The following is a 115,343-nucleotide window of genomic DNA, read 5'->3' as shown; positions in this document are numbered from 1 at the left end:
CTAAGATTTACAGTTATTTAAATGGCGCAATTTGTGTGATTCCAGCACTTGCTCCGACATTAGGTGGACTGTTAGCGATGCAATTTGGCTGGCGTTCGACCTTCGTATTTATGACCTTATATGCGATGTTGATGATGCTCGTGGTGGGTTATCGTTTGCCCGAAACTCGCCCCGCTAATACAGTCACGACAGGACCTTTATACCGTTGGGGTCGATATAAACCAGTATTAAGCAATACCCACTTTTTGTTTTATGCCTTTGCCTGTATGTCGGCTATGGCTGCCATTTTGAGCTATGTCTCTTATTCGCCAGTATGGTTAATAGGCCACTTAGGCGTATCTGAACTGGCTTTTAGTGGTCTGTTTGGTCTCAATGCGTTAGTTAATATTGTGGCTTGTTTTGCGGCGCCAGTCGTTATTCGTAAATTAGGTAACCGCCCAACGGTGATCTTAGCCCTATCGTTACTTGTTCTATCCGCAATCTTTATTCTTGGGGCTCAGCAATTTGGTCCAAGCGCGGGAATGGCTGGTGCCTTTGCTTTTATGCTACCTATGATGCTGTTATGTATCGGTTTTGCGCTATTGCTCGGTCCTGCTACTAGCATGGCTTTATCTGCCTTTGGCGAGCGGGCTGGTACTGCTGCTGCCATGCTTGGATTTATCCAGATGAGCGGTGCATCAGTATTAACAGGACTCGTTCAACAAACAAATTTAACGGCGCCTTACGCAGTTGCTCTAGTGATGGGCGTATTTTCTATTGGCTTATTATTGATGATGGCGTTGAGTCGCTTCGACCATTGGCATCAGGAGCAGTTACACCACTCACATTAAATACCTGAATACCCTTTGCCCGCAGCAAGTTTGACCATAAGCTGCGGGCATTTTTTATTGTGCCTGCTGATTTATCATCCTTTGATATACTCCTGCGATACACGGTTTAGTAGAGAATAAGATTTGACCCGTCACTATTGTGTTGCTTGTCGCTATCCATTAAATTCCTGCCTTTGTAGGAGTATTCAACCTATTTATCCTTCGACGCGATTGGTCGTTTTACAGCATCCCAGTGAGGTTGAGCATAAGAAAAATAGTGTACGGGTGTTAAGCCTTGCAGTACCAGAGACTCAAATCTATGTGGGTGAAGATGAACATGATTTTAGTGAGTTGCGTAATGACTTAACTAAGCATGATCAGCCCATTTATCTTGTCTATCCTTCGGATAATAGTGTGAGCGTTGAAGCGCAAGATATTAGCCCTAATTGCGTATTGTTGTTACTTGATGGTACCTGGCGTAAAGCCTTTAAAATGCTACAGCTTAATCCTTGGCTAAACGAATATCCTGCGGTGCATTTAACTGAGGGCTATGAGTCAAGATACAAGATCCGCAAATCAAGCCGTAACGATAGTTTATCGACCTTAGAAGCCAGTGCTTATATGCTAAGCGCACTTGACCCTTTGCTCAATGTTGCGCCTGTCATCACGGCTTTTGATGCCATGGTGGAGATGCGTATAAAGGCTATGCCACCTGAGATTCAGGTTCGCTATCGTGAATTTAGTGAATAAATCCAACGATATGAACTGGCTTGTTAGAATATTTAGATATAGATAAGTGCTTTTAAGTTATCGATTTTTTGAGCTATCGTACGAATAAAATTAGCAAAAGTCTTATTCAGATCACGCTAACTTAATGCAAAACGCGGTTTAATAGGCACGATTCATTTGCACTGCAAATGATGAGATAGCTTTGCCAGCCAATTGCTTTGCAGGGGAGTGATTCCATTTTTTTGATGGTGTGCTGGCAGGGCTATCGAGCCTACCCTAAGTGTTTTACCGCAAGCATAAATAATCCAGTTGTTTCCGATAGCCAAATAACAAGCCGTGAACTTTTTTGGGGCTGTAAGGGCGACCAACACGCCAAGTTTGATGCTAGGCGATGTGTTTTTCGACTAAAAAGGTTTGGGTGAAGTGTTCGACAGCACTGGGGTAACCAAATAAAAATCCCTGAGCAAATCCTTGTCCCATGTCGGTCATGATGTCTTTTTGTTGTTGTGTTTCAATTCCTTCCGCCACAAAATGAATATCTAGCGCCTGTGCCAATTGCACGATGGCATAGCAGAGCTTTTGCCCTGAGATATCGTTTAAACGTAGGGCAAATTCTGCATCTATTTTTACGCTATCAATCGGTAAGGTACCCAAGCGGCTAAGTGAAGATAGTCCTGTCCCAAAGTCATCAATGGCAATACTAACACCTAGTGATTTGATGCGATTAAGCGTTAATCTCGCTTGTTCAGGTTGACGCAGCAGTGCTGATTCGGTGATCTCTAAAATCAATGCATCGGCGGGTAGCGCTGCCATTTCTAAGGCATTTATCACTTGTTCAACAAAATCGACATGCTCTAGCTGTAGTGGTGAGACATTGACCGAAATTTTAAAATCAGATTGATACTGTGATCGCCAAAGTGTTGCTTGTTGGCAGGCTTGTTCGAGTACCCATTGGCCGATGTTAACAATTAACCCTGTTTCTTCGAGTAGTGGGACAAATTCTGAAGCCTCATAGTGCTCAGTGGGAGATTTTTGCCAGCGCAGTAAAGCCTCCGCCGCGATGGTTTGGTTTGTGTGTAAGTCTACGATAGCCTGATAAACTAATTTGAACTGTTTTAGGCTATGCGCATGTCTTAAACTATTAATCAGTTTCAGCTTTATTTCAGCCGCTTGACTCATTGATTTGTCATAAAACACTAAATGTGGCGGGCTCTTTTTAGCACAGTACATGGCGGTATCTGCCAAGCTTATTAATTGCGTTGCCTGATCACTATGGGTAGGGAAAAGAGCAATACCAATACTTGTGCCAAGGAAGAATTTTTGCCCTTCGATTTCAAAAGGGCTGTCAAATAGACTCAGAATTTGTTCAGCAAAGAGTTGAATTTCTTCTTTACAGCTACAGCCTTGAAGTATAAGGGTAAATTCATCTCCTCCCATGCGGGCAATATCGGCTTTTTCGATACAACCGGCTTCTAGCCTTGCTGCAACCAATTGTAAAACCCTATCACCCATTGAGTGGCCAAAGCTGTCGTTGATATTTTTAAAACCATTGAGATCTAAAAACATCAAAGCGCCTAAGAGATTTGGGTCGGTTTGTAATTTTTCTAGCGCGCTATTAAGTAATTGTTTTAAGTGAAAACGGTTGGGTAAGCCTGTCAGCGTATCATACATGGCCCGAGTGGTGAGTTGGGTCTCCAACTGCTTTTGGGTGCTGATATCACTAAAAATATTAACGTGGTAAGGGGTTTCCCCATCAACCACAATTCGGCGGCTACTTTGCCATGCAGGAAAAGTGCTGCCATTTGAACGCTTTTTAAGTGTTTCACCTTGCCAAGAACCACGTTGTTTTATCGCCAGTTGACAGTCGGTTTCTTCACCTTGGCTAAGATTGCGAGATTCTAACATTGCAGGCGTATGGCTAATCAGTTGCTCTGCGCTATACCCACAAATACGGCACATGGCTTTGTTAACGGCAAGGATGCGGTTATCGTCATCTGTGATATAAACGGCTTCGGCACTTTCCTCTAAGGTTGTTGATAGTATTTCTTTAGGAATGTGAGCAAAACCATCTGTAATGGCCTCTCGCACGTGATTGCGACGGTTAAGAGCTTGTAGTTCGACGAGTACCACGGGTTGTTGCTGGAGATAGCATCGATATAAATTAATGCGTGTTGGCAGCTCGCGACCTTGTTGGTTTAAATGTAACCAATTAAATTCGACATGATTACCCGCGATAGCTTCGAGTATCATTTCTCTAGCAAATTCAACACTATTACGCCCAGATGATTGGATTCTCGGTGAGAAATCATAGGGTGTTGCATTCACAAACGCATCGTAATGAGTGCCAAAATAATTTAACGTTGCGCGGTTGGCGCTGATAAAGCTAAAACCTTGGATAAGTGCTAGCGGTGTTTGATCGGGATGGGTTTGCCAAAGAGACAGCTTTTCTCGCAATACGGGATCGTCCGTACTGAGTTTATTGAGTAAGTGTTGCCATCTAATCATTCAGGATACTCCCTGGTAACTCTCACGAGTCACATCCCATTCCATAGGTATTTCGTTTATAAAGAAATTGCCTAAATAGTACATTATTTAAGTGGGGTTAAAAATAAACCTAATTAGTGTTTCACTCAAATAGAAAAATAAAAAACTGTAGTTTAACACTTATCTTTACCCTGATTATGGGGTAAACCATGCTGAATAACCTAATATTCATAAAATATTATGCTATGTTGGACGCTGGGTATCGAGTGCGGTGAGCGTGATAATAAAGGTCATAGGTTGGCATTTTCAATAAATGAGGTAGGGATAATGGCATTATTGAAATCACTTATTTGGTTCGTATTGAGTTTGGCTCTTTTTCTACCCACTGCAAATGCAGATGAGCAAAAACCTCAATTAATCCTAGAGCAAAAGGCGGATAAAGCACGAATCGACTTTTTGCAAGTAGAACAACTTCAATTAGATAAAGCTCGAAAAGCAGCGAAAGAAACCGTTGAGCGGGAAGAAAAAGTTAGTGGAACACTCCAAACCAATGAGTGGGAAGAGCAGCAAAAAATAAAGGCAAAGAAGCAATTTGATGAAAGGGAGAGCCGTGAGCAAAAATATTTACGTGAAGCTAAAGATGCGGTCGCAAAAGAGCGTAAAATAATCCCTAAGCCTTGATAGTTATCTCTGCCGTTATAGAAATGCCGATTAACTTGAATCGACCATCTACAATCTGTAGGAATTATTTTTGAATATCTGTCCCTTATGCCATAGCACTGAATTAGTTGCTTACCATCAAGATAAAAAACGCTGTTACGATCAATGCCAAATTTGTCAACTCGTTATTGTACCGCCTGAGTTCTATCTTTCAGCCGAGGCAGAAAAAGCGGAGTATGATAAACACGAAAACTCTCCCTATGACGTCGGCTATCAGCGTTTTTTAAACCGAATACTCGACCCATTACTCGCCCGTTTTGAACCTTCCTCCAAAGGTCTCGACTTTGGCTGCGGTGAGGGAATGGCACTTAGTTTGATGGCGAAGGACCGTGGTTATCAGGTTGCAAATTTTGATATTTATTACGCCAATGATCCTACAACATTAACTCTTCAATATGATTTTATTAGCTTAACTGAAGTTATTGAGCATGTCAGTGATGCTGCAGGCTTGCTCAATCAGCTTGACAAGCTATTAAAACCTAAAGGTATTTTGGCTGTGATGACTAAGCGGGTGTACAATCCTAGCGCTTTTTCTACATGGCATTATAAAAATGATCCTACCCATATCAATTTTTATTCCGAAGCGACCTTCAACTGGATTGCCCGCAAATATGATTGGCGGTTGGAGCTTGTCGATAAAGATGTTGTGTTCTTTCACAAGCTCTGTTGATTCTGTTATATCGCTTTTGCCTTTATATCCCCAAGTTATCTGAAGATATGAATTTAAGATAAGTTGAACACTGATTTAATGTTTTTATTTATCAGATGATTAACATTTGATAAGTCGTGGTACTCATCTATTGCCAATGACATCTCGCATACCGCTTCCCGTAACGCTAAATCTAGCGACTCAGTCGTATTCTGAATTTGATATCAATCACACCTTTTGATGACAATATAAATGATAATCCTTCTCAGTTAGTTTTAAGATTATTTTCATTTAAACGGTTGTTATCTTAGTTAACAGCTTTCTATCACTTACAGTCATTTGAGGATTTTCATGGAACACCGGGCATTTAAGAAAAATATTATCGCCGCTATTATTTCGAGTTTGGGAGTCTCTTCTACTTATGCAGCAGTTGAAGCAGAATCAACGGAACCCATTGAAAAAATTACCGTATATGGTGAAAAAATTGAGCGTAGCTTGAAAGACACCACCTCATCTGTTTCTGTTATCGACAAGGATTCACTGGATAGCGGTCAGTATCAATCTGTGTCAGATGCATTATCTGAAATCCCTAACGTCGTCGTGCTGACTGGCTCTGTGCCTGATATTCGCGGTGTTTCCGGGAATGGCTCCGCCTCTGGATTTAACTCTTTTACCGGTGGTGCTAGGGCGCGGGTTTCTACACTTGTCGACGGTGTTGCTGAACCTTTTGTTGCCGATCTTACTGGTGATACAGGTTTATGGGATATACAGCAAGTTGAAGTATTTCGAGGTCCTCAGTCGACGATCAATGGCCGTAATAGTATTGGTGGCACTGTATTTATCAAAACAGAGGATCCGACATTTGATTGGCGTGGCGCTGCACGTTTAGGCTACCGAGATCAGAATAACTATGTCGACAGTGCTGTAATGGTATCCGGTCCTATTTTAGACGATGAGTTAGCGTTTAGGCTAAGTGGCCAAAACGTGACAGGAGAGACCTATAATAAGGGATTGGTATATGAAACCAACCCTGCCCCGTTTGATCTAAATGAGTTAATTACAAACCGTTGGCGTGGCAAATTTTTATGGCAGCCAAGCGCTATCGAGGAGCTCAAAGTTCTTTATAGCTTTTCCTATAACGACGAAAAAGGTGATTCGGGTCGTAACTATTTTTCAGGTGATGATCCATGGGCATATCGACCGATTCTCCAACGTTATATTGAAACAGAATCGACAACGCATTCAGTCAAAGTTGACTATGACTTAGGTTCGGGTAGAGCGTTAGACTTGGTTGTGGCTTATATGGACTATGACTGGGGTTCTAAGTCCTATGAGGCTTTAGTAACAGCACAGCAATATGTTGATATGAAAGACGAGAGCTATACCGTTGATGGTAAATATAGTTTTGGCTTAAATGACCGTGATTTTAACGGATTTATCGGGCTTGCGTATTATGAACGTAGCCAAGATTTTGGTAGTACAGGAAGTTCTGTTTATACGGGTGATGACAGCAGTTCCTCTTTATCCATTTATGGTGAGTTAACCTATGGTTTAGCCGAGTCGCTTTGGCTTACTGTAGGCGGTCGCGTGATGCGCGATGAGCAAAAACGGAATTTTTCGATGTTATATCGTGGTACTCAGCTTGAGGAAAAACTCGATAACGACAGCACCATTACCTTGCCTAAGTTGGTATTGCAATACGCCATCACGGACAATACCACCTTAGCTGCCAGTGCTCGCCGTGGTTATAACTCTGGGGGTGGAGCCTTATCCTTAGCTGAAAGCGAATATTATTACTACGATGAGGAATTTGTTGATACCTATGAACTCAGTGCGCGAAGCATGTTTTTAGGTGGCAATGTTAATTTGAGCGCTAACTTATTCTATAACGATTTCGATGGTTATCAGGCATCCAATCAAGCCCGTAAAATTACTAATGTTGATAAAGCAGTAACTTACGGGATTGAAACTGAGTTAAGTGCAATGCTAACCGCTAACTGGCAGGTGATTACAGGTGTTGGTTTGCTCGACAGTGAAATCAAAAAAGTTGATTCCAGTTATGGTGATATTGTTGGCAATCAACTTAATTCCGCTCCCCATGTGACGGCGAACCTTGGGGTCAAATATTGGCTAAATGATGCCTTCTCCGTTGGCGTATCAGGTAACTATGTGGGGGAATATTTTGCAGATATTGATAATACAGAATCAAGGATTGCAGGTGATTATGTGGTTGCTCGTTTAAGTGTCGATTATCAGAAAGATAACTGGAGAATAAGTGGGTTTATCAACAATATGTTTGATGAGCAAGCAATGACAGTGAATGAGCCACCTAGTGCTAATTATGTTAATGGTTATGCCGCTATTATTGATCCACGCAATCTTGGGGTATCGGTTATGTATAGCTTTTAGGTTATGGGTGAAATAAAGGATTAAGTCTTTTCGAATAAAAACCCTCTGTGATCACTCACAGAGGGTTTCTTTTTATCGTAGAGCTAACAAGCATCACTCTTTATATTTTAACGTGCCGTTAGCTTTAATTTCGTCATACCACAGGTTGTGGTGTTGGGTTGCCCAGTTCTCATCACAGTAGCCAGACACCATACATTCCATACCGCCTTCTGACATCACTGTTGCCATAAAGATGTGCACGATAGAGAAAGCACAGATCACGATAGCACTCACTGAGTGCAGTACCAGGGCGATTAAGCTTAATGTACGGCTAGGTTCGAACAGGTTAGGGAAGAGTAACAGCATACCTGATGCAGAGATGATCAACCCGAACAGGGCAAATGCCCAGAACCACATTTTTTCACCTGCGTTAGCAAAGCCTGCGTCAGGGTGCTTACCTTTGAATGGCCCGAAGTTAATGTAACCACCAACCACCATAAACCACTTCACATCGTACATTTTAGGTAGCTGGTTTTTCGCCCATAGTGTGGTCATCAATGCCCAACCTATCATGAAGGGAATCGCCATCACATCATGGATTTGTTTAGCACCGTAGACAATGGCTTCCCAGATCCCAGCACTTAACCAAGGTTGGAAGAAGAAACGACCTGCCAGTAAGGTTAAGCCAGTTAAAATCAACAGTAAGCACGGAATCGCGCCTAACCAGTGGATTGAAACATCAAACTTAGACCAGCGATGCACTAACTTGCCTGAAAAACCATGGTGTAGCTTAGAAATGCCATTCACCTTGATAAATAAGACAAAGATAATAATCATACCGAATAGTGCTGCCATTAACGCGGGTGCTAACCAGTCGCTACGTAACTCCAATACTCGTAAATCATAGGTATTGATTGGCTGGGCATGAAACTCACTTTGTGAGGTAGTGTATCCCGTGGCGCCATCCTTCAGTTGCGCCCAAATTTGGGCATCAGACTGTTGAACTTGAGTCGCCAGTTCATCACCACCATTGGCTATACACACAGCACTAAATAGCAGTGCTATGGCTAAGCCTATGTGTTTGAACCATTTGTTCATCATACATCCTCTCTCACTTAGTCGCGCCCACCTAAGTAGGCGCTAAGCTAAGTCTATGGACAGATCCTGTTGACCTGAATTAATTCCAAGCCGCGTTTTTAGCACCACGGTAAGCTATACGCTCACGGAAGATGCTTGAAACCACTTCAGCATCACCCGCTAACAGGGCTTTAGTGGCACACAGTTCTGCACACATAGGTAGCTTGCCTTCGGCAATACGGTTTGCACCGTATTTTTGGCGTTCGGCATCTGAGTGGTTTTCTTCTGGGCCACCGGCACAGAATGTACATTTATCCATCTTACCGCGACTACCAAAGGCACCTTTTTTCGGGAACTGTGGTGCGCCAAATGGACAAGCGTACAAGCAATAACCGCAACCAATACAAGCATCTTTATTATGTAGCACTATGCCGTCATCGGTTCTGTAGAAACAGTTTGCTGGACAAACTGCCATACAGGGTGCGTCTGAGCAATGCATACAAGCGACAGAGATGGATGCTTCACCACGTTGACCGTCATTGATTGTGACTACGCGGCGGCGTTGGATCCCCCACTCGAGAGCGGAGTCGTTTTCGTTTTTACAGGCTGTGACACAACCGTTACATTCGATGCAGCGCTTGGTATCACACAAAAATTTCATAGTAGCCATAATGGCAATTCTCCTAGCTTAAGCTGCACTTACGCTTTAACGATCTGACAGAGTGACGCTTTGGTTTCCTGCATTTGTGTCACAGGATCGTATCCATAGGTCAGCGCAGTGTTACAAGACTCACCGATAACGTAAGGTACAGTGCCTTCTGGATAGTTCGGCGCTAAACTCTCACCGTGCATCACACCCGCAAAGTGGTACGGCATAAAGGTCACGCCTGGTTTAACGCGAGGCGTTACCATAGCTTGCACCTTGATACGGCCACCTTCGGCACCTTCTAACCAGACATTTTCTCCGTTACGAATACCGCGATCGGCAGCGTCGGCAGGGTTAATTTCAACAAACATTTCCTGCTGAAGTTCAGCTAGCCATGGGTTAGAACGAGATTCCTCACCACCACCTTCGTATTCAACCAAGCGACCAGAGGTCAGTACCAGTGGGTATTTACCGCTTAAATCCTTTTCTTGGATTGACTTATACAATGTGGGTAGACGGTGTACTTGCATATCGTCATAGGTTGGGTATTTCGCCACTAAGTCACGACGTGCTGTGTATAACGGTTCACGGTGTACAGGCACTTGGTCAGGGAAAGTCCAAACAATACAACGGGCTTTAGCATTACCAAAGGGGATACAGCCGTGTTTGATTGCCACGCGCACGATACCGCCTGACAGGTCAGTCTTCCAGTTTTTACCATCGGCTTCGGCTTTTTCCTCGGCGGTCAGATCATCCCACCAACCCAATTGCTTGAGCATATCGGCAGTAAATTCAGGATAACCGTCTTTGATTTCCGCACCCTTAGAGTAAGTGCCGTCGGCTAAAATGCTTTGGCCGTTGTATTCAACACCATAACGAGCACGGAAGTTACCACCGCCGTCTTTCACGTGTTTGGCTTGGTTATACAGAATTTGAGTACCCGGGTGTTTCGCTTCTGGTGTACCCCAACATGGCCAAGGTAGACCGTAGGTTTCGCCCTTCGCTGGGCCGCCTGCGGCTTCGAGCGTTTTGTTGCTGAAGGTGCCCCAGTTTTGGGTGTGCAACTTGATACGCTCAGGGCTTTGACCTGTCATACCGATAGTCCACATACCGCGGTTGATTTCGCGGGTAATGTCTTCGATCACGGGTAAGCCGTTTTCTTTGGCGATGCGTTTAGTGTACTGCTCGTCAATGCCGAGTTTTTGCGCTAAACGGTACATGATTTCGATGTCGGTTTTTGACTCGAATAACGGTTGGATAACCTGCTCACGCCATTGGATTGAACGGCCTGAGTTAGACACTGAACCTTGAGTCTCAAACTGAGTTGCTGCAGGCAGCAGATATACGCCATTCTTACGACGGTGCATAACGCCCGCCATTGTTGGGAATGGGTCGACAACCACTACTGTGTCCATCTTGTCTAGGGCATCACGCACTTCACGCTGACGAGTTTCGGTGTTGACCGATTGTCCCCAGAAAAACGCCATACGGATATTGTCTTTCTGCGCTAACTTGCTCTTATCTTCTAACACACCATCGTGCCAACGAGAACAAGGAATACCCGGTGTCGTCATTGGATCTTTACCAAGGTAGGCGGTTTGATCGAAACGACCTTTCACCCATTCCATGTCCAGATCCCACACATGGGTCCAGTGACTCCATGCTGCAGAGGTTAAACCGTAGTAACCGGGTAAGTTATCAAATAACAAACCTAAGTCAGTGGCGCCTTGTACGTTATCGTGACCACGGAAAATGTTAGTACCGCCGCCTGACACGCCCATATTGCCCAGCGCTAATTGCAGAATACAATAAGCACGGGTGTTCGCGTTACCGACGTGATGCTGAGTACCACCCATACACCAAATTACCGTGCCAGGACGGTTATCAGCCATTAATTTAGCGGCTTGATAGACATCGGCTTCGCTCACGCCAGTGATGTTTTCGACTTCTTTAGGTGGGAACTTCTTCACTTCAGCACGGATACTTTCCATCTCGAATACGCGGTGCTTGATAAAGGTTTTATCTTCCCAACCATTTTCAAAAATGTGCCATAACATACCGTAGATAAACGGAATATCAGTGCCTGGACGAATTGCACAATGCAAGTCTGAATGCGCTGCAGTGCGAGAGAAACGTGGGTCAACGACGATGATTTTCGCGTTGTTTCTTTCTTTTGCGATCAGAATATGTTGCATCGAAACCGGATGCGCTTCCGCAGGGTTTGCCCCGATCAGGAAGATGGCATTTGCGTTCTGAATATCGTTGAAAGAGTTAGTTTGCGCACCGTAGCCCCAAGTGTTAGCAACACCAGCTACCGTGGTAGAGTGACAAATACGAGCAGAGTGGTCGATATTGTTTGTGCCCCACATTGCCGCTAACTTGCGGTACATGTAGCAACCTTCGTTAGAAAACTTAGCGCTCCCCATGAAGTACACTGAGTCTGGGCCTGACTCTTTACGAATATTGAGCATTTGATCGCCCACTTCGTTAATGGCATCTTCCCAAGAGATTTTTTTCCACTTGCCATCAACCAATTTCATTGGGTATTTCAGGCGTTTTTCACCATGACCATGCTCACGCAGTGCCGCACCTTTAGCGCAGTGGCCGCCGGCATTGAATGGGTGATCGAATGCGGGTTCTTGACCTGTCCACACACCGTTTTGTACTTCGGCATACAAACCACAACCTACTGCGCAGGCACTACAAATAGTACGTTTTACTTCGATTGGCGCATCATGTGGTACTTCTTTGGCTTCGACGCGGCGCATCATGCCAGTACCCATTAGTGAGGCTGCAGCAATACCACCAGTAGCAATACCAGCTTGCTTCATAAATTGACGACGGCTAATGCCGAGTGTCGGTTTGTCTGCCACTGGGGCGATATTGGACTTGCGAGTTAACTTCATCGCTGACTTCTCCTAGATTAGCTGCGCAGGCTATCGTAATAGCTAGTGATATGCGCAGTTTCGTGGTAACCATTTGATTTCTTTTCGGCTACCGTGCTGCTTTCGTTGGCTTGTGCCACGCTTATGCCCGTTGCGGCAATAGCGGCACCCGCTACACTTCCAACGGTGAGCGCTTTAAGCAAAGAGCGGCGAGATAAATCGCTGGGTTGCTGCTTCATGCTGACTCCTGAAATTAGGGTTTATGTTTATTGGAATTGCGCGACTTTTCGTTGTCATAAAATTTGTTAGCAAAAAGTGAAGATTAGAAGTGAAAATGATAATGAAATCATCCTGTTCGCTGGTAATCATCGCGCGTGGCGGCAATATAGTGGGAACGATTGTGCGGGGAATTGATCTAGAACAGTTTGCGGACTTGAAATAGCACATGGTTATCTAAAAGCGTTAACTTGCTCATAGTTTGGAGTATAAAGTTCACTCAAATCATAAATGAATGCTGTGTGTTACTATTATGTAAATTGTTGATTTTTTGTGGTGTATTTTGAGCGGGATAAAAAAACACCCCGTAAAAAGGGGTGTTTTTAGTGGTAAAAAAAGCTGCGTTTTACCTAGTCTTTATATTTTAAGCTGCCGTTAGCTTTGATCTCGTCATACCAGAGGTTGTGGTGCTGGATTGCCCAGTTTTCATCACAATAACCTGACACCATACACTCCATACCGCCTTCACTGAGTACCGTCGCCATCCAAATATGCACTATGGTAAAGGCAATTAGGATGACTGCACTGATGGCGTGGATCAGTAGTGCTGCCATTGAGGCTTCACGGGGTAAGTCTAAGCCGGGTAAGACTAACATGATGCCGGAAACACTGATAAATAGACCGAATAAGGTCAGTGTCCAGAACCACATTTTTTCACCAGCGTTGGCAAAACCACTGTCAGGATGTTTACCTTTGAATGGGCCAAAGTTGATATAACCACCGACGACTAAAAACCATTTTAGATCATACATCTTAAAGGTTTGAAGCGGCATCCATTTCACCACGCAGAACGCCCAAGCCACGATAAAGACGGGACCCGCCCAATCGTGAATCGTTTTACTGCCGTAGATCAATGGCGCCCATAGGTCGGGCCCAAGCAGAGGTTGTATTACATGCCGTCCCAACATAATGGTTAAGCCTGTAAACATCAGTGCTAAGCAGCTTGTTGCCATTATCCAGTGGATCCATAGATCCGCTTTAGACCAACGAGCTACTAACTTACCCGAAAAGCCATGGCTAAGTTTTGAAGGACCATTCACCAAATAAAACACTAAGAAAGCACCAAATACTCCAGTCACAGCTAGCGCCATCACGGGAGTTAAGTATTCATTCCTCAGTTCTTTTCCTTGGTTACCGGCAACGTTAATCAACACCCCAGTTTCGACACCTTTTGCAGTGGTATAGCCGGCATCGCCAGCTTTTACCGCACGCCAAAGGTCGGCATCGCTGGTTTGCGCTTTCGCCTGTTGTTGACTCGATTGCTGATCACTTGCTTGAACTGGGCTTGAGCTCATTACTGAACCCAATCCCAATCCCATGACTAGCACTAACAGAGCAAACAGACTACGCAGTGATTTGTTTAACTGTTTGTTTAACATTGTCACTCCTTGCCAGAGGTTAGGGATGACTCCCTAACCCTCGCTCTGCTTAGTTTATCTCACCGGTTTTTGGGTTATAGCCCCAAATCACGTTAGGATTGCCACGGGAGGCCATACGTTCACGGTAGATGTTAGATACCACTCCCGCATCACCAGCAAGCAGTGCTTTGGTTGCGCAAAGCTCCGCACACATAGGTAATTTGCCTTCAGCAATACGGTTTGCACCGTATTTTTTACGCTCGGCTTCGGAGAAGGTTTCTTCTGGGCCACCGGCACAGAAAGTACACTTATCCATTTTGCCGCGGCTACCAAAAGCAGTCTTTTTCGGGAATTGCGGTGCACCAAATGGGCAAGCATAGAAGCAGTAACCACAACCGATACAGGTATCTTTGTTGTGCAGTACTATGCCGTCATCGGTTCTGTAGAAGCAATCTGCTGGACACACGGCCATACATGGCGCATCGGTACAGTGCATACATGCCACTGAAATCGATGCTTCACCGGGTTGACCATCGTTAATTGTCACCACGCGGCGACGTTGAATACCCCACTCGAGAGCGGAATCGTTTTCGTTCTTACATGCAGTGACGCAACCGTTACACTCGATGCAGCGTTTGGTGTCACATAGAAATTTCATGACTGCCATAATGGCTTATCTCCTCATCAAGTAGGTTAGGCTTTGCTAATTTGGCAGAGGCTGGACTTAGTTTCTTGCATCTGAGTCACAACATCGTAGCCATAAGTTAAAATGGTGTTTGCGGATTCGCCTATCACATAAGGCACTGTGCCTTCTGGATAGTTTTTCGCGAGACTTTCACCTTCAAACACCCCTGCAAAGTGGTATGGCATAAAACATTCACCAGCAATTACGCGTGGTGTTACCATTGCCTTAACCGTGATTTTGGCGCCTTCTGGACCATGAACAAAAACATTATCACCGTCACGAATACCGCGATCCGCTGCATCAGCAGGGTTCATTTCGATGAACATTTCTTGTTGTAGTTCAGCTAACCAAGGGTTAGAACGGGATTCTTCACCACCACCTTCGTATTCCACTAGACGGCCTGATGTGAGTGCCAGTGGGAAGTCTTTAGCAAAATCCTTGTCTTGAATTGACTTATACAGCGTCGGTAGACGCGCAACCATACGGTCTTCGTAGGTTGGGTATTTAGCAACTAAGTCACGACGAGGCGTGTAAAGTGGTTCGCGGTGGCGTGGAATATCGTCAGGGAATGTCCAGACAATACAACGAGCTTTAGCGTTACCGTAAGGGATACAGCCGTGTTTGATAGCAACACGTTGGATACCGCCAGAAATATCCGTTTTCCAGTTTTTGCCTTCGGCGTGTTTTTTCTCGTCTGCTGTTAGGTCATCCCACCAACCTAATTGCTTAAGCATATCGGCGGTAAATTCAGGATAACCATCTTGGATCTCACTGCCTTTAGAGTAAGTCCCTTCAGCAAGAATATTATTGCCTTCATGCTCAACACCATAACGAGCGCGGAAGTTACCACCGCCGTCTTTAACATGCTTGGCTTCGTTATACAGAATTTGGGTTCCAGGATGTTTCATCTCTGGTGTCCCCCAACAAGGCCAAGGTAAACCATAGGTCTCACCTTTGGCTGGACCGCCTGGAGCTTCTAAGCTGTCAGCATCAAAAGTGCCCCAGTTTTCTTGGTGCATTTTTAAACGTTCTGGGCTTTGTCCGGTGTAACCGATAGTCCACATACCTTTGTTAAATTCACGGGTAATATCTTCAATCAAAGGCTCATCACCATTGACTTTGATTTGTTTGAACAACTCTTTATCAATACCCACTTTCTTAGCGAGTTTGCACATGATCACATGATCTGGCAGTGATTCGAACAGCGGCTCTATTACCTTAGAGCGCCACTGAACTGAGCGGTTGGTTGCAGAGATAGAACCATAGGTTTCAAACTGGGTTGCAGCAGGCAGCAGATAAACACCATCTTGACGTTGGTGCATTACACCTGCCATCGTTGGGAATGGATCGACAACAACGACGGTATCCATTTTGTTCAGTGCTTCACGCACTTCGCGGCCACGGGTTTCAGTGTTGACAGATTGTCCCCAGAAGAACGCCAGACGAATATTGTCTTTCTGCGCTATCTTGGTTTTATCTTCTAACACGCCATCGTGCCAACGAGAGCATGGGATACCTGTTGAAGTTTGTGGTGTTTGACCTAAGTATTCACCTTGGTCGAAACGGCTTGAGACCCATTTAGGATCGAGATCCCATACATTGGCCCAGTGATCCCATGCGGCGGTAGTTAAACCGTAATAACCGGGTAAGTTATCAAATAACAAACCAAAGTCGGTTGCACCTTGTACGTTATCGTGGCCACGGAAAATGTTAGTACCGCCGCCAGGAACACCCATGTTACCTAAAGCGAGTTGTAACATGCAGTATGAACGGGTGTTCGAGTTACCGACGTGATGCTGCGTACCACCCATACACCAAACAATGGTGCCAGGTTTAGTTTCAGCCATCATCTTGGCAACACGATACATTTGGGCTTTAGGTACGCCCACCACATTTTCAACTTCTTCTGGGGTGTACTTTTTCACTTCTTCGCGGATGCGATCCATACCGTAAACGCGGTGCTTGATAAACTCTTTATCTTCCCAGCCGTTTTCGAATATGTGCCATAACAGACCATAAATGAAGGGAATATCTGTACCAGGACGGATATGCACGTACTCGTCAGATTTCGCTGCAGTACGGGTGAAACGTGGATCAACTACGATGATTTTGGCACCGCGTTCTTTACCAATCAAAATATGCTGCATGGCAACTGGGTGTGCTTCACTGGGGTTTGCCCCAATAAACATAATGCACTTAGAGTTACGAATATCGTTGATTGAGTTGGTTTGCGCACCGTAGCCCCAAGTGTTAGCAACACCAGCTACCGTGGTAGAGTGACAAATACGGGCTGAATGGTCGACGTTGTTCGTTCCCCACAGTGCCGCAAATTTGCGATATAAATAAGCTTGTTCGTTTGAGAACTTGGCACTACCCATGAAGTAGATAGAGTCTGGGCCAGATTCTTGACGAATAGAGGCCATTTTATCGCCTACTTCATTAATGGCTTGATCCCAAGAGATCTTTTTCCATTTTCCGCCTTCTAACTTCATTGGGTATTTCAGGCGTTTTTCACCATGACCATGCTCACGCAGTGCTGCACCTTTAGCACAGTGGCCGCCGGCGTTGAATGGGTGATCGAATGCGGGTTCTTGACCTGTCCACACACCGTTTTGTACTTCAGCATAGATACCACAGCCCACAGCACAGTGAGAACAAATGGTACGTTTAACTTCGGTTGGAACGTTGTGAGGGATATCTTTGGCTTCTGCTTTACGCATCATGCCTGTACCCAGCATTGAAGCTGCGGCGATACCACCAGTGGCAAGACCTGCCGATTTTAAGAATTGGCGACGATTGAGACCCAGGGTCGATGCTTTAGGCTCGACAACCTGATCTGTTTTGCGGGTTAATCGCATCACACACTCTCCTCTATTTTAGTTTTTAAGCGACGCATAGTAATGACGAATATGGTCGGTTTCACGGTAGTTATCGCTCTTTGGCTCGATAGGTTCAACCGTTGGCGCTGCGGCTAATGCCTGACCGCTAACAGTGGCTACCGCACCTGCCGCACTGCCGAGTGCCAATGCTTTAAGCAATTGACGACGGCCCATGTCGGAAGCTTGCTTCTTCATAGTGTCTCCTTGTGTTACTGAATAAAGTGGCATAAACGACAACCACCTCGGTTATTGTAGAAGCCTCGGCTTCATCTATTGTGGCGAAGGTGAATCAGATTCTCCTTCGCTTACAGAACTCATCATCAATGCCTATTCCACTATTGTGTAGGCACCTTGATCTTAATTTACTAATTCCACTTGCTTTTCTGCATCATTGGTGGCCGGTTGTAAGTCGGCACTGCCTGGGCAATTCACAGGAATATCTAGGCTCAATTGCTCAAATGCATTGGCTTCCATTTCGAAAAAGGCTTTTGCCAGTTGTGCAACCGTGGCGTAAAACGCCGCACTTGGGGCCTTAGTTAAATTGTCGCAGAACCGACCAATCCAGCTGCCAATATGGCGTTGGTAGAACGCAAGTTGACGATAACCTGGGGCCTCAAGGATCAATGTGCCCATGACTTCACATAGCGCAGCCACGTGATCTTCAGGCTCCTTGACGTTTTCTTCCCGCTCAAAACCGAGCTGCATTAAATCTTGGCGCAACAGTGCTAATGGTTTATCCATTAATGAGCCGGTCATAAACCAACTGCCATAGGGCAGGATCTCACCACAACCCACGCCGAGGAATAGGGCAAAATACTCATCTTCTAGCTGTTCACTGCGGAACTGCTGCGCCGCGAGCTGCAGTGACAGCCAAGCTTTGGTCATTGCATTATCTTCATTGGCATCGATTTCAAGATTGGCCAAAAAGTGCAGTAATTCAGGGCTAGGATGGCGGCGTAATAGCGCAGCCAGCAGTTGATAAATATCGGCTCTCAACTGATCGTTTTCTGATACTTGTCTTACGGATTCGGTCATAACGGATCTCTTATCGCAGTTGCTTTTCAGGATCTTGAAGAATGTCTTCAAACATGTCTTTTACCCGGCAGTCGCCACACATTTTCAGGCGTTCAATATTGGCTGAAAATGCGCTATGCGCGCCGACCATATCCAGCATCCGATGCACCATAGATTGGGTCGCAAAAGGAGAGCCGCAACGAATACATTCGAAGGGGGCTTCTTCTTTCAGGGTGTGTTGTTGCTGACGTGCAGCTTTATCAAAATTGATTTGTGGGGTGAGGCTAATCACTTTTTCAGGGCAAGCCGCTTCACATAAACCACATTGCACACAGTTTTGTTCAATGAAGTGTAGCGCAGGTTTGTCACCACCATCCTGTAATGACATCGTTGGGCAAATTGCTACGCAGGACATGCATAAGGTGCATTTCTCTACATTGACGCTCACTTTGCCGTAGGGAATGTTATTCATGCTCAGACAAGTATCAATCTCACCCGCTTGGCTATTGAGGTGGTCTATTGCCTCAAACAGGGTGTCGCGCTTAGTTGTCGATACAAATGCCGCCGGTACTATGATTGGCCAATCTAAGCTGATATCAAGCATCGATTCTAAATGAGTGATCATGCTTGGATCGATAAGGCTAATACGCTGTGGCTGACCCATTTCATCTAAAATGCTATTGGCTAGTGTAAGTTCACCTTTGAGCATTTGCGTGAGTGTTGGCGCAGTTGCTTCTGTGTTGAGAATAAGCACTTGGCGCGCGCCCCAAGCGAGTGCAGAAAGCCAGTGTTCGAGGCTTGCAACGGTAATTTCTTCAAGGGCAACGGGAAGAATATCTCCAGCCAAATCCTCCGATATGAAGTCGGCACCAGTCGCATTATCATGGAATAAAATCACAGGAGCTGTTTGGGCTTGTTCACGAAAACGGCTAATGATTTTATTTAAATAAGACGATAAGGCTTGGGGTGTCGGTAAGTCGTAGCTGATAGCACCTGTTGGGCAGGCACTGGTACAGCTACCCGCACCGTGGCACAGGTAAGGATCGATTTCAATTTTCTTAGCGACGCTGCTAATCGCGTCAGCAGGGCAGAAGTTGAGACACCGATTACAACCATTGATGCCGTTGCGGTCGTGGGCGCATAAATCTGGATTAATTTTTACGTAACGAGGCTTGTCGAATTGGCCGACCAGTTCTGGAATTTGTGTTAATGCATCTTCGAGTTTGGCGGTATCCTGACCGACATAGAAGTAGCCAGGAGGAAGCATCTCTAAATTTAAACAAGGTGTGCTGCTTAAATCGAGCACTAAATCAAAATGAGGTTTTCTGATGGATACTAAACTAAGTTCAGCAGCGCCATTTTGATGCTCAACGCTGACTTGGAATTGGCCTAAAAAACCTTTAATTCCAATCAGTTTATTGTAGTAACTTTCAACATTAGTCGCCGCAGCCATAACACGCTCTAGGTGCGCTTCGTCTTGGCTGGTAATGGCTTCATTGGCCAAAATCACTCGATTTGCCATAGTGGACAATTTGTCCGCAGCGAGGCGAGCGAGATCCTCTGGGCCGATAATTAGCACTGTGCCTTCGGTGGTATAGCTTACCGTTGGCGGGATCAGATTCTGCAAAATCTGAGTCTGCGCTAATACATTTTGCCGCGCTTGTTTTAGCGCATGCTGGGTTTGATTGGTCATCAAATAAGTGCTCACATTGCGTTCCTGAACAGTACTTGGGCTGTTCTATTTTTTGCTGTATTGGAGCAGATTTAGGCGGTTGGTAGTAAGTAAGTCATTGCCTTTTCTGCTTTTATCTAAGCTTTTACTGCGCTATACAGCAATTCACATACCAAACAGCAATTCACATACCAAGGTTGTGGACATTAAAATTAGCTAAACTGACGTTAAACAACTCGGGGATGAACTTGAGCTGAAAGCTCTGGTGCATTTTGGGGTAGGTCATCAATCTCCCCATCCAAATTGTCCGTTAACGGTTTTGCTGCCAATTCGGTTTCGATCTCGTTGTCTGATCCCATCGCTGTTTCTGGTATAGCATTCAGCTCGTTTTTCACTAAGGTAGCTTCTTCGTCTGAATCTTCGTTGTCCTTAGTCATATAGCGGAACACCTTTTTAGCGAGTTCGGCTGAGACTTCAGGAGTGAGTTTAGTTTGATTGCTATAGTCGAGTGCATACTCCAAAAGACCATCAATCTCATTGAAATGCGGTTGCTTCCACAGTGCGCGAAGGGCTGCGGTTTTAACGGCTGGGTCGACATTGGCAGCCATGAAACTGGCAAAACTTCCTCTAATTTCAATTTCTTCAGGGTTAGGTAAATCCTCCGCAGTTAATATGCGGTTAGGGTCTTCCTGTGATTGATATTCAATTTCAGGTGAAGGGGATGCTGTGGTTGCGTTAGTCGAGGCAACTTCGGTGTCGCTAGGTACATCCTCGATAACATCCTGTATCTTTTGGGTTTCTAATGCTTCCTCAGCAGCCACTTGTTCACGGCGTTGAGTCCAGCGACTAAAAAGTCCACTTATTTTTTGAGTATTATCAGCCATTAGTTCCTCCGTAATGGATCGCTACTAGGGCCTTGATTGTTACGCCCATCGACATGTCGACGGCGATGGGCCGAAATTTCGACTTCACCGTATTGGGTGATGAAGGCTTCAATCCAACAGGCGATGGCTTCTGGCATTAATATATTAAGTACAGGTGTATTTCCTTCAAGACAACCTGCTGCAACATTTTGGTCTGCCGAGAGTAAAGCGGGTACCCATGTACCATCTGCCATTTCATCACAGACGAGGAACAACATCGCATTGTCCATGTCTAGATTGATGCGATAGCTAGCTCGTTCGTCTTTGTGCAACTCAAGTAAGACTAATGTTGCACCTTCTGGGGCTTCATGGGTCGCGGGAAGTAAATGATCTATTTCCCATTTAACTGAGGTCCAGCGGCCTACCTGTGTCTCTACTTTTTTGAGTGAAACGTACATAGGCCAAACACTTGTTGTATGTTGCATTGTCTCTCCGTTTCAACTGTGTTGGTGGACGATTCGTTGTTTTGCGGATCGGATCGATGTTACCAACAAATTGCGATAAAAGGTCACTGCAATATTAATGCCAGTAAACATGGGGGATAAGTTTGAAGTAGATCATTAAAATGAGTGTTGTTGTTGGACATTTTGTCCAGTTTGTTATTTCGCGTGGGACATTAACGCCCAAATAGAAAATTCGAATTGCGATAGATCACGCATTTTAGCCCTTCTTTCATGCCTAGGTATAAATATTGCTATGCTCTGGTTATCACTCGTTAAGCGGTAAGATTATGATTTCTGATAACAGTACGATTACAGAGAAAAGTTCGATAGCAACTAATACAAATTTACAGATTAAACATCCGTTTACTTTTGTGAAAACTCAAGCAGAAGTTCCTCTCACTATAGCAGTTAAGGCGGTTAATGAAGCTGGGGAAGTGCTAGATAAGTTTGTAGCCTGTGAGCGGCCATTAACTGTGTATTTAAATTGGCGCCCGATAGTCACTTTGATGACTCTTGGTGCAAAACCTGAGTCATTGGCGCTAGGTTATCTTAAAAACCAAGGTTTTATTTCTGATGTAAGTTTGCTGGACTCTGTAATAGTCGATTGGGATGTGAATTCTGCAGCAGTGATTACCCGTGAACAAATTGCGGATCTTGATGGCAAACTCTCTGAAAAAACCGTTACCTCAGGCTGTGGGCAAGGGACTGTTTACGGAAGTTTTATGCAAGATCTTGAAGGCATTACATTACCGACACCGAGTCTCAAACAAAGCACTCTTTATAGCCTACTAAAAAACATCAATGAATATAATGAAACCTATAAGAATGCGGGGGCCGTACATGGTTGTGGTTTGTGTGAGGATGACCAAATTATGGCCTTTGTCGAAGATGTTGGTCGCCATAATGCGGTAGACACACTTGCTGGTGATATGTGGCTAGGCCAAAACCCTGGTGACAACAAGATTTTTTATACAACTGGTCGGCTTACCTCTGAGATGGTTATCAAGGTAGCCAAGATGGGAATTCCTGTATTGTTGTCGCGAAGTGGCGTGACTCAAATGGGACTAGAACTCGCTCAACAATTAGGTATCACTATTATAGCCCGTGCGAAGGGACGTCATTTCTTGGTATATCACGGCAGTGAAAATTTACAATTTGATGTGAATTCTGACCCTGTAACCTGAGTTAGAGCCTCACAAATACAGTATTTCAGCGAAGAACGGATATTGAGAGACAAGGATATAAGATGACATCTGCTAGTGAATTGGTCTACATGAGCGCTAAGCAAGTAGCCGAGTACTTAGATCTTAACGAGAAGAAAGTCTACGCCATGGCGAATGACCGAATTTTACCGGCTACGAAAATTACAGGTAAATGGCTATTCCCTAAAGTATTGATTGACCGTTGGGTGATGGATTCATGCCATAGCGGTATGCTCACTGATAGATTGCTTATTACGGGCAGTGACGACCCACTATTATCTATGCTGGTAGCACGCTTAATGTCGCAGGTTGGCAGCCGTGAGTTGATTAGCTATAGCGCAACAGGATCACGTCTAGGCTTAGAGTTGCTCGCTAAGGGGTATGCTGATGTGTGCACATTGCATTGGGGAAGTATGGAAGATAGAAATATCCGTCACCCAGCGCTATTAAAAGGCTATAACAATCATCAGCAGTGGATAATGGTGCATGGTTATTCTCGTCAGCAAGGGCTAATCATGCGTGCAGATATGCACCACAGATGCCAAGAAGAAGATAAAGTGGTGAGCTTACCGTGGCGATGGGTGAGTCGTCAGGGTGGAGCTGGAAGTCAACAGCATTTAGAGCACTGGTTGTTAAAACAAGGTGCACGATTAGATCAGCTCAATGTTCTACTAACAGCTTATAGTGAGCGTGAACTTGCAGGGTATATTGCCCGAGGTGATGCTGACATTGGTTTTGGTTGCCAGTCAGTAGCTTTGGAGAGTGGTTTAAGCTTTGTCCCTTTAGTGAAGGAGTCCTTTGATTTTGTTATGCCACAAAGTATTTACTTCCGTCGACAGCTGCAACAACTCTTTACTATGTTGAGCAGCTGCCATACAAGGCAAATGGCTGCCCTTTTAGGTGGATATGATCTTACCGATTGCGGACAACTACTCTGGAGCGCCAGCTAAGTACAAATTCAGCTAAGAGCGTCTAAGTGAATCGCGTATAGTCGCATTATGCTACTTTATACCTTATATATAGATATAAAGTAGCGGCTGACATCAATTGTTTCCTCTATATCTTTATTACCGAATTCGCCGCCTATAGCTTCTTTTCTCCCTTAGCACTCAATCTTTATCGAAATTAAGCCATTTCCCTTGTTCTTTAGATGACTTGTTTTGCGTATAAATTCAGCGTATGTGGATAACTTTGGGTATAACAAGTGCATAGGTTGTGCTTAGTCTGGGAGTAAGAATCTATGTGAAAAATAATCATAAAAATCTGAAAAAAGCGCTTGCACAAAAAGTTTCGCTGCCTATAATGCGCATCCACTGACACGGCAGACAGCGAAAGCCAACTGACGAGTTAGGTTGAATTGAGTAGCTTTTAAGCACTTAATTCAAGCGCAGCAAGAAGTTGAAAAATACTCCTTGACGCTAAACGGGAAATGCGTAAAATACGCAGCCCTAGCCAACTGGAAGCGTTCGACGCTCAGTGTGGTACTCACCTTCTCTTACGAGGTTGAGTTGCTCTTTAACAAGATAAAACAAGAAATCTGTGTGGACACTCACAGGTGTTGAGTTAATCGAAACTGCTTAGCCTTAGGGTTGGCAGTCAAAGAATTAATCAATGTAACAATGAGTGTTCATAGCAATATGTACATAATTTTGATTTCGCTTTTTTAAAAGCGGAAACAAATGACAGAATTCATTGAGCCGCTGAAGTCGCAAGACGGAAGCACCAAAACTTTAATTGAAGAGTTTGATCATGGCTCAGATTGAACGCTGGCGGCAGGCCTAACACATGCAAGTCGAGCGGCAGCACAAGGGAGTTTACTCCTGAGGTGGCGAGCGGCGGACGGGTGAGTAATGCCTAGGGATCTGCCCAGTCGAGGGGGATAACAGTTGGAAACGACTGCTAATACCGCATACGCCCTACGGGGGAAAGGAGGGGACCTTCGGGCCTTCCGCGATTGGATGAACCTAGGTGGGATTAGCTAGTTGGTGAGGTAATGGCTCACCAAGGCGACGATCCCTAGCTGTTCTGAGAGGATGATCAGCCACACTGGGACTGAGACACGGCCCAGACTCCTACGGGAGGCAGCAGTGGGGAATATTGCACAATGGGGGAAACCCTGATGCAGCCATGCCGCGTGTGTGAAGAAGGCCTTCGGGTTGTAAAGCACTTTCAGTAGGGAGGAAAGGGTGAGTCTTAATACGGCTCATCTGTGACGTTACCTACAGAAGAAGGACCGGCTAACTCCGTGCCAGCAGCCGCGGTAATACGGAGGGTCCGAGCGTTAATCGGAATTACTGGGCGTAAAGCGTGCGCAGGCGGTTTGTTAAGCGAGATGTGAAAGCCCTGGGCTCAACCTAGGAATAGCATTTCGAACTGGCGAACTAGAGTCTTGTAGAGGGGGGTAGAATTCCAGGTGTAGCGGTGAAATGCGTAGAGATCTGGAGGAATACCGGTGGCGAAGGCGGCCCCCTGGACAAAGACTGACGCTCATGCACGAAAGCGTGGGGAGCAAACAGGATTAGATACCCTGGTAGTCCACGCCGTAAACGATGTCTACTCGGAGTTTGGTGTCTTGAACACTGGGCTCTCAAGCTAACGCATTAAGTAGACCGCCTGGGGAGTACGGCCGCAAGGTTAAAACTCAAATGAATTGACGGGGGCCCGCACAAGCGGTGGAGCATGTGGTTTAATTCGATGCAACGCGAAGAACCTTACCTACTCTTGACATCCACGGAATTGGCTAGAGATAGCTTAGTGCCTTCGGGAACCGTGAGACAGGTGCTGCATGGCTGTCGTCAGCTCGTGTTGTGAAATGTTGGGTTAAGTCCCGCAACGAGCGCAACCCCTATCCTTATTTGCCAGCACGTAATGGTGGGAACTCTAGGGAGACTGCCGGTGATAAACCGGAGGAAGGTGGGGACGACGTCAAGTCATCATGGCCCTTACGAGTAGGGCTACACACGTGCTACAATGGCGAGTACAGAGGGTTGCAAAGCCGCGAGGTGGAGCTAATCTCACAAAGCTCGTCGTAGTCCGGATTGGAGTCTGCAACTCGACTCCATGAAGTCGGAATCGCTAGTAATCGTGGATCAGAATGCCACGGTGAATACGTTCCCGGGCCTTGTACACACCGCCCGTCACACCATGGGAGTGGGCTGCAAAAGAAGTGGGTAGCTTAACCTTCGGGGGAGCGCTCACCACTTTGTGGTTCATGACTGGGGTGAAGTCGTAACAAGGTAGCCCTAGGGGAACCTGGGGCTGGATCACCTCCTTACCTATACGACTAACTTGATGCTTTTGAGTGTTCACACAGATTGCTTGTTTATCCTGTCTTAGGACGGGTAGAGCGAAACATCCCTCTAGCAGGTCGATGTAGTTCTTTAACAATTTGGAAAGCTGATAGTATTAAACACAATGATGTCTGTCGTTGTGTTGATACGAAAAAAGTTTAATGCGAAAGCATTGAACATTGAGTTCTCAAACACTTTATTAAGTGTCTTGAATATTCAAGTCTAAGGCGCGTCCACTTCTTTGGTCAGAAGTGAGACAAGTAAAACCAGCTGGTCGCAACAATTCAAGTGAAACTCATTTGGGTTGTATGGTTAAGCGACTAAGCGTATACGGTGGATGCCTTGGCAGTCAGAGGCGATGAAGGACGTAGTAACTTGCGAAAAGCGTTGGCGAGCTAGTAACAAGCATTTGAGCTAACGATGTCCGAATGGGGGAACCCGGCCGCATAAGCGGTCATCATGTAGTGAATACATAGCTACATGAGGCGAACGAGGGGAACTGAAACATCTAAGTACCCTTAGGAAAAGAAATCAACCGAGATTCCCCTAGTAGCGGCGAGCGAACGGGGATTAGCCCTTAAGTCTATGGGGTGTTAGTGGAATGGTCTGGAAAGTCCAGCGGCACAGGGTGATAGCCCCGTACACGAAAACTAACCGTAGATGAAAACGAGTAAGGCGGGACACGTGACATCCTGTTTGAATATGGGGGGACCATCCTCCAAGGCTAAATACTCCTGACTGACCGATAGTGAACCAGTACCGTGAGGGAAAGGCGAAAAGAACCCCTGTGAGGGGAGTGAAATAGAACCTGAAACCGTATACGTACAAGCAGTGGGAGCGGTCCTTGAGACCGTGACTGCGTACCTTTTGTATAATGGGTCAGCGACTTACATTTTGTAGCGAGGTTAAGCGAATAGCGGAGCCGTAGGGAAACCGAGTGTTAACTGCGCGTTTAGTTGCAAGGTGTAGACCCGAAACCCGGTGATCTAGCCATGGGCAGGTTGAAGGTTGAGTAACATCAACTGGAGGACCGAACCGACTAATGTTGAAAAATTAGCGGATGACTTGTGGCTGGGGGTGAAAGGCCAATCAAACCGGGAGATATCTGGTTCTCCTCGAAAGCTATTTAGGTAGCGCCTCGAGCGAATACCATTGGGGGTAGAGCACTGTTAAGGCTAGGGGGTCATCCCGACTTACCAACCCTTTGCAAACTCCGAATACCAATGAGTACTACTCGGGAGACAGACGGCGGGTGCTAACGTCCGTCGTCAAAAGGGAAACAACCCAGACCGTCAGCTAAGGTCCCAAAGTGTATGTTAAGTGGGAAACGATGTGGGAAGGCTTAGACAGCTAGGATGTTGGCTTAGAAGCAGCCATCATTTAAAGAAAGCGTAATAGCTCACTAGTCGAGTCGGCCTGCGCGGAAGATGTAACGGGGCTAAACATACCACCGAAGCTACGGGTGCAGCCCATTAGGGTTGCGCGGTAGAGGAGCGTTCTGTAAGCCGTTGAAGGTGAAGGGGTAACCCACGCTGGAGGTATCAGAAGTGCGAATGCTGACATGAGTAACGATAAAGGGGGTGAAAAACCCCCTCGCCGAAAGACCAAGGGTTCCTGTCCAACGTTAATCGGGGCAGGGTGAGTCGACCCCTAAGGTGAGGCCGAAAGGCGTAATCGATGGGAAACAGATTAATATTTCTGTACTTCCGCTAACTGCGATGGAGAGACGGAGAAGGCTAGGCTAGCGCGGCGTTGGTAGTCCGCGTTTAAGGTGGTAGGTGGGTGACTTAGGCAAATCCGGGTTGCTATACACTGAGAGCTGATGACGAGGTCCTAAGGGACTGAAGTAGTTGATGCCATGCTTCCAGGAAAATCTTCTAAGCTTCAGGTTAGCGGGAATCGTACCCCAAACCGACACAGGTGGTCGGGTAGAGAATACCAAGGCGCTTGAGAGAACTCGGCTGAAGGAACTAGGCAAAATGGTACCGTAACTTCGGGAGAAGGTACGCTCCTGTTGGTGATGAGACTTGCTCTCTAAGCTGACGGGAGTCGCAGATACCAGGTGGCTGCAACTGTTTATCAAAAACACAGCACTGTGCAAACTCGCAAGAGGAAGTATACGGTGTGACGCCTGCCCGGTGCCGGAAGGTTAATTGATTGGGTTATCGCAAGAGAAGCTCATGATCGAAGCCCCGGTAAACGGCGGCCGTAACTATAACGGTCCTAAGGTAGCGAAATTCCTTGTCGGGTAAGTTCCGACCTGCACGAATGGCGTAATGATGGCCACGCTGTCTCCAGCCGAGACTCAGTGAAGTTGAAATTGCGGTGAAGATGCCGTATACCCGCGGCTAGACGGAAAGACCCCGTGAACCTTTACTATAGCTTGGCACTGAACATTGAACCTACATGTGTAGGATAGGTGGGAGACTATGAAGTTGGGACGCTAGTCCTGATGGAGTCGTCCTTGAAATACCACCCTTGTAGTTTTGATGTTCTAACCTAGACCCCTAATCGGGGTTAGGGACAGTGCCTGGTGGGTAGTTTGACTGGGGCGGTCTCCTCCCAAAGAGTAACGGAGGAGCACGAAGGTTGGCTAAGTACGGTCGGACATCGTACGGTTAGTGCAATGGCATAAGCCAGCTTAACTGCGAGACATACACGTCGAGCAGGTACGAAAGTAGGTCATAGTGATCCGGTGGTTCTGAATGGAAGGGCCATCGCTCAACGGATAAAAGGTACTCCGGGGATAACAGGCTGATACCGCCCAAGAGTTCATATCGACGGCGGTGTTTGGCACCTCGATGTCGGCTCATCACATCCTGGGGCTGAAGTCGGTCCCAAGGGTATGGCTGTTCGCCATTTAAAGTGGTACGCGAGCTGGGTTCAGAACGTCGTGAGACAGTTCGGTCCCTATCTGCCGTGGGCGTTGGATGATTGAGGGGAGTTGCTCCTAGTACGAGAGGACCGGAGTGAACGAACCGCTGGTGTTCGGGTTGTCATGCCAATGGCATTGCCCGGTAGCTACGTTCGGAATCGATAACCGCTGAAAGCATCTAAGCGGGAAGCGAGCCCCAAGATGAGTCATCCCTTGGACTATAAGTCCACTAAAGAGCCGTTCGAGACTAGGACGTTGATAGGCATGGTGTGTAAGCGTTGTGAGGCGTTGAGCTAACATGTACTAATGACTCGAGAGGCTTAACCATACAACCCAGATGGGTTTTACAAAGAAGCCTTAGACAGAATATAAACACTTAATAAAGTGTGGACTCAAAAAGCAATCAGTTTTCCGAATTATTAAATAAGATAAGAGCAGATTTTAGTTCCTAGAACCTAGAATCTAGCAGCACGCAGTGCGCTCTCGAGTCTTGTTTAAAACCGAATATGCTTGGTGACAATAGCATTGTGGAACCACCTGATCCCATCCCGAACTCAGAAGTGAAACGCAATCGCGCCGATGGTAGTGTGGGGTCTCCCCATGTGAGAGTAGGTCATCGCCAAGCGCCTAATTATCTTGTAAAGATGTAACCAAGCCAGCTGAATAAGCTGGCTTTTTTGCATCTGTCATTTATCAAATTTTGTTCAGTTTGCCCATCATTATCCTGATAGTGCTCAGATTTTTCTACACCTATCTTAACGCTGGTTTTACCCTAGGTATTGCTATTAGTTAAGCGGTTACTTACCTTATGTTTTAATTTGTTGGGGTAGATAAGGATTTGAGATGAAGTTAGAGATGATTTGTACTGGGGAAGAGGTGCTATCGGGTCAGATTGTTGATACCAATGCGGCCTGGTTTGCCAGCACTATGATGGAGCATGGCATTGAGATCCAAAGACGAGTTACTGTGGGCGATCGCCTTGAGGACTTAATTGCGGTTTTCCAAGAGCGCAGCTTGCATGCCGATGTGATCCTAGTCAATGGTGGCTTAGGGCCGACAAGCGATGATATGTCCGCTGAGGCGATGGCCAAGGCTAAGGGAGAGTCCTTAGTTGAGAATCTCGAGTGGCGCCAACAGTTAGAAGATTGGTTTACCCGCAATAATCGTGAGATGCCCGTCAGTAATTTAAAGCAGGCGATGCTGCCTGAATCTGCTGTTATGGTGGATAACCCCGTTGGGACGGCCTGTGGATTTAGGGTTAAGTTAAATCGCGCTTGGCTGTTCTTTACGCCAGGCGTGCCATTTGAACTGAAGCATATGGTTAAAGAGCAGTTTATTCCCTTTATTCGTGATGAGTTTAATCTCGACGCTAAGGTGGCGCTTAAAAAACTGCTGACAATTGGCCAAGGTGAGTCAGCCCTTGCCGATAAAATTGAGCCATTGGAGTTACCCGAGGGGATTACGATTGGCTATCGCTCCTCTATGCCGCATATTGAAATTAAGATCTTTGCCCGCGGCGAGAAGGCGATTGCGTTGCTGCCACGAGTAACAGGGCATGTCAAAATGGTACTGGGTACTGCGGTTGTAGCCGAAGATAAAGCGACGCTTGCTGAAGAAATCCATTCTAGGCTGCTGAATTCTGGATTGACGCTCAGTGTCACTGAGTCTTGCACTGGCGGGATGATTACCAGTCAATTAGTGGACTTTGCGGGCAGTTCATCCTACTTACATCACGGTTTAGTGACTTACAGTAACGAGTCCAAGGTGCGAGTCTTAGGCGTTAATCCGGCGACTTTAGACGATCACGGTGCCGTGTCGATTCCAACGGTTGAGGAAATGGCGAAGGGTGCACGTGCTATTTTAGATAGTGATTTTGCCTTAGCAACCAGTGGGATCGCAGGGCCTGATGGTGGTACGGAAGATAAACCTGTCGGTACAGTTGCCATTGCACTAGCAACCCGTAATGGAGTTTATAGTCAGATGATCAAATTACCTAGACGTTCGCGGGATCTCGTGCGCAGTTTAAGTGCTGCAGTGGCCTACGATATGTTAAGACGTGAGCTTTTAGCTGAAGCAGTAATTGTCGATTATCAATCGATTGGACGCTTCAGCAAGTAACTTTTTACAGACTTAAGTCAGTCTAAATGTATTAACAAAAATGCTCCCGAGGGAGCATTTTCTATGGTGGATGGTCCACAAAACAATCGGACTATTTAGTGAACTTAAGCACTAATTTACCTGGGGCAACTTGAATGCTTTCGGTCATTTTTGCCATTAGTGCTTGGTTACTGTCTTTAGTATCAAGCACATATACAGGCTGGTTTTCTAAGAATTGCCTTAGATAGCCCATCACCTGCGGTGTGGCACTGCTGATCGCTTTTTCAATATCTTTTGGTGTTGACTCCACTTTGACTAATTCGAGCTGGCGCAGATAGACACTGTGCGTTGCGCTGTCATACCAAGGCTTGGCTTCGAAAGTTGTTGTGAGTTTGGCACTTAATGGAAAGATCGGATTCTTAATTGATACTTGAGTCGCGGCACTTACGCTCATAGTGTCAGGTTTTGCTCCTAGCTTGACACTGATGTCGTTAATGCGCACTTCTGCGCCAACGAATTGATTGCCTTGTTTAATCTCAAAATGGATCTCTTTACTGAGGTACTGCTCCATTTCGTGCTCGCTGATACTGTACTGCGAGACGCAGCCGCCAAGCAGTACAGTCAGTCCCAAGCAAATCGTGCGGGAAAGTTTTTTCATTAACCAGTGTTTCTCATTCCCGCTGCCACACCTGCAATAGTCAGCATTAGCGCTAGCTGCACATGTTCAGACGCGGGAGTTTCTGTTGTTTCCTTACGTGTCCGCGCTAATAGCTCGGTTTGTAAGAAGTTTAATGGATCGATATACGGATTTCGCAGTTTTACTGACTCGCGATTCCATGGCGTATGCGCCATTAAGCTATCTGATTTTGTCAGTTCAAGCACGACTTTAATGCCCAGATCTAAGCGTTGGCGCAAGGTTTCGCCTAAATGATGCAAGTCTTTCGGTACTAAACAGGTTTCATAGTAGCGGGCTAAATTAGGTTCCGCCTTGGCGTAGACCATTTCTAGCATTGAAATGCGAGTGCTGAAGAAGGGCCATTCCCGCTCCATATCTTGCAGTAAACCCATTTCACCGCGTTCACTGGCGGCTTGAAGTGCTTCACCGGCGCCAAGCCATGCAGGTAACATCAAGCGGTTTTGCGACCAAGCAAAAATCCACGGAATGGCCCGTAGGCTTTCAATCCCACCATCGACACGACGTTTAGCTGGGCGGCTGCCAAGTGGCAGTTTTCCTAATTCCACTTCTGGCGTTGCGGCGCGGAAATAAGCCACGAAATCCGGTTCATCTCGCACTATACCACGGTATGCACCCACGGATTCTTCAGCGATGCGTTGCATGCAATTGCGCCATTCTTGTTTAGGCTCTGGCGGTGGTAGCAGGGTTGCTTCCAATACGGCAGAGGTATACAAGGCTAAGCTTTGAACCGCGAGTTTTGGCAAGCCAAACTTGAAGCGGATCATTTCGCCCTGCTCAGTGACACGAATACGGCCATCTACCGACCCCGGAGGTTGGGATAGAATCGCTTTGTGTGCTGGACCACCCCCGCGACCAATGCTGCCGCCACGGCCATGGAATAGTGTGAGCTTGACGCCCGCTTGTTTACAAACCGCGACCAATTGTTCTTGGGCACGATACTGAGCCCAAGCTGCCGCCATGACGCCAGCATCTTTGGCTGAGTCAGAGTAACCAATCATGACCTCTTGCATGCCTTTTGTGTAACCACGATACCAGTCGATATCGAGCAAATCAGTAATACATGCCGCAGCATTGTTTAAGTCGCTTAAGGTTTCAAATAGCGGTACCACGCGCATTGGGTGCGAACAGCCCGTTTCTTTGAGTAACAGTAAAACCGTTAAGACATCTGATGGTTTACCCGCCATCGAAATCACATAGGATCCGAGTGCTTTGGCCGGATGTTTAGCAATCAAACGACAGGTATTAAGCACTTCGGCCACATCGGCTGACGGCTGCCAGTTACTTGGGATCAGTGGACGACGGTTGCTGAGTTCGCGTAATAAGAAGGCTTGCTTCTCGGTTTCATCCCAATGATTGAAATCACCCATGCCGAGGTAACGAGTTAACTCGGCGAGCACATCGCTATGACGGCTAGCGTCTTGGCGAATGTCGAGTCTGAGCATGTGAATGCCAAAGCAAGCGAGGCGACGGAGAATATCGAGCAATAAACCGTTGGCGATTAAGCGCATGCCACAGTCGGTTAAACTCTTATAAAGCATTTCTAACGGTACTTTGAGATCGCTTTCTTGCCAGATCAGGCTCGACTTATCGACTTCAGGATTGTGGCCTTCGATGCGTGCATTTAAATAATCTATGGTATCGCGCAGCCTTTGACGAAGTGAGCGTAATACATGGCGATAGGGCTCGCAGTTATTGTTGGTATAAGCCTTTAACTCATCATTGGCTTCTTCCATCGACAGTTCACCGACCAGCAGCACGATATCTTTTAAGAATAGTCTGGCGGCGGCATGGCGGTTACGATCGAGCACCTCTTGGGTGACTTTTGCGGTAACAAAGGGGTTGCCGTCGCGATCGCCGCCCATCCAGCTTGAAAAGCGCACTGGTGCGATATCAATCGGTAATTGCTGCCCTGTACGTTGCTGCACTTGGTCGTTAAGTTGTCTTAAGAAGTCAGGCACCGCATGCCAGAGTGACTCTTCAATGGTGGATAATCCCCAGCGGGCTTCATCCACAGGTGTTGGGCGCTCACGGCGGATCTCATTGGTGTGCCATATTTGCGCGATTAATTGGCGCAGGCGCAGATTGATCTGTTGACGTTCCCTATCCGACAGTTGGTCGTTTTCTTGCTCTGTTAGGCAGTCGACGATGGCTGCATACTTTTGGATCAGGGTGCGACGGGATATTTCAGTGGGGTGCGCTGTTAGTACTAGATCAATATCCAGTGTTTTTAGACAGTCGAGCATCTTTGTTTGATCAATCCGACCATTGAGCATACGACCTAGGAGTTGTTCTACTGGATCAGGTACGCAGACAAGCTCGTCACAATTGCGACTAATAGTATGAAATTGTTCAGATAAATTGGCTAAGTTAAGGAACTGATTGAATGCCTTTGCAAAAGGGACTAATTCTTCGTCTGGCAGTGCCGTGAGTAACTCGAGCATTTGCTCTCTGGCGGCTTGATCGCCTCTGCGTGAGTCTTTGGCAAGCTTACGGATCTGTTCAACTTTCTCAAGAAAAGAGTCCCCAAGATGGGTTCGCATAGTATCGCCAAGGATTTGGCCTAACATACTCACGTTCGATCTTAATGACGCATACATATCTGTCATATTGTCTGCCGCGTTTACTGACATAGTTACTCCGAATAGAAAAACATAAAAATCCGCTGTGCATTTAGCCCGTTAGCACAATACCTATCACTTGGGGCTATGGTCAACAGCAGAACTTATAACTTATACGACTGGCTTATCTGATATACAACCGATCACGATATTCGATGAAGAATATTCAATAGAAATGCGAAGTCACGCAATATTTTGTGATGATTAGCGTAAGTGAATATGAAGTGCATCATTTTGTGCTTTGCAAGCATGTATCTTAGCTGTTAATAAAAAGGACTGGTTTCGGTGCAAATTAGACCTAGATAACTGAGTTATTAACGAGTTAGCTGAATGAGGAACTTACCGATGAAATCCACTGCAGAGTAAGGAATATGAAAATAAATTAAAAATATATATTCACATATATTGCATAAGTAGATCTTTGTGGTAGTCTAGCCATCAGTTGAGATGAGTCACCCCCTGTGACCTGTAGAGTGAATATCATGATGCACAGTATTAGCCTGACAGTGAATAAAATAACAACCTATTACGATTTCCTGCGACGATAGTCTTGTCATCATAGATGTACGCGGTTGCGTGTACGCTATTCATCTATTCTTTAAGTTTCTTTGATTCGGTTAATAAGACAAAACACATGAAAAATATTGCCATTATTGGTGCCAGTGGTTACACAGGCGCGCAACTGACCGCTTTAATCCATGCAGAAGCAGAGCTGACGATTCAGGGGTTGTATGTTTCTGAAAACAGTTTAGATAAAGGTAAACCTTTAGCGGATTTGTATCCTATTTATAGCCATATCGCATTAACGCTGTCGCCATTTTCCGATGAAGCTAAGGCAAAAATCGTTGCTGAAGCAGATGCCGTGGTCTTAGCGACTGAGCATTCAGTAAGCTTGCATTTAGCGGCTTGGTTTTATGCACAAGGTTTGGCGGTATTCGATTTAAGCGGTGCTTATCGTTTCAGCGATGTGGCGCAATACCCTAAGTGGTATGGCTTTGAGCATGAATATCCTGAAGTTTTAGCCAAAGCCGTATACGGCCTTGCCGAATGGAATGCCAAAGAAATCGCTGCGACTAAGATGATTGCCGTACCAGGTTGTTACCCGACTGCATCGTTGACAGCGTTAAAACCATTGGCGAGTTTACTGACATCGGCTTATCCGGTGATCAATGCGGTGAGTGGCGTAACAGGTGCGGGCCGTAAAGCGCAGTTACACACCAGTTTTTGTGAAGTGAGCCTGACACCTTACGGCGTATTAGGCCACAGACATCAACCCGAGATCGCCACTCAGCTTGGCCAAGAAGTGATATTTACACCGCACCTTGGTAACTTTAAGCGTGGCATTTTAGCGACCATTACCGTACAGCTAAAACCGGGCACAACGACTGCCGATGTGGCAGCGGCCTATAGCGTGTATGACAAGGCGCCATTGGTCACCGTGAAGCACAATCAGTTCCCGAAAGTGGATGACGTGGTGCTGACACCTAACTGCCACTTAGGTTGGAAGTTTGATGAGAATAGCGGTTACTTAGTAGTGGCCAGTGCCATCGATAACTTGATGAAAGGTGCTGCCAGCCAAGCGCTGCAATGCATAAAGATTCATTTTAACCTTTAATTGTTCATCCTTATTTAAGAGAGTCGTCAAGATGTCTACAAACAACTCAGTATTAGTGCTTAAAGTGGGCGGCGCGCTGCTGCAATGTGAAATGGGGATGGCGCGATTGATGGATACGGCTGCGGCTATGTTAGCCAATGGTCAGCAAGTGTTGATGGTACATGGCGGCGGCTGTCTGGTGGATGAGCAGTTAGCAGCAAACGGTATGGAGACCGTCAAGTTAGAAGGTTTACGGGTGACTCCGCCCGAGCAAATGCCGATTATTGCCGGCGCACTTGCGGGCACTTCGAACAAAATCCTTCAAGGCGCAGCGACTAAGGCTGGCATTGTGAGTGTGGGCATGAGCCTTGCCGATGGCAATACTGTTTCGGCTAAGATTAAAGATGAGCGTTTAGGCCTTGTTGGCGAAGTCACGCCAAAGGATGGCACTTATCTTAAGTTTATCCTTGAGCAAGGTTGGATGCCGATTTGTAGCTCTATCGCCATGATGGACGATGGTCAAATGCTTAACGTCAATGCTGACCAAGCGGCGATGGCATTAGCCAAGTTAGTCGGCGGCAAGTTAGTGCTACTGTCGGATGTTTCTGGGGTGCTCGATGGTAAAGGCCAGCTCATCCACAGTTTAAATGGCAAGCAGATAGCAGACCTTGTTAAGCAAGGTGTGATCGAAAAAGGAATGAAGGTCAAAGTTGAAGCTGCGCTCGAAGTCGCGCAGTGGATGGGGCAGGCGGTACAAGTTGCCTCGTGGCGTGATGCAAGCCAATTAATCGCATTAGCAAAAGGTGAAGCCGTAGGAACACAAATCCAACCATAAGTGGAGTAGGTTATGAAGCATTTACTATCGATAAAAGACTTAACCCAGCAGCAGTTACAGGATCTCATTGCCTTGGCAAAAACGATCAAAGCCAATCCGGCAGAGTATCGTCATGCGCTGGATGGCAAGAGTGTGGTGATGTTATTTGAAAAGCCCTCGCTCAGAACCCGCGTTAGCTTTGATATCGGTATTAATAAGCTCGGTGGCCACTGTTTATACCTAGACCAGCAAAATGGTGAGCTGGGGAAACGGGAATCGGTTGCTGACTTTGCTGCTAACCTGTCCTGCTGGGCCGACGCAATTGTGGTGAGAACCTATTCACACACCACTATCGAACAATTAGCCGAGTTCGGCTCAGTGCCTGTGATCAATGCGCTGTCAGATCTTTATCATCCTTGCCAAGCCTTAGCTGACTTTTTAACTCTGGCAGAGCAGTTTGAGGATGTCAGCAAAGCTAAATTAGCTTATGTTGGTGATGGTAATAATGTCACTCACTCGCTGATGTATTGTGCGGCTATTCTCGGTGCCACCATGACAGTGATCTGCCCTGCGGGTCACTTTCCTGATGGCTACGTAGTGGCAGAAGTGCAAGAGCTCGCCAAACGATATGGCGGCAAGATAGTGCTGACCTCAGATATCGATGCGATTGAAGGCCACGATGCTATTTATACTGATACTTGGATTTCAATGGGCGATTCAACTCCATTAGCGGAGATTAAGGATAAGTTTGCACCTTATCAAGTCAACAAAGCCTTGATGGCGAAAGCGGGTGCTAACTTCTTTATGCATTGTTTGCCCGCCCACCGTGGTGTAGAAGTAACAGATGAAGTGATGGACGGTGCAGGATCCTTAATTCTGCAACAAGCCGAAAATCGGATGCATGCCCAAAATGCAGTACTGGTAACCTTATTTAGTTAAATTAACCCTGTTTAGCAGCCTGTTTTCTCCTTGAGAGAAACGAGTCATAGGAATTTAAGATGTCTATCGAGAACAAAAATACTGGCGTGAAAAAAGTGGTTTTAGCCTATTCAGGTGGTCTAGATACCTCGGCCATTATTCCTTGGTTAAAAGAAAACTACGATAACTGCGAAATCATTGCATTTTGCGCCGACGTCGGCCAAGGCGAAGAAGAGCTCGTTGGCTTGACTGAAAAAGCCTTAGCCTCTGGTGCATCAGAATGCCATATCGTCGATCTGAAAGAAGAATTTGTTAAAGACTATATCTACCCAACTATGGCAACGGGTGCGATTTACGAAGGCACTTATTTACTCGGTACGTCAATGGCGCGTCCTATTATTGCTAAAGCGCAGGTTGAAGTGGCCCGTAAAGTGGGCGCCGATGCCCTGTGCCACGGTTGTACTGGTAAGGGTAACGACCAAGTGCGTTTCGAAGGTTGCTTCGCCGCATTAGCACCTGATTTAAAAGTGATTGCCCCATGGCGTGAATGGACTATGCAGAGCCGTGAGGATCTGTTGGACTATTTAGCCGAGCGCAATATCAAGACGTCAGCATCAGCGACTAAAATCTATAGCCGTGATGCTAACGCCTTCCATATTTCCCATGAAGGCGGTGAGTTAGAAGATCCATGGAACGAGCCAAGTAAAGGTGTGTGGACACTGACTGCCGATCCAGAAGATGCGCCGAACCAACCAGAATACGTGTCACTCGAAGTCGAAAATGGTCGTGTGACTAAAGTAAACGGCGAAGCATTAACGCCATACGCTGCGCTGATGAAACTGAATGCCATTGCAGCACCCCACGGTGTGGGTCGTATCGATATTACCGAAAACCGTTTAGTGGGTATGAAGTCTCGTGGTTGTTACGAAACACCAGGCGGCACAGTAATGTTCGCGGCGCTGCGCGCGATTGAAGAGTTAGTACTGGATAAAACCAGCCGTACTTGGCGTGAGCAGGTTGGCGCACAAATGGCGCATCTAGTGTATGACGGACGTTGGTTCACCCCGCTGTGTAAGTCTCTGCTGGCAGCATCTGAGTCATTAGCCGAGTCTGTTAACGGTGAAGTCGTGGTTAAACTCTACAAAGGTCATGCGATTGCCGCTAAGAAGCGCTCGCCAAACAGTCTGTACTCTGAAGCGTTTGCGACCTTCGGTGAAGACCAAGTGTACGATCAAAAACACGCAGAAGGCTTTATCCGCCTGTACTCACTAGCGAGCCGCATCCGCGCGCTCAACGCTAAGTAATAGGCAGACAGAAAGGGCGCCTAGCGCCCTTTTTTATATCTTAAGTTTTAATGGCTTTAACGTATTAAAAGCAGTGACCGAGGGGATTGAGCATGGCTTTATGGGGTGGAAGATTTCAAGGCGAAACTAGCGCGCTATTTAAATTATTCAACGATTCGTTGCCTGTGGATTACCGTTTGTTTGAGCAAGATGTGGTCGGCTCTATTGCTTGGGCGGATGCGATTGCCAGCGTTGGTATTATCACCGCAACTGAATGCAGTGACTTAAAACAAGCGCTTAATGAGCTGCTAGTGGAAGTACAGGGCGATCCAGCGATTATTCTCACCTCGGGCGCCGAAGATATTCACAGCTTCGTCGAGTCAGCTTTGATTGCCAAAGTAGGCGATCTTGGTAAAAAACTGCACACTGGCCGTAGCCGTAACGATCAAGTTGCCACCGATTTAAAGCTTTGGTGTCAATCCGAAGGCAAAGCATTACTCGCACGTCTTCAAGGCTTACATGCTGAATTACTGGCGTTGGCTGAGCGTGAATTTGATGCGGTAATGCCAGGTTACACTCACTTGCAGCGTGCGCAACCTGTGACATTTGGCCACTGGTGTTTGGCCTATGTGGAAATGACTGAGCGGGATATCAGCCGTTTAGCCGATGCGTTAACTCGCGCGAATACTTGCCCATTAGGTTCGGGTGCCCTTGCTGGCACAGCCTACAAAATGGATCGACATGCACTGGCTGCAGCGTTGAATTTTGCCTCGCCAACGCTGAATAGCTTAGATAGCGTATCAGACAGAGATCACGTGGTAGAACTTTGTTCAACCGCCTCAATCAGCATGATGCACTTAAGCCGTATGGCTGAAGATTTGATTTTCTTTAACTCAGGTGAAGCGAACTTTATTTCCTTGAGTGATGAAGTGACCTCAGGTTCATCCCTGATGCCACAGAAGAAAAATCCAGACGCATTAGAGCTTATCCGTGGTAAAACCGGCCGGGTTTATGGCAGCTTAGTGGGCATTCTCACTACGATGAAAGCGCTGCCTTTGGCGTACAATAAAGATATGCAGGAAGATAAAGAAGGCCTGTTTGATGTGATCGATAGCTGGGCAATTTGCCTCGATATGGCGGTGTTAGTGTTATCTGGCTTGAAGGTTAATCGCCCTAATGCGCTGTTAGCCGCGCAGCAAGGTTATGCCAACTCTACTGAATTGGCCGATTATCTAGTATCTAAAGGGATGCCTTTTAGAGAGGCGCATCACGTAGTGGGTGAAGTCGTCGTAGCAGCGATAGCGAAGCAAATTCCGCTCGAGGATTTCTCCTTGGCCGAATTAAAAACTTTTGCCGCTATCATTGAGGAGGATGTCTATCCCAACCTGACTATTGAAGCCTGTTTGGCGAAACGCGATGTACTCGGCGGTACTGCTTTGCCACAAATTCAACAGGCTATTGCTGCCAAGAAAGCACGCTAAGGCATACTTAAGACAATAAAAAACGCGACCCTAAGTCGCGTTTTTTATTGGTTATTCATTGTTATCACAAAAAAGATGAAGCCTATTGGAATAAATCATCCGTTGGTGATTCGATAAAGAGGCTATTTTCATCTTGCGTTTCACTGATGTATTCCTTCGGTTCGGTACCCGAAATGAAGTACTCGAACGCACTGGTATAGTCAGTTTTTCGGGTGAGTTTACCTGTCGCTAAATCGATTCGTACTGAGACAATACCTTCAGGTGGGATCAAAGTTGCTTCAGGTGTACCTTTTAAGACACCGTTCATAAACTCGTTCCAGCCTGGCCCTGCGGTTTTTGCTCCAGCTTCTGCTCCCGTGATTTGATCTTTTTCGCCATTGGCATTCCAAGCGGTTCTACCTAATTGTCTACCATGATCATCAAATCCAACCCAGAAAGTGCTGGTAAGTGCAGGGCTAAAACCACTGAACCAAGTATCACGTGATTCGTTAGTTGTACCTGTTTTACCTGCAATATCGTGTCGTTTAATCAACTGCGCAGCACGCCAAGCCGTACCTTGCCAGCCAGTGCCTTTACTCCAATCGCCGCCACCCCAGATAACACTCTTCAGGGCTTCAGTAATAAGAAATGCAACCTGTTCAGAAATAATTTGTGGTGCATAACGGCCTGTTTGTCCAAAGCAATATGCAATAGGTTCGTCTGTTGCTAAATCTGCATTGCCAAAATTCATCGGGTCATTTGACTGCGGTGCCGCTGTGTTGCTTGGTTTGCAAGCTAAGGTTGGATTCGCTTTCTCGATGACATTGCCAAAAGAGTCTTCTACACGGTCAATATAGAAAGGTTCAACTAAGTAGCCTCCATTGGCAAATACGTTAAACGCAGTAGAAACTTGTAGTGGAGTTACCGAAGGAGAACCTAAGGCCAAAGATTCGTTGCGGGGTAGATCGTTTGGATTAAAACCAAATTTTACCAGTTCAGCTATCGCAGCATCTAAACCAATATGGCGCATCGCACGAACTGACATTACGTTGATCGACTGTGCTAAACCCACACGTAAACGAGTTGGGCCGCCATAGATATCAGGCGAGTTTTTAGGCCGCCATGCGGTGCCTTGGCTGATATCGGGTTTATTAATTGGCGCATTGTTGATTAAGGTTGCTAAGGTAAAGCCTTTCTCTAACGCAGCAGCATAAATGAAAGGTTTGATGTTTGAGCCTAATTGACGTTTTGCTTGGGTCACTCGGTTATATTGACTTTGGCTAAAGCTATAGCCACCAACCAAGGTACGAATAGCGCCATTTTGTGGATCGAGTGATACAGTGGCACTCGCAACCTCTGGTACTTGGGACAACTGTAAATATTGACCGTTATCGCGGATCCAAATACGTTCACCCACATTTAGCACATCAGCAGCCGTTTTAGGAACGCTACCCTGACGTTTATCGGTAATGAATTTGCGCGCCCACTTTAATCCATCCCAGTTGATGACTTTGGTTTCACCTTTGGCGGTTAATACGCTTGCTTGCTGACCATTAAGACCTAACACCGCAGCAGGGTGTAATTCCTGTACAGGCGTGATCTTAGCTAGTTCAGCTTGAATTTGGGTGTTATCTGGCCTGGTTCCTGTCCACAGCACTGCTGCGGCACCTCTATAACCATGGCGTTCATCGTAGGCGTATACATTATTACGTAAAGCTTGTTGTGCGAGTAACTGCAGATCCGATGAAATCGTGGTGTAGACGTTATACCCATTGGTATAGGCCTCTTCTTCACCATATTTTTGTACCATATAATCCCGCGCCATTTCCGAAATATACGGCGCATAGAGATCAATTTCAGCGCCATGGTATTTAGCGACTAAAGGTTCTTGCAGAGCCAGTTGGTACTCAGTTTGATTGATGTAACCGACTTCATTCATTCGCATTAGCACCACATTGCGGCGAGCCAATGCGCGTGAATGTGACGTAATAGGGTTAAGTGTTGAGGGAGCCTTAGGCAAACCCGCAATCATACTCATTTCGGATAGGCTGAGATCTTGTACGTTTTTACCAAAATACACTTGAGCTGCAGCGCCAACACCATAGGCTCTTTGACCTAAATAAATGCGGTTAACATAGAGTTCGAGGATTTCATCTTTGGTTAGCAGTTGCTCAATGTGATAGGAAATAAAAATCTCCTTCACTTTACGAATAATGGTTTTGTCACGGGTTAAGAAGAAGTTACGCGCCACCTGCATAGTGATCGTACTTGCACCTTGTTTCTTTTCGCCTGTAGTTAACATGACGACCGCAGCACGAATAACACCAACAGGATCGATTCCGCCGTGTTCATAGAAACGTGCATCCTCTGTTGCAAGGAAGGCTTGCAACAGCGGTTTAGGGACTTCTTCCAACTTTAATGGAATACGACGCTTTTCACCAAACTGAGAAATGAGCTTGCCGTCGCTGCTATAAATGCGCAAAGGTGTTTGTAATTGCACATTTTTTAGTGTCGAAACATCCGGCAAATCCGGCAAAACATAAAAGTATGCTGCAACAATGGCGCCTACACCCAGAAGGGCTAGACTAAATAGAGCTATAACAATACGTTTTAACCACTTCACCTAAATTGTTCCTAATGTTCAGTTAAGTGCGACAGTATATAAGGCGCGCACGTCTTGGTGAAGTAAAAACGTGATGTTCATAAAATAGCCTGTGTAAAATATTGAAACATTTTATCCAAATAAGTATAACAAATTGATTTTGTGCTAATCTCTTTAACGGAATGATAACTAAAAAGTGACAACGGACTATGCTTTCAAATTTATGGAAGCGTCAGGCTCCGCAGATGGTGGGAATCGACATTGGTTCACATGAAGTTAAGGCCATTTTGCTGGGTAAGACTGCTGATGGATACAAAATACTCAGTCATGCAGCGGTCCCTGTAAAAAAGGGGGCCATCAACGATCATGATATTCGTGATGTTGATGCCGTTGTTGAATGTTTAAGGCAAGTGAAGCGTATCTTACCTAAATCGGTGAAATATGCGGCTGTTGCTGTATCTGGTTCAGCAGTGATGACAAAAGTTATCTATATGGATGCTTCGCTGAGCGAGGAAGAAATGGAAGCCCAGATAGAAATAGAAGCCGATAACTTAATTCCCTATTCCCTAGATGAAGTGAGCATTGATTTTGAAACCCTCAATGTAAATAGTACCGATCCTTCTAAGGTTGATGTGCTATTGAGCGCCTGTCGTACCGATAATATAGATGTCAGAGTCGATGCATTAGATACGGTTGAACTTGAGACGAAAGTTGTTGATGTTGAGGGATATGCACTTGGGCGCTCTGCAGAGTTAATCCTAGGTCAGTTACCAGAAGGAGCGAGGCAAAAAGCCGTTGCACTGGTTGATATTGGCGCCAATATGACGACTTTTTCTGTAGTAGAGTCTGGTGAAACAACCTTTATTCGTGAACAAGCCTTTGGTGGTGAGTTGTTTACTCAGTCAATACTGTCCTTTTATGGTATGTCCTATGAACAAGCGGAAAAAGCCAAGATAGAAGGTGACTTACCACGTAATTATATGTTTGAAGTGTTATCACCTTTTCAAACTCAGCTACTACAACAAATAAAACGTACGCTGCAAATCTATTGTACATCCAGCGGTAGAGATAAAGTCGATTATCTGGTTTTATGTGGTGGGACCTCTAAGTTGGAAGGAATGGCTAATTTATTAATTAATGAATTAGGTGTTCATACTATCATCGCCGATCCTTTTCAAGGATGTTTACACGCAGACGAATCAATCAAACATATCCTGCAACCTAACATCAGTAAATATATGGTTGCCTGCGGCTTAGCACTGAGGAGTTACGGTCAATGGCGAACATAAACCTACTCCCTTGGCGTGAAGAGGCAAGAGAAAAGCACAAACGTGACTATATCGGTATCTTGGCTCTGGTTTTTTTAGGCGCAGCTATTCTAGTGTATATCGCCTTGTCTTTGCTTGAAATGATGACCGATGAGCAGCGTGGGCGAAATGCTTACCTACAATTAGAAATTCAATTACTTGAAACTCAAATCGCTGAAATTAAAAAGATCACCGAGCGGAAAAAAGACATAGAGCGTCGTACCGAGATTATTCTTAACCTCCAACAATCTCGTAATTTACCAACCCATGTTTTAGATGAGTTGGTGCGTGTAGTACCCGCTGGAATATACCTTTCAAGTATTGAGAAAAAGGGCAGTCTATTACTCATTGAAGGTCGGAGTGAATCCAACAATAACGTAGCGAATATGATGCGTAAAGTTAAAGCATCAGAATGGTTAACCGATCCGAATATGCAATCTATCGTGACCCAAGATGATGAATTAAGACAATTACAGCGGTTTAATTTACGAGTGAGTGTCAAAAGTGCGATTGCTGATGACCCTGTAAAAGTGGCGCAAGGAGCGAGTAAATGAAACTCGATCTTAGTCAGTTTAATGACATCGATTTTGAGAATATTGGTGGTTGGCCTAATCAAGTAAAAACTTTTTTTGCAATATTATTAGCGCTTTGTGTTTTTGCTGCGGGTTATTTTCTTGTGATAGCAGATGCTGTTGATTTGTATAGCGCGGAGCAAAATAAAGAGGTGCAGTTACGGGATGACTTTAAAAATAAATATCAACTTGCGGCAAATTTGAAACTCTATCGCGAACAGTTAGCTATCATGGAAGTGCAATTTGCTGAATTGCTTAAAATGTTACCGTCTGAAAATGAAATGCCAGGTTTGCTCGATGATCTGACTTTTGTTGCAACGGATGCAGGATTAAGAATTAAGAGTTTAAACTGGGAACCCGAAATTCAGCGTGATTTTTATATTGAGTTTCCTATTAAAATGTCTGTTACTGGGGATTATCACCAGCTGGGCAATATGGTCAGTGGTGTCGCAAAATTACCACGAATTGTTAGTCTTCACGATTTTACGATTAAACGGGATGACTTAGGTAATTTAGCGATGGATATTTTAGCAAAAACCTATCGCTTTAAGGAAGGAGCTGAATTACCACCCGAAAAGACATCGGATAATAAGGGTAAAAAATGATGAAATTATTTCCCTTACTAGTGTTAAGCCTTTTTTTGATGGGTTGTATTGGTGATCGTAGTGATTTAGAGCTATTTGTTACTACGACTAAGGCACAGCATGTTGCTCATATACCGGCGCTAAAAGAACCTCCAAAGTTTGAACATTTTGCTTATCAAGCTGAGTTGCTGCGAAGCCCTTTTGTTCCACCTTCTCGTGAGTTAACGGAAGAAGTGGTTGATACTAGCAAGAACTGCTTACAACCAGATTTAAAACGTCGTAAAAGTCGCTTAGAGACCTATGCCATTGATAATTTAAAAATGCGCGGCACCTTAAGCGAGGCAGATATGACTTGGGCACTTATCGAAACAAATGACGCCAGTGTATATCGTATCGGTGTCGGTGAGTACTTAGGATTGTTTAATGGGCGTGTAACCAAGGTGACTTCACAAGCTGTTGAAGTAATAGAATTAATTCCTGATGGTTCTGGTTGTTGGTCTGAACGACTCAATAAATTAGAACTTTCCGGAGAATAACGAGCGAAGGATGAAGGAATAATGAAATCTTCTGCTGCGATCAAAATGCCATTAATTCTCTCAGGTTTAATTAAGCCTGTTATTGGGATCGTATTCGTATTTGGCATATTGCCATCGAGTTTTGCTGCCAATCGATTATTAGATGTTAAATATCATGCTTTAGTTGATCGTCAGTTAGAGGTTGAGTTAGTTTTTGAAGATGCAGTAATGCCACCAGTCATTGATTCTAATGCATCGCCAGCCGAGTTGGTTTTAATATTCGATAATAGTATTTCGGGTTTATCTAAAGACCGCTTGCCCATTAATCAAGTGGGTGTAAATGAAATAAGAACAGAACAACAGGATTCTCAACTAAAAGTTGCCTTAGGCTTATCTAAAGTGAAGCCGTATCAAGGTGCTGTGATAGGTAACTCTTACCGTTTAACGATCAATGATGAAGTCGCTAGTGCAAAGCCATTTAGTGAAAATCCTTTTGTTAATAGCATTAAAAATATCGATTTTCGCCGTAATGCAAATGGTGGTGGCGAATTACTAGTCTATTTAAATAATCGCTCAGTCGCTGCCAATGTTGAACAAATTGGCGCTAAGCTTGAGATAAAGTTATTTAATACCGACATTAATAATGATCTGCTTTATGTGATGGATGTGCAGGATTTTTCAACACCAGTAAAAAGTTTTGAAACCTTCAAGGAAGATTTAACTACGCGAATATTAGTTGATATTTCAGGTAACTACGATTTCAATTATAAACAGGAAGATAATATATTTAGACTCTCAATAAATAAAGTTGAGCGGGTTGCAGCAACAAAAGAAGTAAAAAAATACAACGGAAGAACCTTATCCCTTAATTTCCAAAATATTTCTGTTCGAACAGTACTACAGATTATTGCTGATTATAATAATTTCAATCTCGTGACCAGTGATACTGTTGAGGGCAATATTACCCTTAGACTTGATGATGTACCTTGGGATCAAGCATTAGATTTAATATTACAAACTAAGGGACTAGATAAGCGTATTGAAGGTAACATTTTAATGGTGGCTCCAAGTGAGGAACTGGCCATCCGAGAGAGTCAAAACCTTAAGAATAAACAAGAGGTTAAAGAGTTAGCTCCTCTCTATTCTGAATATTTACAGATCAATTATGCCAAAGCGATTGATATAGCTGAATTACTTAAGAGTGCGGATTCGAGTCTGCTATCCCCACGGGGTTCAGTGGCCGTAGATGAACGGACAAATACTGTACTTGTAAAAGATACCGCTGAAATCATAGAAAATATTCATCGTTTAGTGGAGGTGCTGGATATTCCGATCCGCCAAGTGTTGATTGAGTCACGTATGGTGACAGTTAAAGATAATGTGTCAGAAGATTTAGGTATACGCTGGGGCATAACCGATCAGCAAGGCAATAAAGGTTCATCAGGTTCCTTAGAAGGCGCTCAAGATATCGCCAATGGTATTGTTCCTAGTATTGGTGATCGACTAAACGTCAATTTACCTGCACAAGTTGATAGTGCAGCGAGCATTGCATTCCATGTTGCCAAATTAGCCGACGGTACTATTTTAGATCTCGAGCTGAGTGCGCTTGAGCAAGAAAATAAAGGCGAAATTATTGCTAGTCCACGCATTACGACTTCTAATCAAAAAGCGGCATACATTGAGCAGGGGATTGAAATCCCGTATGTGCAATCAACCTCAAGTGGTGCCACATCCGTCACCTTTAAAAAAGCAGTATTATCATTGCGTGTGACACCGCAAATCACTCCTGATAATCGAGTGATTTTAGATTTAGAAATTACGCAAGATTCTGAAGGGAAAACGGTTCCTACATCCACAGGGCCTGCGGTTGCGATTGATACTCAGCGTATCGGTACACAAGTGTTGGTTAATAATGGTGAAACCATCGTGCTCGGTGGTATTTACCAACAGAATCTTATCAGTCGCGTTAGCAAAGTGCCTGTTTTAGGCGATATTCCCCTAGTAGGTTTTTTGTTTAGAAACACAACAGATAAAAATGAGCGTCAAGAGCTACTGATTTTTGTGACACCTAAAATTGTGGATGAAAAGCTCTAACTCGCTGTTGTACTTTGAATAAAGCCAGCAACACTTGCTGGCTTTACCGTATCTGAAATACAATTCTTAGTATAAATAGCGCACATGACTTGCCATAGTAGACCTTAAACTGAGATAATCCGCGGTCAAGTCTCATAAGAGCAAGGTAACATATAGGTCGGCTTGATCATGAGTCGATATCGGCATACTTTTCAATAAGATTCAGACGTACAAGAAATGGCTGAAAAACGTAATATTTTTCTGGTAGGCCCTATGGGCGCAGGTAAAAGCACAATTGGTCGCCATCTGGCGCAAATGCTGCATTTAGAATTCCACGATTCAGATCAAGAGATTGAGCAACGCACAGGCGCTGATATTGCTTGGGTGTTTGACGTCGAAGGCGAAGAAGGTTTCCGCCGCCGTGAAGCTCAGGTTATTGCTGATTTGTCTGAAAAACAAGGTATTGTCCTTGCCACCGGTGGTGGTTCAGTACAAAGCAAAGATATCCGTAATCATCTATCTGCCCGTGGGATTGTTGTTTATCTGGAAACCACTATCGACAAACAGGTCGCTCGTACTCAAAGAGACAAGCGACGCCCGTTATTGCAAGTAGATGATCCTCGAGAAGTGTTGGAGAGTCTTGCAGAGATCCGTAACCCGTTATACGAAGAAATTGCCGATGTGATCGTTAAAACCGATGATCAAAGTGCAAAAATCGTTGCAAATCAGATCATTGAGAAATTAGGTTTCTAGGCAGAATGATGAAGCAAATTCAGGTTGATTTAGGTGAACGTAGTTACCCCATTTATATTGGCCAGAATTTGATGAATGATAGCGAGGCACTGTCTCGCTACCTGCTTAAAAAACGTATCCTTATCGTTACCAATGAAACCGTCGCGCCCTTATATCTTAATCAGATACAAGAAGTGATGGTTTCTTTTGGTGAGGTTGAGAGCGTCATTCTTCCTGATGGCGAGCAATTCAAAGACTTAGCACATTTAGACGCTATTTTTACTGCATTATTGCAGCGGAATTATGGTCGAGATTCTGTGCTGGTGGCTTTGGGTGGCGGCGTGATTGGTGATATGACAGGATTTGCTGCTGCGTGTTATCAACGTGGTATCGATTTTATCCAAATCCCAACGACATTATTATCGCAAGTCGATTCTTCTGTTGGCGGTAAAACTGCCGTAAATCATCCATTAGGTAAAAACATGATTGGGGCTTTTTATCAGCCACAGTTGGTGTTGATCGATACTCAATGTCTTCACACATTACCTGCACGTGAGTTTGCGGCAGGGATGGCGGAGGTTATTAAGTATGGCATTATGTGGGATGGCGAATTTTTTCAATGGCTTGAAAATAATGTGCAGGCATTAAAGAGATTAGAAACAGAAGCGTTAGTGTACGCTATTTCTCGTTGCTGTGAGATAAAGGCCGACGTTGTCAGCCAAGATGAAACTGAGCAGGGTGTTCGTGCTTTGTTAAATCTTGGACACACTTTTGGTCACGCTATTGAAGCTGAAATGGGGTATGGCAACTGGCTTCATGGTGAGGCTGTTGCTGCTGGCACAGTCCTTGCTGCACAAACGGCTAGGTCACTGGGACTGATTGATGAGTCAATAGTTTGTCGTATTGTGCAGTTACTCCAAGCTTTCGATCTTCCAGTGAGTGCGCCGGAATCTATGGATTTCGACAGTTTCATTCAACATATGCGACGCGATAAGAAAGTGTTAGGTGGTCAGATTCGACTGGTGCTTCCGACCGGAATTGGTCAAGCGGATGTATTTAGTCAGGTCACTGAATCTACCCTTGAACAGGTTATTTGCTGCGCATAAACATTGTGTGGTGAGTGAGTGACATTTCAGGGGCTAGTCTTGCTTCCTTCTCAGGAAGCGCTTATACAACGATTACATCATATTGCCAGTTATAGCGACCAGCTACTGGTGCTTTCTGGTGCTCAAGGTTCAGGTAAAACCACGCTTGTTACTGCGCTGGCAACAGATTTTGATGAGTCAAATGCCGCGTTAGTCATTTGCCCAATGCATGCAGATAATGCTGAAATTCGCCGGAAAATATTGGTGCAATTAATTTCATCGCCGATATTTGATGATGATATCCCGCTTGGGGAAACGCTATTACGTGTTGCGCCCACACAAACTAAACCCTTACATATCATTATTGATGACGCTCATTTGCTTTCTAAAGAGTTATGGGCTGAATGTATTATTCTGAATCAAATCCAATGTGCGGGTAAGCGGATAGCGGTTACTCTCACTGTGCCCTCTTCATTTTTAGCGGATTTATTGCCGCAGTTACCTGAGCAATTAAGGCGGCAAGTTTTACCTGTCAGCATTGAGCCATTAACACTACCTGAGCGTGAAGCCTTGTACCAAACATTGCTTAGATATAGTGACCAAAACCCGTTTACACCAAGGGATATAGTGCGTGCTCAACTCGAAACACAAACGGGTACTCCACAGGAAGTGGTTAATTTACTTGAGCTTGCTCTCCATGGTAAGCCTAAGCCAAACTTTTCTTGGAAAAAATATAAAGCACTATCCATTAGCTTTGTTAGTGTGTTGCTTGTGTTAGCGGCTTGGGGAGTGGTAACTCAGCTTCCTCACTCTGGGCTCACCTTAGAACCTATAACCTATCCAGCGATGGACTCACCCGAATTCCTTGCCCATGGTCAACACCGGCTAGCGCTTTATTTTAGCCAACGTGCCGAGCAGCTTAGGCTTTCACAGATTGAAGCAGAAGAGATTGTACCACCAGATCCTTTAGCGAGTTTTCATGGCGAGACTCCACAAATGGAGTCCGATATATCAATTCAATCTCCTATTGATGAGGCGAGTAGCAAGGGAGCGACAGTGGCGTCGAACAGTGCGACATCAGCATCTGTTAAACCCAAAACGGCCGAAGTGAAGATAACGCAAAATGCCACATTAATGACGCTCCATAAACCAACTAAGGGTTATACCATCCAAGTGGCCAGTGTTTCACAATTGCGTTCACTACGTTCGACTTTAAAAATGATTGAAGGAGTCGAAGGAGTAAGGGTTGCAAAGTATAAACAACGTTGGGTGGTATTCGTTGGTCACTATAGCAATCATCAATCAGCACAGAGCGCTGCCGCGCAATTAGCTAAGCAGTATCGCCTCGAACAGCCTTGGGTCAGAAAATGGGCGGAACTGCGCGAATATCAGCTACAAGAAAGTCTCCCAAATCGTGAAATCTCAGAATAAACAGAGTACAATCGTGACCTTTATTTATGTCGGTATTCATCAAATTAAATGATTAAAAAACATAGAGCCTTCCTAAAATGGGCTGGCGGAAAATTTAAGTTGGTGGATGAGTTAACGAACTATTTACCTGCGGGAGACCGTTTAGTTGAGCCATTTGTAGGCGCTGGTTCGGTGTTTTTAAATACGGATTATCCAAGCTATTTACTCTGTGACATAAATCAGGATCTGATCGAACTCTATAAAATTGTAAAAGAAAAACCTGCCGAATATATTTCCGCTGCGAGAAAGATGTTTGTCGATGAGATGAACCAGAAGGATGCTTACTACAGGGTGCGTACAGAGTTTAATAAAACCCGTGATCCCTTCATACGTTCAGTTTATTTTCTTTACCTCAATCGTCATGGGTTTAATGGATTATGCCGTTATAATCGCAAGGGTGGGTTTAATGTGCCCTTTGGTTCTTACAAAAAACCTTATTTTCCTGAAAAGGAGATTTGGGCTTTTTCTGAAAAGGCTCAACGTGCTGAGTTTAAATGCATTGGTTATGAAAAGGCATTTGAACAAATTCGTACTGGTGATGTGATTTATTGCGACCCACCCTATGCACCTTTATCAACCACTGCCAGTTTTACTACTTACGTTGGAGCGGGTTTTAGCCTAGATGATCAGGCTTTACTCGCTCGACATTCACGGCACACTGCGCTTGAACGTGGTATTCCTGTGCTAATCAGCAACCATGACATTCCTTTAACGCGGGAGCTATATCGTGGTGCTCACCTCGCAAAGCTTCAAGTACAGCGCAACATTAGCCAAAACGGCAGTAGCCGTAATAAAGTGGACGAATTGATGGCGCTATACGATGAAAACTATGATCTACAGGATGAGTAATATTAGCGGTAATTGCATTAGCTAAGCACTTGACTTACAAGTAATATAAGGCTCCCCACTAAAATTATAGCTAACACTATACCCATCACAATATAAGGTAGTGGTGAATGAGTTTGAAAGTCTTTTGTGCGGTTTTTATCCGACTGCACTCCGAAAAAGGCCGCCAAGGTACTCTGAAATATTTGCCAAATGCGGTTGATCATTAGTATGAGAGTTGTGAATTGGTGGGTTTCATATCATCGATAGGCTTATCTTTATGCCCATATAATAATTCAAGCAGATCAACGAAGTGAAACTGACTTGAACGATTTTTACCCGTAAGCCACGTTGTCCAACTTAAAGGTTGCGCTTGATTAGCACAGCGGTTGTTGGGATGGCTGCTTGGCAAAGAGTTGTTATAGCGAGTGTCACTGCTGCAAGCGCAGGCGGTGGTTTCAGTATTGTCAGTGAGTTTTTGCGCACCAAAGGCTAATGAGGCAACAACGACAGCCGTGAATGCTAACATCATTGATGACTTAAATGTGACTAAACCTAGTAAGTTTGAGAAATGATTTAACCGTCCTTTCATAATACTTCCTTTAACATAACCCAGCGCAGCGCATCGAGTATAACAAACTCGCTTAGTTTATGAACAATAATTTATCAATCACTACAGAAATGTTTGAATATCTCGTTTCTTAACCATACTTTTTTGCAAAGCGTGTGTATTATTCGTGTGGCATTCCTCTGACGCCATAATCCATTCAATTACCATAAATGTGGCTTTAGCTATAGAGGCTTAGCCTAGCTAAGGGTAAAATGAAGCACTTTTTGTTCAATTACAGCGAGTGTTTTATGCGTCCATTCTTAATTGCTCCATCGATTTTATCCGCCGATTTTGCCCGTTTAGGGGATGATGTTAAAGCCGTATTAGATGCGGGCGCTGACGTAGTGCATTTTGATGTGATGGATAATCACTATGTGCCTAATCTGACGATTGGCCCTATGGTGTGTAAAGCCCTACGTGATTATGGCATTACCGCCGATATCGATGTACATCTTATGGTGAAACCCGTTGACCGTATCGTGCCTGATTTTGCTAAGGCTGGCGCTTCTATCATTACTTTCCATCCAGAAGCCTCTGAGCATGTCGACCGTACACTGCAATTGATCAAAGAATCAGGTTGTAAGGCGGGCTTAGTATTTAACCCTGCGACGCCATTGCATTACCTCGACCATGTGATGGATAAACTCGATGTGATCCTATTGATGTCGGTGAATCCTGGTTTTGGTGGTCAATCCTTTATTCCATCAACCTTAGATAAGCTGCGCCAAGTGCGTGCGCGTATTGATGCCAGTGGTTTTGATATTCGTTTAGAAGTCGATGGTGGTGTGAAGGTCGACAATATCGCCGAAATCGCTGCGGCGGGTGCCGATATGTTTGTGGCGGGCTCGGCTATTTTCGGCAAGCCCGATTATAAGGCCGTTGTTGATGAGATGCGTGCCGAACTGGCTAAAGTTGGGGCATAGTCGCATGTGGGAACAAATTAAGGCAATCGCGTTTGATCTTGATGGAACATTAATTGATAGTGTTCCTGACCTTGCAGTAGCGACCCAAGAGGCTTTAGCTGAACTTGGTTTAGCAACGTGTTCTGAGGCACAAGTGCGTACTTGGGTTGGTAATGGCGCTGAAATGTTAATGCGCCGCGCCATGACTAATGCACTCGGTACCGACGTAGAGCAGGCTGCACTTGATGCGGCGATGCCAATTTTTATGCATCACTACCAAGAGAACCTTGAGAAGCACAGTGCGCTCTATGGGGATGTGCATCAAGTGCTGCAAACCCTGTTCGATGCAGGTTTTAAGCTAGCGGTTGTCACTAATAAACCCTACCGCTTTACGTTACCTTTGCTTGAAGCCTTCAATATAAACAGCTTTTTTAGCTTGGTATTAGGCGGTGATTCGCTGTCAAAGATGAAGCCTGATCCTTTACCGCTGCAGCACCTACTGAAGGAATGGCAGTTAGATAAAGCGGAGTTATTGATGGTTGGCGACTCTAAAAATGACATTTTAGCGGCGAAAGCGGCAGGTGTTGCATCAATCGGCTTGACCTACGGCTATAACTACGGTGAAGATATTGGGCTCGCAGGCCCAGATGCTGTCTGCGAGCAATTTAGTGATATTTTGAACTGGATAAATCCAACAACGCGTTAATTTAATCGATTCTTTTTATTTATAGATAGTGGAGCAATGACGTAATGACCAAACCCATAGTACTCAGCGGTGCACAGCCGTCCGGCGAATTAACCATAGGTAACTACATGGGTGCATTGCGTCAATGGGTTGCGATGCAAGATAGCCACGATTGCTTGTATTGTGTGGTCGACTTGCATGCCATTACTGTTCGCCAAGATCCTAAGGCGCTGCGCGAAGCGTGTTTGGATACCTTGGCCCTGTATTTGGCCTGTGGTGTGGATCCTAAAAAAAGCACAGTGTTTATCCAATCTCAGGTACCACAGCACACCCAATTGGGCTGGGCATTAAACTGCTATACCCAAATGGGTGAGTTGAGCCGCATGACGCAGTTTAAGGATAAGTCACAAAAGCATGCTAACAACATCAACGTGGGTTTGTTTGGCTACCCGGTTCTGATGGCGGCGGATATTTTGATTTATCAAGCGAACGAAATTCCCGTTGGCCAAGATCAGAAACAACACCTCGAGTTAACACGCGATATCGCGACTCGCTTTAATAATGCCTACGGTGACACTTTTACCATTCCTGAGCCATTTATCCCTGAACATGGTGCTAAGGTGATGTCGCTGCAGGAGCCGCTGAAGAAGATGTCTAAGTCAGACGAAAACCGTAATAACGTTATCGGCCTGCTAGAAGATCCAAAATCAGTGCTGAAAAAGCTGAAAAAAGCCATGACGGATAGCGATGAGCCGCCAGTCGTACGTTTCGATTTGGATAATAAACCGGGCGTTTCTAACCTACTGAGTTTAATGTCGGGTGTGACAGGGCAAAGTATTGCCAGCCTAGAAGCCGAGTTTGAAGGCAAAATGTATGGACACTTAAAAGTAGCAGCAGGTGAAGCGGTTGTGGGGATGTTAGAGCCACTGCAGGAGCGTTACCGCGCAATTCGAGCCGATCGCGCTTACTTAGATCAAGTGATGAAAGCGGGCGCCGAGAATGCACAGGCGCGCGCCGAAGTGACGCTGAAAAAAGTCTATGAGAAAATTGGTTTATTAGTGTAACTAAACTTACCTCAACCCATTGAATTTAAAGCCGACATAAGTCGGCTTTTTTGTCTTTGTAAATCGGTATTAGGCTTGTGATTTAAGCCAAGATGAGAAAGCTGCAATTGCAGGTTCAGATAAGCGGCGTTGTTTACAAAAAAAAGTAAATTCAAAACCCGTATGCACATCGGGTAAATTCACCGCGACTAAACGCCCTGTGGCAATATCACCCGCTACCATAAAATCCGGTGCAAGGGCTAAACCTTGACCGGCAATGGCGGCTTCAATCGCCATGACGATATGGCTAAATACATGCTGTTGTTCGTTATTAAGCGGGATTTGATGTGCTGATGACCATTTATGCCAATCAAGTCCGAGCGGCCCTTCATCCACGACTAATAGAGCTTGCTGCTGAAAATTATTGAGGTGGATTTCACGCCATTTGGGGTAAAAGCTTGGGCTACACACAGTGATCAGGCGTTCCTTATGTAGTAACTGCTGCCAATACCCTCGCTGGTTGAGTTTTCCGGCGATAAAAATATCCGCTGTGCTGGTGCTGAGATCAGGATCTTGGGTGATCATCTCAAGGCGGATCTTCACACTCGGGTACTGGCGGCGAAAATCCGCAAGCCGAGGGATCAACCATTTCACTGCGAAGGAGCTATAAACCGCTAAGCATAATTGCTTATTGGGTGTGTCCTTCACCTTAAGATTAAGGTCACTTAGCTCATTGAAAATGCGCTCTAACTCGATGAATAATCCTTGGCCTTTGGGTGTTAATTGCAACTTACGGCCTTGGCGATCAAATAATTGCTCACCAAAATATTCTTCCAATACTCGCACTTGATGTGAAACTGCACTTTGGGTAATGCATAGCTCATCGGCCGCTTTTGAAAAATGCTGCTGTCTGGCAGCGGTTTCAAATACCTGCAATGCACGTAATGGTGGAAGCTTTCTCATTATTTTCAATATGTAAAAAATTTAGTATGAATCTAATTCATCTAGCATGAGAAAGCATCATTTCAGCTTAAGTTTTGTGGGGATTATCATGCTGCCATCGAGATTTGTGGAAGTTAAAAATGCAACGCCCTGTTGTTATCGGTTTGATTTTATTGATAGTGGGTAATCTATTCAGTGCCTTTTACGATGTATCTATCAAATGGTTACCCGATGATGCTAACGCTGCAACTTTTCTCCTTGTCAGGCAAATCACTTCTGTCTTTATGCTGCTGCCCGTATGGTTATATGCACAGCGGCCCATGACGACACATATTTCAGTTCACCTTTGGCGTGCCAACATAGGCTCAGTTGGCGCGCTTTTTTTAATTATTGGTTTAATGGCGTTGCCACTTGCGACCGTGAGCTCGCTGTTTTACTCGGCACCGCTGATGATCATCCTTATGGGATATTGGTTTCTTAAGGAGCGCATTACCACAGGGCAGGTATTCTGTACCCTGTTAGGGTTTGTGGGCATTGTGATTATTCTGCGCCCGAGTGAAATGAATTGGTTCGGTCTTGCCGTACTCTTTTCTGCGTTTACTTTTGCAGTGAATCAACTCACGCTAAAAAAAGTACCCAATACGGAACATCCTGTACTCACTTTAATGCTTTATAACCTCTTAGGTATACCAGCCACTTTGTTGATAACCGCTTTCCAAGGTTTGCAGGGATTCAGTTGGGCGTTGTTAGGGGTCGCCTTATTGAGTAATGCTTTTTTACTGATTTATCATTGGTTTTGTGTGTTGGCTTATCGTAAGGCACAGGCGAGTGATATTGCGATTGCCGAATATACAGGGCTGTTATTTATCGTGTTTTTAGGTTGGTTATTGTTCGATGAGTGGTTAGATAGTTTAAGCTGGTTTGGGGCGGCATTGATTGTGCTGCCATCCTTGTTTTTACCTTGGATAGGTATGTTAATGAATAAGCCTGGGCGCCGCAGTGTTGATGCTTTGCTGGTGGAGCCTTTGCGACTTGAAAGTGTTGAGGGCGAGCCTAAGCGATAAGTCACCTAGGCGCGATAATGTTATTCAATATATTCAAATACTTTAACCACTTTACGTACGCCTGCGGTATTACGGGCTATCTCTACAGCTAAATCTGCCTGCGAACGATGGATGACTCCAAGTAAGAAGACTTCGCCATTTTCGGTAATGACCTTAATGCGAGTCACGTCTAACCCTTTTTCATTGAGCATGCGCCCCTTCACTTTGGTGGTGACCCAAGTATCGTTGCTGCGTGTCGTGAAAGAAGTTGGATTACCAATACGGATCTGATTGTGAATTTTGCCACCTAGCTTTAGATCTTGCACAACCTTAATTGCTTTGTCTCGGAGCATTGAGTTTGGTGCTTGACCTATCATCAGCACATTACCATTTACCGATACACCAGTGATATTAGTCTGTTTTTTAAGATCTTCTTGCTCTAGCAGTGCGCTCGTTATTTTAAAGTCAGTATTGGTATCATCAAGCTGAGTCTTTACCGTTCGTTCATCATTAGCGACCATGGCGCCACTGACTGCACCCACCATAACGGCACCGGCACAGCCTTGTAGCAGCAAGCAAACCATTAACAGTGGGGCAGCGTGTCTCATTGTTGCTCGTCCTGCGGGAAGAGTGTGCGGTCAATATTGTCACACAGGCAATGGATCACCAGTAAATGTACTTCCTGAATACGCGCGGTAACATTAGATGGGACACGAATTTCTACGTCGCCAACACTCAATAGGCCTGCCATCGCACCGCCGTCCTTACCTGTTAGGGCCACAATGGTCATATCGCGGCTAAGTGCTGCTTCCATTGCTTTAATCACATTACCTGAGTTTCCACTGGTAGAAATCGCCAGCAGGATGTCACCTGGTTGACCTAAGGCTAAGATTTGTTTTGAGAAAATCTCGTCATAGCTATAGTCGTTTGCGATAGCTGTGATGGTTGAAGTATCGGTAGACAGGGCGATAGCCGGTAAGGGTGGACGCTCAATCTCATAGCGGTTTAACAGTTCGGCCGAAAAATGCTGTGCATCGCCAGCACTACCACCATTCCCGCAGGCGAGGATTTTATTGCCACCCAAAAGACAGTGCACCATCATCTCGGCCGCTTTAGCGATAGATTCAGGCAGCGCTTCGGCTGCATCGATTTTGGTCTGGATTGACTCAGTAAAACTGTCTTTAATGCGTTCTAACATGGATAAATCCTTTCAGGATAAAGTGTTACTATCATGCCATAATTTCTCGGGCGAGTTGAGGCATAAGCGTTAAAAATAATTCATGCCGATGTTTAAAAGGCATCGACTAGCCAATGGATTTGATGGCCTTCAATTGCCACAACATCGAAACGACAGGGCACATCGAGCCGATGAATTTGTAAATAATGGCTAGCAGCCAGACGTATACGGCCTATTTGCGCCTTACTTACAGCTTGTAGTGCGCCCCCATACTGGGTTGCAGAGCGATATTTCACCTCAACAAATACCCAATGGTTTTTATGGCGCATCACCAAATCGATTTCGCCAAATGGATAGCGGACATTACGTTCGACAAAAGTGAGCCCTTGTTGTTCAAGGTGACTTTGGGCGAGCGTTTCTGCCACTTGTCCGAGTATCATAGCTGACGAAAACTGCCTCTTTGGTATCGTCCCCAGCTTAACTGGCGGTTAATCACTCCGTCTGGGTTGACTGATAAAACACCGCTGCGGCCGTTAAATTGATATCCTGGGAATGAGCGCATTTGGGCTAATTTGCTAATTAAATCCATCGCGTCATAACCCATGATAAACAAACGCTTCTGGCCATTGTTCCAACCCGTCCACAGGGTATTGACCATCAGGTTTTCTTCACCATTTTGCATTAGCCAAGGGGCATCGCTCATGGTGAGATTATTTAAATCCTGCGCGGTTTGGCTCGATTCATTATCGATACGACTACGACTCGATGTGTACAAAGGCACTGGCTGAGTAAAAACGCTAAAGTTAACATCAATAAAGGCTTTGAGCAGTGTTAGCTCCTGCGGCGTTGATATCATATAAATCGCATCGATATCTTGGCGTGACCGAAAATCGGCTTGTACTGAGTTGCCAAGGAGTTCCTTGATACGGGCAATGCGTTCTTGGCTATCGCGAACCCCGAGGGCATCTTGTACGGTTGTACGCATTTTATCTCCACTATCGTAGTAATAAACTTCGATGGGAGTGTCACTCTTTTTCTTCCACGCTTGGATAAAACTCTCGGCCATGCGCTTACCAATGGCATCATTGCTGGCAAGCAATAACGGCATAGTTACGCCATCTTGATACATACGTGCTGCGGCGTCAGCGGCTTCTTGTGCGGGTGAGAGGGCGAAGTAGAATTTGTTGGCCTCAGGTACTAACTTGTCGGTCTGATTTAAAAATAACTGCGGAATAGATGTGCTTGTTGACACCGCTCCAGTGGCTGTTGGCATTGCTTGTAACTGATCGATTTCGTTCGGCAATAGTGGGCCAATAATAAACTCCGCCCCAGCGGCAACCGCTTGCTGGTAAGCGGATACTGCATCATTGGCGGTATCGTAAAAATTGACGGCAACTTGTTCGTTAGGTTTGGCCATGTAACTGGCTAATATGCCTTGGCGAATTGCATTGGCGGCATTGGCTCTTGAGCCTGTGAGTGGTAATAGCACCGCTATATTCTTGGGTGAAAAAGGCTTAGCATTAAGTGCTCTATCTAAGTCTGCTGGCAATTTGGCGGCAGCAGGATGATAAGGGTTCTGTTTCTGCCATTCACCTAAGTAGCGCACTAATTGGGTCGGATCGACGGCATAATGCTTTGCGATATAGGCTAGTTGTAACCAGCCTGCAAAGATCGGGCTCTTAGTATCACGGGTAAAATTTTGCAGCGTTTGTTCATGCATAGGCTGTAGCACTTGCCAAATTTTATTATTGACTTCGTTCGCCTCTGCAGAGGGTAAATAGGTCGTGAGTAAACTTAGCTCACGTACTTGTTCAATGGGCTGCTTATTGAGTTGATATAAGTGAGCTTTAAACTGGTGATATGCCACCATCTGCCATTTCGGCAGGCTCCAAGTGCTAGGATAATTTAATATATTGAGCGCATCAGTATAGGTCGAGGTATGCTCAAGCACTCGAGCGGTGAGATATTTGTGCTCTGCTAATAGCGTTGGAGTCTGCGTTAAGCTAGGTTGCATCGACTTAAGCAGTTTTTGCGCAGTGGCATAATCGTTAGCATTAATATACGCATGCGCTGCAAGTAGCAGATTGGTATCTCGTTGCTGTGCGTCCTGACTATTGGCTGCCTGTGCTAAATATACATTGGGCGCCAAAGGAGCAGAGGCTAAAGAGGTGACCGCTGTGGAGGCTGTTCCAGTCGAGGTTGTGGGCGTAGAAGTGCCACAACCCGCTAGAATTGCCGATAAAATGGCCACGGAAACGAACTTAGTTGTATTCAGGCTTTTTAACACTGGGCTTCACTCTGGTAAGATGCTGGCTCTAGTTTAACCTTCTCTTGCGCTTGACGAAAGTCTTGGCACTGTCATTACAGAGGTATATATGGACCAAAGCGTCGCACTCTACATAGTTCCCACTCCCATAGGCAATTTGGGCGACATGAGTTCACGGGCTATAGAGGTGCTGAATCAGGTTTCATTGATCGCCTGTGAAGATACCCGTCATAGCGGCAAGTTATTGAGTCATTTTGGAATTACGACTAAAACAATTGCGTTGCATGATCATAACGAACGTGCTCGCGCCCAGTGGATTGTGGATCAATTAGCTGCGGGTCAATCGATCGCCTTAATTTCAGATGCAGGTACGCCGTTAATTTCCGATCCGGGTTACCATTTGGTCTCCCATGTGCGTCAGTCGGGTTTTAATGTGATCCCCTTGCCCGGCCCTTGCGCGGCGATTACCGCCTTGAGCGCCTCGGGTTTGCCATCGGACCGTTTTTCTTTCGAAGGTTTTTTGCCATCAAAAGAAAAGGCGCGTGCCGATAAGCTATTGGCATTAAAAGAAGATCCTCGCACGCTGATATTTTATGAATCACCCCACCGCATCGAGCACAGTCTAACGACTATGCTTGAAGTGCTTGGTGGCGAACGCCATGTCGTTATGGCGCGGGAAGTGACTAAAACCTTCGAAACTTTTTTATCCGGTCCTGTTGCAGACGTATTAGCTAGGGTAAGCACAGATCCTAATCAGCAGAAGGGAGAAATCGTGTTGATGGTGCACGGTTACCATATCGATGACGATGAAGCTATTCCAACGGTCGCGATTAATACGCTTAAGCTGCTGTGCGAAGAATTGCCTCTCAAAAAGGCCGCTGCAATTGCCGCACAAATCCATGGCCTTAAAAAGAACGCTCTGTATAAATACGGCCTAGAGTCTGATTTATAAGCACTGCTACGCATCCCTAGGATTAACTGTGGTACATAAAGATGGCATAGGCTATAATCCGCGCCGAGTTGGCCAGACAGTCGCCGCGTTCGCAAGAACGGGGAGGAAAGTCCGGGCTTCAAAGAGCGGGGTGCCAGGTAACGCCTGGGCGGTGTGAACCGACGACAAGTGCAACAGAGAGTAGACCGCCTGCCTGATTTATCAGGTCGGTAAGGGTGAAAGGGTGCGGTAAGAGCGCACCGTGCGGCTAGCAATAGTCCGTAGCAAGGTAAACTCCACCCGAAGCAAGACCAAATAGGGTTCCGTATGGCGTGGCTCGCGTTGGAACCGGGTAGGTCGCTTGAGCCTGTGAGCGATTGCAGGCCTAGATGAATGACTGTCCAAGACAGGACCCGGCTTATCGGCCAACTCACCTCATTCAACAAAAAGCCCGTTTGTCGTAATGACAAACGGGCTTTTTGTTTTTTAATTTATACGGTAATGATCAATTTTATTTGATTAACTCATTAAAAAATCAGAGTTAGCTCGTTCTCCTGTACATCCCGTATATCGCTTATTTAGCTTTCAGTTTAGCCGCCATTACAGCCATTTCCAGTCTTTCTTCGTCGCAGGTAAAAATTACTCAATGCAGGTAACATCTACCGTTAACTGGGAGGGTTAATAGAAATGGTAGAGTTATAACCTTTTGTTTTTATACGTTTATATTGTTTGGTATAGCCATTGCATTGGTTTGTACGCAAAGTGCAGCATCTTGTTGCATTGCACAGTGTTCACCAAGGAGGCTTTCTATGGCCAGTTCAAAAAGCGTAGCAGAACAAACTAACAGTAAAGATAGCATTGCTTTAAATTCACCCACAACAGCGAAAGCAACTGAAGTGACGCACCATGCCGTTGATGTAGTAGCAGAGAAAGCCGCAGTTGCAGAAGACACTTTGCGTAAAACGGCAGCTAGCTCACAGGAAACTCTGGCGCTCAAGCAGGAGGAAATCAAATTACAACTGCAAAGTTCTTATAGCAAAACCCGTGAGTTGGCAGCGCAAAATCCATTGGCTACAGCTGGGATTGCCTTTGCCGCTGGCGTGGTATTAACGGCTTTATTGCGCCGTCGCTAAGGTGGATTTATGCAAAACCGTGCAAGGTCAGAGGCGCCAGAACAAAGGCCCGTCCAGCATAGTGCGCAAACCGCTAAAACTGGGCAGACAGCATCAGCTGCTGCCCAGCATAACGTTATTGATCAGGCAATTGAGCAACTGGCTGAAATAGCTGTTCTTAGCAGTTCAGTGAAGCAAGCCTATCTCGATCAGTTGAAGTTGGCCGGGAAAGTAGCAACGGCAGAATGGCGGTTAACAGGGCGTAGCCTGATTATCGCTGCGGCTTTAGTCGTCTGTTTTGGTACTGGCATTACGTTATTCTGGGGCAGTATTTTATTGCTGTTGGGCTATATGCTGTTTCAATTGAGTGGTTCGTTATTAGCCACTGTGAGCGCTTTGGTGGTGCTACAGTTTGTTTTATTGCTTTGGTGTTGGCGTAGTCTTGGCTATGTGTTGTCACAAACGGGCTTTTCGAAGACTTGGCAGCAATTACAGCTTTTGTTCTCGACTCGAGAGTCGGGACATCAAAAATAGGGGGCGCGAGTATGCTAATTCAACAGTTACTTAAAAAACAGCAGTTGCAGCTGACAGTGCTGACGGAACAAGGCCAGTTGCAGCATGATTTGTTACTGATGAGGAAACGACAATTAGCGCAAAGCAGTCGTGATTTTATTGGGTCGACACCAGGTTTAATCGTCAGTTTTAGCCTTGGCTGTCTGTTTCAGCTGCGCCACAACAGTACTGTAAAACTACTGCGCAGCACCTTTGGCCTGCGTTGGATTACCAAGCTAATTGTTTGATCATTATTTAAACGCCGTAACTTTTACCATGATTACTTTCATTGGTTTAGATATGCGTTTCTTTTCGTTAACGCCGCTAAAATGATACCCCGCGTAAGCAGATGTAAGTACTTGGCTTGTTGTGTAGGACAGGGATGAGGGCTGGCAATAAGTTGTTGAATTTGGCTTAAATAAAGAGCGGCTATGCTGTGGGCCAACGTGTGGCTTGGGATAATAAATTCGTCAGTGTTGAAGGTGTTGACCAATTTATTTTCGATATGTTGCACAAGTTTAGTTTGTAATTGTTTCGTTGCGGCATCGAGATCGCTACCAAGTCTAAATGACATGGAACGGCGAAACATGCTGTTTCGGCTAAAAGTAATAAGCAGTTTTTCCAATGAGGGTGGCGTGTTAGTTGAAAGCCAGTCTTCGGCTGACTGAAGATCTGCGAAGATATCTTCAAAAATATTTTGATGGAGTGCAATAAGGATATCCAGCTTACGCTTGAAGTAGCGATAAAACGTCGTGCGGCCTACATCGGCTTTGTAGGCAATATCAGCCACTGCAATATCACGATAATCTTGCTGTTTCAGCATTTCCTTAAAAGCGTTGAGAACCTTGAGCACAGCCCGCGGGCTTTTCGCTATGTGCATGCAGTGCTTTGTGTGCATATTGGATCCCGCTTTACATTCAACTCAGTTTAGGCGTGTGATTATACCTTAGCCTCAATGGCTCTTGTGTTGTGATTTTTGCTTAAGTGGAACAGATAGGCTCAGGTGTACCATTTGAAACATGCGGGCGAGTTTGTGCCTGATGGTTAAGAATAATGGGCTTTATAGTGACGGTCATAGGGTTAACTGCAATGACAGTGTTACCTGAAATATGAAATTGTCACTACCGATGGAGAATCTGTGATGAGTGAAAATATTGAAGCGGCTCAACGTGATAAAACAAATCATCCAATCAAACACAAATTAAGAGTAGGTATTTTTCTTTATCCCGGCATGACGATGCTCGATGCCTATGGGCCACTACAGTTTTTAGCATTTGTACCATCTTTTGAAACCTTCACTTTTGCGAAAACCAGCATGCTATTACCCTGTGATGCGGGCGTTAACTTACAACCTAATTACGATTTTGACCATTGCCCACCAATAGATATCCTGTTAGTGCCTGGGAGTGCAAATCCTTTGGCGCAAATACAGGATGAGCAAGTTATTTCCTTCTTAAAACATAAGGGGGAGCAAGCACAATACATTACATCTGTATGCACTGGTGCCTTGATTCTTGCGGCAACAGGTTTACTTAATGGTTATCGCACGACCACTCACTGGGCTTATGCTTCAGTGTTGGCACAATATCCTCAAATTACCTTTGAAAATAAACGTATTGTGATTGACCGTAATAGGATCAGCGGTGGCGGTATTACTGCAGGACTCGATTTTGCATTGACTCTTATTGCCAATATAGAGGGGGAAGAACAGGCGAAAACTCTGCAGTTATTGTTTGAATATGATCCTAAACCGCCCTTTAATTGCGGTTCTCCCATATTGGCAGACGCTTCTCTGGTACAGAGGGTTGAGCAGGAGGTCAGGCAGATAGCCTCAGGTTTATTCGAGACCATATATGGACGCCTCAGCTTTTACAACACTTTTGAATGATTGGTTCACTACCATATATTCGGCGTCTAAATAGGCTTTTTACCCGCGCCATGATGTAAATCCGAAACCTATTACCTTATCACTACATCGGCATTTAATGCCTTGGTCAAGTCAGGCTCTAATAGGTACGGTTGACCGTTTATTCATCAGTGCATGTAAACTTTTACGTGATGCTTAACGTCTTACGCAAACGCTTTATTAACGTCGAAATTATCGTTACTCGTGAGGATCCGCCATCCTATACGCGCTATTTTATTGGCCAATGCGACAACGGCTTTGTGTCGACCTTGCCTTAACGCAAGTGCATTAAACCATCGCCCAAGTCTATCATCACGTTTGCTTGCAAATCGGCCAACGGCTCTGGCGCCATGGATGAGTAAAACACGTAGTTCTGAGCTGCCATTTTTCGTGATCGATCCTAGTCGAACTTTTCCACCAGAACTCGATTGTGATGGCACTAAGCCACACCATGCAGATAATTGCCGGCCATTTTTAAATTGATGACCCGAACCTAATTCACTCATAAAGCTTGCTGTGACTAATGGTCCAAAGCCAGGGATCGACAGCAATGCATTGTAGCGAGGTTGGATTTGACATAGCGCTTTAATGTCGCGCTCGATTTGATTAATTCTCTCATTTAAAACACATAAATCTTCATATAAAAGTTTTAACAGGTAATGAAGCGTATGAGACAGTTCATGCTCATTATTTGCTAAAATACGGCTAAGTGACGCTTGTAATTGCAACCTGCCGACAGAGAAGATCACACCAGACTCGCTCGCTAGGCTTCGAATTTGATTGACCATGGCGGTTCGATTTTGAACGAGACGACTACGTACACAACGTAATGCTTTAATGTCTTGTTGCTCAACAGTTTTAACTGGAACCATGTGGATATTAGGTCTGAAAACCGCTTCGCATATAGCGAGGGCATCGTTGGCATCATTCTTTTGGTTTGCAACAAATGGCTTAACATGTTGAGCAGGGATCAATTGCACTTGATAACCAAGAGCTTGAAATTGTCTTCCCCAGTAATGCGCCGTACCACAGGCCTCCATAGCAATAAGACTACCTTCGGGGAATTGTCTAATTTTATCGAGCAGCTTGTTTCTGTTAACCTTTTTGTTAGTCATGACTGAGTTATCCATAAGACAAACACAAACTTGAAAAACATTTTTGGCTAAATCGATACCAATAACTTTAATATCCATGATGGAAACCTCCAGAACTATTTGTCAGCACCTAAGCTTGGCATAATACTGCAAGCTTAGGTGCTGAGGCGTCCATCACATCACCACAGATTAATGGTGTTGAGCAATCATGGTGTACCTTAGGTTTAAAAACTCTGTTTAACTAAGAGCCGCCATTCCCAACTATTGGCAGATTCGCCACCTGTGTACGGCAGAGAAAAATCGATATGGGCGACATTGCCGTAGCTGGAACGGGAGGAATAAATTCGTGCTCCTATACCGATAGTGCCCAAAGGGCCGCTGACTTCGTTATTGCTAGCCAGTGGTCCTCCCGATGCTTGTCCTAGATCGGTAAACAGTGCCCAGCCAAGTTCTGCCAGTTGATAGAGATTGATATTGGGATAATGACGCAGTTCTGCAGTCATGAGCCATTGATTGTCACCTTGTTGATATTCATTGGGGTAACCCCGTACACCCGTTTCATCCCCAAGTCCTTGGGTGAGATCAAGGTAAGTATTGTTTGATACGCTTGCCCAAGCTTTACCGTAGGCAGTCCATTTAGGGTTGATCCGATAAAAGTATTCGGCTTGGGCTTCGACTGTATAGGTATCTTTTTGCGTTGTGCCAAGGGTGCTACTCCCTGCCATTTCTAAAAGCCAGAGTTGATTATCGAATCGGTAACCGCCGCTGCTTTGCCACTTAAAGTGGTAGCCTAGTGGGTTACCATCGTCTATGTCTTTGGTTTCTAATCCTAACTGGACATAGTGGTGCCAGCCTAAGTTAAAGTCTTCGTTATTGGTGATCAGGTGAATATTATTCAATACGTGAAAATCGTCTTCGATAAATTCGTAGGCAACCCAAGGATACATAAAGTCCCTGTTTTGCGGTAGCGTCGATGTGGGATAGGTGTCTACGTTTGCAAACTCATGTTTATTCTGGGTAATACCTGTAATAAAGCGGGAAATATTGTCGTTATTCTGACTTATTAGCCAGCCGTACTTGAGGTTAAGGTAGTCAGACTTGTGTTCAAATTCATTCACCTCATTACCGTTTTGTCGCAATATATCGGTACGACTATCGTCAAGATATTCTAGGGAGTACATGCTATTCGTCTTGAGCGAATAAAAAGGTTTACTGATGTACATATGTTTAGCTTGGCCGTCACTATTATCATAAAACTCTGCGGCGATGATGCCGTGTTCGATAATGCTAAGGGGGGCTTCAAAGGCAAATTTATAACCACTACGAGATTCATTTGACTGGTAATTCATTCGAGTTCGTATGCCTGTACCCAATAAATTGTCCTCCTTTACGCCAAAAGAATAACGAGTATCCCCTCCTGAGCTGCTAAAGCTCCCCGTAGGAAGTAATGACCAGTTATCCCACGTTTCAATAACAACCGATTCGACGTTAGGATCGGTGTCGGATTGGGGATCTTTGTCAGCGATATAGATTTTTGCATCGCGAATATAGGGCTCGGCCCGTAAGAGACGTTGTGATTCATTGAGATCTTTTAGGTCGACAGTATCATTTTCACTAAAGGTGAGTTTATCGCGCACGACATAATCTTTGGTGTTGATATGCAGCTGATTTGCCCAGCGATGAATAAAAAAAGCGTTTGGATCTGATTCATCAAAAATTGGATTATTCACGACAATAATTTTGCCAATTTTTTTAGGAGTCTGCTCTTGTTGAACGATTGGGGGGCTTGTTAGTGGCTCATCGACGTTGGCCACACTCATCTGGCTGCTGATGCAACAAGGTAGGATGCATGCATACTGGACAAATTTCTGCATATAGACCACTCCCATGGAATTGACGGCTGCAGCGATATCAAACTCACTCTGCAATTCACAATTTAATAACACATGGAAAGTGGTAATTAGTCAAGGAAGTATTTAAATAACATTTTGATTTTATTTAAGGTTGCACTAAGAATACCGTGCACCTTGATGCCGCCATACTGAGTATGGCTAGAGAGTATGGCTAGAGAGTACGGCGAGGCGGTACAGCAACATTGGCGAAGATAAGCCCTGCGATCAGCGACATAAAGATTAAAAAAATCTGTGAACCTATATGGGATTGATTAAGCATAGTCTCGCCAGAAATTAACGCATTAAGTCCAATATAGGTTTTGCTGCCGGGCACTAAGATCACTATACCTTGTAAAAGAGCGATGGAAGCAGGCGCTTTCATCCAGCGAGCAAAAAGATTGGAGTAGATGCCAACGGCTAAAGCGCCAAAGAAGATCCCCACTGAATCACCAAAAAAATGTCCGCCAAGCATGGCCGAGAAAAACGCCACTATCCCAGCGAGTACGCCCCAAGGTGAATCTTGCATTCGTGCTTTAAAAATAAAGACTAACGCCATGGATAAAATCGGTACCGCCGACCATATTGCCCAGCGGGGCAGTCTTTCGGGTTCAATATAGATGGTCTCGCCAAAGAAAGCCTTTCCGATAGCCATGCCGAGCACTGCACCAAAGTACAATTTAAACAGCAACATACAGGCATCCATAATCCTAGCTGTACCTGAAATCAAATCACGCGCCGCCAGCTCAGCTAAGCCTAAGGTTAAGGCTAAACCCGGGATAAAGATAATGATCGCGGAGAGGATAACCACGGGAATATTAATATTGGGATCAATACGCGCAATGGCACAGGCAACTATGGCGCAGATAATGGTCGCAAAGGGTTCAAGGACTTCAGCCATGCGTGCTGAGCGTTCAGCACGATACACAAAGCCATAAATGAGTAGACCGAGTAATCCAGACCAAAATACATCATTCCAGCCTGTGCCCATCAGCATGGCGAAAGCGGCGGCAGAGGTCCCAAAGGAAAAACAAGTTAATACCGGGCCGTAAGGATTGGGTTTATTGGCAATTTCTTCTAAACGCTCTAGTGCCTCGGTTAACGTACGTTTACCTGAGGTTAATTCATCGACTAACTCATCGGTTCGGGCAAGTGAGCCTAGATCAAGCTCTCCTGGTTTCACTCTCGCGACATGGTTATATTCTTGATCCGTATCGTGTTGTAAAACGAAAGTCATCGAGGTGGGTGAAATAAGAAAATAACCTTCGAGGCCTAAGGTGCGTGCAACGGTTTGTAAGTGAGTTTCAAGGCGATAAGCGGGTGTGCCAAATTTATGCAAAGCTTTACCTAGCTTAATGATAAATTTGCGTTTTTCGATAAACTCTTCGTTATCCAATCGGGGTCTTCACTGTATAAAAAAGTTGTTGGGAATGACGCGCGCATATTAACCTATCTTGTCGCTAAAAGGTTAATGGCTTTTAAACTTAATACAAATAAATTGCTGATTTTTTGCGGCTCGGGCTATAGTCATTTTTTTCATAAAGGGAAATTAATATGTCTTTGATGGTAACAGGCCTTTACGCCAGCCTTACAGGGTTATTAGTCGTCACTTTGGCCTATCGTGTGGTTAAACTTAGGCGAAGTCAGAGAATTGGTCTCGGTGATGGCGGTAATAGTGCTTTAACCTTGGCGGGACGGGTGCATGCTAATTTAATAGAGAATGCACCCATCGTATTGATTTTAATGGCCGTAGCAGAATTAGGTGGCTTGCCTGCATTTTATTTGCATTGTTTTGGTACCCTGTGGGTTGTGGCTCGACTACTCCATGCCATTGGACTCACCCAAGGCCAAGGTGGTTATCATTTGGGACGTTTTTGGGGAGTGTTACTCACTTGGATTGTGATTATTAGCTTAGCCTTTGTGAATTTAGTGTATTTTGTCCAAGGGCTAGGTAAGGGGTTGTAGCCGCTCAACTCGTGTCTATGTCATATCCATAGCCGATTTAGGGGTATTCTAGCCGCAGGCCAAATACCCCACAAAAGGTTGTGGTTGGTGTTTTTTTAATCGCACTTGCCAGTGATTGCCTGCTATACTCCGCGTCCCTAAATCGGCGCAGCTCCTTTTTGCTTCGCCTTTGTTTGACATTACGTTTTTGGGTCAATATCGATGCAAGTTGAATCCACACTTTTTAGTTATCCCAAATACTGGGCCGAGTGCTATGGCACGGCACCTTTCTTACCTATGTCCCGTAAGGAGATGGATAAGCTCGGCTGGGATAGCTGTGACATTATTATTGTCACAGGTGATGCTTATGTGGATCACCCAAGCTTTGGTATGGCTGTTATTGGCCGTATGTTAGAAGCCCAAGGTTATCGCGTGGGGATTATTTCTCAGCCCGATTGGTCGAGCAAAGACGCTTTTATGCAGCTTGGACGCCCGAATCTGTTTTTTGGTGTCACCGCGGGTAACATGGATTCCATGATTAATCGCTACACCGCTGACCGTCGTATCCGCACCGATGATGCTTATACTCCAGATGATATCGGTGGCAAGCGCCCCGACCGCGCCGTGACGGTTTATACCCAGCGTTGTAAAGAAGCCTTTAAAGATGTGCCAGTCATTATTGGCGGAATTGAGGCAAGCCTTCGCCGGATCGCCCATTACGATTATTGGTCCGATAAAGTGCGTCGCAGTGTGATTTTCGATGCTAAGGCCGACATTTTAATGTATGGCAATGCCGAGCGTCCGCTGGCTGAAGTGGCGCGCCGCTTAGCGGCGGGGGAGTCGATTAATGACTTGCACGATGTGCGTGGCACTGCGGTAATTCGTAAAGAACCTTTGCCTGAATGGCGTGGTATGGATTCACGCAAAATCGACCAATTGCATAAGATTGATCCTATCCCTAATCCCTATGGTGCCGATGATGTGGGTTGCGCTAATTTATCTGGCCCTTCGGATGCAAAGATTTTTGATAACGATGCGCCAAAAGCTATCAGCGTGCAACCGCCACGCCCTAAGCCATGGGATAAAACCTATGTGCTGCTGCCAGCTTTTGAAAAGGTATCTGAGGACAAATATTTATACGCCCATGCCTCACGGATTTTGCACCAAGAGCAAAACCCGGGCTGCGCACGGGCGCTGTTCCAGCCCCACGGTGACCGTGGGGTGTGGGTCAATCCGCCCGCTTGGCCGCTCAATACTGACGAGATGGATGCGGTATTTGATTTACCCTATAAAAGGGTGCCACACCCTGCCTATGGTAAGGCGAAAATCCCCGCCTATGACATGATCAAAACCTCGATCAACATTATGCGCGGTTGCTTTGGTGGCTGTTCTTTCTGCTCGATTACCGAACATGAAGGGCGGATTATTCAGAGCCGTTCGCAAGAATCTATTATCAAAGAAATCAAAGATATTCAGGATAAAGTGCCCGGTTTTACTGGGGTAATTTCCGATCTTGGCGGCCCCACTGCCAACATGTATCGCCTCGGCTGTACCAGCGAAAAAGCCGAGAAAACCTGCCGCCGTTTGTCCTGCGTGTTCCCCTCGATTTGCGGCCATTTAGGCACAGATCATAAGCACACTATCGACTTGTACCGCGCCGCCCGCGCCGTGCCCGGCATTAAGAAGATTTTGATTGCCTCCGGTGTGCGTTACGATTTGGCGATCGAAGATCCTGCCTATGTTAAAGAGTTAGTGCAGCATCATGTGGGCGGTTATTTAAAAATCGCCCCTGAGCATACCGAGGAAGGGCCGCTCAGCAAGATGATGAAACCCGGCATGGGCGCCTACGATAAATTTAAAGAACTGTTCGACAAGTATTCGAAGGAAGCGGGTAAAGAACAGTTCCTGATCCCTTATTTTATATCGGCGCATCCGGGCACGACCGACGAAGACATGGTGAATTTAGCGCTGTGGCTGAAGGAGCGTAAGTTTAAGCTCGACCAAGTGCAAAACTTCTATCCCTCACCGATGGCGAATGCGACGACGATTTATCATACCGAATTGAACTCGCTTAAAAACGTCAAACACACCAGTGAAGTGGTGCCAGTGCCGAAGAAGGGGCGTCAACGCCGCTTGCATAAAGCGTTGCTGCGTTACCATGACCCAGCAGGTTGGCCTATTATCCGTGAAGGCTTGATTGCCATGGGGCGTGAAGATTTGATCGGCAATAGTCCAAACCAATTAGTGCCACCAGAAGGGCGCAATGAGCGCGGGCCTAAATGGATGAAGGATGCTAACCAAGGCCAAAAAGCCTTTACACGTTTCTCGGGTAATCAGTTCGATGATCGTAAGGGGGCAACTAAATCTAAAGGGGCGATGAAAGGCGGTGTTAATGCGGGTGCAGAGTCAAAACCTGCCGGGAAAGGCGGAAAACCTGCATTGAATACGTCCAAGCCTAACGTACCTAAGCCTAATGTGCCTAAGTCGAATCGTCCGGGAGCTAAAGCGCCTTTTGGACAATCGAGTGCTAAAGCATCAGGGGCTCAATCTAAGGGTGGCGGTAAACCGTCCCATAATCGTCAGCAAGCTAAGTAACTCGGTTTCTACTGAAAAAAAGCCACTTCATAAACTCAATTTGAAGTGGCGTAGAGACGATGGTAAACCGGCGGAACCATCTAATGAGTCTACGGCGAGCGTTTGTAGACGGAACGTGCGCCGCTCCTCAGCCTCAAAAAGGCTCACGTATATGAGCGATGACGTGAGCCATGAGTTCTTTGGTTACAATGCGGAGCGAGTGCAATGGTAGGTTGGACTCGCGCGAGTGTTTTTGAAAAATGGCTAGAAGAAGTAGTTAATCCCCACCGCAAAGCCGTTGTCTTCCAGCGCTTCGAGTGCAGCGTCATCCATTTTGCTAAAATCCAGTTTCATCTCGGCAAACATCACAGTGTCGTTACTGTAGCGATAATGCAGTCCTAACATGGCAAATTGGCGGGTCCATTTACCTTGGATAGGTGTGGTTGCATCTGTATCTAAATCTAAATAACTGAGCACCAACATAGGTACAAAGCCATTATCAAATTGATAGGCCATCATTAGCTCGACGCCAGTCGCATCGTAAAGTTCGCCATCCACTAGTTCATTGTTTTTACTTTGATGGGCGTTAAAGCCGACATAGAGGCCACTTGCTTCGCGATTTTCGGCATAGTGATAATAATCACCGTACATAGCACTAATACCGACAATCTTATTTGTTTCATCAACTTGGGTATTACCTAGGTGGCCGTCAAAATCACCGCGGTTAAAGCCCGCCAGCAGCTTAAATTTGTCCGTTACCGAATAGGTCAGGCTGGCACCGTAGCTGCTGTCGAAATTGAGTTCAGAGTCTGCCATTTCGCTGCCATCGGCATTTTTAAGGACGATATCCCCATTGGTTTTGGCGGCGTATTGCAGGGCAATGTGCACTGGGCCGAGCGTATTGCGGTAGATAAATGCGGAGTCAGCTCGGCCTGTTCCTGTTAATCCACCATCACTAAAGGCATAGGCGCCAACACTGTACCCTGCAAAGACGTTGGGTAGATCTGTGGTGCCTGCGATGTCGTAATATACGCCCCATTGCTTACCAAAACTTAGGCTCCCCCACTCATCGTGGGACATACCGACATAACCTAAACGGTTATAGAGGAAATCTTCGTTTTTTTCTGCAGCGAGTTTACCGCCTTGCATCACTAGACTGTCATCGCTAGACACCATATTGATACCCCATTCGGTCGTCGCAAAAGCCGTCCAACCATGTTTTTCATTGCGTTCGAAGCTAAATCGTACACGGGATAAATCGTCAATAACGGAAGTATCATGGCTATCATTTAATGCGGCAAATCCAAGCCAGCCACTCAAATCTAATGAATTTTTTGAGTCTTTATATAGTTCAATTGCTTGGCTGCTGGTGGCGGTCAACAGCACGGGAAGCACTAAGGCGATGCAAGTCTTATTCATAATTTCACCGAAAATAAGCAAGGGTTAGTTAGGGGACCATAGGATTTACAGCCTATGGTCCCTGAGTATTGATGTTAAGGGCGCTATTCGTTAGGGGGTGAACATAGACACTGTCGTCGGGTGTTCACACTGGGCGCGCCTCAGCGACTGGGGTTTTATTTGAAATAACACCGTAGATAGTCCAACCGAAGAAGGTCGCTATTGCACCAAGCATAACTGCTGTTTCACCGGAGCTATAAAGGGCGTAGAAGCTATATAGGGCACCAATCACGGCAATGACGTTGGCAACATGGGCCTTATTCGCAGGCACTTTAAGCTGTCTTTGCATAATACCTAGGGCGGCCATCGATAAAATGTAGGGCACAATATTGGTGACGACAGCAAGATTGACAAGGGCTTCAAACTGTTTGCTCAGTGAGGGACTAATGGTCATTAATGACAACATAGTTTGAATTGAAACGATAATTGTCATACCCCAAATAGGCGCATCGGCTTTGCTAACCTTTGAGAATATTTTTGGAAAGAATCCTTCATCGGCTGAGGCTTTAAACACTTGGGCAATAGTGAACTGCCAGCCTAATAGCGATCCAGTACAAGAGATAATGGCACAGGCCATCACGATTTTTCCGACCACAGGATTAAACATTTGCGCGAAGGCTAAACCGAATGGCGCATTCGACATAGCAAGCTCAGCGTTTGGTACAATACCGGCAATAACGTTAGTGGAAACGATGTAGATTATCGCCGCACCTAATGTCCCCCCCATAACGGCGATGGGTACATTTTTTTCTGGATTATCAACCGCTTCAGAGTTTGCGCAGGCTGATTCTAAACCAAGGAAAGCCCATAATGTCATTGCGATAGAGCCGCCTAGTGCTTTAAAGAATGGCATATCATGCGGGTTCCAAGCGCCTTTATAGAGGTCAATATCAAACCAGTACCAGCCAATTAAAGACACACCAATCACAGGTATGATAATTCCCCAAACTGTTACGCTACTCACGCGGCCTGTAATGCGGGCACCACCAAAGTTTGCAATTGTCGCTAACCAAAGCACACCAATCGTCGCAAGGCAAATGGCGATAGGACTTAGGTTAACCTCAAGCAATACCGCGGCGTAACCTACGGCCGAAATAGCAATCGCGACATTGGCAATTAATAGTGAAACCGCATAGGTATAGTTGGCCATAAAGTTACCTGAACGACCAAAGGCATACTCGGCATAACCGCCCATACCACCGGATTTTTTACTGAACATACCGCACTTAGCAAAGGCAAAGGCCAGCGCCGTAGAGCCCGCGGCCGTGACGAGCCAAGATAAAATTGAAATGGTTCCCACTTGGGCTAATTGGGTTGGCAACATAATAATGCCTGAACCCATCATATTGACTATGGTGATAATCGTTAATTGGACAACACCAATTTTATTCTCTGATTTACTCATAATAATGACCTAATTATATAATTCATTTTAGAGAGATGAGATTGACTGCAGAGCGGGGTTAATTAACTCTGCAGTCAAAAACTGTTATTTAGCTAATACATAACCTAATGCTTGGATTTTGCCTTCGGCGGTGTTTTCGAGATAAACACCTTGCAACTCTGGCGAGAATCCGGGTAATAAGTTGATACCTTCTTCAAGGGCTAAGAAATAACGCTGTACAGCACCTCCCCATATTTCACCTGGAACCATACATAGCACTCCTGGTGGATATGGCAGCGCACCTTCGGCAGCGATACGACCTTCAATTTGAGAGAGTGGGACTAGTTCTACTTTACCGCGAATAAATTCAAGATTAGCTTCTTGAGGGTCCATTACCTTAGTTGGGAAATGTGCTTTTCTGAACATTTCTTTTTGCAATTGTTTTACATCATGGCTGACATAAAGATTATGCATTTCTTGGCAGAGTTGGCGGATAGTATAATCTTTGTAACGGGCTTTATTGGCGTTATAAACATTAGGTAAGACTTCGGATAATGGTGCATCTTCATCAACTAACTTTTCGAAGCGGGATATTTGCGACACTAAGTGTTGCATTTTTGCCATATCTTCTGCAGGTGTCATCAGGAATAAAATCGAATTTAAGTCGCACTTCTCTGGAATAATATTATTTTCCCGTAAAAAGTTAGCCAAAATAGTCGCGGGAATTCCGAACTCAGTATATTTACCCGTTTCGGCATCAATACCCGGAGTTGTTAACAGGAATTTACAAGGATCAACGAAATATTGGCCCTTTTCATAACCGTCGAAGGAGTGCCATTTTTGACCGGGTTCGAATTCAAAGAAGCGTAAATCGTCGGCCATTTGCTCGGTTTCATATTCTTGCCATAGGCGACCGTCGATCATGGTTGGCACGAATGGTTTGATATATTTACACTTTTTAAGCAATAGCTTACGCGCTTCGATACCCGCTTTTACCGCTTCGCGCCACAGATAACGACCGCTTGCTCCTTCATGCATTTTTGCGTTCACATCCAGCGCCGCAAACAGAGGATAGAAGGGGCTGGTTGAGGCATGCATCATAAAGGCGTTATTGAAACGCTTATGGTTACAGTATCGCGCTTGGCCTTTGATATGCTTATCTTTTTTATGGATTTGTGAGGTCTGTGAGAAGCCTGCTTGTTGTTTGTGTACAGACTGCGTCACGATAATACCAGGATCTTCTGGCGTCAGTTCGAGCAGTAGTGGTGAACAGTCATTCATCATGGGAATAAACTGTTCATAGCCCACCCAAGCTGAGTCAAACAGAATGTAATCACATAGATGACCAATACGATCAACCACTTGGCGAGCATTATAGATAGTACCGTCGTAGGTACCCAGTTGGATAATCGCTAACCGGAATGGGCGTTTTTCATCGGCGCGTTCTGGGGCAACTTCACGAATTTGTTCTCTTAAATAAGATTCTTGGAAACAGTGGGCATCTATACCACCAATAAAACCGAAGGGGTTACGTGCTGTTTCTAAATAAATCGGTGTTGCACCCGCTTGAATTAGCGCGCCATGGTGGTTAGATTTATGGTTATTGCGATCAAAGAGTACTAAATCCCCTTTTGCTAATAACGCATTAGTGGCCACTTTATTGGAAGAAGAAGTCCCATTGAGTACGAAATAAGTTTTATCGGCATTAAACACTTTAGCCGCATATTTTTGTGCATCCAGCGGTGCACCTTCATGGATGAGTAGGTCGCCTAATTTAACGTCGGCATTACACATATCAGCACGGAAAATAGTTTCGCCAAAAAAGTCGAAGAACTGACGGCCTACAGGGTGTTTACGGAAGAATTGTCCACCTTGATGGCCAGGGCAAGCAAAGGTTGAGTTGCCCATTTCGACGTATTTTTTGAGTGTCCCAAAGAAAGGGGGTAATAAAGCTTGCTCATATTTATTAACCGCAGTTTCCACCTGTTTTCCGTAGAAGTCAGTGTTATCTCCGCAGAGTTCAAATACCCCAGTAATTGATGAGCATACATCATCCGGGAAGGTTTCTTCACAGCAAACTGAAACGAAAATCGGTAGTTTTAATCCGGTATTCTTAATCTTTTCAACAATACCATTTCTAACATCATCAACAGAGACAACAGCCGCACCTACATCGCAAAAATCAGTGGTTAATACGTTGACGACTTCTCTGTCTATATCGAAACAAGATCTGACAGATAAGCTAGCGGCTACTTTTAATGATTTCATAGTTAATTTCCTTTTTGCTACTAAATAATTTGGATACAACAGTGCCTATACCTAATTAAAAATATTAATGGCATAAAAATTAGATATAGCTATTCCATGCGCAGCTTAGATGTGGCTATGCGTAATACGCTAAATAAAATATAATTTGAAATATATTTTATTGGATGCGTGAATAGAGTAGCCGCAGAAAATCTGCACTAATAAAAGAATGCTTTGATAAGGGTGCGAGATAACAAACTAAGTTAATACAGTATGATAGGTGCCTACGTAAGTTGGCACAATACCACTTTAGACCTGTTACTTAGTTTACTACCTGCGCTAGGATCAGCGGAGAAAGATAAATGAATGGTCGAAATAATCACGTTGACTAGGCATCATGATATGTCGTGTGCGCCGGATATGCGCCATAATTTTAGATTTCCTCTTCATATACAACTCCATTATGACTTAGAGAAAATGATAGAAACGTTTTATTACGGTATAGAGTTTATCTGTGTGTTATAAATAAAAATATGATCAGTGTCTTGTTTTTAATTAAGTGTAATTATTTATTTCATCTATTTTTGTATTTGTTAAAAGCAGTCAATCGTCCTTAAGTACCATTATCTAAATTACAAATGTAAATATCCTTAATGCATTATAGTATTAAATATTGCATAAAACATTTAATGATATTTTTCTAATTATAATTAAATGACTACTACAATGGTGAACATCATTTATAGCGCATGCCATATTTGAATTATTATGCATAAATATTCTTTATAAAATCATCTTTACCTATTAAAAGTGATAATGTTCTTAGATTTATTCTTAGATTTGAGGGGGGAGATCTGAAATTTGTCATTTGTGCCTAATATCGTGATTAGCTTGACGTAAATGGTGCTCGTTGACTTAGAGGCAGCAGTATACTGATTTCAATAATTTTTTATGTTGTAAGTGTTTGACTGGTATTTAGGTTACTATTTTGCACTGTTCCCAGTGCTAAATCGTCGTACACTGTGAGAGCTATATTATTGGAGAGAATATCATGGCGGATGAGCAATTTACTGAAACGGGATTTTGGAGCAAAATCAAACTCTTTAGCCGTCAGGCGGGCAAGGATGTCATTGAGCGCGCTCTATGGCTCTATTATGCCGCGCAAAGGCCGAATACACCTAAGTGGGCTAAGTCTGTGATTTTTGGGGCCTTGGCTTACTTTATCTCGCCTTTGGATGCGATCCCTGACTTGACACCTTTAGTTGGCTTTACCGACGATTTAGGCGCTCTCGCTGCTGCTTTGACTATGGTAGCTCTATATATTGATGATGAAGTGAAATCCCTCGCAGCAGATAAACTGGCACTTTGGTTTGGGGATGAGTCACCTAATGCTAAAAGTTAAGTCTTCTGCGATGACTTGTAACACGAATATTTTACGGTAAAAATATGATTTTATTAGTAGTTACTGATTCGGTGTGAATTTTAGCGTGTTAAAGGGGAATTATTTTTTTGCAAATGTTTCACTATTGCTTAATTGCGCTATATGCTAACGCTGTTTTGTGAACTCATTGTGTGTGTTTAGGCCAAGAAATGAAAAATATGATGGTGGTGCTCCTATGGTTTTTAGGTGTCGCCGCTGCAATCCCCGCGTTTGCTGATAAGGCATCTCCAGAACAACTTGCCCGTCTATACCTCGATTATATGACTCAAAGTAGTCGCCAGAGTGAAGTACTGTGGCCGGGATTTAGGCTTGAGGATAAAGTCCATCTGTTTAGCTATGGTGGCAATGTGTGGTTACGCCAACCAGGAGGCGAGATCATCCAAGATAACAGCGTGTTAGAATCTGTTAACTTGCATTCTGGATTATCAGTCAACTTTGGATTTCCACAATATCAGGGGCTACCAGGTGTTTTAATCCAGTTTGAAGCGCCGACAATTCAATTTGCTGCTGACACAAAAATCACCGATTTATCCTTTTTAGTTTGGGCGGGTAATAGCTTACACGAAGCATTTCATTTTTATGCTCAGTCGGAATGGCGAATATTAGAAGAAGGACGCCGTTATGAAGGTGAGGTTTTTCCGCTCAATCTTGACGCTCGCTATTACCGCTTACAGTTATTTAATGCCTTGATGGTGGCGTTAATGCAACCCGAGCAACAGTCTGTACAACTGGGTTATGCCGCCTATTGGCTGCAGCTATGGCGTCAAATTGCACCTAACGAGGATAGGGCGGGGTATTTAAATGATCTCGTGGAAGGCAGCGCTAAGTATATCGAGTTAGTGGCAGGCGCACGCTTGTTAAGTCAAAATCAATCCTACTTGGGTTACCAAAAGCTGTTGTTGCAGTATGTTCATAATTATTATCAACAACAAAAGATGCTGGGTGGATGGGCTGCTGAGGCGGAAAATATTGGCGCTATTGCGGGCATATTATTAGATATCAATCAAGATCCCTATGTGTGGAAAGAATCGGTTATGTCAGGCATGTTAGCCGTAGATCTGTTGCTTAATCGTGTGAAGCCGATAGTGCCACCCGTTGAAAAACAGAGTGCGCAGAAAAAAAATTTACAGAATATGTTGGCCTATTATCCTGCAACACATCAGAAATTAGCGCAGTTGCTTAAGGATATTCAGGACCCAAAAGTGCCTTTACTCGTGATGCCAAGTGTGAGTGATAGCAGTAGTTTTATCGATGTGGGGGATGTGCGCTCAGGCTTTTACGTGGTGCCCTATCAAGGGGAGATGACACAAGCTTATTTAGGGATGAGTGCACAATTCAGCAACTTAAATGTTAATGGTAGTCCACTATTGGATGTCCCTCTACAGAATTATTGTGAGGGCATTGAAGCCGCAACTCTGTTACCTTTAGCATTTCCCTTCCAGCGCGAGGGGCAGTATTTAGTATTCAATGAACTGGAAATCCATGGAACAATCAGGGTTTCTGCAAGTGTTGTTGAGGGGCGAACTCTCTACTGTGCGATGAATTAATAATGAGAAAAAACCAACTCGAATTTACCTATATGCGTGGCATCGCGATTATCTTAATCGTACTTGGTCACAGTGTTTATAACTCTGGACAAGGGTTTCCACTGCTATTAGAAAACTTACTCAGGGGAGGCACTGCACTGTTTGTGTTTATCTCTGGCTATTTTTTTCATCGTATTTTCTACAAAGATTTTGATTATAGTAAGTTTATGAAAAATAAAGTACATAATGTACTTTATCCCTTTTTAATCGTGTCCTTTGTCGGCCTATTTTTCTTATGCTTGCGCTGGATATTCATGGAGCAACAACCGCTCGATAACGTGCTATTGAGTATCTTTTATACCGTGAGGAATGGTTATATCCTCTATCCCCACTGGTATATCCCCTTCATTATGGCGGTTTTTCTATTCTCGCCCGTATTTTTATGGTTTATCCGGTGTTCTCAGTCGATGCGCTGGACACTCTTTGTACTGAGTTGTGTGGTGGCTATTTATCTGCATCGCCCCATAGGTAACGTCAATTTTATTCATTCTATGGTGTATTTTATGCCCTTCTATTTGATAGGCATTCTATATTCACAAGATGAACATCTTGTGACACGCTTTGGAGGAATAATCACTGGATTAGCGATCATTTTCTTAGTCGTGAGTTTGGTTGAGCAGAGCTATATAGTGGGGCATATTGGTAACTATCATAAAGCGCCATTTGAATATAATGGTGTCGATTGGCAATTTATCCAAAAGTTATGTTTGTGTGTATTAGCACTGAATTTCTGTGAGTGGCTTTCGGGGCGCAGCCGTTTACCTTGGCTGATAGAGATAGCGGAGATGAGTTTTGCCATTTTCTTTATCCATCCTCTTTTCGATATGCTGATTGGTGTGGTCACTAAACTATTACGTTACCGTTTACCACCTGGGTCTTGGGTGACTAGCGTGCTGTTTTCTGCGGGGATTTTCATATTCCTCATGGTGGGCAGTATTATTACGGCACGGTTTATTAAAAAGCGCCTCGGCAATCGTTCTCGTACTTACATTGGTTGGTAATCCACACCACGAGCACAAGGGAAATTCAGTTTAAATTTATTCCCTTGTGCTAAGTTGTTTTTCATCAAAAATGGAGAACAATATGAAAAACAGCATTATCCTTCAGAGCCTTGGGCTCACAACGCTATCATTACTGGTCATGCCCTCACTCGCTAACACTGTTAAGCCACAGGATGCGTTTTTTGCGCAAATAGCGAGCCACTGTGGGCAAGCCTTTGCGGGCAAAGTGGTATCAGGTGATAGCGCCGATTCGGCATTTAGTGGTAAGCCGTTAGTGATGCATGTGCGTGAATGCACTGATATTGAGCTAAAAATTCCTTTTCATGTGGGTGATGACCACTCACGTACTTGGGTGCTGACAAAGACATCCCAAGGGCTTAGGCTAAAACACGATCATCGACATCAAGATGGCAGCGAAGATGCTGTGACCATGTATGGCGGTGATACTGTAGATGAAGGGACAAATCAAAAACAGTCATTTCCGATTGATAAAGAATCGATTGATAACTTTATGAAAAATGGTCTGACTCAGTCTGTGACGAATGTGTGGCATATGGCGATAACGCCAACGATGTTTAGCTATCAACTCACCCGTGAAAACCGCGATTTTAAAGTGGATTTTGATCTAACTCAGCCACAGCCTTTGCCACCCGCTCCGTGGGGACATAAGTAATTGTCAGTGATAGTGAAATGGTATTTATTAAATGATAAATACCATTTCCTATTAAATCAGGTGACTAAAATATTAACACTTACCACAAGTGAACAGCATGTGTTATTGCGCTATTCCTAAACTAAATAAAAACCCAGTTTTAGAGAGATACCGGGGTTTTATTGATTACCTCATGTCTATTATCTTAGTGGGTTGCCAGATAGTTTGATTGTGGTGGGAGACCAAAATTAGCGTGCATTTTTGTTCGCAAATCATCTCAGCAACGCGCTTTTCTGTCTCTTCATCTAATGCCGAGGTGGCCTCATCCATTATCAGAATTGGCGCATTTTTGATAAGCGCACGTGCTAAGGCAAGCCTTTGGCGTTCCCCTCCCGATAACCCTGCACCTTGTAAGCCGACTTCTTGGTAAATGCCCAGTTCTGATCTGTCTAATACTTCATCTAGCGCCACTTGGCGTGCTGCTTTATCTACGGCTTGATCGTCGGCATCAGGGTTACCAATGCGAATATTACTGGCAATGGTGCCTGTAAAGATGAGTGGATCCTGCGGCACATAGGCGAAAAAGCGGGCAAGTTCAGCAGTGGGGATTGACGTGAGTGGCACCTTGCCCAAAGTGATCAGGCCTAGGGTGGGATCATCAAAGCGCATCAATAACTTAAGTAAGCTGGTTTTACCTGAACCGCTCGGGCCGCCAATCAGCACGCGTTCACCTGGCTCGATAGTGGCATTGATATTTTGCACCGCAGGAGGAAATGTTACGTTATTCAGTTCGATTGTATGACTGTTCGGTGTCTTTTGTTGTGCTTGGCTTGGCTCTTTGAGCGTTGGCGCATGAGTCGCTTGTCGATAGTGTTTAATAGCCGCTAGCTGATCATTAATGCCTATTCCCGCCACGGCGAGAGTCTCAAGTGGCGCCGCCGCGCGCATGGTCAACATCAAGACAGCGAGCAGCATTGTCGTATTGTTTATACCGGATAGCACCAGATAGAGTGCCATGCTTGCAATAGGTAAAAAGCTGGCGATAGCCGACAGTAATGTTGCTATAGCAGCGGCGCGATTAGTTCGTTCCAATGCGATTTCTTGTGCCAACCAGTTTTGCTCCAACCGTGTTGTTGCGCCGCGATAACCTGCTGCTGTGCGCAGTAACTCTAGGTGGTCGATCAGTTCAAGGGTTGACTGATCCGCTGCCAATTCAGTGTTGTTTCGGTCCATATCTGCGCGGGCAAGGGCTCGTTGCGCCATACTCTGAATCACAAATGACACGAGCAACAAGCTAGCCAACATCAGTACCAGTGGCATGCCACCGATCAATCCTATGCCAAAGGTAATGCAGAGTGGAATAAGCGGTGCATGAATAAATACCTGAAATTGATGTGCCGGAATACTCATAAAGCCAGGAATGCTCCGAGAGACAGTTTCTATGAGTAGTGTCCTGACACTCGGTGTAAACCAAGAGAGTTTAGCTTGTTGCATGGTCGTGCCTAATGCACTGTAGAGCGCATTGGCCAGACTTGCGCCAGCCCAAAAACCTGAACGCGAAGCCAGTATTGTAGTGAGTATGGTTATTGCGGCAATCGATAGCACTTTTTGCGGTGATTGCTGCTGAGTAATGGCTAAAGCCAGTTGAATGTAGCATGCGGCTTCCAATATGGCCGCCACAGCCCAACCGCAGGCAACAGGAATTAAGTGCTTTATGGCTGCGTAATCTTGGGGACGATTTATCATTGGCCTTCTCCTTCCCTGTGATGATGCTTGAGTGCGAGCTTGTCATCCGCCAGCTCGGCAAGCGTTAAGTCATGGGTGACCATCACAATGGTTTTGTGGTTTGTTTTTGCGTGATGGCGTATTGCTGTGAACACGTTAAACGCCGTTTCGCTGTCTAGGGCCGATGTGGGTTCATCAAGCAATATCACCCTAGCGGGTGAAAGAAACACACGGGCAAGATTAACGCGTTGTATTTCACCTCCAGACAGTGTGCTTGCATGAGTAGTTAAGGGTTTATCCAATTGCGCACAGTGTAATGCTGCTAAGTAATCCTCATCCGTGGCATCAGGTGCGGTGAGTGCGAGATTGTCCGCGATGGAGGTTGCTAGTAGTCCCGCACTTTGCGGTAATAGCATGATCGCGCGATTAATCGAGGCTTCATCCATCTCTTTGAGTGCAATACCTGCGAGTCGAATATCTCCGGCATTTAGCGGCTCCATGCCAGCTAATAAGCGCAGTAATGTGGATTTGCCAACACCACTGATCCCTGTAACTGCCGTCACTCTGCCAGATCTAAATTGATAGTTAATGGGCACAGATTGATTGCTTGTAGACAGTGAAGGCACAACATTCGTGAGGGTGAGCTGCATATTTGCATTAAGCTCAATATTGCCGTTACCAACAGGAACTCTCGACTGCTCAAGAAAATCCGTTAGCCGCTGAGCGGCAGCGCGGCCCGTGGCAAGATAATCAAGTCCATGCCCGAGCTTTAGGGCTGGCGTGACTATGGCCAGACTGAAGAACAAGGCGGCAGCCAGGTTTTCTGGGGGCCATTCATACACGATGGCATAGACAATGGCAAAAGTACAGACAGCCTGCAGTAGTGATGTGGCCACGGCGACTGAAGTTGATACCTTGCTTACCCGCTCAAGAATATCCCCAATAAAATGTGTCGTTGCCTTTTGGTAGTCGGCCATAGCACCCGTTTGTACGCCATAAATGCGAAATACAGGCGCACCACGCGAGTAATCATCCACTGCAGCAGTGATATTTCCCATCACATTGACTCGTGCTTCCCCCTGTTTTGCAGCAAGCCTTGGGATCACCACCAAATAGAAAAGTGCTGCGACTAGACCTGGGATAAGGGCAAGTAATGCCACTAAGCCCGCGCTTAAGATCAGCAAACCGATAGTGATGGCAGGGACAATGATAAAGGTCGCTAACTCAGAGGGTAAATGCGCGATCATATGATGCAATGACGCTATGTCATCGACCATTAATCGCTTTAACTTTTCGCCCTTATATTTTGCCAAAGTACTTGGTGGCAGCCTGACAAGATGCGCTGCAACATGACGCCTTAATCTTCCAGAAAATTGCGCCTCAGCATTGTGATTAATCCAAGAGGCGCTACCAGAAAGCAGTGCCGACAATATCCAAAATATGAGCGCACCCGCTAACCATAGTGAGTGATGACCAGCAATAAGTTGAATCATGCACCAGAGTGCACCTAGTGTCGTCACGCCAGCACCTGCCGCTAGCAGCATTCCGAAAGTGAGTGCGGGAATCGCCGGACGTAGGGCGAAGGCTAATGTTGAAGTGGGACTGAAAAGTCGCTGCATTTTAATGTTCACCTAAAAAATCGAAGTGGAACAGGCTGGGCTTCGGTCTGGAAAGTGTGATTAACACAAGGCCAATGAAGCGATGAAGTCTTGATATTGCAGAGTAAAAAATAGTCTGAGTGCCAGAGTTTATGGGCAAATGAACATCCACGAGCCAAATTCCTTGTTTCATAAAAGTTGAACCGCCATGAGATGGCGACCATATTAAGCGGTCATTTTTATTTATCAACATAGTGTTGATAAATGTTTTGAACGGCGATAATATAATTGATAACCATTCTCATTGGCAACAAATCTTTCGTATAAGGAGTTATTACACATGCCCCGATTTGGTAAGTTTTACCCACAATCAAAGTGGGTTATCGGTTCTCTTGCGCTGGGGCTTAGCGCTATTTCAGGCTCAACTATTGCTGATAGTGGAACTGCTCCGGATAAGCAATCCAAGCAACAAGATGCAGCGGGAAATATTGAAGTCATCACAGTTTACGGTCAGAAAATCGAGCGCACGCTGAAGGAAACGGCGAGCTCAGTGACAGTGATCACTGAAGAACAGTTGAGGAAAAATGCGGACCAATCAACGATTTCTGAAATTCTCGGCGGTACGCCAAACTTAATTTATGCCGGAAATACCGATGCGCCCATTATCCGCGGTACGGATACCAAAGGGCCTGTTGCAGCGGGTAATGCCTATTTATCTAAGCCTGTACCCGGGGCAACTATCAGTGTTGATGGTAAATATCTGAGCCCCGCAGAACTGGATTTAGGCGCCGCAGGCGTGTGGGATGTGTCGTCTATTGAAGTTTACCGTGGTCCGCAAACGACCAGTCAAGGAGCCAACAGTATTGCTGGCGCCGTCGTGATCCATACCCATAACCCCACTTATACGCCAGAGTTTGCAGCGCAAGCACTTTATGGTAGTCGGAATAAGCAGCGTTTTTCGGTTATGGCATCTGGTGCGCTCAGTAATGACTTTGCCGCAAGAATTAGCGCAGATTACAGCGCTAGAGATACCTTTGTTGATTACGTTAACCCCGATTTTACTGCCCATGATTTAGATTTTGAGTTTAAAAACCAAAATCTACGGGCGAAGTTGCTATGGGAACCCGAAAAATACAGCAACTTTTCCGCCATGCTGACTTATTCCTCCACTGAGGCTAAACGTCCCAGAAACGAGGTGGTATCAGAACCCTATGATGACTTAGAAAATCGTTCAATTTTTCAGGATAATCAAGAAGTCAGCAATCATGTTGGAATTTTTGATCTTGAATATGTGTTTGACAATGGGATGAAGCTGCATAACCAACTGCAGTATTCAGAAGGCCAGTTTGATTATCGATTTGCAGCACCTTATCAAGGGATTGCAAAACGAGATAATGAAAACTTTTCGAATGATATAAGGCTGAACTTTGGTGACAAAAGTTCAGAGTTTAGTGGGGTTGCCGGTGTCTTCTACTGGGATGATAAAACCAACAACAAGCTGAACAACGTATTTGGTAATGCCGACGCCGACCTGAGACATACCAGTTTTGCCCCCTACGGTGAAGTCATATGGCGCTTCTCACCTAAGTGGGCATTCACCAGCGCACTCCGTTATCAGTCTGATGAAATTAGCCACGATGGTATTGCCAGCTACATCCCAAATGTTCGTCATCAATATGAAGAGACGTTTACGGCGTTATTACCTAAGGTTGCCCTGTCCTATGATCTGACAGATAACGTCTTGGTCGGCGCTATGATCAGTGAAGGTAACATTCCTGGGGGCACAGGCATTAACTTCCGCGGTGGCGAATATTATACATTCGATGCCGAATCGGCATGGAACTATGAACTTTTTACCCGTATCGATCTGCTTGAACAACGCTTAATCATAAATAGTAATCTCTTCTACACCCGCTTTAAGGATTCACAACGTTCAGTTACTGACTACCTAGATGGACGTCCCTTTGGTTCTGTCATTATTAATGCCGATGAAGCGCAAAGCTATGGGATTGAATTAGATTGGAACTTTAAAGTGGCCGATAGTTTTAGCCTATATGGTGGGCTGGGTTTACTTGAAACTGAGATAAGTGAATTTAATGACTACCGTGGTGAGGAGTTTGTCGGCAACGAGTTTAGTAAAGCGCCAGGATATATGTTCAATCTTGGGTTTGACTATGCGATTACAGACGCCTTTAAAGTGAGCGGTGATGTGCGTCATACGGATGGATACTTTTCAACGGATACCAATGAGCCTGAGTTAAGAGTGGGGTCTTACACAACGGTAAACCTGAATTCTTCCTATCAAATCAACCAATATTTTGAAGCCTTTGTTTATGCGCGCAATTTACTGGATGAACGTGCGCCCGTGGCAAAAATGGCTGACAGAAGTACCGGAGGCGTGGATGCATATTTACTTGAACCTCGAGAAATAGGTGTAGGCGTTAGGGCGAAGTTTTAGCAGCTAGCTTCTACCCGCGGTATTGGCTATTGCCATGCAGCGGGTAGCAAGAGCGGTTAGAATGGCTTTTTTGCCTTGGAAACCTTATCGATATGACACAAGTACCGGAGCAACCTACTCAAAAACGCCAGCGTGGCAGACCAAGCCGTATTTCCCGTGAGGCTATCGCCAGAGCTGCGTTGGAGATTGGAGTTGATCAAGCGACCATCCCAGCTATAGCGGCGCATTTAAAGGTCGATCATTCTTCCCTCTACCATCACGTAGCAGGTCGAAATGACGTTATCTCCATTGCTGCTGAGCTTGCTATCAATGAGCTGGACTGGCGAGCGCCAGCGGCCACCGATTGGCGGAGCGAATTGATCATATTGACCGATGCCATTTGGGCACTGTATGAGCGTCATCCTGGCCTCGCTGAATCTATTCATCAGGCCAGTGTTACCCCGTCATCGGGTATACGTTCTTTTGCTGAATCGGTCGAAAAGCTGCAACACAAAGGCTTCTCCCTCGATGAGGCCGTGCTTGCCGTTGATATCTTAGTTGACATGGTGGGGGAGTGCTTTTTGGGATGGTGGTCAACCACTAAACCAGAAGCCGATGGCCGGACACGTAAAGAGCGAATTATCGCAATTTGGGAAGATGAAGCCACCAAACTCCCTGATAAAGCTGAGCAGATAAATGCGATGGTAGACATCATGAAGGTGGGCGCCCGCAAATGGTGGGAGCGAAAACGTGACTTAGTGTTAGCGGGTATTGCCGTTACCCATGCCCAAAAGGCAGGGGGATCCGATAAGGCTCAAACATAGCGCGTCGATATGAAAACCTCATAGCGGCTGCAGATTAGTACAAGATTTATTGCGTATAGGAAGTATCAGCTTGTGAAGGTGGTTTATGCACTGACGTGCTTTTTTGTGCTTTGTTTTGCCTCATTGCTGCTAGGCGCAAAGTATGCCTCTGTGGCGCAGATGCTGACGTTATCGGATGATGTCTGGTTGGTGTTATCTGCGAGTCGCTTGCCGCGGCTCTTTGCCTTGATTTGCTCAGGCGTAGGGCTTGCAGTCTGTGGCGTAATATTGCAGCAGATTGTGCAAAACAAGTTTGTTGAACCTGCTACTTGTGGCGGGCTTGATGCCGCCAAACTAGGCATATTAATTTCAATCATTCATGCCCCGAGTATGGGGGTCACCGCCAGGATGTTGGGGGCTTTGGTTTTTTGCTTGCTTGCGAGCTTAGCCTTTATTCTGATTATTCGTGGTATTCGGTATAAGAGTCCGGTGCTCATTCCAATTATTGGGATTATGTTTGGCAGTGTACTCAGTGCGATAGCGGAACTTTATGCTTATCAAAACAATATGATGCAAAGTATGCAGGGATGGATGTTGGGTGATTTTTCAAAAATCGTGCAGGGTAACTACGAAATCATCTATCTGATCCTTCCCGTAGTCATACTGACCTACCTTTATGCACAGCGCTTTACCATTGTAGGAATGGGCGAAGGCTTAGCTACCACACTAGGCCTGAGTTATTTCAACCTAGTTATCTTAGGGTTAGTACTGGTTTCCCTAACCATAGCGACCACAGTTATCACAGTCGGGAGCATTCCATTTATTGGTTTGATTATTCCTAATCTTGTCGCTATGCGTTACGGCGATAATTTAAAACGTACCTTGCCTATTATCGCCTTTGCTGGCGCAACACTACTGATTATCTGTGACTTGCTTGGTCGGCTTGTTTTGTATCCCTTTGAAATTCCGATAGGTCTAACGGCAAGCTGTTTAGGTGGACTCATATTTTTAGTTATCGTTTGGAAAATCAAATGAAAGACAGTGCATGGCGTTTTTTGAGCTGGGGGCTGCCTATTATGTTGGCAGTCACATTTTTATTGATGGGCTCAGGCTTTGATTTTGACTATGTCATACCGAATCGATTGGCGCGTTTGGGTACAATTTGCCTTGGTGGTGTCTGTATTGCGTTTTCTTCGATACTGTTTCAGACCTTAGCCGGAAATCGCATTTTAACGCCATCTATCATGGGGTATGAAGGGGTTTATTTGATTTTGCAGGCACTGTTGATCCTTATCTTAGGGACGGGAAGCAGTATTCTGATCACCGCTAACAGCAATTTCTTTGTCTCAGTCGTGGTGATGTTGCTTTACTCAATGGCGATTCATCGTTGGCTATTTAGTGGAGATCGACATGATGTGTTCTTCCTACTGCTTGTGGGCTTAGTGCTCACTGTGGTGTTAGGCAGTTTTACTCAGTTAATCCAATATTCTATCAGTCCCGGTGAGTTTTCTATTTTCCAGAGCTACAGCTTAGCGTCGTTCAACCGCGCTCAACCAGAGCAATTACTTATCTCTCTAGTACTTGTCAGTGCCGTGTGTATTGCCGCTTGGAGAGTGCGTGCTGTACTTGATGTATTACTGATGGGGCGGGAGCAAGCTATCTCTCTTGGTATTGATTATCAAAAAGTGGTGCGCCTGCTATTGGGTCTTATCGCGGTATTGGTCGCAATATCAACCAGTTTAGTGGGGCCGACTGCTTTTATGGGGATATTTGTCGCGAACATGGCCTATGCACTGGCAAGGCATCCGTCGCACTCATTTACTTTGATAACAGGATGCGCCGTTGCTATCTCGGTTTTTCTGATCGCGCAAATGCTCGTTGAGCATCTGTTTAATTATCAAACCAGTGTTGGGCTGTTAATTAATCTATTTTGTGGCGCCTATTTCTTTGTCTTAATTCTTAAACCTCGGAGCGCAGTGTGATAACCGTCAATAACTTATATCAGTCTTATGGCGCGAAACCTGTGCTAAAAAATGTCACTGCACAATTTCCCGAACATCAGATGACTTCTCTCATCGGCCCCAACGGTGCCGGCAAAAGTACCTTACTGATGTCGATTGGTCGGTTACTGAATATCCAGCAGGGCGAGGTATTACTCAAAGGTACTGCTATCCACAATATTCCCTTGAAGGATTATGCCAAGCAAGTGGCAACCATGCGTCAGTTTAACAGCCTCAATTTACGCCTGACGGTCAGGGAGTTAGTAGCATTTGGTCGTTTTCCCTATAGCCAAGGGGCACTCACAAAGGAAGATCATCGCGCCATTGATGAAGCGCTGTCGTTTTTAGCTTTACAGTCATTAGCCAATGTATTTATTGATGAACTTAGCGGCGGACAACGCCAAATGGCTTTTCTGGCAATGGCGATTGCGCAGCAAACGGATTATTTATTGTTAGATGAACCGCTCAACAATCTGGATATGAAACATGCCGTTAGCATAATGCGGGCACTTCGCCATCTGTGTGACGATTACAAACGAACGGTAGTGTTAGTGGTTCACGATATCAATTTTGCAGCGAACTACTCCGACTATATTGTCGGCATGAAGCAAGGCGTTGTGCACTGCGCTGGACCCGTTGAAGAGGTCGTTACAGCGCAAAGGCTGAAAGCCCTGTACGAACTGGATCTTGAGGTGCTGAAAACGAGTCAAGGAACGGTATGTAACTATTTCAACTTCAACTTACAAGGAGAATACAAGTGACGTCGAAATGTAGAAGTGGGACTAAAGTGATAGCGATTCTGTTATTTAGCTCGGCTTTTTTGCTGGCCTGCGACAATAAAACCGAATCAGTACAGCTTGCATCATCGGATACGAGTGCTTCAACGGCTGAGTTGGATTTTGCCCCGATAGAGGTAGAGCATAAGTTGGGCACTACTGTTATCACAAAACGGCCAGTACGCGTTGCCGCCTTAGATATGAATGAAGTCGATTATCTCGAACAGTTGGGTATTCCCATTGTCGGTATGCCAAAGGATTTTGTTCCTTACTACCTGAAAGACTACAGCAACAATAGTGATATCGTTGATTTAGGCGCTATCGTTCAACCCAATATGGAACGTATTTATGCACTTAAACCCGATTTGGTGCTGATGTCATCCGTTCAAGCTAGTCATTATCAAGCGCTTTCCAATTTGGCACCAACCATTCATTTGGATATTGATTACCAAGACAGCAACAGCGATTACTTTGGTATAGTCACAAAACACTTATTGATGCTGGGTAAATTATTCGATAAGCAAACCTTGGCAAAACATAAAGTGGATGAACTGGAAACTAAGATCCAAGCCGCCAGAATGGTGATTAAGGACAGGCCTGAAAAAGCCTTAGTGGTGCTACATAATAATGGTGCTTTTCGATTTTTAGGTATTCGTTCTCGGTATGGGTTTATTTACAGTGCGCTAGGGGTTAAACCCGCTAGCCTTTCAGAGCAGATGGGATTGCACGGTCAACCTGTATCAAGCGAGTTTATTCTTGAAAACAATCCCGACATCATTTACGTGGTTGACAGAACCGCAGTGATGGAGCGAAGCCCTGTATTGGATAAACAATCTATCGATAACCCTCTCTTGCGTGAAACTAACGCTTGGAAGACGGGGAACATTATTTTTGTGGATCCAGAGGCTTGGTATATAACAGGTGCGGGCATAACATCCCTTAATATCATGATTGATGATGTGTTAAAGGGTTACGTAAAGTAGCTGACGACCCATAGCACGGTTTATCTTGAAGATAAAATAACGGCGAGTGATATCACTCGCCGTTTACATTGGAGGGAAAAGATTTAGCTTAGATGCTAAGGTCGTTTTAGTTAGCTCTAGGCTCAAAAGTGAAAGATTGTCCCGCTAACGCCGCTTCAAACATTAAGCCACCTTTTGCTGCGGTAAATACTGCCATACCATTGATATAGGCCCCAGTCGCGGATTGGTTTCCACCGGATTGGCCTGCAGCTGCAGAATTACCCTTAGTCCCCGCTTGTGCATTTGCCCCCATATTTATCGCGACAGCAGAGGCTTGAGCGTCGAACTCGAAACTACCGCTTGTAAAGGCATCGTAGGATTTTGCATCTTTAAAGAAGATGATTTCGCTGTAGGCTTGTCCTCCTAACTGAAAGCCTATGGATAGCTGAGTCATACTAGAATCACCAGTATAGACACCAGCTTGATAGACTCGTCCTTTTCCGTAGGCTGCACCTATACCAATACCGCCTTTCCCGATTGTTGGGAATAGGGCATAACCATAGGCAGTATCGAAAAATTTACGGGTTTCTTTTGCTTGATGGAAATTCGCTAAGGCTTTGTTATAGCTGTCATCTGCTCGTGTAGCGGGGGCGGTAAAGAGGCTCACAATAAGACATGTTGATACAGCAATTGCAGTTAAAAAAGATTTCATATGGATTCTCCTCAAGTACTCAGTTCCATCAGAGTACCCTTAATAGTGAATAATGACAGCTAATTACTGTGTTCATGTCAGCCGAGGTTCAGTTTGCTAGAGAAACGGCGAGGTTGATGCAGTATTGGATATTGAATCATGCTTTTAGTTCTGAGCGTTGTGTTTAGATTCTGCGGATTTGTCACTGACTTCATTCGATTCTTGTTGAAGGTGTTGCAGAAAGTCAAACTCCTCTGGAGTAAGTAGTTCTTCTGTTTGGGCTGTGGTTGTCGGTGTTGTAGGCGCAGCAAGATGCCCTTTTAAATAGGCGATACGGGTAATTTGTTTTAGGCCATAGGCTGCGAGTAAATAGATGCTCAGTAATAAGGTTAGGCGGGGTAAAGCGTGGGAGAATATGGAGAGTGAGTCACCAAGATAAAAGGGGATAACGACGACAAATGCGCGGATAAGCCAGTTAAGTAACATGGCTAAGGTTAGGCTAAAAAGCCAACGAAAACGGATTAAACGTAGGCTTGCCTGTGGTGCGTTGGGGGACTCTTGTTTGGGTACTTTGTAGCGTCTAAATAAAATCCACAGAGCAATAAAATATCCGCAGGTTTGTATCGAAAGTAACAGAGGTAACAGGATCCCCCAGTGGCTGATATCAATATTGATTTGATGCAGGATAATTTCAGCTTGAAACCAAATCGGATTTTTTTCTAAATCTATCCTGAGGAAGATATCGATTACTGCGATAAAAAGAGTAAAAATGGATGGCCAGTAATGTTTTGAAAAGCCAATAGGTTCAAAGCGTTGCTCTAAACTGCGTTTGCAATAAAGATAGAGCAAAGGCATAAGTAGGAAATATATTGGATTGATAAGATTAAATAAAATATGAATAGGGATCGGCGTATTATCGCGATTAAGCATGCCTGTGAGAAAGTAAAGTGCAATAAGACTGAGAAAGCTTGCCAGAAGTTTTTGATTGCCGTCTGCGTGGTAAAAATAGCGAATATAAATAGCGAGTGCGAGGCAATGCAAGCCTCCAAGTAATGATAGCCACCAATAAGCTTGAGCGAAAAAAGTATTAAATTCGTTCATGTGCGACACCTCGAGCCTTGTTATAACAGGGAAATGGGTGTCGCAAAAGTGTTACTAGGGGTTTTTCTTTGAATTGGCTATGCGTTGATGTCGATTGGATGCGGCCTCTGGCACTGTATCCGGAACTGGAACCCGTTCGGCGAGTAGGTGTTTAATAGCGCGTATCGGATGAGGTAACAGCATACGAGGTCCTGAGTAAATCATAATTTCTTTCACGATTTGTTTCTGGACGGGCTTGTAACAATGCACGGGGCATTTATTGCAGGTCGGCTTGTTTTGGCCGTAAGGACAGCGATCTAAACGAGTTGCGGCATAATCTAATAATTCAAGACAATCAGAACACAGACCATTTTCATCTTGTCCTTGGTGGTGTGCCTTGCAATAAATTTTCGCCATGGCAGCTATGGTTTGGTGTTCGTATAGAAGCTTGCCTGTGAGTAGTTCCGCTGCGTCCATTTGAATACCTTAGTCAGTTACTCGGATATCCTATCATAAGCAGTGAGATTGGCGCTGACAAAAGAGATGCGCCAATTTATGAAGGTGCGCACAAAATAAGGCTTTAAATTGATAAAGAAAATAATCTTAAGGTGCATCTTAAATATGGATGACTTTATCTGCGGCTAAGGTCCAACGAGTTAAATCCTGTAGTGTGCCAATGTCAGCGCCTTCAATAATCATCTCTGCATTCACACCACGTGCCTGTGCGCAGGTTTTACAGAGTAAAATAGGGACCTGTTGTGCGCTGAGGATTTCAAACATTTGTTGTAAGTTGTAGCTTAAATCCGGTGTTGTTTGGTTTTTGAGGGCACCAAAAATGGCATCTGACATTAAAAAGATCTTTAGACCTATCTTTTGTTCCTCTTGATCTTGCAATGCCATGGCAATCCGTAAGGTATTAAATAATTTTTCTGTGCCGTATGGGCTTGCATGGGCGACGATCAGTATTTGTTGCATAGCATTCCTTTTTTAGTGTTGCAAAATGTTGGCTTATCGCTAAGTGGGGAGATAAAGCTTAAGTTTAATGCAATTTATTATAACGATTTGAGTGTAAGATCGTATAAAAAGGCATAATTACTTGATTTACACTGATAGTATGGACTTTAATAGCGGTTAATCTCTGCTCAATTTTTAGATAAACCCCGTTGCCAGCCACCTCAAGGGATATGGCTTGGTAAGCCAATTGACACAGCTTCTGACGAGAAGCGGCCATCAAAGGTGAACAAGAATGAAGATCATTGTCGTAATAATACTGATTGCAATCGGTGTATTCCTATTTCGTCGCGCGCAGCGCTTGGCGAAAGAGGAGCAAGAAGCAATAACACCTAAAAAGACGACTGAAAACTCTACGGTTTATACTGAGCATCCTGAGCAGGTTGAAACAACCACCGCCGTTAATGAGGTAAAGGCCGTCGTTTTGCCAGAATCTGAAGTTGTTACCGCAAAAGAAGTTGAAGCAGAGCTAATGCCCCGCGAACCTCAAGCTCAGACGGCGTCTCAAGCACACACTCTTCATATTGCTCCTGATGTTAACGAGGCAGATGCGCCCGCTGCCCATAACGAAGAAGCGGTTATTATTTTAGGCTCGCCACCAAATGAAATGGGTGATCCAGTTGAAACCACACCTAAATTCGAGCCAATATCAGAGCTGGCAGCGCAATCCACATTAAATATGGGTTCAGCTTCCTCGACGTCAGAGATCAGTTTTGCCGCGCCAGATACGTGGGCAAATATCACATTACAACGCGCCTTTGAAGAATATCAACGGGCGGGCTCTGCCCTTGAACGATACACCGCGCTACAAAATATGATTGGTGAGTGTTACAAGCAGCGTAAATCTGCGGATTATCTTAACTATGGCGCTCAGCTAACACAGCCTTATCTTGCACTTTTCCACGCCGTTTCTGCAGAGAAAGACAAAGTGTCTGAGCTAAAAACCTCCGGTTTTTTACAACTCGCTACATTACTCAGTGATACTCAGGCATTTGATGCCGCTATTGCACTGTGCCAAGAGGCATTACTGCTAGGCTTAAGTGATGGCACTGTGACGGGCTTTGAGGGGCGAATTAGTCGTATCGAAAAGGCTCAGGCAAAAGTAGCAAAGGTTTAACGCAAATGAGTGGATTAATCCCTTAGGTGAAAAGCGGTTATTTCCCTCGCTTAGGCAGTGTAGAATCCAGCTTAACTGAATGCGCAAAAGCGAACTAAGGTTCGCTTTTTTTATGGGGTAGAGAAGATGAAGTTACGTTATACCTTGCCCAGTGTCCTGTTGGGATTATGGCTACTGAGTGGATGTACTAAAGCGCCTGAATGGACTCTTTTCTATTATCCTAATACCGATATAGTGCCTGCAGAGTCTTTGCAAGTTGATGATATTAATGGTTATTACGATACGTTAGAGCAGTGTCAGCGTAAGGCGCTTGGGATGCAGCGTTTAAGTCAGTCTAGCACTGCTGGAGTGTATCAATGTGGGCATCTGTGTGAGATTGATGCTAACTCTGTGCTTGTTTGTAAGACTTTGAGTCACTAGGCGGGTAAGTATGCAGTTTAAGCAGGATTTTTTTACTCAATTACCTGAGTTTTATTCTCAAGTATATCCGCAGGGACTCAGTCATCCACAGTGGTTAGCATGGAGTCATGATGCTGCCCAACTGATAGGCTTAACTCAACCTACGGACGAGTTACTGTTGGGGTTATCGGGTAATGCCGCCATCGATGGCGCCACTTATTATGCTCAAGTGTATAGCGGCCACCAATTTGGCGGGTATACACCGCGTTTAGGCGATGGCCGCTCAATTATTTTAGGTGAAGCGATAGGGCCGAATGGTGCATGGGATGTGGCACTTAAGGGCGGTGGTCCAACCCCATACTCACGTCATGGTGATGGCCGCGCCGTGATGCGCTCAGCCGTGAGGGAGTTCTTAGTCTCGGAAGCCTTATATCATTTACATGTACCTACGACTCGCGCCTTAGCCGTAATCGGTTCGGATATGCCTGTCTGGCGCGAGAGCCAAGAAACTGCGGCGATTACCGTGCGTTTAGCTCGTAGCCATATTCGTTTCGGCCATTTCGAATTTTTCTGCCACAGTGAACGCGGCCGTGCCGATAAGCTGCTCCAATTACTCAACTTCACTATTACTCAGCATTATCCTCATTTGAGTTGCGATCCATCGGGTTATAAAGCGTGGTTTTTACAGGTCGTCCAAGATACCGCTAAGATGATTGCCCATTGGCAGGCGGTGGGTTTTGCCCATGGAGTGATGAACACCGACAATATGTCGATTTTAGGGGATAGTTTTGATTTCGGCCCCTTTGCCTTTCTTGATACTTTTCAAGAAGATTTTATTTGTAACCATTCCGATCCAGAAGGTCGTTATGCCTTTGGTCAGCAACCTGGGGTCGGTTTATGGAATTTGCAGCGTTTAGCGCAGGCGCTCACGCCTGTAATCCCATCCGATGATTTAATTGCCATTCTTAATCAATACCAAGAGGCGCTAGTACAGACCTATTTGCTGTTAATGCGTGCCAAATTGGGGCTGACAACATTGGATAAATCAACGGCCGAGCAGGATAAGCAAGATCTTGAACTTATAGGTCAATTCACTGTGTTGATGGAAAAAAACCAACTGGATTACGCTCAAACATGGCGTCAATTTGGTCAGTTAGATCCAAGGAGTCAACATAGCTCCCTGCGGGATGATTTTATCGATACTCATCAGTTTGACACTTGGTATAAAGCTTATCAGCTTAGATTAGGGGACGTTACGGATATTGCGGCTTGGCAAACTGAGCGTAATAGTGTCAATCCTAAATATATTTTGCGCAATTATTTAGCTCAAGAGGCGATAATTGCCGTAGAAGAAGGTAACCTTGCGCCACTGCAGCGTTTGCAACAAGTGTTGAGTCAGCCATTTGCAGAACAAGTTGAACATGATGAGTTAGCTAAGCGTCCACCCGATTGGGGCCAAGGGTTAATTATGTCATGTAGTAGTTGATTGGATAAAAAGCATGAAATTACCGAGCTCTCACATAAAAGCCATTAGCATAGATGCCATTAGCTTAGATAAAAACGCATTAAGTCTATCGATCAGTGCTGATATCGATTTTGACCGCTTCGCCGATTTTGCCGAGCCGCTGGTGGCCGCATTAGATTGCACGGTACGCGAACGCCAATGGGGTGCAGATAGGCACCAATGGTTATTGGAGTTTGAGGGGACTCAACTCTGCCTAAACTATGAGTTTTACGGCAACATTTGCTGGCTTTCGGCTGAACGGGAAGCTGATTTTGACGTGTTAGAATATTTAGCGACTTTGCTGAAATCTCACCTATAAGTGAATCCATATGAGCCCAGAACAGCTTAATCAAAGCAATATGCCATCAGCAAACCAAAGCAGCGGCGCTGAGTTTCATTTTCAAGCTTTAACACCTGACTTGATCTTAGATGCGATAGAGAGTCTCGGCATTTATCCCGAAACTGGCTTACTTGCGCTTAATAGTTACGAGAATCGTGTTTATCAATTCCGCAGCGACGAAGGGGCGCGTTTTGTTGTGAAGTTTTATCGCCCAGATCGTTGGAGTAATGCGCAAATTCAAGAAGAGCATGACTATGCTCTAGCGCTCGCCGCTGAAGATATTCCTATGGCGGTGCCAGTGATTTTGAATGGAAAAACATTGCATGAATATCGAGGTTATCGTTTTACCTTGTTTCCCTCTTTAGGTGGCCGCGCTTTTGAAGTCGATAATTTAGAACAGCTGGAATTAGTTGGCCGATTTATCGGTCGCATCCATCAATATGCCGCGCAGGAAGTCTTTTCTGAGCGAGAACCATTGAACCCCCAGATCCTAGGTGAAGAACCTCTGGCATGGTTAAAGCAGTCTGATCTGGTCCCTACGAGTTTACGGCTGCCATTCTTCACTGTCGTGGAACAAGTGCTCGCGAAGGCAAATGCCATTTGGAAACGACAAGCTTTTACCTCCATTCGCCTGCATGGCGATCTGCACCCTGGCAACATCCTATGGACGCCTAACGGCCCAGGTTTTGTGGATTTAGACGATGCGCGTATGGGGCCGGCAATTCAAGATCTGTGGATGATGTTAACGGGTGACAGGCAACAGCAATTGATGCAGCTTGAGATTTTACTCGAAGCCTATGAAGAGTTTTGTGAGTTTGATACAAGACAATTGGTATTGATTGAACCTCTGCGTGCACTACGTATGGTGCACTATAATGCTTGGATTGGCAGACGTTGGCAGGATCCTGCTTTTCCAATGAACTTCCCGTGGTTTGGGGATGAAAAATATTGGGAGCAGCAGATTTTAGCCTTCAAAGAGCAATTATTTGCCTTGGATGAACCACCGTTAAGTTTAATACCTTATTAAAAGGCTGATTGCTGACTTCTTCTGTGACATTAGATTGAACTCTTAGGCTTGAGTTACACTCAAAAATGGGAATATGTTAGTCTTCGGTACAAAACTATTTATAAAATTGATTTAAGGAATTTTAATGAAAAAAGCATTACTCATGGCAGCGGCTCTATTACTGGCTCCAATGGCAGCATTGGCTGCGCAATACCAAGAGGGTGTACATTACACTGTCATCAACGACGGCCCTGCAACGGCAAAGCCTGAGATCACTGAATTTTTCTCATTCTATTGCCCGCATTGTTACACGTTTTCTAAAACTGTCGTGCCTAAAATCTTGGCAGAAAAGCCTGAAGGCATCGCTTTTAACCAAGCACATGTTGATTTTATTGGTAAAGAAATGGGCGTAGAAATGTCACGTGCCTTTGCCGTTGCGCACCAATTAAAGGTCGCTGATAAGGTGGAACCTGCATTGTTCTCCGCTATTCATGATAAAAAACAGCATTTTACAAGCCGAAATGATATCCGTGCGATTTTTGTTGCTAATGGTGTTGATGGTAAAAATTTCGATGCAGCAGCAGAATCTTTTATGGTTAACGCACAAATGTCAAAGATGAAGCGTGATACTGAAAACGCTAAGCTAACGGGTGTGCCTGCGATAGTGGTAAATGGAAAGTATCGCGTTGAAACGGGAGCGATTAAGTCATACGACGAACTGTTAGAGATTGCGTATTTCCTTGCGAGAAAATAAGGCAAATTGCATTAGCACACCTGTGACATGATCGCGGGCTTTTGCCAAAAGCATAAATATCAGAGGAGCCTAAGGGCTCCTTTGATATTTATCGCCCGATATAATGATTTTGACACCGTTAGAATAATGCGAAATGGGGGGATCTCAACCACTATTATATTTACCTATAAATGGGCAAAAAAAAACCGTACCTCCTATTGGAGAGTACGGACTTGAGCCATATGACCCATTTTTACCCTGAGTAACGCGTTCAATCTATCAGAGTGTCAGAAAAATGGCAAGCGTCATTATTATGACGATCATGTTGATGTTGTTAGATACGCTAATATCTATATTCACACTAAATCAGTGGATTAGCTTTCTGTCGTTATAAAATATGAAAAAAACACCAGAAAAATGAAACTCAAACGGTAAAAGCTGTGTCAAACCACTGTATTCAATAACAACAAGAATGCTTGTAGGTGGTTATATGAGAGTTTTCCCTGTTTACGCACCTAAGCTTATCGTTAAGCACGCGCGTATTTTCCTTACTGGTGTTATTTGGGTTAAAGATTTAGGGCGATTAGAATTTGAGAAAGGTCGGTTTTTGTTGCCAAGAAAAAGCCTGCCAAAGGTAAAGCAGGCTATTTTAGAACTCAACGAATTGATTGAAGCTCAAAATCATCAAACAAAAACAGCTTAGATTTCGCTGTTGAGCAGACCAACCAGTCCAGTGACTTTTTCGTTCCAAGAAGCGAGTTCTTGCTGCAGTTGTTGGTTTTGCTCGTTCAGTTGTTGATTGTGCTCACTCAAAGTTGAAGATTTTTGCTTCTCTTCTTCAAGCTCCATTTTAAGAAGCTCGATAGTTTCGAGTGTAGCCTGGATTTTGGTTTCCAGTTTGGACAGTAATTCAAGGCTCATCTGGAGAGTCCTATAGTTTCTGGATGGGACTGTGATTCTAGCAGTGCCAAGAACATAAGGAATAGTTATTCTTGCCGTTTGGCGAAAAAATACCCGATAACAGTGTTCTAAACTAAGTTTTTTTGCATTTGTTATTAACTCGTTAGTATTCTTGGTTTTATTTATTGTCGGAATGGCTCATGTTGCCGAATCTGCTTGCCGTGCTTCCCCTGTTATTGACCCTTACTTTAGCCTTATTATTACGTCGAACTTTGCTTGCACTCGGGGTTGGTATCGTTTCAGGTGCTTTGGTGTTTGCCCATTTCGATGTGTTACAAGCTGCGTATTATTTATTGGAGACAGGCATTAAGCAGTTTTATGACCAAGGCGCTTGGCTAGGGTGGCACATTAATGTGCTATTGGCCATGTTACTGCTAGGTAGCATGACGCAACTCTTGGCCCGTGGCGGCGCAGTTGGCCAGTTTGGCGATTGGTTATATAGCCGTATTCGTTCTGAGCGACAGGCTCGGCTTGGAGTGGTTTTTCTCGGTTGGTTTGTTTTCATCGATGGTATTTTCAGTTGTCTTGCCGTTGGTCACGTATGTCAGCCGCTGAGTCAGCGTTATGGTATTCGCCATGAGCAACTCGCCTATCTAGTGGATTCCAATGCTTCGCCTTTATGCGCGCTATTGCCTTTCTCCAGTTGGGGGCCCTACGTAATGGCGCTTATCGCTGGGCTCAGTTTTTTACCTGTATCGCCGCTGGAAGCCTTTATCGAGATAGCCTTATTTAACTTTTATGCGATTGTCACTTTAGGTCTATCTGTGCTGGTCGCTTGGTATGGCGTAGGTTTTCATTCGTTAATGGTGAAGGAGCGATTCTTGGTTGAGGAGCCGTTGCAGCAGGACATCGCCACCTCACAACTGCAGAGCAAACAAAATGGTAGCCCTTGGTTATTGGCGATCCCTATGTTAACGCTGTTGTCCGCTTCTGTGGGATTAACCCTTTGGTCAGGGGCACAGCAAGTTTCTTCTTGGAATATATCACTCTGGTTAGCTAAGGCCGATATTGGTGCCTCTATGCGCGATGCTTGTTTATTGGCAACCTTAGTGACTTTAGTCATGTTACGTCTCTCTGGTCGACGTATAGGGGCCTTATCCAAAGATTTGAGCCATGGTATCCGCATTATCGCCTTTGCAATCGCTATTTTGCTTTGTACATGGATGATTGGCGCTGTGATCCAAGATTTGGGTGTGGCAACATTGTTAGCCTCGTGGGCAAAGCTGTATCTATCGCCACAGCTGCTGGTGGCAGGCATGTTTTTGCTCTGCGCTGTTATGGCATTTGCAACGGGATCGAGTTGGGGGACTTTTGCCATTATGATCCCCATTGGTGGTGAAATAGCCCATAACCTAGAGGCTAATTTATTATTACCAACCCTAAGTGCTGTGATGGCGGGATCCGTATTTGGCGATCATTGTTCTCCTATTTCAGATACTAGCGTACTTAGTGCGACCAGTTCGGGTTGTGCGCCCCATGATCATGTCGTAAGTCAGTTGCCCTTTGCGTTAATCGCGGCATGTTCAGCTTTGGTTGGATTTCAGCTAATCAATTTTGCCGTAGCGACACCACTTGTGTGGTTAAGTGTGATTAGCACAGGTCTTGGGTTATTGGCTTTGATGTCACGCTTTTATCCGTTTTGGCCTAAAGTTGTATCGCAAACTTCTTAAGTATTTGCTGTTAAAATACCTGATTCAATAAACGTTTAACCATCTGATGTAAGAGATTATCCATATGAGCATTACCCGTTTAGATGTTGGTACCCGAATGAGTAGCATAGTGATCCATCAAGGTACTGTGTATCTGTGTGGTCAAGTGGCGAAGGACAAGTATCAAAATATCACCGAACAAACCGTTACTATGCTTGAGGAGGTCGATACCTTGTTAGCGCAGGCGGGGAGTTCCCGTGAGCATTTGCTATCAGCGACAATTTATCTGAAAGATATGGGCGATTATGATGCAATGAATGCCGTTTGGGATGCTTGGGTGCCTAAGGGTCATGCGCCTGCCCGTGCCTGTGTACAGGCAGCGATTGCCGAGCCGGAATATTTGGTCGAAGTCTCTGTGATTGCAGCGGTGGCGGTTTAAGCGGGAAACAACTTTTTCACCCAATTTATAAACGGCTTCGATCCTTATTTAGCATCCTGTCACCGAGTGTAATGACTCGGTGAATCTTAATCCTCTATACACTCTTTATCTAAGCTTACATTTTGTTAGCCCAATAAGTACTCCATTAAATGAGCAGGGACAAGGGGTGGATGATCCGCATATCGCATTGAGAGTGCTGCGGCGATCGCATCAATATTCTGTTGCGCTAAATTCTGTTCGATAATGGCAAACGCCCAAGGAGCCTCGGTTTTGAGTTTGAGGTAATAAGGCGTTTCGACAAATTGTGCGAGTGAGTAAGCCGCGCCACCTAAGCCATGTCCCCAACCTTCGCTGACATGAAAGGGCCTATTTAGGTGCGCCATAGTAAACTCAATGAGATGGGGATATTGACCGTTATGCCCACCAGTCCAGTGACCAATATCAACAGCTAAAATCATTTTTGCCATGTCATCCTCTTAGTTAAGGTTGTTTAGTCGCAATCAATACCCTGCCAAATTCAGCATTAGGATCAAGGGGCGTGATGGCGGTTATCTGGTCGAGTCTAACGGATTGTCTCGTTTGTTGCTCTTGGATGATAAGCCACTCAGTTTTGTCTGCCCTTGTCTGCGTGGTGATGGCTTGGCCTTGGCATTGCGTGCCATCAATCAACTCTATCTTAAGTTGATAGCCGCGCAGGCAGGCGAGTTCGAGGTAATCATAGTGCTCACAGGGGATCATCTTATAATCTGACATTGGCTTATCTCATCTGACTGAAGCTCGCCCCTATTGTGGCAAAAATACTTGTCATTGGCTTTAGCCCCCTTGACTTTATTCCTATCGCTCCCTAGTCTGCTTGTTCAGTAATCAAGGTGGTATGCGATGGAAATAACTTACAATTTAAAACCTGCGTCCGAGCGCCGTACTGAGCAATTCAAGCCCGAGGGGAATGTGGGCTTCGGTAGCCTCAGAACCGATCATATGTTTTTAATGGATTACCGCGATGGTGAATGGCGTGATCCGCGAATTGTGCCCTATGGTCCATTTGAAATGGCGCCGGGTGCAATGGCATTACACTATGGTCAGTCAATCTTCGAAGGCGCGAAGGCCTTTATGCATGAAGATGGCGAGATTTATACTTTCCGTATCAATAAAAACGCCGAGCGGATGAATCGCTCCGCCGATATCGTCTGTATCCCTAATATTGAAGAGCAGATGCAAATCGATGCGATCAATGCGTTGATCGATGTGGATCGTCTCTGGTTCCCGATGCAAGAAGGTGCCTGTTTGTACATTCGCCCCTTTATTTTTGCGACCGAAGATCGTTTGTCTGTTAGTCCGAGTTCTCGTTATACCTTCTGTGTGGTATTAAGCCCTAGCGGTGCTTACTATGCTGCTGGCGTGAATAAAGGTATTCGTTTGCTGATCAGCAAGACCTATCACCGTGCGGTATCGGGTGGAACTGGCGCATCGAAGGCGGCGGGTAACTATGCTGCCTCTTTGCGAGCGGGTAAAGCGGCGGCGCAGTTTGGTGCATCACAAGTGTTATATCTTGACTCGACCAATCAACAGATTGAAGAAGCGGGCGCGATGAACCACTTCCATATCCTCAAAGATGGCACTGTGATTATTCCGACCTTCACCGATACCATCTTAAAATCCATTACCTCGCAATCGATTATGGAATTAGGTGGGATGCTCGGTTGTGAAGTGCGCCAAGAGACTGTCATGCTTGATAAATTTATCGCTGATATTGAATCTGGTGAAATTATCGAGGCGGGTGGTTTTGGAACGGCGGCTGTGGTTTCAGCCGTAGGTTCCTATATTTTTGAAGATGGTCGTGTTGTCACTGTCGGTAATGGCGAAGTGGGTGAGCATATTCAGCGCATCTACAAACTCTATACCGATATCCAAAAAGGCCATATCAAAGGGCCTGAAGGTTGGGTAAAGCGTGTAGAGCGAATCGCACCTTAAATTTATATTGATATAAAACAGGCTCCTATAATGGAGCCTTTTTATTGTGCGACTCGGTTTATTGCATCAGTTGTTTAGATTGATTACCTAATAATGTTAAGCAGTCTTTAGCACTGAGAGGTTTACTGAGGAGGAAACCTTGTACCTCATCGCAACCCTGTAGCCCTAAAAAGTTTAGCTGTGCTTGGGTTTCTACGCCTTCGGCAACCACATTAAGTTCTAGACTGTGTGCTAAGGCAATGATGGCACTGGTGATCGCTGCATCGTCGGGATCGTTGATGATATCTCTGACAAATTCTCGATCAATTTTTAACGTGTCTATCGGGAAGCGTTTTAGATAGCTTAGGCTTGAATATCCAGTCCCAAAATCATCAATCGCGATAGTTAATCCCAGCGCCTTGAGTTTAGACAAAATACTGACAGAATCTTGGGGGTTACCCATGATCATCGATTCGGTCAGTTCAAGCTCTAGTGATTGAGCGGGAAGTCCAGAGACGGCGAGGGCGACTTCAATGGTGGAGATGATATCGGCTTTGAGTTGTCGAGCCGATAAATTAACCGCCATGCTAATGTTATTGAAACCTAATGCATTCCACTCAGCCAGTTGTTGGCAGGCATGGTTAATCACCCAATGTCCAATTTGATTAATAATCCCTGTTTCTTCCGCTAGCGGGATAAATTCTACGGGTGAAATCGGGCCCAGTTCAGTATGGTGCCAACGTAATAGGGCTTCTAGCCCTGTGAGTGAGCCATCCCGTAAACTGAACTTAGGTTGGTAGACTAAACTTAGCTCATTGCGATGAATGGCTTGTTTTAATCCAGCTTCCAATAGCACATGGCGAGTCGCGATTTCATTAAGTTTATGGGTGTAAAACTGAAAATTATTTCGACCTAAAGACTTAGCATGATACATAGCCGTATCGGCAAATTTAATTAATGAGTCCGCATTATCTGCATCATTGGGATAGAGACTAATTCCTATCGAGGTTGAGATAGTTAAGGACTTATCCTCTAATAAAAACGGTGTTTGGAAGGCGCGTAGCACTTTTTCCGAAATCAGTGTCGCGGCTTTGGTTTTGGCTACACCTTCCAAAATAATAGTGAATTCATCGCCACCCAGACGGGCAACCGTATCGCCTTCTCGCACGGCATTTTGCAGGCGCTTAGCTGCGGCTTTGAGCAATAAGTCCCCCACATGATGGCCCATAGAATCGTTAATATGCTTAAAACGATCGAGATCGAGGAACAGCAGTGCAACGATATTATTTGCCCTATGTGCTTGGGTGATTGCGTGATTGAGCCTGTCTTGGAAGAGGGTTCTGTTTGGCAATCCCGTCAAAGTATCAAAACTGGCAAGGAAGCGCAGATCCTGCTCGGCTTTCTTTCGCTCTGTAATGTCGGTAAATACCGCAACAAAGTGGCTAGTTTCACCTTTTATATCGATAACTTGGTTGATCTCAAGCCAAACCAATATGGCTTTGCGTTGTTTATTGTGGATCCAAATTTCGCCTACCCAATGTTTATGGCGAAGTAACTGTTGCTCGATGCTATTGAAGAGTTCGCGTTGTTGTTTATAGGCCAGATGAACTAAATATTTATCGGTGATTTGACGTTCAGAATATCCTGTAATAGCACTAAATGCTGGATTCACCGAGCGGATTTTATAATCTAACCCAGCCACGACAACGGCTTCATTCATGCTGTTAAGCACTTGGGATGAAAGTACCAGTTCATTTTCAATCAGCTTACGGGAGGTTATATTGCGGTTAGTCCCCGTCATACGCATGGGTTGCATATGTGCGTCAGTTTCAACGACTTTACCTCGGTCCAAAATCCAAATCCATTTACCAAAAGCACCTTCAATCCGATACTCGATTTCGAAGAAAGGGGTTCGGCCCTGTAGGTGTTCGGCCAATTCATACTTAAATTTTTCCCTATCTTCAGGGTGCATATTCTCATGCAGCAGATTGTGGCTACTCCAATGTGAGACAGATGCATCCATATTGGTTCGATATACTTTATTTTCTTTAATATTCCAGTCCCACATCCCATCGCCTGATGCCCATAGCGCGAGCTTTAGCCTTTCTTCAGAGGCTCGGATGCTGGTTTCAAACTCCCGTTGTTGTTGGCGTTTTTGTTTACGCCAATGAAGTCCCCATATCAATAATCCTATAGCGAGTAAGCAATAAAGGGTGTAGGCGAATGGGGTTCTATAGAAGGGAGCTTGTACCTTTAGATTCACTAAAAGGGTTTGTGAGCCTTCACGGTTATATTGCAATGAGTGGCGTACATGAAGCACATATTGACCGGGATTAATATTGGTAAATGTAATCTCATTACCCGCGGGTAATTGATGCCACTGGTGATCAAAGCCTTCAAGGAAATAGCTAAAACGGTTTTTCCCCGTATAACTAAAATCTAATGAGGTCACTTCAAAACTCACTAATTGTTCGCCGTAATTCATCACAATCGGCGGTGGGCGACTTAAATCTAAAATAGTGTGATGCTTCCCCGCAATCTTGTAGCCTGTTAATGCAACTTTGGCTTCACCTCTTTGCTCGGGAATAGTTTGAGGGTTAAAACGATTAATACCATTAATGCCACCAAACCAAAGGTCACCATCGCTATCTTTAAGTTTTACTGCGCCATTAAACTCTAGCGACTGCAATCCCTCCTGTTCATTGAAGCTAATAATGCGGTGAGTTACAGGGTTTAATTTACCAATGCCTGCATTACTGCTAAACCAAATGTGATGGTTTTGATCTTCGAGCAGCGCATAAATAGTGTTACTGGGTAAGCCCTGTTCGCGGGTGTAATGGCTAAAACCTACATCTGCATTGGTAGAAGACCATTTACTTATACCACCATGGGTTGCAAACCAAATATCCCCATTGGATGCGACTAAAATATCCCGAATACGGTTATTAATAATACTGTTTTTATGATTAGGTTGATGGTAAAAAACCTGACCTAATTCAGTTTTCATATCTAGCTTGATAAGTCCATTGAGCGAGCCTATCCAAAGATCATATTTATCGGCTTTAAGGGTTAATAATAAGTTTTGTGTGGGATAAAAATTCTCGATATTCGCTAGGGATACGGGGATGAATTCATCCTTATCTAGCGCTTTGCGGTAAAGTGCGTGGCTAGTGGCAATCCAAAGTCTATCTTGGTGATCAATTTCTAAACTGCGGATATAGTTTGGTTCCGAGTGCTCTTGATTTTGAGTCACTTTAAGCAGCGAAAACTCACCACTGGGTGTTAAACGTCCGAGTCCATAGTTACTGGCAATCCAAAGGACGTCTTGATTATCTTGGGCAATATCTCGAATAACTAGATTTAAGTGGCGCTGGCTGGAACCGAGCGCTTTAGCAAAATATGACGAATAATAATCATATTGGTTACTGCCTTGGGGTAAGCGTTTTAGTCCTGCACCGTCTGTTCCTATCCATAATGCACCGTCTTTGCTGCGTAGCAGTGAGCGAATATTGTTGCTTTGCTGTGGCAGTTCGATAGTCGACTCATAGAGATGCTGAAAAAACTGACGGCGAGTATTGATTTTATTAAGTCCTGAGTAACTGGTGCCGAGCCAGAGGTTGCCGAAAGGATCTTGCAGTAGGCTTAAAATATTATTTTCACTGATGCTGTTTGTACGCTTAGTATCGTATTTATGATATGTCGCGATAAGCTGCCCGGCCTCCCGATCTAATTGGATCAGCCCGGCTTCTGGCCCTACAGCCCAAATAACCCCAAGTGGTGTTTGAATAAAATCTTTAATGTAAGGAATATCAGGATCGACTTGCCATAATACTTCACCCTGCTGGGAGATAAGATCATAACGCCAAAGTTGGTTACCAAGGGCGAGATCAATTGAGCGTTTAGAATTGGCTTTTATTTGATAGGCAGTCACATTCTGCGGCACATTTAAACGGGTGATGGTGTTGGCACTTACAGCAAAGGTCCCGCTATTTTGTGTACCAGCTAATAAGTAGGTGTTGTCAACATTGGCAAGGCTAGTGATATAGGGTTCAACACTATTACCTAAGTTGACTTGATTTATACGTTGAGTCTTTGTTGATAAGGAAAATAAGCCTGATTGAGTGCCAATCCATAGGGTATTGCCAACAATATTAAGCTTAGTGACTCTCGGTTCTGTCAGTCCTTGTTCTAACCCAAAATGCTCGAATTTCCCTGTGCTGAGGTCGAGACGATTAACACCTTGGCTAAAGGTGCCCACCCAAATATATCCTTCAGGATCTTGGATAATATCGGACACATAACTTTCGGAAATGCTGGTAGGATCATTCGGTGAGTGAATAAAAAGATTAAAACTATGGCCATTGTAGCTGTGTAAACCATCTTGAGTACCAATCCAGAGCATGCCAGCACTGTCCATAAATAGACTCGTGATAGTATTTTGGTTTAGCCCTTCTTCACTGCGAATATGTTCAAATTTAAGTTGAGTATTCGCCGCACTTAATGGCTGTGCCCATCCATTTTGTGGGATCCACAATAAACTCAAAATATAAAGAGTGCATATAACAAGTTTGTAGGTGAATGGACGCAAATTTACCCCTATAAAAACCTTTATCATCCCGTTTGAAATGAGTGCTGATCTTAGCTTCGTTATCTACTCATTTTTGGGCTATATCACAGTTGTCATTATTGTTTTTACCTAGCCCAAGAATCTTAGCATTGTTTACGGTATGCCAACATATTAGCTGACGAACAAATTATTGCTGTGCTGTTACTTGGGATATTGGAAAAGAAAAGACCTTGCCGGAAGGGGGAGAAGCAAGGTCTTTGGTTAAACTGTTTTATTAAGATATAAAGGATATATAAAGCTACGTAGCGGGTACTCGTACAAAACCTTCCATCAGCACCCGAGCACTGCGGCTCATAATGGCTTTGACGACTGTCCATTCGCCATTTTCTTGAATGGCCTGCGCACCCACGCGCAGCGTGCCTGAAGGATGCCCAAAGCGTACCGCTTCCTTTTCGCCACCGCCTGCGGCGAGGTTTACTAAAGTGCCGGGAATTGCCGCCGCCGTACCAATAGCAACGGCAGCCGTGCCCATCATAGCGTGGTGCAGTTTGCCCATAGACAAGGCGCGCACCAGTAGATCGATTTCATCGGCATTGACGGTTTTGCCGCTCGATGACACATAGGCTTTAGGTTTAGCGACAAAGGCGATCTTAGGCGTGTGTTGGCGTGCAACTGCTTCATCAATATGCGAAATCAAGCTCATACGCACGGCGCCATAGGCGCGAATGGTTTCAAATTTGGCAAGGGCAGCATTGTCGCTATTAATATCATCCTGTAGCTCAGTGCCCGTGTAGCCTAAGTCCTGCGCGTTGATAAAAATGGTGGGAATGCCCGCGTTGATCATAGTAGCGTTAAAGCTGCCAATGCCCGGCACTTCTAGCACATCGACAAGATTGCCCGTAGGGAACATGTTGCCACCGCCACTGCTGGCATCCTCATCTGCAGCAGGGTTTATAAATTCGATTTGCACTTCGGCGGCAGGAAAGGTCACACCATCGAGCTCAAAATCACCGGTTTCTTGCACTTCACCGTTGGTGATTGGCACATGGGCGATAATGGTTTTGCTTATGTTGGCTTGCCAAATTCGCACTGTGCAGATGCCATTGTGTGGAATGCGGGCCGTATCAATTAAGCCATTGCTGATGGCAAAGGCACCGACGGCTGCGGTCAAGTTGCCACAGTTACCGCTCCAATCGACAAAAGGTTTGTCGATAGACACTTGGCCAAAGAGATAATCGACATCGTGGTCGGCTTGACTGCTTTTTGACAGAATAACCGTCTTGCTGGTGCTCGAGGTGGCGCCGCCCATACCATCGATTTGCTTACCGTAAGGGTCGGGACTTCCTATCACTCGCAGTAACAAGGCATCACGGGCAGGGCCAGCAACTTGTGCGGCCTGAGGTAAATCCTGCAGACGGAAAAACACCCCTTTACTGGTGCCGCCGCGCATATAGGTCGCGGCGACTTTTATTTGGGGCGGAAAAAGATTGTTACTCATGCTATTAACTCCATAGGGAATAGCGATACAGGTTAGCGTCGGTATCAAAGGCGGCGATTCTAAATGGGTATCGCCGCCTTTTTAGCGCGAGTGTTATTTCAGATTCGATTCTAAAAAGTCCTGCGCAAAGCGTTGCAATACACCGCCTGCCTCGTAGATAGACACTTCTTCGGCGGTATCGAGACGACACGTCACCGGCACTTCGATGCGCTCACCGTTTTTACGGGTGATAACGACGGTTAAGTCTGCTCTTGGCGCTGGCGTGCCGAGGACATCGAACACTTCTGTGCCGTCTATACCATAGGTGGCACGGTTGTCACCGGCTTTAAATTCCAGTGGCAGCACGCCCATACCGACTAAGTTAGTGCGATGAATACGCTCGAAACCTTCGGCAACAATGGCCTCCACCCCCGCTAAACGCACGCCTTTGGCAGCCCAGTCGCGGGACGAACCTTGGCCGTAATCTGCGCCCGCAATGATGATCAGCGGTTGCTTACGTTCCATATAGGTTTCAATCGCTTCCCACATACGGGTCACTTGACCTTCTGGCTCGATACGCGTCAGTGAGCCTTGTTGCACTTTGCCATCAACCAGCGCCATTTCGTTTTTAAGCTTAGGGTTGGCAAAGGTGGCGCGCTGGGCAGTTAAGTGATCCCCCCTGTGGGTGGCGTAGGAGTTAAAGTCTTCCTCCGGCAAGCCCATTTTGTGCAGATATTCGCCTGCGGCGCTGTCCATCATAATGGCGTTAGAAGGCGATAAATGGTCTGTGGTGATGTTGTCACCCAGCACCGCCAGTGGTCGCATTCCTTTTAACGTGCGCTCTCTGGCCAATGCGCCTTCCCAGTAGGGGGGGCGACGAATATAAGTAGATTGCGGGCGCCAATCGTACAGCGGGCTGATTTTTTCGCCATAATCGACGGCTAAATCGAACATGGGTTCGTACACTTTACGGAACTGCTCAGGTTTAACACTTGTCGCAATCACGGCATCGATTTCTTCATCCGATGGCCAAATATCGATAAGTTTGACGGGGTTGCCGTCTTTATCTAATCCCAACACATCCTTTTCGATATCGAAACGTATGGTGCCAGCTATCGCATAGGCGACGACCAATGGCGGTGAGGCCAAAAAGGCTTGTTTAGCATAGGGATGAATACGGCCATCAAAGTTACGGTTACCCGATAACACAGCGGTGGCGTACAAGTCGCGGTCGATCACTTCTTTTTGAATCACAGGATCCAGCGCGCCGCTCATACCGTTACACGTCGTACAGGCAAACCCAACAATCCCAAAACCGAGTTGTTCAAGTTCAGGCAATAGCTTGGCTTCTTCCAAATACAACTGTACCGCTTTTGAGCCGGGGGCGAGTGAGGTTTTGACCCAAGGTTTGCGGCTTAAGCCTTTAGCGTTGGCGTTGCGGGCAATGAGACCTGCGGCAATCACGTTGCGTGGGTTACTAGTATTAGTACAGCTGGTAATCGCCGCAATAATCACAGCACCATCGGGCATTAAGCCGGGTTCGTTTTCGACTACGCCGCTAATTCCGCGCTCAGCCAATTCTGACGTTGGCACCCGTGCATGTGGGTTTGATGGCCCTGCAATGGTGCGCACCACCGAAGATAAATCAAAATGCAGTACGCGTGGATAGTGCACTTCGGTCAAGCTGTCGGCCCACAAACCTGCGGTTTTGGCATAGGTTTCAACCAGTTTAACTTGCTCGGCTTCGCGGCCAGTTAAGGTCAAATAATCTAAGGTTTGCTGGTCGATGTAGAACATGGCCGCAGTAGCGCCAAACTCAGGTGTCATATTCGAAATCGTGGCGCGATCGCCTAATGTCAGCGCCGCTGCTCCTTCGCCGAAGAACTCTAAGTAAGATGACACGACTTTTTGTGCGCGTAAAAATTCGGTCAAGGCTAATACGATATCGGTAGCCGTAATGCCAGGCTGCGGTTTGCCCGTGAGCTCAACACCGATAATGTCCGGTAGACGCATATAGGATGCGCGCCCTAGCATCACACTTTCGGCTTCTAAGCCGCCGACACCTATGGCGATAACGCCCAGTGCATCAACGTGTGGTGTGTGGCTGTCGGTGCCAACTAAGGTATCAGGGAAGGCCACGCCATTGCGTGAATGCACCACAGGCGACATACGTTCTAAGTTAATTTGGTGCATGATGCCGTTACCCTGAGGGATAACATCGATGTTTTTAAAGGCTTTTTGCGTCCAATCAATAAAGTGGAATCTGTCTTCGTTGCGTCTGTCTTCGATGGCGCGGTTTTTGGCGAAGGCGTCTTTATCAAAACCACCAAATTCGACAGCGAGTGAGTGATCCACAATTAATTGTGTTGGTACAACAGGGTTCACTTTGGCCGGATCGCCACCCTTAGCGGCAATAGCGTCACGCAGACCTGCAAGGTCAACTAAAGCGGTTTGCCCCAAAATATCATGGCACACCACGCGGGCAGGAAACCAAGGGAAATCCAGTTCTTGCTTAGATTCGATAATCTGTTTTAGCGAGTCGGTCAAAACGGCCGGATCGCAGCGGCGGACTAAGTTTTCAGCTAAAACGCGCGAGGTGTAAGGCAGCTTGGCATACGAGCCAGCTTGAATGGCTTCTACGGCTTCGCGGGTATCGAAGTAATCGAGCTGAGTGCCGGGTAAGGGCTTGCGATATTGGGTATTCATAGCAGTGCTCATAACATCATCCATTTCGGAAAATGAAGTTGGCGCGAGACTTACATTGAGTGAAATCTCACGCCAACTGTGGTCAATTTTGCTTAACGGTTGGCAATCGGTACCACTTTGCGCGGTGCAACGCCCACATAATCGGCACTCGGGCGGATGATGCGGTTGTTAGAGCGTTGCTCCATCACGTGCGCCGCCCAGCCTGTGACGCGTGAACACACGAAGATTGGCGTAAACAACTTAGTCGGAATATCCATGTAGTGGTAAGCGCTGGCGTGGAAGAAGTCAGCATTACAGAAGAGTTTTTTCTGTTCCCACATCAGGGCTTCACAGGCAACTGATACGCGGTATAGACGGTCGTCACCGTTGGCAGCCGCCAGTTTTTCTGACCATTCTTTGATGATGGCGTTACGTGGATCGCTGTCGCGGTAAATCGCGTGACCGAAGCCCATGATCTTATCTTTACGCTCGAGTTTGCCCATTAAGATGTCGCGCGCATCGGCTTCATCTTTCATGTCTTGAATAAGTTCCATCGCCGCTTCGTTCGCGCCGCCATGCAGCGGGCCGCGCAGTGAACCAATGGCGCCAGTGACGCACGAATGCATATCTGACAGTGTGGATGCACATACGCGAGCGGTAAAGGTTGATGCGTTAAATTCGTGTTCTGCATAAAGAATTAACGATACGTCCATCACTTTAGCATGCAGTGCCGACGGCGCTTTAC

Annotated in this window: 97 protein-coding genes, 3 rRNA genes and 1 other RNA gene (2 of these 101 running past the window's edge); 57 read left to right on the top strand and 44 right to left on the bottom strand. The window is 45.2% G+C overall.

Annotated features, from left to right (window positions below; all coding sequences use genetic code 11):
* Positions 1–830, top strand: the 3' portion of a protein-coding gene (locus tag MZ182_RS19420) for a multidrug effflux MFS transporter (RefSeq protein WP_061783363.1). It extends 379 nt beyond the left edge of the window; 830 of the gene's 1,209 nt are visible here — the last part of the coding sequence; the start codon falls outside the window, past its left edge; it ends in the stop codon at positions 828–830.
* A 123-nt stretch (positions 831–953) separates the two neighbouring features.
* The gene (locus tag MZ182_RS19415; RefSeq protein ID WP_248066710.1) at positions 954–1,559 is read left to right on the top strand and encodes a tRNA-uridine aminocarboxypropyltransferase; all 606 of its coding nucleotides are present in this window, start codon (positions 954–956) and stop codon (positions 1,557–1,559) included.
* A 363-nt stretch (positions 1,560–1,922) separates the two neighbouring features.
* On the opposite strand, the gene MZ182_RS19410 is transcribed toward MZ182_RS19415, so the two are convergent.
* Positions 1,923–4,043 carry a putative bifunctional diguanylate cyclase/phosphodiesterase gene (locus MZ182_RS19410; protein ID WP_248066708.1) on the bottom strand — a complete coding sequence of 707 codons (2,121 nt, stop codon included), beginning with the start codon at positions 4,041–4,043 and terminating at the stop codon, positions 1,923–1,925.
* Positions 4,044–4,349: 306 nt separating this feature from the next.
* Here MZ182_RS19410 and MZ182_RS19405 point away from each other — a divergent pair, with 306 nt between their 5' ends.
* The 3 genes from MZ182_RS19405 to MZ182_RS19395 all read left to right on the top strand — a co-directional run bounded on the left by MZ182_RS19405 (position 4,350) and on the right by MZ182_RS19395 (position 7,800).
* Entirely contained in the window at positions 4,350–4,703 is a 354-nt protein-coding gene (locus tag MZ182_RS19405; RefSeq protein ID WP_025007994.1) for a hypothetical protein, read from the top strand.
* 70 nt (positions 4,704–4,773) lie between these two features.
* Complete coding sequence (locus tag MZ182_RS19400) at positions 4,774–5,412, top strand: class I SAM-dependent methyltransferase (protein WP_248066706.1); 639 nt, start codon at positions 4,774–4,776, stop codon at positions 5,410–5,412.
* A gap of 330 nt (positions 5,413–5,742) precedes the next feature.
* Entirely contained in the window at positions 5,743–7,800 is a 2,058-nt protein-coding gene (locus MZ182_RS19395) for a TonB-dependent receptor (protein WP_025007996.1), read from the top strand.
* 93 nt (positions 7,801–7,893) lie between these two features.
* Here the strand turns inward: MZ182_RS19395 and MZ182_RS19390 are convergent, their stop codons facing one another.
* From MZ182_RS19390 to MZ182_RS19335, 12 genes are all read right to left on the bottom strand, one after another.
* Positions 7,894–8,877: a formate dehydrogenase subunit gamma gene (locus MZ182_RS19390; protein ID WP_011791104.1), complete on the bottom strand. Its 984-nt coding sequence runs from the start codon at positions 8,875–8,877 to the stop codon at positions 7,894–7,896.
* A gap of 79 nt (positions 8,878–8,956) precedes the next feature.
* Positions 8,957–9,526: a formate dehydrogenase FDH3 subunit beta gene (fdh3B, locus tag MZ182_RS19385; protein WP_248066704.1), complete on the bottom strand. Its 570-nt coding sequence runs from the start codon at positions 9,524–9,526 to the stop codon at positions 8,957–8,959.
* Between the two features lie 29 nt (positions 9,527–9,555).
* On the bottom strand, positions 9,556–12,408 hold the full coding sequence (locus MZ182_RS19380; protein ID WP_025007997.1) for a molybdopterin-dependent oxidoreductase: 2,853 nt from the start codon (positions 12,406–12,408) through the stop codon (positions 9,556–9,558).
* Positions 12,409–12,425: 17 nt separating this feature from the next.
* A complete protein-coding gene (locus MZ182_RS19375; RefSeq protein ID WP_011791101.1) occupies positions 12,426–12,626 on the bottom strand; it encodes a twin-arginine translocation signal domain-containing protein in 201 nt (66 codons plus the stop codon).
* A gap of 387 nt (positions 12,627–13,013) precedes the next feature.
* Entirely contained in the window at positions 13,014–14,042 is a 1,029-nt protein-coding gene (locus MZ182_RS19370; RefSeq protein ID WP_011791100.1) for a formate dehydrogenase subunit gamma, read from the bottom strand.
* Between the two features lie 49 nt (positions 14,043–14,091).
* Positions 14,092–14,688: a formate dehydrogenase FDH3 subunit beta gene (fdh3B, locus tag MZ182_RS19365; protein WP_011791099.1), complete on the bottom strand. Its 597-nt coding sequence runs from the start codon at positions 14,686–14,688 to the stop codon at positions 14,092–14,094.
* A 26-nt stretch (positions 14,689–14,714) separates the two neighbouring features.
* Entirely contained in the window at positions 14,715–17,564 is a 2,850-nt protein-coding gene (locus MZ182_RS19360; RefSeq protein ID WP_011791098.1) for a molybdopterin-dependent oxidoreductase, read from the bottom strand.
* Between the two features lie 18 nt (positions 17,565–17,582).
* Positions 17,583–17,780, bottom strand: a complete 198-nt coding sequence (locus MZ182_RS19355; protein WP_248066702.1) for a twin-arginine translocation signal domain-containing protein — start codon at positions 17,778–17,780, stop codon at positions 17,583–17,585.
* Positions 17,781–17,942: 162 nt separating this feature from the next.
* The gene (locus MZ182_RS19350) at positions 17,943–18,620 is read right to left on the bottom strand and encodes a molecular chaperone (protein ID WP_011791096.1); all 678 of its coding nucleotides are present in this window, start codon (positions 18,618–18,620) and stop codon (positions 17,943–17,945) included.
* Positions 18,621–18,630: 10 nt separating this feature from the next.
* Complete coding sequence (locus MZ182_RS19345; RefSeq protein ID WP_248066849.1) at positions 18,631–20,292, bottom strand: 4Fe-4S binding protein; 1,662 nt, start codon at positions 20,290–20,292, stop codon at positions 18,631–18,633.
* A gap of 206 nt (positions 20,293–20,498) precedes the next feature.
* Positions 20,499–21,155: a DUF3306 domain-containing protein gene (locus MZ182_RS19340; RefSeq protein ID WP_248066700.1), complete on the bottom strand. Its 657-nt coding sequence runs from the start codon at positions 21,153–21,155 to the stop codon at positions 20,499–20,501.
* A complete protein-coding gene (locus MZ182_RS19335; RefSeq protein ID WP_011791093.1) occupies positions 21,155–21,619 on the bottom strand; it encodes a DUF3305 domain-containing protein in 465 nt (154 codons plus the stop codon). Before MZ182_RS19335 ends, MZ182_RS19340 begins: the two co-directional genes overlap by 1 nt.
* Before the next feature lie 305 nt (positions 21,620–21,924).
* Here MZ182_RS19335 and MZ182_RS19330 point away from each other — a divergent pair, with 305 nt between their 5' ends.
* The 6 genes from MZ182_RS19330 to MZ182_RS19305 all read left to right on the top strand — a co-directional run bounded on the left by MZ182_RS19330 (position 21,925) and on the right by MZ182_RS19305 (position 31,122).
* Positions 21,925–22,821, top strand: coding sequence for a formate dehydrogenase accessory sulfurtransferase FdhD (locus MZ182_RS19330; RefSeq protein ID WP_248066698.1), 897 nt, complete (start codon positions 21,925–21,927; stop codon positions 22,819–22,821).
* Between the two features lie 62 nt (positions 22,822–22,883).
* Entirely contained in the window at positions 22,884–23,789 is a 906-nt protein-coding gene (locus MZ182_RS19325) for a helix-turn-helix transcriptional regulator (RefSeq protein WP_011791091.1), read from the top strand.
* A 781-nt stretch (positions 23,790–24,570) separates the two neighbouring features.
* Positions 24,571–26,113, top strand: a 16S ribosomal RNA gene (locus MZ182_RS19320).
* A gap of 326 nt (positions 26,114–26,439) precedes the next feature.
* Positions 26,440–29,332, top strand: a 23S ribosomal RNA gene (locus MZ182_RS19315).
* 181 nt (positions 29,333–29,513) lie between these two features.
* Positions 29,514–29,629: ribosomal RNA gene (gene rrf, locus MZ182_RS19310) — 5S ribosomal RNA — on the top strand.
* The 16S, 23S and 5S rRNA genes sit together here, the layout of an rRNA operon.
* Before the next feature lie 218 nt (positions 29,630–29,847).
* Complete coding sequence (locus tag MZ182_RS19305) at positions 29,848–31,122, top strand: CinA family nicotinamide mononucleotide deamidase-related protein (RefSeq protein ID WP_248069480.1); 1,275 nt, start codon at positions 29,848–29,850, stop codon at positions 31,120–31,122.
* Between the two features lie 91 nt (positions 31,123–31,213).
* Here MZ182_RS19305 and MZ182_RS19300 read toward each other — a convergent pair whose 3' ends face one another.
* On the bottom strand, positions 31,214–31,759 hold the full coding sequence (locus MZ182_RS19300; protein WP_115016873.1) for a DUF1439 domain-containing protein: 546 nt from the start codon (positions 31,757–31,759) through the stop codon (positions 31,214–31,216).
* Positions 31,759–34,428 (bottom strand): phosphoenolpyruvate carboxylase, encoded by a 2,670-nt coding sequence (gene ppc, locus MZ182_RS19295; RefSeq protein ID WP_011920204.1) that lies wholly within the window; start codon positions 34,426–34,428, stop codon positions 31,759–31,761. Before ppc ends, MZ182_RS19300 begins: the two co-directional genes overlap by 1 nt.
* A gap of 622 nt (positions 34,429–35,050) precedes the next feature.
* On the opposite strand from ppc, the gene argC reads away from it, so the two are divergent.
* From argC to argH, 5 genes are all read left to right on the top strand, one after another.
* Entirely contained in the window at positions 35,051–36,031 is a 981-nt protein-coding gene (gene argC, locus MZ182_RS19290; RefSeq protein WP_248069478.1) for an N-acetyl-gamma-glutamyl-phosphate reductase, read from the top strand.
* Positions 36,032–36,062: 31 nt separating this feature from the next.
* A complete protein-coding gene (gene argB / locus MZ182_RS19285) occupies positions 36,063–36,845 on the top strand; it encodes an acetylglutamate kinase (RefSeq protein ID WP_248069476.1) in 783 nt (260 codons plus the stop codon).
* A 12-nt stretch (positions 36,846–36,857) separates the two neighbouring features.
* On the top strand, positions 36,858–37,763 hold the full coding sequence (locus MZ182_RS19280; protein ID WP_248069474.1) for an ornithine carbamoyltransferase: 906 nt from the start codon (positions 36,858–36,860) through the stop codon (positions 37,761–37,763).
* Positions 37,764–37,822: 59 nt separating this feature from the next.
* Positions 37,823–39,046: an argininosuccinate synthase gene (locus MZ182_RS19275; RefSeq protein WP_248069472.1), complete on the top strand. Its 1,224-nt coding sequence runs from the start codon at positions 37,823–37,825 to the stop codon at positions 39,044–39,046.
* Between the two features lie 92 nt (positions 39,047–39,138).
* Positions 39,139–40,506, top strand: coding sequence for an argininosuccinate lyase (gene argH, locus MZ182_RS19270; RefSeq protein WP_248069470.1), 1,368 nt, complete (start codon positions 39,139–39,141; stop codon positions 40,504–40,506).
* A gap of 82 nt (positions 40,507–40,588) precedes the next feature.
* On the opposite strand, the gene MZ182_RS19265 is transcribed toward argH, so the two are convergent.
* The gene (locus tag MZ182_RS19265) at positions 40,589–43,108 is read right to left on the bottom strand and encodes a penicillin-binding protein 1A (RefSeq protein WP_011920198.1); all 2,520 of its coding nucleotides are present in this window, start codon (positions 43,106–43,108) and stop codon (positions 40,589–40,591) included.
* 188 nt (positions 43,109–43,296) lie between these two features.
* On the opposite strand from MZ182_RS19265, the gene MZ182_RS19260 reads away from it, so the two are divergent.
* The 9 genes from MZ182_RS19260 (at position 43,297) to MZ182_RS19220 (ending at position 52,274) form a co-directional block, all read left to right on the top strand.
* Entirely contained in the window at positions 43,297–44,376 is a 1,080-nt protein-coding gene (locus MZ182_RS19260) for a pilus assembly protein PilM (protein ID WP_025008218.1), read from the top strand.
* The gene (locus MZ182_RS19255) at positions 44,364–44,948 is read left to right on the top strand and encodes a PilN domain-containing protein (RefSeq protein ID WP_248069468.1); all 585 of its coding nucleotides are present in this window, start codon (positions 44,364–44,366) and stop codon (positions 44,946–44,948) included. The genes MZ182_RS19260 and MZ182_RS19255 overlap by 13 nt, the downstream gene beginning before the upstream one ends.
* A complete protein-coding gene (locus MZ182_RS19250; protein WP_011791080.1) occupies positions 44,945–45,571 on the top strand; it encodes a type 4a pilus biogenesis protein PilO in 627 nt (208 codons plus the stop codon). Before MZ182_RS19255 ends, MZ182_RS19250 begins: the two co-directional genes overlap by 4 nt.
* Positions 45,571–46,086: a pilus assembly protein PilP gene (locus MZ182_RS19245; protein WP_025008216.1), complete on the top strand. Its 516-nt coding sequence runs from the start codon at positions 45,571–45,573 to the stop codon at positions 46,084–46,086. The genes MZ182_RS19250 and MZ182_RS19245 overlap by 1 nt, the downstream gene beginning before the upstream one ends.
* 21 nt (positions 46,087–46,107) lie before the next feature.
* The gene (locus MZ182_RS19240; protein WP_011791078.1) at positions 46,108–48,159 is read left to right on the top strand and encodes a type IV pilus secretin PilQ; all 2,052 of its coding nucleotides are present in this window, start codon (positions 46,108–46,110) and stop codon (positions 48,157–48,159) included.
* A gap of 216 nt (positions 48,160–48,375) precedes the next feature.
* On the top strand, positions 48,376–48,891 hold the full coding sequence (gene aroK, locus MZ182_RS19235) for a shikimate kinase AroK (RefSeq protein WP_011791077.1): 516 nt from the start codon (positions 48,376–48,378) through the stop codon (positions 48,889–48,891).
* Positions 48,892–48,896: 5 nt separating this feature from the next.
* On the top strand, positions 48,897–49,976 hold the full coding sequence (gene aroB / locus MZ182_RS19230; RefSeq protein WP_025008215.1) for a 3-dehydroquinate synthase: 1,080 nt from the start codon (positions 48,897–48,899) through the stop codon (positions 49,974–49,976).
* 18 nt (positions 49,977–49,994) lie between these two features.
* Positions 49,995–51,386, top strand: coding sequence for an AAA family ATPase (locus MZ182_RS19225; protein WP_248069466.1), 1,392 nt, complete (start codon positions 49,995–49,997; stop codon positions 51,384–51,386).
* Positions 51,387–51,434: 48 nt separating this feature from the next.
* Entirely contained in the window at positions 51,435–52,274 is an 840-nt protein-coding gene (locus MZ182_RS19220; RefSeq protein WP_011791074.1) for a Dam family site-specific DNA-(adenine-N6)-methyltransferase, read from the top strand.
* A 17-nt stretch (positions 52,275–52,291) separates the two neighbouring features.
* On the opposite strand, the gene MZ182_RS19215 is transcribed toward MZ182_RS19220, so the two are convergent.
* On the bottom strand, positions 52,292–52,477 hold the full coding sequence (locus tag MZ182_RS19215) for a DUF2970 domain-containing protein (protein WP_011920194.1): 186 nt from the start codon (positions 52,475–52,477) through the stop codon (positions 52,292–52,294).
* Positions 52,477–52,842 (bottom strand): hypothetical protein, encoded by a 366-nt coding sequence (locus MZ182_RS19210; RefSeq protein WP_011791073.1) that lies wholly within the window; start codon positions 52,840–52,842, stop codon positions 52,477–52,479. The genes MZ182_RS19215 and MZ182_RS19210 overlap by 1 nt, the downstream gene beginning before the upstream one ends.
* 266 nt (positions 52,843–53,108) lie before the next feature.
* Here MZ182_RS19210 and rpe point away from each other — a divergent pair, with 266 nt between their 5' ends.
* Genes rpe through trpS form a run of 3 tightly spaced genes read left to right on the top strand, consistent with a single transcriptional unit; the run spans position 53,109 to position 55,511 of the window.
* Positions 53,109–53,783, top strand: coding sequence for a ribulose-phosphate 3-epimerase (rpe, locus tag MZ182_RS19205; RefSeq protein WP_014611722.1), 675 nt, complete (start codon positions 53,109–53,111; stop codon positions 53,781–53,783).
* Between the two features lie 4 nt (positions 53,784–53,787).
* Entirely contained in the window at positions 53,788–54,468 is a 681-nt protein-coding gene (locus tag MZ182_RS19200; RefSeq protein WP_248069464.1) for a phosphoglycolate phosphatase, read from the top strand.
* 44 nt (positions 54,469–54,512) lie between these two features.
* Positions 54,513–55,511 (top strand): tryptophan--tRNA ligase, encoded by a 999-nt coding sequence (gene trpS, locus MZ182_RS19195; RefSeq protein WP_011791070.1) that lies wholly within the window; start codon positions 54,513–54,515, stop codon positions 55,509–55,511.
* 69 nt (positions 55,512–55,580) lie between these two features.
* Here trpS and MZ182_RS19190 read toward each other — a convergent pair whose 3' ends face one another.
* On the bottom strand, positions 55,581–56,453 hold the full coding sequence (locus MZ182_RS19190; RefSeq protein WP_025008213.1) for a LysR substrate-binding domain-containing protein: 873 nt from the start codon (positions 56,451–56,453) through the stop codon (positions 55,581–55,583).
* 119 nt (positions 56,454–56,572) lie between these two features.
* On the opposite strand from MZ182_RS19190, the gene MZ182_RS19185 reads away from it, so the two are divergent.
* A complete protein-coding gene (locus tag MZ182_RS19185) occupies positions 56,573–57,496 on the top strand; it encodes a DMT family transporter (protein WP_025008212.1) in 924 nt (307 codons plus the stop codon).
* Between the two features lie 20 nt (positions 57,497–57,516).
* On the opposite strand, the gene dolP is transcribed toward MZ182_RS19185, so the two are convergent.
* From dolP to MZ182_RS19165, 4 genes are all read right to left on the bottom strand, one after another.
* Complete coding sequence (gene dolP / locus MZ182_RS19180; protein WP_011791067.1) at positions 57,517–58,083, bottom strand: division/outer membrane stress-associated lipid-binding lipoprotein; 567 nt, start codon at positions 58,081–58,083, stop codon at positions 57,517–57,519.
* Positions 58,080–58,673 carry a phosphoheptose isomerase gene (locus MZ182_RS19175; RefSeq protein WP_011791066.1) on the bottom strand — a complete coding sequence of 198 codons (594 nt, stop codon included), beginning with the start codon at positions 58,671–58,673 and terminating at the stop codon, positions 58,080–58,082. Before MZ182_RS19175 ends, dolP begins: the two co-directional genes overlap by 4 nt.
* 92 nt (positions 58,674–58,765) lie before the next feature.
* On the bottom strand, positions 58,766–59,092 hold the full coding sequence (locus MZ182_RS19170) for a YraN family protein (protein WP_115016881.1): 327 nt from the start codon (positions 59,090–59,092) through the stop codon (positions 58,766–58,768).
* A complete protein-coding gene (locus MZ182_RS19165) occupies positions 59,089–60,939 on the bottom strand; it encodes a penicillin-binding protein activator (protein ID WP_014611719.1) in 1,851 nt (616 codons plus the stop codon). The genes MZ182_RS19170 and MZ182_RS19165 overlap by 4 nt, the downstream gene beginning before the upstream one ends.
* An 88-nt stretch (positions 60,940–61,027) precedes the next feature.
* Between MZ182_RS19165 and rsmI the strand changes: the two genes are divergently transcribed.
* From rsmI to MZ182_RS19140, 5 genes are all read left to right on the top strand, one after another.
* Positions 61,028–61,870 (top strand): 16S rRNA (cytidine(1402)-2'-O)-methyltransferase, encoded by an 843-nt coding sequence (gene rsmI, locus MZ182_RS19160; protein WP_248069462.1) that lies wholly within the window; start codon positions 61,028–61,030, stop codon positions 61,868–61,870.
* A gap of 64 nt (positions 61,871–61,934) precedes the next feature.
* Positions 61,935–62,286: RNase P RNA component class A (rnpB, locus tag MZ182_RS19155), an RNA gene on the top strand.
* Positions 62,287–62,658: 372 nt separating this feature from the next.
* On the top strand, positions 62,659–62,982 hold the full coding sequence (locus MZ182_RS19150) for a DUF883 C-terminal domain-containing protein (protein ID WP_011791062.1): 324 nt from the start codon (positions 62,659–62,661) through the stop codon (positions 62,980–62,982).
* A gap of 9 nt (positions 62,983–62,991) precedes the next feature.
* Positions 62,992–63,495: a hypothetical protein gene (locus MZ182_RS19145; RefSeq protein ID WP_248069460.1), complete on the top strand. Its 504-nt coding sequence runs from the start codon at positions 62,992–62,994 to the stop codon at positions 63,493–63,495.
* 11 nt (positions 63,496–63,506) lie between these two features.
* Positions 63,507–63,761, top strand: a complete 255-nt coding sequence (locus MZ182_RS19140; RefSeq protein WP_011791060.1) for a hypothetical protein — start codon at positions 63,507–63,509, stop codon at positions 63,759–63,761.
* Positions 63,762–63,799: 38 nt separating this feature from the next.
* Here MZ182_RS19140 and MZ182_RS19135 read toward each other — a convergent pair whose 3' ends face one another.
* The gene (locus MZ182_RS19135; protein WP_025008208.1) at positions 63,800–64,411 is read right to left on the bottom strand and encodes a TetR/AcrR family transcriptional regulator; all 612 of its coding nucleotides are present in this window, start codon (positions 64,409–64,411) and stop codon (positions 63,800–63,802) included.
* A 243-nt stretch (positions 64,412–64,654) separates the two neighbouring features.
* On the opposite strand from MZ182_RS19135, the gene MZ182_RS19130 reads away from it, so the two are divergent.
* Entirely contained in the window at positions 64,655–65,401 is a 747-nt protein-coding gene (locus tag MZ182_RS19130; protein ID WP_248069458.1) for a DJ-1/PfpI family protein, read from the top strand.
* Positions 65,402–65,583: 182 nt separating this feature from the next.
* Here the strand turns inward: MZ182_RS19130 and MZ182_RS19125 are convergent, their stop codons facing one another.
* The 3 genes from MZ182_RS19125 to MZ182_RS19115 form a co-directional block, all read right to left on the bottom strand.
* A complete protein-coding gene (locus tag MZ182_RS19125; RefSeq protein WP_011979494.1) occupies positions 65,584–66,612 on the bottom strand; it encodes an IS110 family transposase in 1,029 nt (342 codons plus the stop codon).
* Positions 66,613–66,737: 125 nt separating this feature from the next.
* A complete protein-coding gene (locus MZ182_RS19120; protein WP_011920184.1) occupies positions 66,738–68,387 on the bottom strand; it encodes a hypothetical protein in 1,650 nt (549 codons plus the stop codon).
* Between the two features lie 190 nt (positions 68,388–68,577).
* A complete protein-coding gene (locus MZ182_RS19115; protein ID WP_061783006.1) occupies positions 68,578–69,798 on the bottom strand; it encodes a threonine/serine ThrE exporter family protein in 1,221 nt (406 codons plus the stop codon).
* Between the two features lie 158 nt (positions 69,799–69,956).
* Here MZ182_RS19115 and MZ182_RS19110 point away from each other — a divergent pair, with 158 nt between their 5' ends.
* Both MZ182_RS19110 and MZ182_RS19105 read left to right on the top strand, forming a co-directional pair.
* Positions 69,957–70,367, top strand: a complete 411-nt coding sequence (locus MZ182_RS19110) for an MAPEG family protein (RefSeq protein WP_011791055.1) — start codon at positions 69,957–69,959, stop codon at positions 70,365–70,367.
* A 201-nt stretch (positions 70,368–70,568) separates the two neighbouring features.
* Entirely contained in the window at positions 70,569–72,941 is a 2,373-nt protein-coding gene (locus MZ182_RS19105) for a YgiQ family radical SAM protein (protein ID WP_115016885.1), read from the top strand.
* A gap of 243 nt (positions 72,942–73,184) precedes the next feature.
* On the opposite strand, the gene MZ182_RS19100 is transcribed toward MZ182_RS19105, so the two are convergent.
* The 4 genes from MZ182_RS19100 to speFL form a co-directional block, all read right to left on the bottom strand.
* Complete coding sequence (locus MZ182_RS19100) at positions 73,185–74,339, bottom strand: porin (RefSeq protein WP_248067882.1); 1,155 nt, start codon at positions 74,337–74,339, stop codon at positions 73,185–73,187.
* A gap of 124 nt (positions 74,340–74,463) precedes the next feature.
* A complete protein-coding gene (gene potE / locus MZ182_RS19095; RefSeq protein WP_248067884.1) occupies positions 74,464–75,783 on the bottom strand; it encodes a putrescine-ornithine antiporter in 1,320 nt (439 codons plus the stop codon).
* Between the two features lie 84 nt (positions 75,784–75,867).
* Positions 75,868–78,030, bottom strand: a complete 2,163-nt coding sequence (speF, locus tag MZ182_RS19090; protein ID WP_011791051.1) for an ornithine decarboxylase SpeF — start codon at positions 78,028–78,030, stop codon at positions 75,868–75,870.
* 324 nt (positions 78,031–78,354) lie between these two features.
* Positions 78,355–78,438: a leader peptide SpeFL gene (gene speFL / locus MZ182_RS21490; RefSeq protein WP_224022194.1), complete on the bottom strand. Its 84-nt coding sequence runs from the start codon at positions 78,436–78,438 to the stop codon at positions 78,355–78,357.
* Positions 78,439–79,060: 622 nt separating this feature from the next.
* On the opposite strand from speFL, the gene MZ182_RS19085 reads away from it, so the two are divergent.
* From MZ182_RS19085 to MZ182_RS19070, 4 genes are all read left to right on the top strand, one after another.
* Entirely contained in the window at positions 79,061–79,411 is a 351-nt protein-coding gene (locus MZ182_RS19085; protein ID WP_011791050.1) for a YkvA family protein, read from the top strand.
* Between the two features lie 188 nt (positions 79,412–79,599).
* A complete protein-coding gene (locus tag MZ182_RS19080) occupies positions 79,600–80,997 on the top strand; it encodes a hypothetical protein (RefSeq protein WP_248067886.1) in 1,398 nt (465 codons plus the stop codon).
* 2 nt (positions 80,998–80,999) lie between these two features.
* Complete coding sequence (locus tag MZ182_RS19075; protein ID WP_011791048.1) at positions 81,000–82,037, top strand: acyltransferase family protein; 1,038 nt, start codon at positions 81,000–81,002, stop codon at positions 82,035–82,037.
* Positions 82,038–82,119: 82 nt separating this feature from the next.
* Positions 82,120–82,710, top strand: coding sequence for a hypothetical protein (locus tag MZ182_RS19070; RefSeq protein ID WP_025008201.1), 591 nt, complete (start codon positions 82,120–82,122; stop codon positions 82,708–82,710).
* A 165-nt stretch (positions 82,711–82,875) separates the two neighbouring features.
* Here the strand turns inward: MZ182_RS19070 and MZ182_RS19065 are convergent, their stop codons facing one another.
* Together MZ182_RS19065 and MZ182_RS19060 are read right to left on the bottom strand one after the other, a co-directional pair.
* Positions 82,876–84,435, bottom strand: a complete 1,560-nt coding sequence (locus tag MZ182_RS19065; protein ID WP_248067888.1) for an ABC transporter ATP-binding protein — start codon at positions 84,433–84,435, stop codon at positions 82,876–82,878.
* Positions 84,432–86,033, bottom strand: coding sequence for an ATP-binding cassette domain-containing protein (locus MZ182_RS19060; protein ID WP_248067893.1), 1,602 nt, complete (start codon positions 86,031–86,033; stop codon positions 84,432–84,434). Before MZ182_RS19060 ends, MZ182_RS19065 begins: the two co-directional genes overlap by 4 nt.
* Before the next feature lie 319 nt (positions 86,034–86,352).
* Between MZ182_RS19060 and MZ182_RS19055 the strand changes: the two genes are divergently transcribed.
* The 6 genes from MZ182_RS19055 to MZ182_RS19030 all read left to right on the top strand — a co-directional run bounded on the left by MZ182_RS19055 (position 86,353) and on the right by MZ182_RS19030 (position 93,011).
* Positions 86,353–88,470 (top strand): TonB-dependent receptor, encoded by a 2,118-nt coding sequence (locus MZ182_RS19055; RefSeq protein ID WP_248067896.1) that lies wholly within the window; start codon positions 86,353–86,355, stop codon positions 88,468–88,470.
* 92 nt (positions 88,471–88,562) lie between these two features.
* Complete coding sequence (locus tag MZ182_RS19050) at positions 88,563–89,273, top strand: TetR/AcrR family transcriptional regulator (RefSeq protein ID WP_248067897.1); 711 nt, start codon at positions 88,563–88,565, stop codon at positions 89,271–89,273.
* A 72-nt stretch (positions 89,274–89,345) separates the two neighbouring features.
* A complete protein-coding gene (locus tag MZ182_RS19045; protein ID WP_011920175.1) occupies positions 89,346–90,287 on the top strand; it encodes an ABC transporter permease in 942 nt (313 codons plus the stop codon).
* Complete coding sequence (locus tag MZ182_RS19040) at positions 90,284–91,234, top strand: iron chelate uptake ABC transporter family permease subunit (protein WP_248067900.1); 951 nt, start codon at positions 90,284–90,286, stop codon at positions 91,232–91,234. Before MZ182_RS19045 ends, MZ182_RS19040 begins: the two co-directional genes overlap by 4 nt.
* Positions 91,231–92,013, top strand: coding sequence for an ABC transporter ATP-binding protein (locus MZ182_RS19035; protein WP_113939275.1), 783 nt, complete (start codon positions 91,231–91,233; stop codon positions 92,011–92,013). The genes MZ182_RS19040 and MZ182_RS19035 overlap by 4 nt, the downstream gene beginning before the upstream one ends.
* A complete protein-coding gene (locus MZ182_RS19030; RefSeq protein ID WP_248067905.1) occupies positions 92,010–93,011 on the top strand; it encodes a siderophore ABC transporter substrate-binding protein in 1,002 nt (333 codons plus the stop codon). Before MZ182_RS19035 ends, MZ182_RS19030 begins: the two co-directional genes overlap by 4 nt.
* A 106-nt stretch (positions 93,012–93,117) precedes the next feature.
* Here the strand turns inward: MZ182_RS19030 and MZ182_RS19025 are convergent, their stop codons facing one another.
* The 4 genes from MZ182_RS19025 to MZ182_RS19010 all read right to left on the bottom strand — a co-directional run bounded on the left by MZ182_RS19025 (position 93,118) and on the right by MZ182_RS19010 (position 95,736).
* Complete coding sequence (locus MZ182_RS19025) at positions 93,118–93,702, bottom strand: YSC84-related protein (RefSeq protein WP_011791038.1); 585 nt, start codon at positions 93,700–93,702, stop codon at positions 93,118–93,120.
* Positions 93,703–93,846: 144 nt separating this feature from the next.
* Positions 93,847–94,782 (bottom strand): hypothetical protein, encoded by a 936-nt coding sequence (locus MZ182_RS19020; protein ID WP_248067907.1) that lies wholly within the window; start codon positions 94,780–94,782, stop codon positions 93,847–93,849.
* Between the two features lie 54 nt (positions 94,783–94,836).
* Positions 94,837–95,238 carry a nitrous oxide-stimulated promoter family protein gene (locus tag MZ182_RS19015; protein ID WP_011791036.1) on the bottom strand — a complete coding sequence of 134 codons (402 nt, stop codon included), beginning with the start codon at positions 95,236–95,238 and terminating at the stop codon, positions 94,837–94,839.
* 138 nt (positions 95,239–95,376) lie between these two features.
* Positions 95,377–95,736 carry a DsrE/DsrF/TusD sulfur relay family protein gene (locus MZ182_RS19010; protein WP_011920170.1) on the bottom strand — a complete coding sequence of 120 codons (360 nt, stop codon included), beginning with the start codon at positions 95,734–95,736 and terminating at the stop codon, positions 95,377–95,379.
* A 271-nt stretch (positions 95,737–96,007) separates the two neighbouring features.
* Between MZ182_RS19010 and MZ182_RS19005 the strand changes: the two genes are divergently transcribed.
* The 7 genes from MZ182_RS19005 to MZ182_RS18975 all read left to right on the top strand — a co-directional run bounded on the left by MZ182_RS19005 (position 96,008) and on the right by MZ182_RS18975 (position 101,574).
* On the top strand, positions 96,008–96,889 hold the full coding sequence (locus MZ182_RS19005; protein WP_248067910.1) for a hypothetical protein: 882 nt from the start codon (positions 96,008–96,010) through the stop codon (positions 96,887–96,889).
* 126 nt (positions 96,890–97,015) lie between these two features.
* Positions 97,016–97,309, top strand: coding sequence for a hypothetical protein (locus MZ182_RS19000; RefSeq protein ID WP_248067913.1), 294 nt, complete (start codon positions 97,016–97,018; stop codon positions 97,307–97,309).
* 10 nt (positions 97,310–97,319) lie between these two features.
* Positions 97,320–98,774: a protein adenylyltransferase SelO gene (locus MZ182_RS18995; RefSeq protein ID WP_011920168.1), complete on the top strand. Its 1,455-nt coding sequence runs from the start codon at positions 97,320–97,322 to the stop codon at positions 98,772–98,774.
* Positions 98,775–98,787: 13 nt separating this feature from the next.
* Complete coding sequence (locus MZ182_RS18990) at positions 98,788–99,111, top strand: DUF3630 family protein (protein WP_014611494.1); 324 nt, start codon at positions 98,788–98,790, stop codon at positions 99,109–99,111.
* A 10-nt stretch (positions 99,112–99,121) separates the two neighbouring features.
* Positions 99,122–100,159: a serine/threonine protein kinase gene (locus tag MZ182_RS18985; protein ID WP_014611493.1), complete on the top strand. Its 1,038-nt coding sequence runs from the start codon at positions 99,122–99,124 to the stop codon at positions 100,157–100,159.
* 124 nt (positions 100,160–100,283) lie between these two features.
* Positions 100,284–100,892: a thiol:disulfide interchange protein DsbA/DsbL gene (locus MZ182_RS18980; protein ID WP_011791029.1), complete on the top strand. Its 609-nt coding sequence runs from the start codon at positions 100,284–100,286 to the stop codon at positions 100,890–100,892.
* A 469-nt stretch (positions 100,893–101,361) separates the two neighbouring features.
* Positions 101,362–101,574, top strand: a complete 213-nt coding sequence (locus MZ182_RS18975; RefSeq protein ID WP_011070699.1) for a DUF1107 domain-containing protein — start codon at positions 101,362–101,364, stop codon at positions 101,572–101,574.
* On the opposite strand, the gene MZ182_RS18970 is transcribed toward MZ182_RS18975, so the two are convergent.
* Complete coding sequence (locus MZ182_RS18970) at positions 101,571–101,792, bottom strand: cell division protein ZapB (RefSeq protein WP_011791028.1); 222 nt, start codon at positions 101,790–101,792, stop codon at positions 101,571–101,573. The genes MZ182_RS18975 and MZ182_RS18970 overlap by 4 nt on opposite strands.
* 179 nt (positions 101,793–101,971) lie before the next feature.
* Between MZ182_RS18970 and MZ182_RS18965 the strand changes: the two genes are divergently transcribed.
* Positions 101,972–103,501, top strand: coding sequence for a Na+/H+ antiporter NhaC family protein (locus MZ182_RS18965; protein WP_248067916.1), 1,530 nt, complete (start codon positions 101,972–101,974; stop codon positions 103,499–103,501).
* 64 nt (positions 103,502–103,565) lie between these two features.
* Positions 103,566–103,919: a RidA family protein gene (locus MZ182_RS18960; protein WP_011791026.1), complete on the top strand. Its 354-nt coding sequence runs from the start codon at positions 103,566–103,568 to the stop codon at positions 103,917–103,919.
* 125 nt (positions 103,920–104,044) lie between these two features.
* On the opposite strand, the gene MZ182_RS18955 is transcribed toward MZ182_RS18960, so the two are convergent.
* Both MZ182_RS18955 and MZ182_RS18950 read right to left on the bottom strand, forming a co-directional pair.
* Positions 104,045–104,386 carry a hypothetical protein gene (locus tag MZ182_RS18955; RefSeq protein ID WP_011920165.1) on the bottom strand — a complete coding sequence of 114 codons (342 nt, stop codon included), beginning with the start codon at positions 104,384–104,386 and terminating at the stop codon, positions 104,045–104,047.
* A 13-nt stretch (positions 104,387–104,399) separates the two neighbouring features.
* The gene (locus tag MZ182_RS18950) at positions 104,400–104,672 is read right to left on the bottom strand and encodes a Rho-binding antiterminator (RefSeq protein WP_011791024.1); all 273 of its coding nucleotides are present in this window, start codon (positions 104,670–104,672) and stop codon (positions 104,400–104,402) included.
* Positions 104,673–104,798: 126 nt separating this feature from the next.
* Between MZ182_RS18950 and MZ182_RS18945 the strand changes: the two genes are divergently transcribed.
* Positions 104,799–105,890: a branched-chain amino acid aminotransferase gene (locus MZ182_RS18945; RefSeq protein ID WP_025008190.1), complete on the top strand. Its 1,092-nt coding sequence runs from the start codon at positions 104,799–104,801 to the stop codon at positions 105,888–105,890.
* Between the two features lie 58 nt (positions 105,891–105,948).
* Here the strand turns inward: MZ182_RS18945 and MZ182_RS18940 are convergent, their stop codons facing one another.
* The 4 genes from MZ182_RS18940 to prpC form a co-directional block, all read right to left on the bottom strand.
* Positions 105,949–110,484, bottom strand: coding sequence for an EAL domain-containing protein (locus MZ182_RS18940; RefSeq protein WP_248067917.1), 4,536 nt, complete (start codon positions 110,482–110,484; stop codon positions 105,949–105,951).
* 250 nt (positions 110,485–110,734) lie between these two features.
* Entirely contained in the window at positions 110,735–111,934 is a 1,200-nt protein-coding gene (gene prpF, locus MZ182_RS18935) for a 2-methylaconitate cis-trans isomerase PrpF (RefSeq protein WP_248067919.1), read from the bottom strand.
* A gap of 93 nt (positions 111,935–112,027) precedes the next feature.
* Positions 112,028–114,631: a Fe/S-dependent 2-methylisocitrate dehydratase AcnD gene (gene acnD, locus MZ182_RS18930; RefSeq protein ID WP_248067921.1), complete on the bottom strand. Its 2,604-nt coding sequence runs from the start codon at positions 114,629–114,631 to the stop codon at positions 112,028–112,030.
* Between the two features lie 80 nt (positions 114,632–114,711).
* Positions 114,712–115,343, bottom strand: partial view of a 2-methylcitrate synthase gene (prpC, locus tag MZ182_RS18925; RefSeq protein ID WP_248067923.1) — the 3' portion only. The gene runs 496 nt beyond the window's last position; 632 of the gene's 1,128 nt are visible here — the last part of the coding sequence; its start codon lies beyond the right edge, outside the window; its stop codon occupies positions 114,712–114,714.

Source organism: Shewanella sp. JNE2 (assembly GCF_023159115.1).
Taxonomy (GTDB): domain Bacteria; phylum Pseudomonadota; class Gammaproteobacteria; order Enterobacterales; family Shewanellaceae; genus Shewanella; species Shewanella putrefaciens.
This window is presented reverse-complemented; position numbering and strand designations above follow the sequence as displayed.

Excerpts from the sequence above, each read along its gene's own strand:
- MZ182_RS19325 (WP_011791091.1), top strand. The coding sequence starts at position 22,884 with ATGACATCTGCTAGTGAATTGGTCTACATGAGCGCTAAGCAAGTAGCC.
- MZ182_RS19260 (WP_025008218.1), top strand. The coding sequence starts at position 43,297 with ATGCTTTCAAATTTATGGAAGCGTCAGGCTCCGCAGATGGTGGGAATC.
- MZ182_RS19395 (WP_025007996.1), top strand. The coding sequence starts at position 5,743 with ATGGAACACCGGGCATTTAAGAAAAATATTATCGCCGCTATTATTTCG.
- MZ182_RS18980 (WP_011791029.1), top strand. The coding sequence starts at position 100,284 with ATGAAAAAAGCATTACTCATGGCAGCGGCTCTATTACTGGCTCCAATG.
- MZ182_RS19210 (WP_011791073.1), bottom strand. The coding sequence starts at position 52,842 with ATGAAAGGACGGTTAAATCATTTCTCAAACTTACTAGGTTTAGTCACA.
- MZ182_RS19380 (WP_025007997.1), bottom strand. The coding sequence starts at position 12,408 with ATGAAGTTAACTCGCAAGTCCAATATCGCCCCAGTGGCAGACAAACCG.
- MZ182_RS19040 (WP_248067900.1), top strand. The coding sequence starts at position 90,284 with ATGAAAGACAGTGCATGGCGTTTTTTGAGCTGGGGGCTGCCTATTATG.
- MZ182_RS18960 (WP_011791026.1), top strand. The coding sequence starts at position 103,566 with ATGAGCATTACCCGTTTAGATGTTGGTACCCGAATGAGTAGCATAGTG.
- MZ182_RS19200 (WP_248069464.1), top strand. The coding sequence starts at position 53,788 with ATGTGGGAACAAATTAAGGCAATCGCGTTTGATCTTGATGGAACATTA.
- MZ182_RS19370 (WP_011791100.1), bottom strand. The coding sequence starts at position 14,042 with ATGTTAAACAAACAGTTAAACAAATCACTGCGTAGTCTGTTTGCTCTG.
- MZ182_RS19275 (WP_248069472.1), top strand. The coding sequence starts at position 37,823 with ATGTCTATCGAGAACAAAAATACTGGCGTGAAAAAAGTGGTTTTAGCC.
- MZ182_RS19140 (WP_011791060.1), top strand. The coding sequence starts at position 63,507 with ATGCTAATTCAACAGTTACTTAAAAAACAGCAGTTGCAGCTGACAGTG.
- speF (WP_011791051.1), bottom strand. The coding sequence starts at position 78,030 with ATGAAATCATTAAAAGTAGCCGCTAGCTTATCTGTCAGATCTTGTTTC.
- MZ182_RS18945 (WP_025008190.1), top strand. The coding sequence starts at position 104,799 with ATGGAAATAACTTACAATTTAAAACCTGCGTCCGAGCGCCGTACTGAG.
- MZ182_RS19050 (WP_248067897.1), top strand. The coding sequence starts at position 88,563 with ATGACACAAGTACCGGAGCAACCTACTCAAAAACGCCAGCGTGGCAGA.
- aroB (WP_025008215.1), top strand. The coding sequence starts at position 48,897 with ATGATGAAGCAAATTCAGGTTGATTTAGGTGAACGTAGTTACCCCATT.
- argC (WP_248069478.1), top strand. The coding sequence starts at position 35,051 with ATGAAAAATATTGCCATTATTGGTGCCAGTGGTTACACAGGCGCGCAA.
- MZ182_RS19100 (WP_248067882.1), bottom strand. The coding sequence starts at position 74,339 with ATGAATAAGACTTGCATCGCCTTAGTGCTTCCCGTGCTGTTGACCGCC.
- MZ182_RS19240 (WP_011791078.1), top strand. The coding sequence starts at position 46,108 with ATGAAATCTTCTGCTGCGATCAAAATGCCATTAATTCTCTCAGGTTTA.
- MZ182_RS19360 (WP_011791098.1), bottom strand. The coding sequence starts at position 17,564 with ATGCGATTAACCCGCAAAACAGATCAGGTTGTCGAGCCTAAAGCATCG.
- MZ182_RS19280 (WP_248069474.1), top strand. The coding sequence starts at position 36,858 with ATGAAGCATTTACTATCGATAAAAGACTTAACCCAGCAGCAGTTACAG.
- MZ182_RS19055 (WP_248067896.1), top strand. The coding sequence starts at position 86,353 with ATGCCCCGATTTGGTAAGTTTTACCCACAATCAAAGTGGGTTATCGGT.
- MZ182_RS19375 (WP_011791101.1), bottom strand. The coding sequence starts at position 12,626 with ATGAAGCAGCAACCCAGCGATTTATCTCGCCGCTCTTTGCTTAAAGCG.
- MZ182_RS19255 (WP_248069468.1), top strand. The coding sequence starts at position 44,364 with ATGGCGAACATAAACCTACTCCCTTGGCGTGAAGAGGCAAGAGAAAAG.
- MZ182_RS19075 (WP_011791048.1), top strand. The coding sequence starts at position 81,000 with ATGAGAAAAAACCAACTCGAATTTACCTATATGCGTGGCATCGCGATT.
- MZ182_RS19020 (WP_248067907.1), bottom strand. The coding sequence starts at position 94,782 with ATGAACGAATTTAATACTTTTTTCGCTCAAGCTTATTGGTGGCTATCA.
- MZ182_RS18995 (WP_011920168.1), top strand. The coding sequence starts at position 97,320 with ATGCAGTTTAAGCAGGATTTTTTTACTCAATTACCTGAGTTTTATTCT.
- MZ182_RS19000 (WP_248067913.1), top strand. The coding sequence starts at position 97,016 with ATGAAGTTACGTTATACCTTGCCCAGTGTCCTGTTGGGATTATGGCTA.
- MZ182_RS19105 (WP_115016885.1), top strand. The coding sequence starts at position 70,569 with ATGCAAGTTGAATCCACACTTTTTAGTTATCCCAAATACTGGGCCGAG.
- MZ182_RS19080 (WP_248067886.1), top strand. The coding sequence starts at position 79,600 with ATGAAAAATATGATGGTGGTGCTCCTATGGTTTTTAGGTGTCGCCGCT.
- MZ182_RS19170 (WP_115016881.1), bottom strand. The coding sequence starts at position 59,092 with ATGATACTCGGACAAGTGGCAGAAACGCTCGCCCAAAGTCACCTTGAA.
- dolP (WP_011791067.1), bottom strand. The coding sequence starts at position 58,083 with ATGAGACACGCTGCCCCACTGTTAATGGTTTGCTTGCTGCTACAAGGC.
- MZ182_RS19215 (WP_011920194.1), bottom strand. The coding sequence starts at position 52,477 with ATGATCAACCGCATTTGGCAAATATTTCAGAGTACCTTGGCGGCCTTT.
- MZ182_RS19110 (WP_011791055.1), top strand. The coding sequence starts at position 69,957 with ATGTCTTTGATGGTAACAGGCCTTTACGCCAGCCTTACAGGGTTATTA.
- MZ182_RS18940 (WP_248067917.1), bottom strand. The coding sequence starts at position 110,484 with ATGATAAAGGTTTTTATAGGGGTAAATTTGCGTCCATTCACCTACAAA.
- MZ182_RS18965 (WP_248067916.1), top strand. The coding sequence starts at position 101,972 with ATGTTGCCGAATCTGCTTGCCGTGCTTCCCCTGTTATTGACCCTTACT.
- MZ182_RS18990 (WP_014611494.1), top strand. The coding sequence starts at position 98,788 with ATGAAATTACCGAGCTCTCACATAAAAGCCATTAGCATAGATGCCATT.
- MZ182_RS18950 (WP_011791024.1), bottom strand. The coding sequence starts at position 104,672 with ATGTCAGATTATAAGATGATCCCCTGTGAGCACTATGATTACCTCGAA.
- MZ182_RS19190 (WP_025008213.1), bottom strand. The coding sequence starts at position 56,453 with ATGAGAAAGCTTCCACCATTACGTGCATTGCAGGTATTTGAAACCGCT.
- potE (WP_248067884.1), bottom strand. The coding sequence starts at position 75,783 with ATGAGTAAATCAGAGAATAAAATTGGTGTTGTCCAATTAACGATTATC.
- MZ182_RS19405 (WP_025007994.1), top strand. The coding sequence starts at position 4,350 with ATGGCATTATTGAAATCACTTATTTGGTTCGTATTGAGTTTGGCTCTT.
- acnD (WP_248067921.1), bottom strand. The coding sequence starts at position 114,631 with ATGAGCACTGCTATGAATACCCAATATCGCAAGCCCTTACCCGGCACT.
- MZ182_RS19340 (WP_248066700.1), bottom strand. The coding sequence starts at position 21,155 with ATGGCTGATAATACTCAAAAAATAAGTGGACTTTTTAGTCGCTGGACT.
- MZ182_RS19085 (WP_011791050.1), top strand. The coding sequence starts at position 79,061 with ATGGCGGATGAGCAATTTACTGAAACGGGATTTTGGAGCAAAATCAAA.
- MZ182_RS18985 (WP_014611493.1), top strand. The coding sequence starts at position 99,122 with ATGAGCCCAGAACAGCTTAATCAAAGCAATATGCCATCAGCAAACCAA.
- rsmI (WP_248069462.1), top strand. The coding sequence starts at position 61,028 with ATGGACCAAAGCGTCGCACTCTACATAGTTCCCACTCCCATAGGCAAT.
- aroK (WP_011791077.1), top strand. The coding sequence starts at position 48,376 with ATGGCTGAAAAACGTAATATTTTTCTGGTAGGCCCTATGGGCGCAGGT.
- MZ182_RS19305 (WP_248069480.1), top strand. The coding sequence starts at position 29,848 with ATGAAGTTAGAGATGATTTGTACTGGGGAAGAGGTGCTATCGGGTCAG.
- MZ182_RS19060 (WP_248067893.1), bottom strand. The coding sequence starts at position 86,033 with ATGCAGCGACTTTTCAGTCCCACTTCAACATTAGCCTTCGCCCTACGT.
- MZ182_RS18975 (WP_011070699.1), top strand. The coding sequence starts at position 101,362 with ATGAGAGTTTTCCCTGTTTACGCACCTAAGCTTATCGTTAAGCACGCG.
- MZ182_RS18970 (WP_011791028.1), bottom strand. The coding sequence starts at position 101,792 with ATGAGCCTTGAATTACTGTCCAAACTGGAAACCAAAATCCAGGCTACA.
- prpF (WP_248067919.1), bottom strand. The coding sequence starts at position 111,934 with ATGAGTAACAATCTTTTTCCGCCCCAAATAAAAGTCGCCGCGACCTAT.
- MZ182_RS19025 (WP_011791038.1), bottom strand. The coding sequence starts at position 93,702 with ATGAAATCTTTTTTAACTGCAATTGCTGTATCAACATGTCTTATTGTG.
- MZ182_RS19220 (WP_011791074.1), top strand. The coding sequence starts at position 51,435 with ATGATTAAAAAACATAGAGCCTTCCTAAAATGGGCTGGCGGAAAATTT.
- MZ182_RS19120 (WP_011920184.1), bottom strand. The coding sequence starts at position 68,387 with ATGCAGAAATTTGTCCAGTATGCATGCATCCTACCTTGTTGCATCAGC.
- MZ182_RS19245 (WP_025008216.1), top strand. The coding sequence starts at position 45,571 with ATGAAATTATTTCCCTTACTAGTGTTAAGCCTTTTTTTGATGGGTTGT.
- MZ182_RS19355 (WP_248066702.1), bottom strand. The coding sequence starts at position 17,780 with ATGAAGAAGCAAGCTTCCGACATGGGCCGTCGTCAATTGCTTAAAGCA.
- MZ182_RS19185 (WP_025008212.1), top strand. The coding sequence starts at position 56,573 with ATGCAACGCCCTGTTGTTATCGGTTTGATTTTATTGATAGTGGGTAAT.
- MZ182_RS19135 (WP_025008208.1), bottom strand. The coding sequence starts at position 64,411 with ATGCACACAAAGCACTGCATGCACATAGCGAAAAGCCCGCGGGCTGTG.
- MZ182_RS19010 (WP_011920170.1), bottom strand. The coding sequence starts at position 95,736 with ATGCAACAAATACTGATCGTCGCCCATGCAAGCCCATACGGCACAGAA.
- MZ182_RS19065 (WP_248067888.1), bottom strand. The coding sequence starts at position 84,435 with ATGATAAATCGTCCCCAAGATTACGCAGCCATAAAGCACTTAATTCCT.
- MZ182_RS19175 (WP_011791066.1), bottom strand. The coding sequence starts at position 58,673 with ATGTTAGAACGCATTAAAGACAGTTTTACTGAGTCAATCCAGACCAAA.
- argH (WP_248069470.1), top strand. The coding sequence starts at position 39,139 with ATGGCTTTATGGGGTGGAAGATTTCAAGGCGAAACTAGCGCGCTATTT.
- MZ182_RS19350 (WP_011791096.1), bottom strand. The coding sequence starts at position 18,620 with ATGACCGAATCCGTAAGACAAGTATCAGAAAACGATCAGTTGAGAGCC.
- argB (WP_248069476.1), top strand. The coding sequence starts at position 36,063 with ATGTCTACAAACAACTCAGTATTAGTGCTTAAAGTGGGCGGCGCGCTG.
- speFL (WP_224022194.1), bottom strand. The coding sequence starts at position 78,438 with ATGGCGCATATCCGGCGCACACGACATATCATGATGCCTAGTCAACGT.
- fdh3B (WP_011791099.1), bottom strand. The coding sequence starts at position 14,688 with ATGGCAGTCATGAAATTTCTATGTGACACCAAACGCTGCATCGAGTGT.
- MZ182_RS19145 (WP_248069460.1), top strand. The coding sequence starts at position 62,992 with ATGCAAAACCGTGCAAGGTCAGAGGCGCCAGAACAAAGGCCCGTCCAG.
- fdh3B (WP_248066704.1), bottom strand. The coding sequence starts at position 9,526 with ATGGCTACTATGAAATTTTTGTGTGATACCAAGCGCTGCATCGAATGT.
- MZ182_RS19410 (WP_248066708.1), bottom strand. The coding sequence starts at position 4,043 with ATGATTAGATGGCAACACTTACTCAATAAACTCAGTACGGACGATCCC.
- MZ182_RS19150 (WP_011791062.1), top strand. The coding sequence starts at position 62,659 with ATGGCCAGTTCAAAAAGCGTAGCAGAACAAACTAACAGTAAAGATAGC.
- MZ182_RS19130 (WP_248069458.1), top strand. The coding sequence starts at position 64,655 with ATGAGTGAAAATATTGAAGCGGCTCAACGTGATAAAACAAATCATCCA.
- MZ182_RS19300 (WP_115016873.1), bottom strand. The coding sequence starts at position 31,759 with ATGAAAAAACTTTCCCGCACGATTTGCTTGGGACTGACTGTACTGCTT.
- MZ182_RS19250 (WP_011791080.1), top strand. The coding sequence starts at position 44,945 with ATGAAACTCGATCTTAGTCAGTTTAATGACATCGATTTTGAGAATATT.
- MZ182_RS18955 (WP_011920165.1), bottom strand. The coding sequence starts at position 104,386 with ATGGCAAAAATGATTTTAGCTGTTGATATTGGTCACTGGACTGGTGGG.
- trpS (WP_011791070.1), top strand. The coding sequence starts at position 54,513 with ATGACCAAACCCATAGTACTCAGCGGTGCACAGCCGTCCGGCGAATTA.
- ppc (WP_011920204.1), bottom strand. The coding sequence starts at position 34,428 with ATGTCAGTAAACGCGGCAGACAATATGACAGATATGTATGCGTCATTA.
- MZ182_RS19390 (WP_011791104.1), bottom strand. The coding sequence starts at position 8,877 with ATGAACAAATGGTTCAAACACATAGGCTTAGCCATAGCACTGCTATTT.
- MZ182_RS19015 (WP_011791036.1), bottom strand. The coding sequence starts at position 95,238 with ATGGACGCAGCGGAACTACTCACAGGCAAGCTTCTATACGAACACCAA.
- MZ182_RS19345 (WP_248066849.1), bottom strand. The coding sequence starts at position 20,292 with ATGACCAATCAAACCCAGCATGCGCTAAAACAAGCGCGGCAAAATGTA.
- rpe (WP_014611722.1), top strand. The coding sequence starts at position 53,109 with ATGCGTCCATTCTTAATTGCTCCATCGATTTTATCCGCCGATTTTGCC.
- MZ182_RS19070 (WP_025008201.1), top strand. The coding sequence starts at position 82,120 with ATGAAAAACAGCATTATCCTTCAGAGCCTTGGGCTCACAACGCTATCA.
- MZ182_RS19330 (WP_248066698.1), top strand. The coding sequence starts at position 21,925 with ATGATTTCTGATAACAGTACGATTACAGAGAAAAGTTCGATAGCAACT.
- MZ182_RS19005 (WP_248067910.1), top strand. The coding sequence starts at position 96,008 with ATGAAGATCATTGTCGTAATAATACTGATTGCAATCGGTGTATTCCTA.
- MZ182_RS19335 (WP_011791093.1), bottom strand. The coding sequence starts at position 21,619 with ATGCAACATACAACAAGTGTTTGGCCTATGTACGTTTCACTCAAAAAA.
- MZ182_RS19125 (WP_011979494.1), bottom strand. The coding sequence starts at position 66,612 with ATGGATATTAAAGTTATTGGTATCGATTTAGCCAAAAATGTTTTTCAA.